We start from the raw sequence: 115,343 nt of genomic DNA, 5'->3' as shown, positions 1-115,343 counted from the left end.
GCCGGCCGGATGATCGAGCGGACCGGACGGCACACGGTGCTGCTGGCGAGCGTGGCGGTGATGGCGGCCGGGGCGCTCGCCCTGCTGCCCGGGGCCCTCGCGGCGGTAGTGCCCGGGCTCGTGGTCCTGACCTTCGGATTCTTCGCCGCGCACACCACCGCTTCGGCCTGGGTCGGCCACCGCGCCGCGCCCGAGGTCCGCGCGCAGGCGTCGGCGCTGTACACCCTCGGCTACTACGTCGGGTCCAGCCTGTTCGGCTGGCTCGGCGGCGTGTGCTACGACCGGCTCGGCTGGAACGGCGTGGTCGCCTACGTCCTGGCCCTCTGCGCGGCCTCGGCGCTGGCCGGCGTGGGCCTGCGGCTGCGCCTGGCCGGCCGCGCCGCGGCACCCGGGATCGCGGGCTGACCCGCGCCGGTGCACCGCGGCCCGCGTTACGCGGGCCGACGGTGGCACGGCTCCGGCGGGTCGACGACATCCTCGCCGCAGAGGTGCGGGAGGAACGTCCGCTGGAAGCACGCGCCGAGGACCGGCACGGCGGCGCGCGGATCGGTCCCCGCACGGGCCCGGCCGCTCCCTCTCCCGCCGCAGAGGCGCGGCCAGCGCCGTCGGTACCAGGCACGGCACTTTCCCGGTCCGCCCCTCCCCAGGGCGGTCCGAGAAAGTGCCGGCCCGGCGAAGAGTGCGGGACACATGGGCATGGCGCCGCGGAGGGTGGTGCGGCGGGCGGTCCCGGTCGGTGGCCGGGAGCGCCGATCCGCGCCGCCCGGCCCCACCGACGCGACCGCTGAGCCGGTTCCGCTGGGCCGCCGCGGTCGCACGGTGCCGGGCAGCGGCGGGAGCCCAAGCGCCGGCTCGCGGACGTGCGCGGGGGGCCGGAGGACGTGCTGGCCGGTCCAGAGTTGCTGCCGCGCCCGCTGGGGCCGTCGCGGTCGCACGGTGCCGCTCGGCCTTCGCGTGTGTGCGCCGGAACGTCGTCGCTGACGCGCGCCACCCCATCCGTCCGGGGAGCCGGCCGGGCCGGTCAGCCGCCGAGGCCGCGAGGCGCGGCGCCCGCGGCGGCGGCGCCCGTCATGTCGGACGAGTCACGAACGACTGTGTCCGCCGTCACGCAGCGTGCTCATAATGAGCGGCGGAACGTTACCTTCTTGCTAAATCTGCGTAAATTGGTCATGATGTCGCCACTTACCTGCTCGACATGAGCACGAAAGGGAGTGCGTCCGTGCGCCACCAGCGGCTGCTCGACGCCGTCACCGACGGCATCCAGCGCGTCGAGGACCTCGCCGAAGCTCTCGACGTCAGCCCGTCGACCGTCCGGCGCGGCCTCACCGACCTCGAACGCGCCGGGAAGGTCGTGCGTACCCACGGCGGCGCGGTCCCCGTCCCCGCCACCGGGGAGCTCTCCTGGACCCAGAAGAGCCGGCGCAACTCCGCGGCCAAGCGCCGGATCGCCGAGTACGCGGCCGACCTCGTCCAGGAGGGCGACGTCGTCCTGCTCGACGCCGGCAGCACCACCACCTTCGTCGCCGAGCGTCTCGCCGAGCGCACCGGGATCACGGTGGTCACCAACGGACTCGGCCCGCTGTGGGCGCTGCGCGAGGCCGAGGGCGTGGACGTCCTCCTGACCGGCGGCCGGCTCCGGCAGCGGCGCGGGTCGATCGTCGGGGAGCACACCCGCGGGGTGCTCGACCGCATCACCGCCGACGTCGCCTTCCTCGGCGCCGACGGGCTGGTGCCCGAGCGCGGTGTCAACTGCCCGAGCCCGGAGCTCGCCGCCGTCAAGGAACTCATGCTGAACCGCGCCCGGCGCGCGGTCATCGTCGCCGACTCCACCAAGATCGGCGCCGACCCCTACCCGAACTGGGCGCTCATCCCCGGCGAGCACACCGTCGTCACCGACGCCGGGATTCCCGAGGACGCCCGGCTCCGCCTGGCCGCGGACCCGCGATGCACCCCCGTCGTCGTCGCGGCCGGCCAGGCCCCCTCTTCTCCGGCGCCGCTGCCGGACTGACCTGCGAGGACAACGGTATGGATCTCCAGTTACTGGCCGCGCTCGCGCTCGGCGTCGCCGCGGTGGTCGCCCTCATCCTGTGGTCGCGGCTCGACGCGTTCGTCGGCCTGCTCGCCGGTGCCCTGGTCACCGGCCTGGTCGCCGGGGTGTCCCCGACCGACCTGATCGGCCACATCACCACCGGCTTCGGCAACACCCTCGGCGGGATCGGCGTCGTCATCGCGCTGGGCGTGATGATCGGCAAGATCCTGGAGGAGAGCGGCGGCGCGGACGCGCTCGCCAAGCTGTTCGTCCGGCTGGCCGGGCGCGGCCGCGAGGACGTCGCGATGACCGCCACCGGCGCCGTGGTGTCGGTCCCGGTGTTCTGCGACTCCGGGTTCGTCATCCTGCACCCGCTCGCCCGGTCGCTGGCCCGACGGTACGGGCGTCCCGTCGTGACGCTGTCCCTGGCGCTCGCCGGCGGCCTCGCCATCACCCACCACATGGTGCCGCCCACCCCCGGACCGCTCGCCGCCGCCGGGCTGCTCGGTGCCGACCTCGGTGCCGTCATCGCCGCCGGCCTGCTGTTCGTGCTGCCGCTGATCCCGGTCGTCGTCGCCTACGCCCGCATCGTCGGCCCGCGCCTGGAGTCCCAGCTCGACCCCACCCTGGTCCCCGAGGAGGAGCGGCAGGCCGCCGCCGGCGACGGCCCCGGCACCGCGCAGGCCGGCGTCGTCCAGCGCACCGGCACCCCCGTGGGCGAGGAGCCGCCGGACCCGCCGATCGGCGCTGGGCGGGCCAGCCTCCCGCTGCTGCTGCCGCTCGTGCTCATCATCGGCAACACCGTGACCGGCGCCGTCGCCGAAGGCACCACGCTCGCGAACGTGTTCGCCTTCGCCGGCAACCCCGCCGTGGCGCTGCTCATCGGCCTGGTCATCGCCGTCTACCTGCTCCCGCCGCGCGGCACCAGCCGCACCACCGTCGTGGGCTGGCTCACCGCCGCGGCCGCCTCCGCCGGGATGATCGTCTTCATCACCGGTGCCGGCGGCGCCTTCGGCGAGGTGCTGCGCCAGTCGGGGGTCGGGGACGCGCTCGCCGACGCGGTGGCCGGCTGGCCGGTGCCGATGTTCCTGATGCCGTTCCTGATCGCCAGCTTCGTGCGGGTCGCCCAGGGGTCGGGTACCGTCGCCATCATCACCTCGGCGACGCTGAGCGGGCCCGTCATCGAGGCGGCCGGGGTGGATCCCACGCTCGCGGTGCTCTCGGCGTGCGCGGGTTCGATGGTGTTCAGTTACTTCAACGACTCCTACTTCTGGGTTGTCACCCGGTTCACCGGACTGTCCGGTGTGGCGGCGATGAAGATGTGGAGCGGAATGACCACCACGCTGTGGCTGGCCAGCCTCCCGCTCCTGGGCGTCGCCGCGCTGATCCTGCGTTAGGGGCGGACATGGCACAAGTTCTCGTCGTCGCCGACGACCTCACCGGAGCGAACGCCACCGGCGCGCGGTTCGCGCGCGCCGGCATGCGGGTGGCCACCGTGGCGCCGGAGCACGTCACCCGGGCGGCGCAGGAGTACGACGTCGTCGTGGCCAACCTGGACAGCCGGCACCTGCCCGCCGAGCAGGCCGCCGACCTGGTCACCGACGTGGTCGAGGCGGTGTGGCCGGTGGACCTCGTCGTCAAGCGCACCGACACCACGCTGCGCGGCAACGTCGGCGCGGAGCTGGAGGCGGCCTGGCGGGCGGTCCGGGAACGGGTACCGGCCGGCACCCGTGTGCGGGCGCTCATGGCGCCGGCCTTCCCCGCCTCGGGGCGGGTGACCGTCGACGGCGTGCAGCTGCTGGACGGCGTCCCGCTGGAGCGCACCGAGCTCGCCGTCGACCCGCTCACGCCTATGACGACCAGCGTGGTCGCCGACATCGTCGCCGCGCAGACCGATCTGGCGGTCCGGCACGTGCCGATCCGGCAGGTCACCCAGACCCTGCTCGCAGCGGACCTGTCCGCGGGGGACGAGCCCGTCGTGCTGTGCGACGCCTTCACCGAGCAGCACCTGGCCGACATCGCCGAGGCAGCCGCCGAGGTGCACCGCCGGGACGGCACGGTCTGGGTCGCGGTCGACCCGGGGCCCACCGGGGCGCTGCTCGCCGACGCGCTGCGGCTGCGCGGCGGGGCCGGAGCCGCCGGACCGGTCCTGGCCGTGGTCGGCAGCGCGACCGACCTGACCCGCCGCCAGCTCGACGCGGTCACGCGCAGCGGACCCGTCCGGTTCGTGGACGTGGACGTCATCCGGTTCGCCCACGACGACGACCACCGGGACGACGTCGCGGCCGCCCTCACCCGGCACCTGGACACCGCGGTGTTCCCCGAGCTCGTCGTCCTGCGGACCGCCACGTCCGCCAACGACGTGGTCGAGCTCCCGGCGAAGACGCGCCGGGCCCTGCCGCACCTGCTGGCCGCCCTGGTGCGCGAGGTACTGGACGACGTCGCCCGGCGTTCCGGCGAGCACGCCCTTCCCAGCGGGCTGTTCACCAGCGGCGGCGACGTCACGTCGGCGGTCCTGGACGAACTCGACGTGCACGCCTTCGAGGTCGGCGGCGAGGTGCTGCCGCTCGCGGTGCACGGCACCCTCAGCGGCGGCCCGCTGGACGGCGTCCCGATCGTCACCAAGGGCGGCCTGATCGGCGACGACACCGCCCTGATCGAGTGCTTCGCCAAGCTGCGCCGCGCCGGGCAGGCCCGCCTGCGGCAGGTGCGGTCCGAGGTCTCCGAGCACGTGCTGCTCGTCGGAGGCGGAGTCGGTGACTGATCCGCCCGCTCCGGCCGGCTGACCCCCACGGCCGCCACCGCGCCCACCGGTGGATCCGCGATCCGGCGGAGCCACCCCAGCCATATCTGGAGGAAGTTCCATGACTGAACGCCCGATCCTGGCCGTCACCGTCGGTGACCCGGTCGGCATCGGCCCCGAGATCACCGTGCGCACACTTGCCGACGTCGGTACTGGCGCCCCGGCCCGCGGTGTCGTCGTCGCCGACCCGGCCGTGCTGCGCCGCGCGGTCGCGGTGTGCGGGCTCGACCTCGAGGTCCGGGCGGTGGGGTCCTGGCGGCTGCCGCCGGAGCAGGACGGAGTCATCGACTGCTACGACATCGACGCGCTCGGCGGCACCGAACTGGAGTGGGGCACGGTGGACGCGCGGGCCGGAGCGGCATCCGTGCGCGCCATCGAGGTGGCCACCGCGGCGGCGATGGCGCGCGACGTCTCCGGCATCGTCACCGGTCCCATCAACAAGGAGGCCATCTGGGCGGCGGGCAGCAAGCACCTCGGCCACACCGAGATGCTCGGCGAGCTGACCGGCGCCACCCGGCAGACCACCATGTTCGTGGTGCGCGGCAAGAAGATCTTCTTCGCCACCCGGCACCTCTCGCTGCGCAAGGCGCTCGACCAGATCAACGAGGAGCAGCAGGTCGCGGCCATCGAGGAGGCGCTGACCGCGCTGCGGGTGTTCGGCGACGACGAGCCCCGGCTCGCGGTAGCGGCCATCAACCCGCACGGCGGGGAGAACGGCGCGTTCGGTGACGAGGAGATCCTGCACCTGGCACCCGCCGTGAAGCGGGTCCGGGCGACCGGCGCGGACGTCACCGGGCCGGTGCCCGCCGACTCCGTGTTCCACCAGCTACTGACCGGGCGCTACGACGGCGTGCTGTCGCAGTACCACGACCAGGGGCACATCGCGGCGAAGACGTTCGACTTCGACGGCACCATCTCGGTGACCGTCGGACTGCCGATCCTGCGCACCTCGGTGGACCACGGCACGGCCTTCGACATCGCGGGACGGGGGATCGCCGACCCGGGGACGATGCGGTCGGCGTTCCTGCACGGGGCCGAGTTCGCGCACTTCGCGGACCGCATCCGGGCGGCGTACGGAACCGGGAGCTGACCCCGGCGGGGTAGTGGACGACCGGAGGACCGCCCTCACGACCCGGGGCGGTCCTCCGGTGTTCGCGGCGCGACACCTGCTGGATGCCTGCGTTACGCATGCGATGCTGCTCGAACGCAGCTGTGCCTGCGCTGACCATCCGTGGTGTTCCGGACGGCCAGTTCCAGATCCTCAATCAGGGTCCGCGCCGCCCGCGCTGGCCAGTCGCTCCAGGTGTACTTCCTCGGCCTCATCGCGAGGGAATCCGCCAGGCCCTCCATGGCGGAGATGATGGAACGCCTGAGTCGGGAGACGACCGCTGGGGTCAGCACCGCCCCGTTATCCTCGCCGCCCTCGACGAGGGACGCGCCGGAGGGTGATCGTCGTCGACTGCTCGGCCCTGGTTCCGGCGCTGACCGCGCACACTCCCGGGGGGGGGGACCTCGCCGGCAGCGGCTGGCTCAGGCCGCCACCGGCTATGCCCGACCCTCCTGGAGTGCGAGACGCGGTCAGCGATCCTCGGCATGCGCCGCGGCGCCACTGTCGGAGACCGAAGCGGACAGGGCGGTCGGCGCCTGCCGGCTGCTGCCGATCACCAAACAGGACACACTGCCCTTCTGGCAGCGCATCAGCCGGCTGCACGCCCACCTCAGCGCCCATGACACCCAGGACGCCGCCTTGGCCGAGGCCCTCGGTGTCCTGCTCGTCACCGGTGACGCACGCATCCGGCGCAGCGGAGCGGCCAAGCACGGCATCGAGGTCTACCCGTCCCCCTGAGCCGGATCGGCCGCGGAGCGGCACCTCCGTGCGGCGACAGCCCGCGCCGGAGGGCCCACGACCGCCCGCCGCGGTGCCAAGCCCCCCGGGAAGCCGTGCGACGCCGCCGGTATGGCGTGTTCTGATACCGCTGGGACCACCTCGGCCGCACCATCGACGTCCGCCTGCCCTTCCCCCGAGAGCGCGCCGCGCTGCTGGACTTTCTCGCCTCGGCCCGGACGACGGGGCCGCGCCCACGACCTGCCCGGTGGGACGTCCGCGGCCTCGCGGCCCGCCTGCTCAACGACGACCTACGGCGGCTCTCCGGAGACCGGGACGGCCACGCCGGCGCGCGGTTCGGCGCGGGGGAGGCACTGCCCGCCCACAACCACCGGACCAATGGGGAGTTCGTCCGGGCGGCCTGATGCGTCAGCCCACGCGTCATGACCGACCTGCTCGCCTTCCTCGGTCCGCAGCTCGACGCGGTGCGGGCCGACCGCCCGCCCGACGCTCCGCCTGCCCTCACCACGGCCCGGCGGCGACGGCCGGGCCGGTCTGCCGCCAACGGGCGCGCCCGAGCAGGGCCGCACGGCCACCTGGCCCGGTCCGCGTTCGAAATCCGCCGCGCCAGCCTGTGGACAACCCGTCACCGCCGGTCCTGGTTGCCTACCGTCGAAATCCCAACCGGGTCCACCGACGGGAGGCGGCCAGTGCGCGTCACGGTCCATATCGACATCGAGAGCCCCGGCGGTCCCGCGGCCGGCGACGAACTCCGGGCACGCGGTGCGGCGCAGCTGCTCATGGAGGCGCTGGCCACCATCGCCCGCGTCGAGGGCCCGGGCGGTGCCGTGGTCCGGCCCCTCGGTGCGCACTGCCTGGCGCGTCCGGGTGGGGTCGCCGTCCACGTGGTGGCCGACGCGCCCTCCGCCGACATCGCCGGGACCGGGCTACGGCTCGCGTTCGCCCAACTGGTAGGAGAGCACCCGGCGCTCGCCGGATGGCGGGTCGCGCGGCAGCGGGAGCCGTCATGAGCCCTGGGGCGGCGGCACCGCCGTGGAGGCGGCTCCCCGCCGCGGGCGCGGTGAGGCCGCCGCAACGCCTGCCGCGCCCCGAGATCCGTCCAGAACTGTCACCGCGCCGCACTAGCGTGCCCGTCACGGTGTCGGCGATGGCCTCCGCTGCGTCCGATGTCCGTGACCCTGCTGATCTTCCCCCAGTGAGGGAGCACCATGGCCCGTGCCATCTTCCGAGACGAGTCACCGCTCGGCGAGCGGCTCGACGCCTTCGAACTGCCCGATCTTCCGGACTCGGTCACCGTCCGCGAGCTCATCCGCCTCCGGGTGCGCGAAGAGGTCGCGCGCTACAACGCCCAGCCGAGCTCCACCTTCCAGGGGCTGGTCCGGCCGACTGACGCCGAGGCCGAGCTGAACGGCTACCGGATGCGCGGGCGGCGGCACATCGACTGGGAGCGCCAGGCCGACATCGCCGAGCACGCCTTCACCCGCAACGGGTTCGTGGTGCTGGTGGGCGACCGGCAGGTGGAGGACCTGGACGAGTCGGTGGCGCTGAGCGGTGACCCGGAGATCGTCTTCATCAAGCTCGTTCCGCTGGTGGGAGGGTGAGCGCCGGGATGAACACCGAACAGGGCGCATCCGGTCCGGCGGTCACCGAAGCCGACCTCGACTCGCCCGAACTCACCGGAGCCCGGCCCGGCGACGTCGCGGACTTCCTGCTGCGGCGGTTCAGGCTGCCGGAGGAGGACCGCCCCTATGTGACGATGCTGTCAGAGCTCGGCGGCCCGGTGGCCGTCCGCCTGGAACTCGCCGTCGCGAAGATCATCCCGCCCGTCAACTGGTGGCAGCGGGTGGCGAAGCTCAAGGGCACCGAGGTGGACGAGGTATTCCGTTCCTGCGACGACGCGGGGCTGCGCGCCGCCGGCATGTGGGCGCTGGTGCGCCTGGCGCGCAACGGCGACCCGTACAAGGCCAACGGGCACCGGGCGGTACTCGCCGCGATGGCGCGGCGCGGGCTTCCCTGGACCGGGGCCCAGCTCAGGGCGATGCTGCGCATGGCGGAGGGCCAGGGGAGGTACGACTACCACACCGCCGAACTGGCAAAGCTCCCGATCGCCGCCTGCGAGCGGGCTGACGACGTGCTGCTGGCGGAGTGCGTTGCCGAACTCCGCGCCCTGCACGCGGTGCTCGGCAGATCCGCCTACGCCGATGGGCGCAGGCTCCACGCCCGAGCCGAGGCACTGCTCGGCCGGCTCACCGCGAGCGGGGAGTCCGCCGAAAACCTGTTCGGCGAGGACGACGCGTTCGGGGCGCTGCTCCGCCGCGAGGCGCCCGACGCGTTGCGCACCCCGGGGCTCGCGGCGCTGCTGCAGCGGTGCGGCACGCTCAGCGGCACCCGGCCGACCAAGGCGTGGCGGACGCAGGTGCAGGCGGTACTGCGCGACCATCCCGACGTGCTGGCTGCCGCGCGCGCCGTCCTGGCGCAGCTTCCGCGGCTGCCGGACAGCGCCATCTACGTCGGACACGAGTACCTGTCGGACACCACCCACATCGGCTCCGAGAACACCCAGCTCATGCTGCGGGGGCTGCTGTGGAGCCTGGACGTGGCGCCGCGCGCCGAAACGACGTGGGCGCCGGCGCTGCTCGCCGACGTCGCGCGGTTCGCCGGCACCGGCCGCGGTGGCAGCAAGGTGCTGCGCGCCGAGCGGCTGGCGACCGCCGCCGTCGCGGCCCTTGGGGCGCGCGGCGACGAGGCGGCCGTGGCCGGCCTCGCCCGGGTGCGGGCCAAGGTTGTCAAGAAGACCGTGGCCGGCGCGGTCGACCGCGCACTGGACACCTGTGCCGAGCGGCTGGGCCTGACCCGGTGGGAGCTGGTGGAGCGCACCGTCCCCGATTTCGGGTTCGGTCCCGACGCCCGCCGCGAGGACGTCCTCGGCGAGCACACCGCGATCCTGCGCCTCGACAGCGACGGCGGCCCGGTACTGACGTTTCGCGGCAGCGCCGGGCGGGAGCTCAAGTCGGTCCCCAAGGCTGTCCGCGAGGCGCACGCCGACCGGCTTGTCGAACTGCGGGCCGAACTCAAGGAACTGAAGTCCACGCTGCCGGCCGAGCGGTTCCGGATCGAGACCGCGCTGGCGGAGGGCCGGATGTGGTATCTCGCCGACTGGCGGCGGTACTACCTGGAGCACCCCCTCACCGGGTGGTTCGCCAGAGCGCTCATCTGGGAGGTGTCCACCGACGCCGGTGCCACCTGGCGGGACGGCGTTCCCGAGCCGGACGGCGGCCACTGGCGGCTGGTCGGCCCCGAGGGCGCCGAGGTCTTCCGCACCGACGGCGAGTCGGCGGCTCCGCCGCAGGTGCGGCTGTGGCACCCGATCCGGGCCACCCCCGACCGGGTGCACGCCTGGCGCGAGCACTTCCTGGCGGCCCGACTCCGCCAGCCGGTGAAGCAGGCATACCGCGAGATCTACCTGCTCACTCCGGCGGAGGAGGAGACCCGGACCTACTCCAACCGGTACGCCGCGCACATCCTCCGCTACCCCCAGGCCAAGGCGCTGCTCGCCGGGCGCGGCTGGTCGGGACTCACGCTCGGCTACTGGGACGGCGGCTTCGACGGCAGCGCCGAGCGCGTGTACCACGACGCCGCCTCCGGCACCGACTGGGCGGCGGCCTGCTACCTGGAGCTGGCGGAGCACCCGGACGACGACTACACACGCGTCTCCTACTGCTCCTCCGACCAGGTCCGCATCGGGCGCGCCGGGGTGGTGGACGACGAGGGGGACCTGCGCGACGTCCCGGCCCTGGTCTTCTCCGAGGTCATGCGGGACATGGATCTCGCGGTCGGGGTCGCCTCCATCGCCGCCGACCCGGAGTGGGTCGACCGGGGAGAGGACCGGTACCTGGCCTACTGGCGGGAGGCCGGATTCGGAAAACTGACCGAGTCCGCCGAGATGCGCCGGACGGCGCTCGAACGCCTGATTCCGCGGCTGAAGATCGCCGACCGGCTGGAGCTGACCGACCGGTTCCTGCGGGTCCGGGGTGACCTGCGCGGCTACCGGATCCACCTCGGCAGCGCCAACATCCTCATGGAGCCGGACGACTCCTACCTGTGCATCGTCACGGCCAGAGGAGGCGGCTCCGAGGTCTTCCTCCCGTTCGAGTCCGACGGCGGCCGGCTCTCGGTGATCCTGTCGAAGGCGTTCCTGCTCGCCGACGACGCCGCGATCACCGACTCCAGCATCACGTCGCAGATCCGCCGCGGACTGCCCCGCTGACCGGCGCGGGGGCGGGTCCGGCGGCACGCGGCCGACCGTGTGCCGCCGGGCCCCGGCGTCACCGCGGCGGTGCGCCGGCCGCGTCGGCCTTGACCGCCACCCGGGCGATCGCGCCCGCTTCCAGCGCGGTCCACAGCGCGCCGTCCGGCCCGAGCACGATGCCGTGCGGCTCCGAGCCGGGGGACGGCAGCGGATACGCGGTGACGGCGCCCTCGGCCGTGATCCGGCCGACGCGGTTGGCCCCCCACTCGGTGAACCAGCAGGCGCCGTCCGGCCCGGCGGTGATCGCGTGCGGGCGCGCCGCCCGGTCCGGCAGCGGGAACTCGGTGATCCGGCCGTCGGTGGCGATCCGGCCGACCTGGCCGGCGCCGATCTCCACGAACCACAGCGCGCCGTCGGATCCGGCGGTGATTCCCACCGGTCCGGCTGCGGGGGTGGGGAGCGCGAAGGACGTCACCCGGCCCCCGGTGGTGATCCGGCCGATCGCGTTCGCTTGGTTCATCGTGAACCACAGCGCGCCATCCGGCCCCGCGGCGATCATCGACGGGAACGCGCCCGGGGTGGGGAGCGGGAACTCGGTGACGGAACCGTCCGCGGCGATCCGCCCGATGGCGTTCGCTCCCATCTCGGTGAACCACAGCGCCCCATCCGGCCCGGCGGTGATGCCGAGCGGTCCGGCCTCGGGGGTGGGCAGCGGGAACGCGGTGGTCTTTCCAGCCGTGGTGATGCGGCCGATCCGGTGCGCCCGCGTCTGCGCGAACCAGAGTGCGCCGTCCGGACCGGGCGTGATGACCGTCGGCCCGCAGGTCGCGGGTTCCAACGGGTAGGACGCGCACTCGCCGCGCACGGACATCCGGCCGATCCGGCCGACCCCCATGGTGAACCACAGGGCGCCGTCGGGCCCGGCGGTGATCCCGTACGGTCCGGAGTCCGTGTCCGCAAGGCGGTGTTCGGTGATCGCGGCGGAGGGGGTCGAAGACAAGGCGGCGCTCCCGGCGGTGGCGGTCGTGTGCGGTCGGGCCACGGAGGCGGGCGGACGGGGCCGCATGGCGGCCGGCGGCCGGCGCGAGGGGGCGCGAGCGGTGGGGGCCGCGCTCGGTCCTGGCGCCCGGGGCGGGTTCGCGGGCCGCCGCCATGGCATCGCGCCATGATCCGTGCTGGGCGTCGATGGTGGCAACCGCTTTTCGGGCGGGGGCGTCGCCTGGTGCGCGTTGTCTGGGGCGCTTGGCCTGTGAACGGCGTCCGGTGCCGCCGATCCGGCGGGCAGCAGAGGGACGCAGACGCGGGGACACCGGATGTGCCGTCCGGGAGCGGCACGGCCACGGCGGGGTACCGCGAAAAGACCGGGGCGCGCGGGCGCCGCGGCGGTAGCCGGGCGCGTACCCGGCTCAGTCTTGGTTCGGCCCCTTCCACCCGTCGAGCAGGTGCCGGATCGCGGCCGTGAGGTGTTCGTCCGCCTCGGTCGCCGCGTGCTCGTGCAGCAGCGTGCGGAACTCAGGCCACGGCTGGTAGGTGACGGCCCAGATGGCCGCCATGCGTACCTGCGGCGACGCGTGCCCGAGTGCCGCGCGGACGCATTCGAGAACTTCGTCGTGGACGTCCAGGGGAGCTCCGGCGCCGAGCCGGAGTACGGCGTGGGCCCGGTCCTCGTCGTTGATCTGCCAGTCCACATCCTCCAGCAGCTGGCCGACGGAGCGGACGGGGAGCCGCTGCTCCGCCAGCTCCGACACCGCCCGCACCCGCTCCGGGTCGCTGCCCACCGAGGTCACGTACGCGAAGTCGGAGAGCAGGTCCTCCTCGTAGTGGAGGGCGGGGTCCTCGCCCCAGACGACGCGGGCCGGCAGCCAGGACCCGCGGTCCGCCTTCCGTACGGAGGAGGGGGCTGACCAGCCGAGTTCGGGAGGGAAGGCGGCGAGGGAGGCGGACACGGCGCGCACGCCGGACCCTTGCCGGAGGACCAGGCGGCGGCTCCGGTGGACGAGCTCCTTCACGTGCGGACTCCTTCCACGAGCCCTCGGGCCCCGCGTGGGTCGGAACGCCTGCGGCCGGATCCGCCGGTCGCGGTGCTCACCGCGCGGCGGACTCAGCGGGCACGGTCTTCCGCGCGGCGGTGCGGTCGACGCGTCCGGTGCGGGTGGCCCAGCGTTCGAAGACCACCGTGCCCAGGGGAGGGACACTGGCGACGAGGGCGAGGATGCCGGTCAGCGGCGACCAGCGCAGCACGACCCAGGCCGCCACGGCGACGGCGACGTAGCCCATGAAGGCCGCGCCGTGCAGCGGGCCGAACACCTTCACCCCGATCTCGTTGTGGATGACGAGGTACTTGACCACCATGCCGGCCAGGAGCCCCACCCAGGTGACGGCCTCGATGGCGGCGATCACCCGGAACGCGGTCAGCAGTAGTGACTTGGACACCTGGTACTCCCTCGGGGCGGTAGCGGCCGCGGTGGACGTCGGCGCGCTGGGGTCGGACACCCGTACCAGTCTGCGGGGCGCGGGGTAGTGGATTGACCGTGACCCGGGTTACCCGCCAGGCGCGGTTCGTGCCGCCCGGGAGCAACCGAAATTCGCCGATGGGTAGAACCGATGGCCCCGGGCGGAGCCCGCACCCCCGGACCTGGGCGGGATCCGTGGTACGCAGCGGGATCGCAGCGGTCGCCGATGGCCGGTCCGCACACCTGGGGGCCGGCCGGCCGTGGATGCTGGCCTGAATTCGGTTCGCCATAAACCGAAGTTTCGGTCACTGTGGAGAGGGCGGGAAGCGGGCGGTGGGCGGAGTTGAAGGTAGCTGTTTCCTTACCTTTCGGTAAGGGCGCCGCAAGGGTGTTCGTTTTGACGGCCCTGACCTGCGGAAACGAAGGCTCGCGCCATGTTCGGCTGGGGTGGCGAAACCGGCCTTCTGGGGCGGTTTGCCCAAATTCTCGGACGAGCATCTCTACTGGTGGACGCGCTGGTTGCCCCGCAACCGACTTCCCCACGCGGCGTCCCCACGGCAGCCCACCACCGGAGGAAATGCCCGACGTGCCTCAGCTCGCCATTGCCCCCGCCTTCCTCAACGACTTCTCCCAGCTCGACACCCGCGTTCAAGCCGCCGCGCTCACCGCGGTGCAGGCGTACCTGGCAGGCGACCGGCCCCATCTGGGCAGTGTCGACGACGCCGCCGACGCCCGGGTGCGGATGCTCCCGATCGGCCCGGAGTGGGCCGGCGTGGTCGCGCCCACACCGGAGGACGGCTACTGCCTCATCACCATCCGGCCGCACGACGAGGCGCTCGCCTTCGCCCGGAGGTTCCGCCCCGGCCCCGTCCCGGTCATCGACATCGTCGACGTGCCGCACCATCCGGCCCCCCTGCCGGCGGCCCCCGCGGTGGTCGGACCCGTGGAGATCGCCCGCCACCTCCGCGGCCCCTTCGACCAGTGGCAGATCACCCTGCACCCCGACCAGCGCCGACTGGCCGAAGGGCGGTTCGCCGGATCCGTACAGGTCACCGGAGGGCCGGGCACCGGCAAGACGGTCCTGGCCCTGCACCGCGCCGCGCACCTGGCCGCCGCGCTCACGGCCCGCCCACGCCGCGGCACGCGGCCGGTGCTCCTCACCACCTACAACCGGCTGCTGGCCCAGACCCTCAGCAGCCACCTCGACCGGATCGTGCCCGACCCTGACGTGCGCTCCCGCATCGAGGTGGTCACCATCGACGGGCTCGCCCGCGCGATCGTGCAGGAGCACTCCGGGATGGCTCCCGACGCGCTCGCCAAGGAGGTGATCGCGGAACGCTGGCGAGACGCCGCGCGGGCGGACGGCATCCCCTACTCCGGGCGGTTCCTGGTGGACGAGTGGGAGCAGGTGATCCTCGCGCGCGGGTTCACCGACCCGGCCGACTACATCCGGTGCGAACGCAGCGGCCGTGTCCTGCACCTCGCCCCGGAGCACCGGCGGCTGGTGTGGGACACCGTGCGGCGCTACACCGGCGCCATGCGGGTAGCCGGCGAGTGGTCGTTCCCGCAGGTGGCCGAGGAGGCGGCCCGCATCCTGCGCCGCTCGGGGCCACGCTACGCCCACATCGTCGTCGACGAGGCCCAGGACCTGCACCCCGCCCAGTGGCGGCTGCTGCGCGCCGCCGTCGCGGAGGGGCCGGACGACCTCTTCATCGCAGGGGACCCGCACCAGCGCATCTATGACAGCCGGGTCTCGCTGGCCTCGCTCGGTATCCAGGTGCGGGGGCGCGGGCACCGGCTGCGCGTCGGCTACCGCATCACCCAGGAGACGCTGAACTGGGCGCTGCCGATCCTCGGGCGCGTCCCGGCCGTGGGCCTCGACGACAACGCCGACACCCTCGCCGGATACCGGTCGCTGCTGCGCGGGCCGCGGCCCGTGGTGCGCGGCTGCTCCAGCCGCCACGAGGAGATGGCCGCGCTCGGCGAGTGGGTCCGGACCTGGCTGGAGGCGGGGGTGGCCCCCTCGTCGATCGCGGTCGCCGGACGGAACCGGTGGGTGGTCCGCGACGTCGCCAAGGAGCTCCTGGCGCGCGGCATCCGCACCGCGCCGGTGGACGCCGAGGACGACATCGACGCGGTCCGGGTCGGCACGATGCACAAGCTCAAGGGCCAGGAGTACCGGTGCGTCGCGGTGGTGGGCGTGGGTGAGTCGCAGGTGCCGCCCCGTGCGGCGACCGACGCCGCCGAGGGCGACCCGGTGGCGCTGGAGCAGATCCGGCAGCAGGAGCGCAACCTGCTGTTCGTGGCCTGCACCCGGGCGCGTGACGCGCTCTACGTCTCGCATGTGGGGGCGCGGAGCCGGTTGCTCCCGCCGGATGCCGGCGCCGCCGACTGAGCGGGCTCCCCGTCGGCGCGGTGGATCGGCACCGCGCCGGCGGCGGAGCGCTGCGGCCGTCACGGGCGCCGCTTTCCGCAGGCGTCGTCCGGCGGTGCGCCGCCCGGGCGGTCGGCGCCCGCGGCGGCGCGGTCCCGGGCCTCGCGGATCATGGCGACGACCTCGCGGGGGTGGTGCAGGTCCCGCCAGGTGAAGCGGAGCAGTACCAGCCGCTCCGGCGAGCTGACGATGTCGTTCTGGCGGCGGCGGTCCACGAACAGCGGCCCCGGAAGCGAGTGCGGGTCAGAACCGTCGGCCTCGACCACCACGCCCCAGCTGGGCCAGGCGAGGTCGGCGTGGCCGACCAGGCGGCCGTCGCCGCCGTACACCGGGTACTGGAGGGTCTCCGGGGGGATGCCGGCGTCATGGCAGAGGAGCCGCAGCCGCGTCTCGAACGTGCTCTGCGCCCGGCCGTCGGCCAGCCGCCACCACTCCCGGGTGAGCCGCGCGCCGCGCCGCCCGGCGTTGGCGGCCTCCAGACGCGGGAGGTCGGCGGCGTCGACGAGGCCGTTCTGCAGGGCAGAGTCAAGAAGGCTGACCGCGGTGTAGCGGTCGGTGAGCAGGACGGTGTCGCGCAGCGTGCGGGCCGGGGTGGTGATCCGCAGGCCGTTGCAGAGGGTCACCTCGCCGGGGGCGACGTCCCAGCCGTGCAGCCGCAGACCGTCGTGCCGCGCCGCCGCCGACCCGCTGACGCTCAAGTGCACGTGCTCGTGCCCCGGCCCGGGGAGCAGGCCCTGCATCCGCCACAGCCGGGCCGCGGTGGGGCCGACCGCCACCGCGCGGGGCCCGTACACCAGCTGGGCCGCCATGACGCGGGCGGCGAGCCGGGGCGCTGGGTCGCCGCGGACCAGGTAGACGCCGGTCCGCAGCCGGCGCCACTCGCCTCGGCGGAGCAGCCGGCCGATCTGCTGGGGCGTGAGGCCGCATGCCAGGGCCTGGTGGCGGGCGAGGACTCCGTGCTGGGTCGAGGCGAGCGCGTGTGCGCTGGACAGTTCCGGCATACGTCCAGGTTCGGCGGAGGGGTGGCGTGCCGCGAGTCCGATCCCCGGGCTGTGGACAGTCGGCCGGCGGCAGGGAAAGGGCGCGCGTGGAACTGGGAGCCGCGCGGGTGCGCAATTACGATGAAACGCGAGCGTTGGGCGGATCGACGGGAGAACCATGACCGCAGACGGGGCAGGGGGACCGGACGCGATGCGGGCGTCGGATCTCGACCGTGAGCAGGTGGCCGAGATCCTGCGCCAGGCCGCCACCGAGGGCCGGATCACCCTGGACGAACTGGACGAGCGGCTCGACCTCGCCTACCGCGCCCGCACCTACGGCGACCTCCGTCCGCTCACCGCTGACCTGCCCGCCGGCCGCGGGGTCCCCGCCCCGGCCCGCCAGCCCGGCGCCGGCGCCGTCGACCGCACCCTGGAACTCCGCGCCAAGGCCGGCAGCATCGCCCGGCGCGGCAACTGGGAGGTGCCGGGGCGCGTCGTCGTCAGCAACCCCTACGGTGAGACGCGGCTGAACTTCCGCGAGGCCACACTGCTGACCGAGGTCGTCGACCTGGAGATCACCGCGTCGTGGGGCGACGCCAAGATCGTGCTGCCGGACGGCGCCACCGCCGCCATCAACGTGGACACCTCGTGGTTCGGTGACGTGGACAGCCGGGTCCCCGAACGCCCCGCTCCGCCCGCCCCGCACTTCCGGATCACCGGCGCCGTCAAGGGCGGGGCGCTGAGGGTCCGTTACAAGACCCGGTTCGACGACTGGATGGGCTGGGACAACTGGGACTGACCCCGGCCCGGACCGCCGGCGCGGCCCCCTCGAGGGTCCGGAGGCTGGGAGCGCGTGCCGCCCGGGACCCGGATCACCCCGCGGGCGGCTGCGGCCGGGGCTGGGTGATCCGGATGTTGTTGCCGAACGGGTCGCGGAGCGCGCAGTCGATCCCGTAGGCGTGCTCGGTCGGCTCCTGGGTGAACTCGACGCCGCGCTCCCGCAGCGTCTCGTACGTCTTCCGGCAGTCCGCGGTGCCGAAGATCAGCCAGCCGCCAGTGGCGCCCTTGGTCAGGAGTTCGCGGACCTGCGCCGCGGTCGCCTCGTCCATCGATGGCGGACCCGGCCGCTCCAGGAGGACCTCGCGCCCGGGGTCGCCCGGCACCCGCACGGTGAGCCAGCGCATGAAACCCAGGTCGGCGTCGGTGGCGACCTCCAGCCCGAGCTTGCCGACGTAGAAGCCGAGCGCCTCGTCCTGGTCGAGGACGAAGATCTGGGAGTGCGTGATCGATTTCAACATGGCCGTAACGCTAGTCGCGGCGTGCTGGCCGCGCTTCTCCAAAACCGCTCGGTCTCGTCCACGCCATGGCAAAGCACCCCGGCACGCCGGCGACGGGGACCGCGGCACCGTCGCCGCGGTACGCGGAGGGCGACCGGCCCACGATGTCGCGGAACGTCCGGCTGAACGTCCCGAGGCTACCGAAACCGACGTCGAAGCAGATCTCCGTGACGCTGCGCTCGGTCTCGCGCAGCAGGAACATGGCGCGCTCGACCCGCCGGCGCTGCAGGTAGCGGTGCGGGGTCTCCCCGAACGTGGAGCGGAAGGTCCGGATGAAGTGCGCCTCGGACACCTGGGCGACTCGGGCCAGCGCCGCGACGTCGAGCGGGGCCGCGTAGTCGCGGTCCATAGCGTCGCGAGCCCGGAGCATCCGGCGGTTGGACTCCTCCACGGCGCGGCTCATGCTCCCATCACACCACGTCGGAGCGACAGCCGCGCCTCCGCGCCCACCAGCCGGGCCGGCCGCCCGGCCCGTCCGGCACCCCGCCGCGCCGGCCCCTCCAGTGGGACCGCGACCCGCGCGGCGGGGCGGACCGGCGGCGGCCGCCGCCGGTGGGCACCGCGACCCGCACGGCCGGATGGACCGGCGGTCTGCACACCGGGCGGACCGGCGGCCGCGCCGCCGCAGGAGGACCCTGCGGCCCGCACGGCCTGACCGATCCGCCCAGCACCCTGGCGGGCCGGCCCGCCTCCGGTGGCACCGTGACCCGTACGCCCGAGCAGGTCGAGCAGGCCGAGCGGGCCAGGGGCGGCCGGGAGCCGGCGTGCAGGCGCACCGCACTCTCCTGGCCGCCGATCCCGCGGCCCACCCGGCACCACCGGCCGTCACTCCACCGGGCGGACCCCCAGAGCGGTCTCCCGGACATCCTCGACGCCGAACCGGTCAGGATCCACCCGAACCGACACCGCGACCCCGGGCTCCACCTGCCAGAACGCCAGATCCTCGGCGATCCCGCCGGGGCGCGCCCCGTGCTGGAACGGCTCCACCCGCCACCCGGCGGGATCGCGCTCGTGGTACTCGGTCAGGAACTCCCGCGTGGCGCCGAGGTCGGACAGCCGCTCCCCCCGCAGCACCGCCACGGTGAGGTCGACCCGGTACCCGCCGCCCTCCAACTGCCGCTCCCACACGCGCTCGGTGAACGCGACGTCCCCCCACTCGAACTCGAAGTCCGACTCCAGCGCCCCGGCCCCCGCCGGAACATGCTCGACCACGAAACCATCCACCGGCCTGCGCACCTCCACTTCCCCGACCGACGCCGCGAACGCGCCCGCCGCCACCACGACCGCCGCCAACGACTGCCCGACCACCAGCATGGCAAAACCTCCCCATGAACTCCGGGAAACCCCTCCGGGCATCCCGGACCCATGCTCGGAGCAGGTACGCCGCCGGCTCCATCGCGATTCCGACGCTGTGGATAAGCCTCCAAGGTCGTTCCCGCCGGGCACGGGCTGGCGTCCGCTATCAGGGAAACGGGCCGCCTGGCTCCTCCCCCTCTGACGACGGGACTCGCCGTAGACCGGTGCACCCAATTCCGATTCAGCTCCCTGGACAACGCTCCGTTCCCGGTTCAGACCTGGTAGTACTTCAACAGACACTCCCCCACGAAAGCGAAACCGCATGGCTATCGAGGTTCAGCCGGCTACCGAGGATTCAGCGACGCCCGAGGTCGGACAACTCGTTACCGTGCGTAATCGGGTGTGGGTCGTTTCCGATGTCAAGACGGGCAGCATCGCCTCCAGCGACAAGGTGCGGGCGTCCGCTGAGCCACAACGTGTGCTCTCGCTCGTCAGCATCGAGGACGACGCGCCGGACGAGAGCATCGACGTGCTCTGGGAGATCGAACCAGGAAGGGAGATTCACGAGTCAACGCAGCTTCCGGACCTGACAGGAGGCATCGACGAGCCCACTCAGCTCGACGCCTTCCTGCATGCGGTGTGGTGGGGTGCGGTCACCTCGGCCGACACCACGGCAATTCAGGCGCCGTTCCGTTCCGGAATCGAGATCGAGGACTACCAACTGGAACCGGTGGTCCGCGCTCTCCAGATGCCACGGACCAATCTCCTGATCGCTGACGATGTGGGGCTGGGCAAGACCATCGAGGCGGGCCTTGTCATGCAGGAACTGCACCTGCGACACCGGGCACGGACCATGCTCATCGTCTGCCCGGCAGGCCTCACCCGGCAGTGGCATGACGAGATGCGGGACAAGTTCGGACTTGAATTCCGCATCGTCGACACCGAGCTGCTGCGTCGCTTGCGGCGTGAACGAAGCCTGTACGCGAATCCGTGGACGCATTACCCCCGGCTCATCGTCAGCATCGACTGGCTGAAGCGGGAACGGCCACGCCGCCTGCTTCGTGAGATCCTCCCCGACGTTGTCAGCTATCCGCGTGTCTTCGACCTGCTCGTCGTCGACGAAGTCCATTCCTGTGCCCCAGCCGGGCGCGGCAAATACGCGGTGGACTCCCAGCGGACCCTGGCCATCCGGGAGCTCGCCCCGCACTGCGAGCACCGGCTTTTCCTCTCCGCCACCCCGCACAACGGTTACCCCGAGTCCTTCTCCGCCCTGTTGGAGATGCTCGACGAGCGGCGTTTCGCGCGCGGACTTCCGCCCACCCCGGAACAGCGGGACAGGGTAATGGTACGGCGACTCAAGCGGGACCTCGGGACCGACTGGCAGGGCAAGCCTCGCTTCGCCCAGCGCCGAATCAGATACCTGGAGGTTGAATACGCGGCTGCGGAACGTGAAGCCCACCGGCTGCTCAACGAGTATGCGGCGAGCCGGCGGAAACAGGGAAGCCGGCACAGCGCCGACTTCGTCACGACCTTGTTGAAGAAGCGCCTGTTCTCCTCCCCTAAAGCCATCGCGGAAACCGTTGACACGCATCTGACCACCATGCTCGCGAAGGACGAGCCCGCCTCCCCCCTCTCGGAAGAGACGGTCCAGCGTGTCCTCGTGCCACTCTCCGAGCGCCTGGACGCGACGGCCGAGCACGAGGCCGAGTACCGGGAGGCGGAATTCGAGGCGTTCGCCGTCGCCCGGCGGGGCGCTCCGCCGCTCACCCACCACGAACACGACCTGCTGATCCGGCTCCGTAACTGGGCCGACCAGGCCAAAGACCTGCCTGACGCCAAGTTCCGGGCCCTGCGTGACTGGCTCGATCCGGTCGTCTTCACCGTCGGTGGGCCAGGTCAAGACGCGGCGTGGGGAACCGACCGCGTGATCATCTTCACCGAGTATCGGGATACCCAGCGCTGGCTGCACGAACGGCTGCTGGCAGCGGGCTACGGCGGGAGCAAGGGCGAGCGCATCGCACTCCTCTACGGTGGCCAGGACGTCCAGGAACGAGAACGCGTCAAGAACGTCTTCACCGACCGCCCTGAACTCGACGATGTACGGATCCTCATTGCGACCGACTCCGCCAGCGAGGGCATCAACCTGCAACGCCACTGCCATCGGTTGCTGCACTGGGAGATCCCGTGGAACCCCAACCGGCTGGAGCAGCGCAACGGCCGGATCGATCGGCACGGCCAGCCCGCCGAATACGTAGACGTGCTGCACTTCGTGCCGCACGGCTGGCAGGAGGCGTCGGCCGGTTCGCTGGAGGACGAGCTGGGCTTCCTCCGCATCGCGGCGGAGAAAGTCGAGCGGATCCGGGAGGACCTTGGCAGCGCCGGGGAGATTATTGCCGCACAGGTCGAGCAGAAGATGCTCGGCCGGCGCAGCGAATGGCAGGAGACCGACGTCGAGATCCGCCGGCGGGCCGCTTCCGGCGCGGCGAAGCTCCGCGTCGAACACGACATGCGCCGGGAGCTCGAACGGCTGCGCGACGAACTCACGGCGAGCCGGGCCAGTCTCGACCTCACCCCCGAGAACCTGGAACACGTGGTGCGTACCGCGCTGCGGCTCGCACACCGCAGGGACCTGATCGAGGCGAAGCCGCCGGAGGGCGTGCGCGCACGGTGCTTCCGCCTGCCGCAGCTCGCTGGAGCGTGGGCCAGCGCCCGCAATTCCGGTCTGCCGCACCCCGTGACCGGCGAAGAACGTCTCATCACCTTCGATCCCGACGCCGTCGTCGGCCGCAACGACCTGGTGCTGCTCCACCTCAAGCACCGCCTCGTCGACCTCTGCCTGACGCTGCTCCGGCGGGAACTCTGGTCGGGCGGCGAGTACCTGCGCCGCGTCACCGCCCGGGTGGTTCGAACCGGGACGTTGCGCACCCCGGCGGTGGTGATCCACGGCAGGCTGGTCCTCACTGGCGCTGCGGGGACGCGCCTCCACGAGGAGGTCGTGGCGGCCGGCGGCCGCATCGATGGCGGCCGGTTCGTCCCCGCGACGGAACAGGACGTCACCTCCTGGCTGACCGCCGCCACCGACGAGCCGGCCCCCGAATCGATCCGCCAGGGGCTGGGCGCGGTGTGGCCCGCCCTGGAGGCTCCGCTGCGCGAAGCCCTGGGCGAGCGCGCGGCCAGGCGCACCGGCGAGTTGCAGGAGACACTCGCAACGCGGTGCAAGGAGGAGGTGCGCGCTGTGCAGAAGGTCCTGGACGAACTGGCCCGCGGCATCCGCGAGGCACTCAACGACACCCCGAAGTGGCACCAGGACAGCCTCTTCGACTTCACAGCCGGGGAACGTGACCAGTTGCGCCGGGACCGCACGGCGCTGGAGGAGCGGCTGGCCGGCATCCCTCGCCAGAAGAAGGAGGAGGCGAAGAACCTGCGCCACCGCTACGCCCATCCCGAGGCGAGGTGGTTCCCCGCGGCCGTCACCTTCCTGGTGCCGGCGGCGCTGGCCGCCCGGGGGTGACGCCGCGTCCCACCAGCGCCGTCTCGCGCACGACATGGCAGGGGCCGGAGCCGCTCGATAACCTCGGGCCATGCCTCCCATACGTCGTCGCCCCCGAGCACCGCAGCAGACGCCCGCCGAACAGCACGCGGAGTGGCTCCGCCTGCTCGCCCCCGACGGACCGTTCCTCTCGGTGGACGTCCTCACCGAGGCATTCCCGCAGGGGCTGGACCGCCTCACTGACGAGCTCCGTGGCCGGGTCCGCCGGGCCTGGGACGAGGTGCAGGAGGCGCCCGGCGAACTGCGGTCGCAGTGGACCGAGCTGATCCTCGGCGAGGTCCTGGGGTGGCAGCGCAGGTATCGGGCGGAGCCGGACCGGTCCGACGGCGGCCGGCACCCGGATTTCGCGCTTCTCGGTCCCGGTGCCCGTGGCGAGAACGAGCAGCGTCTGCACTGCTATCTGCTGCCCTGGGACAGCGACCTCACCGTCTCCCGTGCGGACCGGCCGTCCGCCGTGGAACAGGCCGCCGCGCGGTGCCGGCGTGACCTGGTACCGCTCGCGCTCGTGACCAACGGCCGCCTGTGGGCGCTCGTGCACGCTCGCCCCGGCGGCCCCACGTCGGTCGGGGTGTTCGACGCCGACCTGTGGCTGGAGGAGCGCGCCCTGCTGTCCGCCTTCGCCACGCTGCTCGCGGGCCGGCGGGTCCAGATCCCCGAGACCCACACCGACGGCAGCTCGCCATCCGGGTCTACCGCCTCCCTCTTCGCGCGTACCGCCAACGCGCAGGGCAAGCTCACCGAAGAACTGGGTGAACAGGTTCGCCGAGCGGTGGAACTCCTCGTCAGCGAGATCGCGCGCCTCGACCGCGAGGCACGTGGCCATCTGCTCGCTGACGTCGCCGAACGGCAGGTCTACAAGGGTGCGCTCACCGTCCTGATGCGCATGGTGTTCCTGCTGTATGCGGAGGAGCAGCGGCTGCTGCCCGGCGACGATCTCTACGTCGACCACTACTCGGTCACCCGGCTGTTCGACCAGCTGGCTGACGATTGGGAACGCTACGGTGAGGAGATCGTCGACCGCCGAGCCGCCGCCTGGCCCCGGCTCCTCGCCCTCTTCAACGGCATCCACGCCGGTGTGGAACACCCCGATCTCCGGATCCCCGCCTACGGCGGGTCACTGTTCGACACCGGTAGGTTCGAGTGGCTCACCCGCCTGAAGGTCACCGACCGCGTGGTGTTCCAGATCCTCGACGCCCTCCTCATGCTGCGCGGCAAGGGACGGCGAACCGCCACCCGCATCTCCTACAAGGCGCTCGACGTCGAGGACATCGGTCACATCTACGAGGGCCTGCTGGAGTTCTCCTGCCTCAAGGTCGCCGAGCCTTATGTGGGGCTGATCGGCAAGCATGAGCCCGAGCTTCCCCTGCGTGAGCTGGAGGAACAGCGCTCGGTCGGCGAGGAGGAGTTCCTGGCCTGGCTTCTTGACCAGACCGGCGCCACCCGCCGCCAGCTGGAGAAGGGGATGGGCGCCAGCCCCAAGCCGGAACAACTGGCGGACCTGCGTGCCGCCGCCGACTCCGACGACGAACTCGCGGCCCGCACGGCGCCGTTCTGGGGCCTGCTCCGCACCGACCTGCGGGACGATCCCACGATCTTCCCGGCGGGATCGGTGCTGTTCACCCAGGTGGGCGACCGGCGCCGGACGGGAACCCACTACACGCCCCGCGCGATGGCGGAGACGGTCGTCGAACACACGCTCGCCCCGCTGGTGTACGCGCCCGGGCCCGCGGACGGCGCAGAACGTGAGACTTGGCGGGTGAAGCCGGCCGACGAGCTGCTCAAGCTCAAGATCGTCGACCCCGCGATGGGGTCCGGCGCCTTTCTGGTCTCCGCCTGTCGTTACCTCGCCGACCGGATCGTCGAGGCATGGCTGCGGGACGGCGTCCCCGAGGAGGTCCGCGGCGCCGTCGACGGCGACGACAGCCTGGACGAGCTCCGGCTGTTCGCCAAGCGCCGGGTGGCCGCCTCCTGCGTCTACGGCGTGGACCGCGACGACATGGCGGTCGAGCTCGCCAAACTCTCGCTGTGGCTGGAAACGCTAGCGAAGAACAAGCCGTTCAGCTTCCTCGACCACGCGCTGCGCTGCGGCGATTCGCTGGTCGGGCTGGTGAGCGAGGAACAGCTCCGGGCGTTCCACACGGATCCGGTGGAGGGGCGGCAGGTCAACTCGCGCTGGGTCGGCAAACGGGAGGGCGAGGCGACCTCCATCGCGGATCGCATCGAGCAGGTACTCGCCGAGACCACCCGGCTCCGAAAGGAGATCGAGGCCGCGCCGGTACTGGACCCGGTCGACGTGCAACGCAAGACCGAGATGCTGAGGGAAGCGGAGGAGCAGACCGAGCTGCTGCGGCTGGCCGCTGACGCGGTGATCGCCGCCGCGATCGCCGCCGACCGATACCCCGATCTTGACGATAAGCGGTGGGTGGATGGCGACGCCGAGAGCAAGAAGCTCGGGTGGCGTGCCGCGTACAACCACCTGGTGAGCCGGCTCTCCGACGAGGTGGCGGAGATCCTGGACGAGGCTACCTATAATTTCAAGAAGGAGACCCAGCTACGGGAACGCGTCGAGGACTGGCTGACCGGGAAGCGGGATACGCCGATCCGGCCGCTGCACTGGGCGCTGGAGTTTCCGGAGGTGATGGGCGACGGCGGATTCGACGCCGTTGTCGGGAACCCGCCCTTCATCGGGGGGCAGCGGCTCACCGGAACGCTCGGGACCGACGTTCGTGAGTACCTGGTGGCCGATGTCGCCGGAGGGAAGCGGGGGAGCGCGGACCTGTGTTCGTACTTTCTGCTGCGGAATCTGCGCCTCGCCCCGCACGGGCGCACCGGGATCATCGCCACGAACACCATCGCCCAAGGCGACACCCGTGAGGTCGGACTGGACCAGGTCACCGAGCGGGGCTGGACGATCTACCGCGCGGTCAAGTCGCAGCCGTGGCCGGGGAGCGCCAACGTGCACGTGTCCTTGGTGTGGGCGGGGCACGCGGGAGAGAAGGAGAAGTACGTCCTCGGGGAGGACGAAGTTGAGGTGCGGGGGATTACCCCGTCCCTTGATGCGCGGTCGCGGGTGACGGGGAAGCCGTTCCGGTTGGTGGCGAACGAGGGTCAGGCGTTCCAGGGATCCATTGTGCTGGGGGAGGGGTTCATCCTCCAGCCCGAGGAGGCCCACGCGCTGATCGAGCGGGACCCTAAAAATAAGGAGGTGTTGTTCCCTTATCTTAATGGCAAAGACTTGAATTCGCGGCCTGACAGTTCGCCAAGTCGATGGGTAATTGATTTTGGCGACCTCTCGGAGGAGCAGGCGCGCGAGTATCGAGAGCCATTTGATATTGTGCAACATGCAGTGAAGCCTTTTCGGGAACAAAATAAGCGGAAAGTCTATAGGGATTACTGGTGGCAGTTCGCGGAAAAGCGTCCTGCGCTGCAGGGTGCGGTTTCCGGGTTAAAGAATTTTTTTGTGCTGGCCACCGTGAGCTCGACGGCTCTTCCTGTTTTTGTGGAGGCGCAAATTGTGGTAAGTCATACTTGTGTCGTTTTTCCGTCGGATGATTTCTCTGTCTTTAGTCTACTTTCGAGTTCCGTTCATGGTGTGTGGGCGGCAGCGACGGGGTCGACTTTGAAAGGGGATCTGCGCTATACGCCGTCGGATATCTATGAAACCTTTCCGCTCGCTTCTTTGGGGGCGGGCAAGAAGTCCGTGGGGGAGGATCTTAATTTGGTCCGAGTGAAGGTTATGTTTGAACGACAAATCGGTCTGACGAAGCTTTATGGTTTGATAAATTCCTCGACTAACCACGACTCGGACATTGTTCTCTTGCGTAAGATGCATATCGAGATGGACAAGGTTGTAGCCTCGGCGTACGGCTGGGACGACCTCGACCTCGGTCACGGCCATTACGAAACCCCACGCGGCCTCAAGTGGACAGTTCACCCTCAGGTGCAGGTCGAGATCCTGGACCGCCTGCTCGAACTCAACCACGCCCGTCACCGCCAGGAGCAAGAGGCCGGCCTGCGCCCAGGAGCACGCAAGCGACGGAAAGCAAAGCCAAAGCCGCCCCGGCCCATCGACGCCGTAACTCCCGTCGACGGTGCCCTGTTCCCTCCGGACGGCGCGCTCTTCTGACCCGCCCTCGTGACCTGACTTCCGCCGCCGCTCCGTTCGGCTTTGTCTCCCGCTCCACGTATGGTCACCCTGCGGAGAGACGCCAGCACGGAGAGGTACCAACCGAATATGCCGGATTCCCCCCGCCCTTCCTGGGTGACCGACGTCCAGCATGCCGTCCAGACGTGGCTCAAGGCTGAGGGCGGCGACCGACCCTCCGGAGAAGGAAAAGCCACCAAGGTCGGCGTGGCCCGCCGCGCCATGGACCGTGGTGACGGATGGTTCACGGTGCCCGCGAAGCAGGGCACGTTTGACGACACTGACATCGACGACGCCCACCTCGCCCCCGCGAACGGGGCCGAGGAGATCCGATTCAACATCCGCGAGGCGGTGCAGGACCAGGGCCGGCTCTACGTCCGCGTAGCCCCGCACGCGCCGGAAGCGGGGCTGTATCTGTGGAAGCTCAGCCGCCCCGCCGGGCAGCTGGTCAAGTCGCTGCTGGAGGGGCTGTCCCGGATCGATGGGTCCGGGTTGGTGAGCGCCTTCGGGCGCGGCACGCCCGACCCGCTGCCGCAGCTCCGGCCGGTGCCGGACGGGTGGAACTTCAACGAAGGTCAGCGCGCGGCCTTCACCGCCTGCGCGGCGTCCGGTCTGCACCTGGTCTGGGGGCCGCCGGGGACCGGCAAGACAACGGTCATCACGCGGTTCCTGGAGCACGCGGTGACCTCCGGGAAGTCCGTGCTGCTGGTCTCAAGCACGAATGTGGCGGTCGATAACGCTCTGGAGCGCGCGGCCAAGCGGATGCGGCCTGAGCCCGGCGTGATGATCCGGGTCGGTACACCGCACCTCACGGAGATCGCGAACAACGCCGCGGTGTCCCTCACCAAGTTGAAGGAGTCGCGGCAGGCCGACAAAGAGGCGGAGCTTCACGATGTCGAGGCGGAGATCGCGGATCTGCACGCGGTCATCGCCGAGTACGAGGACACGCGGCAGCGGCTCGCGGACTTCGACGTCGATTTCTACCGTGCGGCGCTGGACCGGATCGAGATCACCGAGAGGGTGAATCGGCTCCAGCGCGAGACGCACGATCACGAGGGGCTCATCCGCTCGCTGGCGGCCGAGCTGTCCACGGCGGAGAAGGAGGCGGACGCGGCCGACCTTGCCTGGCGGCCGGCGGCGGAGGCAGCCGCTCGCTGGCAGCAGGTGGACGAGCTGCGCACCGAGATCGACGAGCACCAGCGGCGCCGCGACGCGGCCCGTATCCGGGTCAGCGACGCAGAGGCCCGGCGGGCCCGGGTCGAGCGGGATCTCAGTGAGCTGGACGGAGGCGGGTTCTTTCACCGCCTCGGCAATCGGAAGCGGCGACACGAGCTGACCGACGCGCTGGAGCACGCCAGCCACGACGTGCGGACGGCGCGTGAGGACTTCCGGGAGCTGTACGCGGCGCTGAGCCGGCAGACGGAGCGGGCGGAGCAGGAGGTCGCCCGTCTGGAGCAGGCGAACACGGGGTTCCCCCGGCACTCCATCGCCGAGCTGCGGGCGCGGCGCGACCGTGCGGCTGACCGGCTCTCCGGCGTGCAGCGGCGATGTGCCGAGGCGGAGGCCGAGCGTATCCGCCTCGGTGATCGGCTGGCGCACGCCCGCGCTCAGCCGCAGGCCACCGACGACGACCGTGCCTTCGTTGCCAAGGCCGGCGCTGCCGACCTCCCCCGTCAGTACGCCGAGCTCCCTCAGCTGAAGAAGCGCGCGGACGCCGCCGGGAAGGAGACGAAGCCGCTGGACACGAAGCGGGAGCGCCTCGAACGTCAGCTCGCCGAGCTCGGCCGCGACGCGGAGCGCGCGCTGATCAAGGAGGCCACCGTAGTGGCCGGCACGCTGGCGATGGCGCGGATGAAACGGCCGATCTGGCAGCGGACCTACGACTATGTGGTCGTCGACGAGTGCGCGGCCGCCGCAATCCCCGAGGTGCTGTTCGCGGTGTCACGGGCCCGCGTCGGAGCGGTGCTGCTGGGCGACTTCATGCAGAACGCGCCCATCGGCTCCAAGAAATTGGAGAAAACCGAGCCCAGGGTGCGCGCCTGGTTGGCGCCTCGGGACTGCTTCTCGTTCTTCGGGATCTCCTCGGCCGAGGCCGCCCAGCGTTCGCCGGGCTGCGTCGTGCTCACCGAACAGCACCGGTTCGGCGCGGAACTCACCCGGCTGGCGAACGCCACCGCGTACGGCGGGGTGCTGCGCGCGGCATCGCGGACGGCGCGGAACGAGATCATCTTCGTCGACGTGGACGGCTTGGGCCTGCCCGCGCGGGTGCAGCCGGATCCGAAGAAGGACGGCTGGCGCCGGGGCCTGTGGAGTGTCGGCAGCCTGGTGGCGGGGGCGCTGGTGCAGCAGGCCGCCCAGCAGGAGTCCAACATCGGCGTGGTGACGCCGTACAACGCGCAGGTGGATCTGACCAAGAGCCTGCTGGCGGACTCGGGGTTGGGAGAACTGGCGGACGTCGGCACATCGCATCGGTTCCAGGGGCGCGAGTTCGACACCGTGGTCTTCGACATGGTGGAGGACGGCGACGGGTGGGTCGCTAAGGCTCGGCTTGTCGAGGACCCCAAGGACGGCGGGGAGCAGTGGGCGCTCTCCGGCCTCAAGCTCTTCAACGTGGCGGTCACGCGGGCCAAGCACCGGCTCTACCTGGTCGGCAACGGAACGGCGGTGGATCGGGCCCGCAGGGGTCCCCTCCTCGCCGTGCGGGACGGGATCAAGCGCGGCGACATTCAGGTGGCGGGCGTCCGCGACATCCTGGACAACCTCCCAGCGCCGGAGACGTTGACCGGCGTCAACCTCACGCTATGGGAGGCACTCAGCCAGTTCGTCCGCTATACGGGCCTCTTTGACGAGAGTGACGTTCCCGAGCAACTCGTCGACCACATCGGCCGCGCACAACGCAGCATCTGGCTGTGGTCGCCGTGGATTTCGACGGCCTCCGAGCGCTTCCTCCCGGAACTGGTGGCGGCGCGGGACCGGGGCGTCGATGTCCGCGTGGTGACGATGCCCAAGTGGGGCCTCAAGAGCGAGACCGAGCAGCGCGCGCACGACGAACTCGTGGCCGCCCTTCCGCACACCGTCTTCCTCACCGACCAGCACCAGAAGCTCGTGGTCATCGACGACCAGACCACCTTCATGGGCAGCATGAACGTGCTCTCGCACCCGGGCCAGGGCGGCCGGCGGGAGACGATGACCATCGTCGAGAGCGCTGCCTTCGCCGCCTCCGTGCTGCGGTTCGAACGCGTCGACGAACTCGTGCGGGTCCGAAAGTGCCCCAACTGTGGCAAGCGGCTGCGGGTGGTGACGTTCACCGAGCAGATCAAAAACCCGACGCTGCGGTGGATGTGCCGGTCGGGTAGCAGCAAAGCCGCGCTCTGCTGGCGTGGACCGGAGTTCCCGCCGCTCGCGGGCGCCCGGAACCAGCGTCCGCTGCGGCGTAACGGCGGTCAACAGCGCAGGTGACCGGGCTGGAGCCCGAGTGACGATCGTGGTGGGGGTGGCGGACGCGCCACCCCCACCACGTGTCTACCTGTAGGCGCTTTGTCGTAGATGTAGCATTTATATCTTCTGTATTCTCTCAGGAGTGCTAAAGTTGCTGGCATCGCGATGGTGAGCGTCCGAGAGAGGTCCTGCTTCATGCCCGAACTGCCAGTCAAGCTCCCAGAGGAGACGATCGCGAGGTTGCGCTTCGCGGCGAAGATGTCCGGCCGCACCGAGGGCGAGATAATCGCCGTTCTCGTCGACTCGATGAGTGCAGGTGAAGTCGACGCTGAGGATCATGGGGATGGTCGGAAGGAGGCCACTCGCACGCCCGTGCCCGTGTACGCGGTCTACGAGGGGAACCGGGTGGAGGGAGAGTTCCATCCAGAAACGGGGACGCTGGTGATCACGTCTCCGCCATGGTCCGGAGAGCGGTTCCGGTCAGCGAGTTCGGCCGCGAGCGCGGTCGTCCGAAACTTCAAGCCCAACGTCGGATCTGCCAACCGCAGCGGTAACGAGTTCTGGCGCCAGAGTGGCGAGGGCACGAAGCTGGGCGCTCTGAGGGGTCGATGATGGCCGAACAGAGCAGGCTGTCGCGGTACATCGTGGATCTGCCAGTGGGATCCGTGATGAAGCTCCGCCGCCAGGGACCGAATCCGGCGAGTACAAAAGAGTTCGAGATCCGATCCGTCGCCGCGACTGTGGACGGTCAGGTGGTGGGCGGCGAGCGGAAAAACGCTGATCAGGGCCGGGTTTCGGTGTACGCCGTCTACAAGAACAAGCGGGTGGAGGGCGAGTTCCACCCACAAAAGGGGGAGCGGACGGGGAAAGTCGTGATCACGTCAGAACCGTGGCGCGGACAGCCTTTCAGGTCGGTGAGCGAAGCGGCCGCGGCGGTCATCCACCACTACAGCCCCGACGTGGTTCCGAACTGTAATGGATGGCGTTTCTGGCGGCTCACCTCCTCGGGAGAGCTCATCAACGTCCTCCGGCGCCAATAAGACGCTTGGCCTGGCGTTCCCGAATGTCGTGATCTCCGCCTAGAGTCTGCTCCATGGGCGAAGGACGCGTGCTGCAACCCCCCTCTGAGCGGGCGGTCCGGGCGGAACTCGAAGAGCTGGTGATCGCCGACCTCTACGGGCCGATCGGTGGCGACGAACACGAGGAGTTCTCCGGCGAGCGTCCCACCGATCGGTACATCCTCGGTCGCCTCGCCCCCAACGGCGCCGTCGTACGGCCGGACGACCAGGACAGCTACGCAGAATCAGGGGTCGACCACCTGTCCAATCCCGGGGTCGACCCCGACCCGGCGGACACCGAACCCGAGGCGCCCGCCGTGCCCAGCCTCTCCTGCTCGGCGCACGGGTTCACCGCCTACGTGGCGAAGGGCACCGAACGGCTGCGGGTCCGCGCGAGCTGGGCGCGGTACGTCGAGGCCAAGCCAGACGACGGCTCTGGGCGGGCGCGGGTACGGCGCCGCGAACCCCGGTCGGGGGAGACGGTGATCGAACTCCGCGAAGGAGAGATCAGGCCGCGTTACCTGGACCCCGACCCCGATATCCGCAAGCATGTGGCCGTCCGTGGACGGGTGCGCGCGCTCGACGACCATCTGCTCGTCACGCTGTTCCTGGTCAACGCCCAGCGGGGCGAGGAACGGGAATGGCGGAAGTGGATCTTTCAGGCCGAGCTGGAGGCGACGGCCATCGACGGCCAAGCCCCGGTGTTCGTTCCGCGTCCGCACAACTTCTCCGGCGGCGATGAGCTGGACCAGATCGAGCAGAGCCGGCTGGCCATGAACTATCGCTTGACCCGCGAGTTCGCCGTCGGCCACAGCACCGCCGTGGACGTCACCACCGCCGATGGCGATCCGACGCGTGCCGTTCGCGTGCGCACGGCCGCTGTGCCCCGTTACGAGCTTCCGGCCACGGACGTGCCCAGCGCCAAGGATGACCCCGACCTGCCGGAGCTGGCGGACTTGACCCTGGACATGCGTGTTCTCGCCGATCTGCCGGCGACGCAGGTGCGCTCCCGGCTGGGCCCGCTCGTCACCGGATACCGGGCCTGGATCGACCGGGAGCGCGGACGCCGCAGCGCCCCGGACCTGGTGGAGTTCCGCGACGAGGCGGACCGCAACCTCGCGGAAGCCACGCACGCGGCCGACCGCATCGCCGCCGCTGTCGACCTGCTCGTCGAGGACGCCGCGGCGCTGCGTGCGTTCCGGTTCGCCAACGAGGCGATGTACCGGCAACGCGTGCAGTCGCTGGTGGCCACCAAGCGAGACGGGACGGGCGACCGCGCCGTCGCCGATCTGGTCGCGGATCTGGACCGCCCGAAGAACCGCAGCTGGCGCCCGTTCCAGCTCGCCTTCCTGCTGCTCAACCTGCCGGCGCTGACCGACCCTGCGCACAGCGAACGTTCGCCCACCGGAGCGGAGCTGCCGGTCGCCGACCTGCTGTGGTTTCCGACCGGTGGCGGCAAGACCGAGGCGTATCTGGGGCTCACCGCCTACACCTTCGCCATCCGGCGCCTCCAGGGCGAGGTCAGTGGCCTGTCCGGGCACTCGGGGGTCGCGGTGCTGATGCGCTACACGCTCCGGTTGCTGACCATCCAGCAGTTCCAGCGCGCCGCCGCGCTCGTCTGCGCGTGCGAGGTCATCCGCCGTGCGGATGAGCAGACCTGGGGCCGCGTTCCATTCCGGATCGGGCTGTGGGTGGGGAGCAGGGTCACCCCGAACCGCACCGACGAGGCCGAGCGGTGGGTGAAGGCCAAGCGGAACCCGGAGAGCGGGTCGGTGAACCGGGCCGACGGCTCGCCGCACCAGCTGGTGAAGTGCCCGTGGTGCGGTGCGAAGATCGCCGCGGAGCGGGACATCGAGGTCGACGCGGTAGCCCGGCGAACCCGGATCATCTGCCCGGACTTGGAGTGTGCGTTCACCACGTTCAGCAGCGGCGGAGAGGGACTCCCGGTCATCGTCGTCGACGAGGAGATCTACCGGCTCGTGCCGTCCCTCGTCATCGGGACCGTCGACAAGTTCGCCCAGCTCACCTGGATGGGCGAGACACGCGCGCTGTTCGGCAGGGTCGATCGGGTGTGCGAGCGGCACGGCTACCTCACGGGGGAGCTGCAGGCCCGGGCATGCGACGGGGCGTCCCAGCACAAGGCGGTGGGGGCGCACTCGAGTGCGCGGGTGCGGCAGGCGGCGGAGCTGCGTCCGCCGGACCTCATCATCCAGGACGAGCTGCACCTCATCTCGGGCCCTCTCGGCTCCCTCGTCGGCCTGTACGAGACCGCCGTGGACCGGTTGGCGGCGTGGGAGCTGCACGCGACACAGGACGGCGCGACACCGGTTCGGGTGCGGCCGAAGATCATCGCGTCGACGGCGACCGTCCGCCGGGCGTCTCGACAGATCATGCAGCTGTACGCACGCGACACCAAGATCTTCCCGCCATCGGGGCTGGACGCCGGCGACAGTTTCTTCGCCCGTCAGCGCCGTCCTGAGAAGCAATTCGGGCGGCGCTACGTTGGGATCTGCGCACACGGGGTCCGCGTCAAATCCGCCCAGATCCGGTTGTACGTCGCCATCCTCGCCGCGGCCCAGAAGCTACACGAGAAGTACGGGGCCAGTCCGGTCACCGACCCGTACATGACCCTGGTCGGCTACTTCACCAACCTGCGCGACCTCGGCGGGATGCGCCGCCTGGTGGAGGACGATGTCACCGCCCGGCTGAGGCTGGCGGACAGGCGCGGGCTGGCCCGACGCCCCGATCCGGTGCTGCAGGAGCTCACGTCCCGGCTCAGCTCCGACGAGATCCCGGAGGTTCTGGAGCGTCTCGCGGTCGACTTCGTGGGCGATCCCAATGACGGTAACCGTGCGGCGCGGCGGCGGGCGCGAGCCAGCGGCACCGACCGGAAGTGGCCGCTGGACGTGCTACTCGCCACCAACATGATCGCCGTCGGCGTGGACGTCTCCCGGCTCGGGGTCATGGCGGTCAGCAATCAGCCCAAGTCGGCTGCCGAGTACATCCAGGCCACCAGCCGGGTCGGCCGCGACTCTCCGGGCCTGGTCTTCACCCTGTACAACTGGGCACGCCCCCGGGACCTCTCCCACTACGAGCGGTTCACCGACTTCCACGCCACCATGTACCGGCACGTCGAGGCGCTCTCGGTCACGCCGTTCGCCGCCCGCGCTGTCGATCGGGGGATCATGGGGCTGCTGGTGGCCCTGGTGCGTAATCTGAACCCCGGTCTCAACGCCAACGAGACGGCGTACAAGTTCGACCGCACCAGCGCCACCGCCGATCACGTCGTCAACGAGATCTGGCGCCGCGCTTCTGTGGTCACCGGTGATCGAAGGTCCACAGCGCAGGTGGCCGACCAGCTGAACCATCGCCTGGACATCTGGGAGGCCCGGCGCAAGAAGCCCGGGGTCCGGCTGGTCTACCGCGAGCCACACCGCAACACCGACGCGCACCCCCTGCTCGGCCAGCCGGACGGCGGCCGGTGGCAGCCGACCACCTGCCCGACGTCACTTCGCGAGGTGGAACCCGGGATCCGGCTCATCCTCGATCCGCGGCGTGATCTCGGCGACGACGAAGCGCCGCCCTTCGTTCCGCCCACCAATCCGGAGGCCGTGTCGTGAACAGCAACCCGCAGCGTGTGGGTGAACTGCGCACCAGCCAGCTGATGCACACCTTCGGTATTGGGGCGGTCGCCGACATGCCGAACCTGTCCGTGGCCATCCTCGGCCTGGACTTCTGGGATCGCTTCCGGTGCGACCCGATCGCCGAACCGCGGCTGCTCGCCGCCGTGCGGGACAAACTCGGCCCGCAGGTCGAGACGCTCCGGTCGCCGCCCTTCGTGGCGCCCACGAGCACGAACGTCTACGACGAGTGGGCAAGAGTCGGCGTGCCGGTGGCGATCTTTCCGCGGTGGCTGCGGTGCACCCGCAGGCAGTGCCAGCAGCTCGGTCCCGTCACCGCCGCCTACTTCCAGCTGGACGCTCATCCGTATCGTCCGGAGCGCAGCCGTATGGTGCACACCTGCACCAACGGCAGCATCCGCAAGCAGCCCACGGCCGTACCGGCCCGGTTCGTACTTGCCTGCGAGGAGGGGCATCTCGACGACTTCCCCTGGATGTACTTCGCGCACAAAGGGGTGGAACCGCCACCAGGAGAGGACGTCCACACCCTGAAGTTCGTCGAAACGGGAACGTCGGGCGAAGCCGCCAACGTACTCATCCGATGCACGTGCGAGCAAGGGCGCTCGATGGCCGAAGCCATCGGTCCGGCCAACGCGGCCCAGAACCTCCCGGCGTGCCGAGGACGCCACCCGCATCTGGGAACCTTCGAGGAGTGCGGCCGGCCGGTACGCGCGCTCGCACTGGGCGCGACGAACGCCTGGTTCCCGATGCTCATCAAGGCGTTCACGCTCCCCGTGGCGGACGACCCGCTGGAGAACGCGCTCGCCGAGGAGGATTTTTCGGTCCTGAAGAGCTTGACGGCCATCCCGCAGGAGCAGGCGCGGTCGATCATGGGGGGAATGGCGTTCTGGCCGCGCGTCGAACACCATGGTTTCGATGCCGTGTGGAAGGCGATCCACCGCCGCGTTGCCGAACTTGCCGTTACGGAGCCTTCAGGCAACGGCGACGTCGATCTCGCCGGGCCGGAGTGGCGGGTCTTCACCCAGCAGGACGTCATCGAACTGGAAGAGCTCACCACTAAGCGGGTGGCGAACATGGCGCGCCTGCACGAGACCGCGCCCTACCTCCAGGACGTCGTCCTCGTGCCCCGGCTACGTGAGGTCAGCGCGCTCTACGGGTTCACCCGGATCGACGCCCCCGAGTTCGACGTGCTCACCACGGACTCGGCGCGTGTCGCCCCGCTGTCGGTCGAAGCCCCGACCTGGGTTCCCTGCGCCGAGCAGCGGGGTGAGGGCATCTTCCTGAGGTTCGATGAGAACGAGATCTCCGCATGGGAGGCCCGGCCCGAGGTGCAAGCTCGGGCGAAGGAGTTGCGCGCGGGACACGAGCGCTGGCGCGCCGATCGCCGCCTTGAGCCTGAGGAGTGGCCGGGCATTCGCTACGTGCTGCTCCATTCGTTCGCGCACGCCCTCATCAGGGAGTTCGCTCTGGAGTCGGGGTACAGCGCGGCCGGGATCGCCGAACGCGTCTACGCGCGCGGCGGTGACGAACCTATGGCCGGCGTCCTCCTGTACACGGCAGCTGCCGACAGCGAGGGCACACTTGGCGGCCTGGTCGCCTTGGGAGAGTCGCCCGCCCGCCTCGGCACGCTGATCAAACAGGCCGTGGAGGCGGCCCGGCTGTGCAGCTCCGATCCCCTGTGCGCCGAACACGCTCCGACGGACCAGGCCCGTCTCCACGGGGCTGCCTGCCACGCGTGCCTGTTCGCCGCGGAGACCTCGTGCCATCGCGGTAACCACTACCTGGATCGCGCGCTCGTGGTGGACACCGTTCTGGGCGGGCTGGCCGGCGTCGGCTTGGTGGCATGAGCGGGTCGCGGGCCAGACTCGTCGAAACGATCACCGAGGTCGCCGAACACCTGTCGTCCGAACACGCGGTCGCATGGGCGCAAGTGCTGTCCGGATGGCGCGGCGCCGCCGACAGCGGTCTGGAAGCTGCCCTGCTGGAGGCGAGCCAGGGCTACGGATTCGCGGTGCCCAGCGCGCGGCTGGCACAGGCGTGGCGAGCCGCCCCGCAGGAGTCCGGTGCCTCGGTCGCCCTCGCCCTACTCACGGCCGCCCAGGTGGTGGAACGCGCCTCCGGGCGACGTGCCGAAGTGGTCGTGACCGGTCCCGAGGTGCCCGGGGAGCCGACCCGGCTCACGCCGGCTGTGTTGAGCGGCTTGATCCGATCGGCGCGACGCGAGCTTCTCGTGGTGAGTTTCGCCGCCTACAACTCGGCCCCCGTCGTGGGGGACATCGCGGCAGCCGCGAGCCGCGGCGTGCGTGTGGACCTTCTGCTGGAGGAGACCACAAAGGCGCACGACGCGTTCGCTGAGTTGCGTGGCAAGGCACGCCTGTGGCACTGGCCGGCGAATCAGCGCGGTGGCGGCGGGAGCGCCAAGCTGCACGCGAAGGTGATGGCGGCGGATCGGAGCATCGCGCTGATCGGTAGCGCCAACCTCACCGGTCGTGCCTTGCATGACAACATCGAGGTCGGCGTGATGCTACGAGCCCCTGAGCCTGTTGGCCGCGTGGTGCGCTACTTCGACTCTCTCATGAGCACTAGCTCCGGAGCGCTGGTGCCCTGGCGGCCGTGATGGTCTCACACTCTCGTCGGGAAGCATGCCTCCCGACGAGAGTGTGCTTCATGCTCACCCCTTGGCGTTTGTCCCCCGGCTCCGCAGGCGGTACAGCGTCGTGCGTGCCTCCTTGCGGACCTTGGGGTCCGGGTGGTGCTCGCCCACGTAGCCCAGCAGGAAGGCGCTCTCGGGGTGCTCGACCTGCATCACGATCTCGAACAGCTGCGGGTCCGCGCCCAGCCACGGGCTGGCCATCAGCTGCTCGTCGTCCATGAGCCCCAGCCGCGCCAGTGCGGCCTCGGTGTCGAGGGTCACCCACGTGCGGTCGTCGGGCTGGAGGTCGTCCTCCTTCAGGAACCCGGCGTCGAACAGCCACGTGCGGGCCTGCGGGCCGAAGGCGGGGTCCTCCCGCAGGGACTCGTAGACCGGCCGGGCCGCGGCGGCGTGCTCGCGGGTGGCGCAGGCGACCACGAACCGGTGGCCGCAGTCGTCGGTGCGCCGCGCGACCTCGACCAGCTCGCGCACGGCGGTGGCGGTGTCGCGCGACTCGATCCAGTCGTCCAGGTCGACGTCCGCGGACGGCTGCCCGGACGCGGCACGCTCCACGAGGACCTCGGCGTTCTCGGCCATCAGCTCCTCGAACGTGCGGATGACGTAGTCGTCCGCCGACAGCTCCTCGTACCCGATCCACTCGCCCAGCGGCGTGAGGCGCAGCACCGGCTCACCGGCATCCTCGGCCTCCTCGCAGGCGGCGTCGCGTTCGAGGACGCCCAGCTTCTCCAGCTCGGCGATGACCGTGTCGACCAGCGGGCCGAACCGGTCCGTGAGGTCGTCGGTCAGCGGCTCGTCGTCGTCGAGCGCCCCGGCGGCCTCGGCCACCAGTTCGAGCACCACCGGGGCCGGCAGCGGCGGGCGCTCCGTGAACAGCACGGTGACGGCGGCCACCACGAACTCTTCGGGGTCGAGGCCGAAGGCGTCCTCGAACGAGCCGGCGTCCAGGCCGAGCCCCTCAGCGATCGCCGGACCCACGGCGTCGTAGGCCTGGAGCCACGCCTCCTCGGAGTCCTTCGAGAGCTCGTCCGGCGACTCCCGGCGCAGCCGCGCCAGCGTGGGAGCGGCTTCCATCGCGGCGGCCAGCTCGTCGCCCTCCAGGAGGCGCGGCGCCCGCCACACGTAGCCGACGCGCCCGATGCCGTCCACCGGCGCCTTGGGCGCCTCGATGCTGCCCTCGGCGATGCCGGCCAGCGTCTCCTCGTCCACCGGAAGGTCGCCCGCGTCGATCCCGGCCTCGAAGTCCGCGAGCTGCTCGGGGTCGTCGACGTCCACGTCGGAGTCGAGCAGCGCCCGCTGCAGGTACTTGGCGATCCGGTGCTGCTCCGGGTTGTCGACGGCCTGCCGGTAGGCGTCGGCGAGTTCGTCCATGGTCGCGAGCAGGGCGTCGCGCCCGTCGGAGCGCGGGTCCAGCCAGCCGTTCGCCTGCAGGAAGCCGTACCAGGCGTCCAGCGCGGCGCGGAGGTCGCGGAGCGGCGGCGGGGTCTGCACCGCCTCCTCAGGCAGCCAGCCGAGCAGCAGCGCGGCGACGTCGTCCTCGTTCCAGCGCGCGAGCAGCCCGTCACCGCCCTCGTCGGGCTCGCCGTACTTGAAGTCGAGCAGGATCTCCAGCGCCGCGCGGGGCACGGTGGTGCCCTGGGCGCGGCAGTGGGCGAGCGTTCGCGTGATGAACAGCGACCGGTACTCGTCGAACGTGTCCTGATCGGCGTTCGTGAACACCAAGCGCATGGCGGCGACCAACCTGTGAGGATAGGGAGTGACGGCAGCGGCGGGTGAGCACGAGCGGCGCCGCGGCCATGCCGACAGCAGACGGTACGGAAATCCCCCGTGCGCGCAGGACCGGAACGCGTCCGCCCACGGACGCCGAAGACGAACTCTACCTTCGGGCGGCCTCCCGGCCGACCGCTGCCTCCGCTGCCATGCGCGGCAGGAACGGGCTGGGCGCACCGTGCCACGACACGTACAGCGACTCGCGCGCCCGGGTGCACGCCACGTAGAGCAGGGAGCGCTGCGCGGCGAGGTCGGCCTCGTGCTGGCGCTCGTCCACCTCGGCGCCGGTGACGTGCTCCATGTTCGGCAGCGCCTCGGCGGTCGCGCCGAACACCGCGATCGCCCGGAACTCCAGACCCTTCACGCTGTGCATCGTGGTGACCCGGACGGCCGGCGACGCGTCCGTCACCGTGTCCCGGTTCGCCTGGAAGACGGCGGCCGGCACCCCGCGGTCGGCCAGCTCGCGGACGACCGCGTTGCGCAGCCGCTGGGTGCGGGTCGTCACGCAGACGTCCCCGGGCGCGATGCCGCCGGCCAGCCAGCGGCGGACCCGCTCGGCCAGGGCGTCCAGCTCCTCGGCGAGGTCGCGGGCGCCACGCAGCTCCGGCGGGCTGCCGCGCAGTACCGAGCGCGTGCTGCCGGCCGGCTCCGGGACCGACTCGCCCAGCTCGCTGACCTGCTGGCCGCGAAGGATCTCCCCGGCCCACGCCAGGATCTCGCCCGTGGTGCGGTAGTTGACCCGCAGCGGGTAGGAACGGCCGACGATCCGGATGCCCAGCCGTTTGAACGAGACGGTGTTGTCATAGATCCGCTGCCGGTTGTCGCCGGCGATGAACAGGTCGTTCACGCCGGGCGCCGCCGCGGCCCGCAGCGTGCGCCACTGGGTCGGATGCAGGTCCTGGGCCTCGTCGATCACCACGTTGGTGTAGGGCTTCTCGGGACGTTCGTCGAGGATGCGGGCGGCCTCCGCGTGCAGCTCCAGCGACGGCAGGCGGCGGTTGCGGCGCATGCGGACGCGGGCGTCGGCGATGGCGTGCCAGACGTCGCGGCGCTCCGCCCGGTCCAGCGCGGCCGAGCGTCCGCGCCGTGCGTCCGGGTCCAGGTAGCCGTCCACCGTGGTGATGCCGTGCGCCATCACCACGTGCCGGTACTCCTGGAACAGGAACTCGGCGGACCACGGCAGGCCGTGGCGCTGGGCGATGTTGGCGAGCAGGCCCCGAACGTCGTTGTCCGACCAGAAGCTGACGTCGGGCTGCTCCTCCTTCACGACGTTCATGGCGAGCTTGTCGGCGGTGATGACGTCGACGTCCTCGATCAGCTCCGGCGGCAGCAGCAGCGCCAGGTTGCGCTTCAGGGACTCCACCAGGGCGTTGGTGAAGCTGGTCAGCAGCACCCGCCCGCCTAGGGGCAGGTGCTCGGCGAGGAACTTCACGCGGTGCAGCGCGACCACCGTCTTGCCGGTACCCGGGCCGCCGGAGACCTTCGCGGGACCGTTGAAGCGCGGCCGGTAGGCGAGGTCCCGCTGCTTGGGGTGCAGGTAGATCCGCCAGGCGTTGAACTCGCCGGCGAGCACGTCCTCGATCTCCTGGTCGTCGTTGACGACGATCACCCGCTCCCGCGTGTTGCGGATGGCGGTGTCGTAGTCGTCGGCGGCCACGGCGCCGACGGCGGGCCGCCGCGGCTCGACGACCTCGCGCAGCACGCGCTCGACCGGGTGCCCCTCGGCCAATTGGCTGAGCACCTCGTACTGGTCCTGCGGCAGCGCCGGCTCCCAGTCGGACAGCTCCTCGGCGGTGCTCAGCGTGCGGCAGAACTCCAGGATCTCGCTGTCGATCCCGAGGCGCCGCAGGTCGCGGTCGCTGACGTGCTCGAACAGCGCCGCGCCGGTCCTCGGCGGCTGCGGCGCAGCGACCGTTCCGGCACGTCCTACGGCCACGCCGACGGGTGCGGGCGCGGTGGCCTCGGCGGCCCGGAGCGGCCGCGCCGGCTCGTCCCCGCCGCCCACGGCGCGCCCCAGCGCGGCGGCGTCGCGACGCTCCAGCGTCCCCATGACCGTGTTCACGTCATGGCGCTGGTCGCCGGCCCACTGCTCGGCCGAGTCGCGGGGCAGCAGGTGCACCAGCAGGAACGTCTCGCCCGACTCGGGCGCGAGCATCACCCCGGTCCAGGTGTCGCTGATACGGAACGTCCGGATACGCGGATCCTGCCCGGCGGTCAGCGGCCGGATCCGCAGATCGGGGTGGGCCAGCAGCGCGTCCAGCGGCAGTTCCCGGAACTTGCGGGTGGCGGCGAGCAGCCGTTCCCGCGTCGGCCGGTCGAGCTTGTCGTACTGCGGAAGACACGTCGCGTCGATGGCCAGCTGGGGCATGAGCCTCCTTAGCTACGGGCGCCTCTCCAACCCGGCCCCCGGCCCGTACGTTCGGGTACGCCGTCTCCGGAATGCCTTCCCCTGATCTTGTAACCGATGGTGCCGACAAAAAGGCCGGATGCGGCCAATCCCTTGCGCGACGGCCAGCACGAATCCCGGCGCGGGAAACCTGCCTATCGGAATCCACCATTCACCGGCACAGACCAGTAGCGAAAAACCGGAAAAGGGAACGCGTGACACGACAGGGATTCGGCGGCGTCCTCACCGACGACCAGTGGACCCGCCTCACCAAGGCGGGCACCCGGCGCCGCCACGAGGCGGGCTCCCAGATCATGCGCCAGGGAGAGCCGGGGGACAGCGTCCACCTGCTGGTAGCAGGGAGAGTCAAGGTGAGCATGGTCCGCCCGGACGGTCAGGAAGTGCTCCTTGTGGTCCGCTCTTACGGCGAGGCCCTAGGGGAAATGGCGGCCATCACCGGCCGACCTCGCTCGGCGACGGTCACCGCGATCGGCACCTGCTACACGCATGTGGTGCTCAGGGATCGCTTTCGGCAACTGGTCAACCAGATGGGTCTGGACGCGGCCCTGCTTGAGCACTTCGTCGTCCGCCAGGTCGAAAGCGACGCAACGCGCGCCGAACAGACAGCTCTGCCGGCTGAGCGCCGCCTAGCCAAGATTCTGGTGCAGTTGGCGGCCTTCGGCGGGGAGAACATCGCCCCCGACGTCACCGCGAACGGGCGCAGGTCGCGCCAAGGTGTGCTCTTCGGGCTGTCGCAGCAAGACATCGCCGACCACATTGGGGCGTCCCGCTCGTCCGTCGCGCAGGCGTTCATCCGGTTCCGGGAACTGGGAATCGTGCGTACCGGCAGGCAGTTCGTCGCCGTCCACGATCTCGACCGGCTCCGCGCCATCGCGCATGGGGGCAGTGACGCGTGACACACATGGGAGTTGTGTTCAGTTCTGAATACGGCTCCCACGGTACTCGGCGGATCGTCAAGGGGCGCGGCCGACCGGCTGCGCCCCACGATCCCGAACGAGGTGCCATGAACGACATCCTGCGCTTCGAGCGCCGAGCGCCCCGCGTCAGCGTGCCGCTTCCTCCGTACCAGGCAGTGCTCGCTGTCGACATCGTCAAGTACACCCGGAATCCAGACCTGGACCAGCAGATCCTCAGCCGGGCGGTGCCCCGAATCCTCGAAGTGGCGTTCCAGAGGAGCAATCTGGCTGACGTCTGGGCGAACCGCCGGTTCCCGCAGGCGGCCGGTGACAGCTACGTCATCGGCGCTGAGCCGCGGAACCTTCCCTTCCTCATCCATCCGCTGCTCGGGTGCCTCCAGGAGACCCTCGAGGACGCACGGTCCCAACTGGCCGCCCACGACCGGAACTTGCGGCTGCGGCTGCGGGCAAGCATCGACGTCGGCCCGCTGCCGGAGGCAAGCGAGGGCGGGGCACCCGACGGGATCGGCGGAGCGATGAACCACACGCACCGCTTGCTGGACTCCGACCCCGTCCGCGATGAGCTGGACAACGCCGACCCGGATGCCACGCTGCTCGCTGCCATCGTGTCGCGTCGAGTATATGAGGACGCCGTGCTGGGTGGGTTCGTGGGCGTGCCCCCGAGCAGGTTCCGCGCCGTGCATGTGGACATGCCGGCGAAGGAGTTCGACGCCGAGGGGTATCTGTACATCCCCTTCCCGACGTGGCGCGCCGACGCCAAAAGCAGCGGGCGGGTGGCTTCGGACGAGAGCGAACCGGCGCCGGCTACCGAAACAGGCGTGGCGCCGAGTTCCGGGGCGGGCGGAAACCACAACAGTGGTAACGCCCAGCAGGTCATCCAGGGGCAGACCTTCCAGGGCGGGATCACCTGGAACGGGGAGCAGAAGTGAGCGAGCGATCGGCTGAGCCCCTGGAAGGACTGCGGGGCATGGACGGCATGGTGGCACCGGCCACCAACTGGAACGGCGGAGACGCTGACCTGATCGTTCAGGCGGGACGGATCGACGGTGGCGTGCACCAGACGTACAGCTACCAATTCAAGGGGGAGTTGATCGAGGCCAGCCAGATCGACGAAGACCATCTCAGGGAGCTGAGGCGGACGTTCGTCGCTCCTGAGGGGTTCGACGCATTCATCGCCGGAGTCACGCGGAGCCGCTTCGGTGCCGTCATCGGGGACCCGGGGAGCGGGCGCTGGACGACGGCGATGCGTACCGCTGACCTTCTGGACATGCCGCCGCGCCCGATCACCCTGGAGGACGATGAGGACTGGAGTCTGCCGAAGCTACCGTGCGAGTCCGGCCAGGGCTACGTGCTGGACCTGTCCGAGAGCAGTCCGCTCAGCGAAGGCCGATTCCGGGTGCTTCTCGGTTACGCGGCGAAGGCGAAGCAGCGTGGTTCGGCCGTGGTCATCGTGCTCCGCCCCGAGCAGTGGCTCGAACCGGCAGTCGATGCGGACTGTGTGCTTCGGCTCTCCGCTCCTCTGGCCGTCGACGTCTTCGAGCACCACCTGAAGGCGCTCGCCCCGATCGACCCGCAGGTCTGGCGTTCGGATTCGCGAATCCTCGGCACCCTACGGGGGGCTCAGCCGGGCGACGCGGCACGACTGGCCCGCCTCGCGGGCAAGGCGCTGGGCGCGGTGTCGGAGGGCGACACAGACCAGGACTGGATCAACACCGCCATCCAGGCGTTCGGTAATTGGAAGGACCAGTTGCGACCGTGGTTCGCCGACCGCCTGGCGGCTGAGCGGACCTACGAGCGGGTGCTGTTGGCGTGTGTCGCGATCCTCGAGAACGAAGCCGCCGACCACGTTCTCGCTGCGGCCGACCTGCTCGCCGAGGAACTCGACGTCCCACCCTCGGATCCGACGGGCATCTCGGGCCCTGGACTGGACTCAGCGATGACCGCCGTGGCGGCAGAGGTGACGTCAGGGCGCCGAGTCCGCTTCCAGAGAGTCGCCTACGCGTCGGCTGTTCTGGACTACCTCTGGGAACAGCACCCGCGCATCCGGCCGGCCCTGCTGAACTGGAGCGGCAGGGTGGCAACGGGCAGATTCCCAGCCCTTTGGCGGTCCAAGATCGCGGATCGCTGGTTGGAGTTGGCGGAACGCCACAACGACTGGCAGTGGGTGGGGCAACTCTTCGAGAGCTGGGCCCAGGCCCCCCAGACGCGCGGCTTGGCCGTGAGTATCGGCCGCAGGGTCGCCGAGCAGCCGAGGGCCGGCCGAAACCTCCGGCGGCGTCTCTACGAACAGGCGAAGCGGCCGGTCTCCACACGCACGGCAGTGGTGGTGGCTGAGGTGTGCGCCGGTTACGGTATGAGTTTTCCCAACTCGGCGCTTACCCGGTTGAAGTGGCTCGCGGATCAGGGCGACGCGGAAGTGCAGGGAGCCGCCCACGAGGCACTGCGAACGCTCTGGGCGGAGGCTGCCGTGCGTCCGCTGGTTCTGGCCGAACTGTTCGAGTGGGTGTCGGACGCGCAGCGTCGGGAACGCGTGGGCGTCGCGCTTCAGGCGCTTGTCCGGTTGGTGAGTGAATCGACGGAGAGTGGGGCGCTCCTCGTGGTCGGGGACGGCGCGTCGCAGGCGGAGGTCGACGTGCCGGCCGTGACGAGGGCATGGGAACTCCTCCTGACGCACGCCGACCGTGAAACCGTCGATCAGACCGTGGACGTGTGGATGGCTGCCCTCGTCCGAGGAACCATCCCACCCGAGCTCATGGTCGGCATCTTCACCGGGGCCGTGCGCGGGAGCTTCCCCCGTGTGCACATGGTGGCGCGATCGATCGTCTCCTGGGAGGCGGCCACGGGTACCGCCGACCCTCGTGTCGCCATGGTTCTCCGTCATGTGCTGGAACGAGATCCGTTGCGTTCCGGCTCCTTCACGACGTCAGCGGACGTACAGGCGGGGAGCCGGAGATGACGTGGACAAATGGCGGCAGCGAGCCGTTCTTCGGCAGGCTGTTCGGGGTTGAGCGCGAGAAAGAGGTCAAGGCTCCGTTCACGGCCCGCCTGCGAAGCGGCACCGAAGGGCTGTACTTCACCGCCCGCTTCAACCTGCGGCTGCTGCCTGCGGCGGAGAACGGCCGGTCGCGTGCGAAGCTCGTCAATGATGCCCAACAGGCAGCCCGGGCAGCGGCCGAGCAGGTCAGCGTTGGATATTCGATCGTGGATTCCGGCAACGCCCAACTCGCTGTCAATGAGCGGCTGCTGTCTCTCCGAAGCCCTGCGGTTTCCGCGGCTTCATGGGCGACAGCCGACATCTCAGCGCATGAGGCGGACATAGAGCGCGCCCGCGAGATCGAGGCGGCGAACCACCGAGCGGTGATCGAGCTCCGCCAGCAGGAGGACATGGTCCGCCAGATCCGGCACTTGCGTGACGGGGTCTTTCGGGACGGGGACCTCGCGCGCCTGTGGTGGTTGATGAAGTATCCCGAACACGTGGAACGGCTTCCGCAGGTCGGGCAGGCGCTGGATGGGATCGGCAGCGGGCAGCCGACTACCACCGCGGAGTCCGAGGTGGCCCGGGTGGTGGAGTTGTGCTTCGCGTTGGTCGCCGGGTTGGCGGACGACTCCAGGAAGCTTCTGGCCCGGCAGTCCATCGACTTCCTCGCGCACGTCTTCACCGCCTGTGACCGCCCGGACCTCGTTTCGCGCCTGCCCGGGATGGCGGGGGCGGAGCCGGCCGTACCGGGCTGACAGCCTGCCTTTCCGGTGAGAGGAGGTCTCCGCAGCGCACCGCGCGGAGCCGGCTCCGTTCCATGGCGGTGGACGCGGCTGCGCCCGGGCAGTGGGAATGGCGGGCGTGCCCCGCATGTTGTCCGAGACCGTAATCGTGGAGTGATCGACAGGAGGCGACCATGCGAGCCATCGTGTACGACGAGTACGGCGGCCCCGACGTGCTGCGGCTGGCCGAGGTGCCCGATCCCAAGGTCGGGCCCGACTCGGTGCTGCTGCGGGTGGAGGCCGCCGCCGTCAACCCGGTCGACTGGAAACTCCGCGAGGGGTACCTCGACGGGATCATGGATGTGTTCTTCCCGGTGATCCCGGGCTGGGACGTGGCCGGGGTGGTCGAGGCCCCCGGTGCGGCGGTGGGGGAGTTCGAGGCGGGGGACGAGGTCATCGGCTACGTGCGCGAGGACGTGGTCCGGCGCGGGACCTACGCCGAGAAGGTGGCCGCGCCGGTGCGGACCCTCGCGCGCAAGCCGCGCAACCTCGACTGGGCGCAGGCCGCGAGTCTGCCGCTCGCCGGGCTGACCGCCTACCAGTCCGTGGTGCACGCGCTCAAGGTGACCGAGAGCGACACCCTGCTCGTGCACGCGGCGGCCGGCGGGGTGGGGGCGTTCGCGGTGCAGATCGCGCGGGCTCTCGGGGCGCGGGTCATCGGGACCGCGTCGGAGCGCAACCACGACTTCCTGCGGTCGATCGGCGCGGAGCCGGTGAGCTACGGTGACGGGCTGGCCGGGCGTGTGCGCGAGATCGCGCCCGGCGGTGTCTCCGCCGTCCTCGACCTGGTGGGCGGACCGGCGCTCGACACCGTCGCCGAGGTGGGCGCGGCGGGGGTCCGGGTGGCCTCCATCGTGGACACCTCCGTCAAGGAGCAGGGCGGAACTTATGTGTTCGTCCGCCCGAGTGCCGAGGATCTGACCGCCCTGGTGGAGCTGGTCGAGGCGGGCAAGGTCGCCGTGGAGGTCAGCGAGGTGTTCCCGCTGGAGAAGGCGGCCGACGCCCACCGCCTCAGCGCGGAGGGGCACACGCGGGGGAAGGTCGCCATCCGGATCGGCTGACGCCGCACGGGCCGGGGAGCGCGGCCGGAGCGCGGTACCGGGCTCCGCGCGGACGGGGACCGGCGCGCCCGGCGCTCGCTCCCCGTGCGGCCAGGTCGAGCTCGGCCTCGGGGGGCCGGCGCGCGCCGCCGGCCCTCTCGCACTTCCCCAGGAGCCCCAGATCCCCTGCCCTATAGGGCTTCCGGCGTCGTGGGAGCGCGCGCCGGGGCGCCGCGCCATCCTCTACGTTGGTGGCGTGGACGCGGAACGACGGCGAAGAGCGGCGGGGTGCGGCGGATGACGTGGACGGTACTTGCCGTTGTGGGGGGATGCGCCGCACTGGCGCTGCTGCCGACCGCCTGGACGTATGCGGTGAGCGCCCGGCACCGGCACCGGCCGGAGACCGCGCCGGCCCGCCCGGTCGCCATCGTGCTCGGTGCCGCCGTCTGGGAGAGCGGTCCGTGCCCGCTCCTGGCACGCCGACTGGACATCGCCGCCGAGCTGTACCGCGCTGGACGGGTGCGTGCGATCCTCGTCTCAGGCGACAACCGGGAGCGGTCGAGGTTCGAGACCGACAGCATGACGGACTACCTCGTGGCGCACGGCGTTCCGGAGGCGGCCGTCGTCGCCGACCCGGCCGGCTACCGCACGTGGGACACCTGCGCGCGGGCGCGCGACGTCTACGGCGTCACCGCGGCCACGGTGGTCACCCAGTCCTTCCACCTGCCCCGCGCGGTGACGCTGTGCCGGGCGGTCGGGATCGACGCCGTCGGGGTCGGTGACGCGAGCCTGTCCGGGCGGTCGCGCTCCACGGTCTACGGCTACGCACGGGAGATGGGCGCCAATGCCAAGGCGCTGCGCGACGCCGTCCTGCGCCCCGCGCCGGCGGTCACGGACCCCGCCGACCCCGCCGCCGTGGCCCGGCTCGCCGAGGCCGGCTGAGGCCGACCGGCGCGGCTCGCGGCGCCGCTTAACCGGCGTCCGGGGCAGGGGCCCACTCCAGCGCGACCAGCGGGATCGTGCGGCCCGCACGGGCCCGGAAACCGGCGAAGGCGGGGTTCCGTTCGACCTGACGCCGCCACAGCTCGTCGTGCTCGTGCTCGTCCACGACGACGGTCCGTGCCGCAAACCGCTCCGCCCCCACCTCCACGAACACGTCCGGCGAGCGGACGACGTTGTGGAACCAGCCGGGCGCCGCCGGAGCGCCGCCGTTGGACGCGAAGACGACCAGCCGGTCGCCGTCGGGCAGGTACACCAGGGGAGTGGTGCGCGGCAGGCCGCTGCGGGCGCCGCGCGTGGTGAGCAGCAGCAGGCTCGTTCCGGCGAAGTCCCCGCCCACCCGGCCCGCGTTGCGTCGGAACTCCTCGATGATGGCGCGGTTGACCGGGCTCGTGTTGTTCGGTCCGTCGGTGTCCGGGCTGGTCGTCATGGCGGTCACGTTAGACCGTGACATCTGTGTGAAGGTCAAGCGGACGTCACTCCCGTGCCGCCGGATGCCCCGGTGGGGCGCGGGCGGTCGGGGGTGTGGGTGAGCACCTCGACGGCGGTCGCGACCTGCCATGGGGCTCCGCGGCGGCCGCCTGGAGGTGACCGCGCCGCCCGCCCCCGGCTTGGGGCCGCCCAGGAAAGCGGGGCGGACCGCGGGGCGTCGGAGAGCGCTGGGACCGGCGCGGCCGCCTCGGACCGGAGCCGGTGGCGGCCAGCCGCGCAGGGACACCCGAGCACCGGGGCCTCCGACCGCGGCGCGCGGCGAGAGCAGGCCGCTCCGAGGGCCAGGCACGCGGGGAGGCCAGCGCCTCCCGTGCCCCGCCGGGCACGCCGAAGGACCCGGTCCGGCTGCCGGGGGCGCTGCCGAGCGCTCCGGCCGGGGCAGGGCTCCCGCCGTCCGGTCGGCGGTGGACCGTGGGCGAGGACCTTCGGGGTTCCCTCGCCGGTGTCGGCGAGGAGGGGAGGTTCCACAGGCACGGGGGCGCGGGAACCGCCGCGACCGCGGCCGGGACCCCGGACGGTCCCGATGGCGGCCAGCCGACTGGGAGCGCCGGGGCCGCCCGTACCCGGGCCGGAGGGTCGATGAGGGCGTGAGCCAGCCGCGTGGAGGGCGCCGGGGTCCGCCTGACGGGGGGCCTCTCCCGCCGCCACTTACGGCCGGCCGGGCGGGTGCCGCGGTCCGCCCCGTGGCTGTGGACTCCCGTGTGGTCCCGCGGCGGTCAGGTGCGCGGGGACGACAGGGCCTCGCGTATCCCCGGCTCGGGGTCGCCCAGGAAGGTCGGGTCCGGCCGCACGGTGGCGTCGAGGACGGCCTTGAACGCCGCCGGGACCTCCCGTGCGTAGCCGTAGCCCATCGTGGCCGCCCGGTACCCGCCGAGGCCGTTGTCGGCGACCCCCACCGTGTCGATGCCCGCGGCGCGGCACAGCGCCACCGCGCGGGGCAGGTGGAAGGACTGCGTGACCACGGTGGCCTCCCGGACTCCGAAGACGCGCCGTGCCCGTGTGCAGGACTCCCACGTGGAGAAGCCCGCGTAGTCGCCCACGACCTGGGGCGCGGGTACGCCGGTGGCGATGAGGTAGTCCCGCATCGCGTCCGTCTCGTTGTAGGACTGGCGGCTGTTGTCCCCGGTGACCAGCACGGCCTCGACCCGGCCCTGGTCGTACAGCCAGGCGGCGATGTCGAGCCGGCGCGCCAGGAAGCGGGTGGGTCGGCCGTCCTCGGTCAGGCCGGCCCCCAGCACGACCGCGACGGGCCGCGCCGGCACGCGCTCGATCACCTGGTGCCGCTCCGCCGCGTCGTCGATCGCGTAACGCCGCTCCGCCGTGCTCGCGTGCAGCCACACGACTGGCGCGAACATCGCCACCAGCCCCAGCCCGGCCGCCGCCGGCAGCCACCATTTCCTCGGTACTCCGCGCAGTCGCTTCACGCTCTGTGGACGTCGGGCGGCCCGTCCGGGGTTCCCCGCGGCGCGGGAGCGGGGCGCGCGGCCGGAAGCGGCCAGCGGACCGGCCGGCGTGCCCTCTCGCGATGCGCGCGGGCCGCGGCGCCCGCACGCCGGCCCCGCGACCGGCGGCGGGGACCGCCCCCCCCGGCCCGCGGATCGGGCACCGCCGGCCGTTCTCCACAGGCCGGCGGCCGAACCGGCGGCCGGACGTCCGCATCCCCTAGGGTCTGGGCATGGACGACCTGACTCCCCGGCTGCGGGCCATCGCCGATCTCACCGTCGCGACCACACGGGAGGAGGGCGGGCGGCACGAGTACGACGGGCGCATGGCCGACCTCTCGCCGGAGGGCGTGCGGGCCGGACTGGCCCGCCTCGGGGCGGGCGACCCGGAGGAGGACCCGCACGACGAGGCGCACCTCGCCGCCGTGGAGCGGGGGCTGCGCTACGAGCTCGGCGAGCTCGAACTGCACCGCTCCAACCCCAACTACCACCTCGGCGAGCTCGACCTGTCCGGCTACGACAAGGCCTACGCCCCCGAGGCGGAGCGCCGCGCCGCGGTCGAGCGGCACCTCGCGGCCTGGCCTGACGGTGTGGACGCCGCCATCGCCTCGCTCGACCGCGTGAGCGCGCCCGTGGCCACCGCCCTGCTGGCTGGCGCGCGCGGACTGGCCGAGGCCGTGCCGGCCGACGTCGGGGAAGGCGTGCGGGAGCCGGCACTGGCCGCGCACCGGCGGCTCGTCGCCCACCTGGAACGCGCCGCGGCCGAGGGCGACCCCAGCGCCGCGCTGGGCGGCAGCGCGCTCGCCCGGCTCATGGCCACCTCCGAGGCCGCCGAGGTCGACCTCGGCAGACTCGCCGAGCGCGCCGACGCCGAGCGGGACCGCCTCATGGCGTTGCTCGCCGAGTCGGCGGCCCGGATCGACCCCGACCGCGCCCCGCTCGACGTGGCACGTTCACTCGTGCGCGACCACCCCGACGCCGCTGGCGTCCTGGAGGCCGCACGGGCGTGGACGGAGTACGCCATCGCCTTCACCCGGGAGCGCGACCTCGTCCCCTACCACGATGGCGAGTGCGTCGTCACCACCTCGCCCGCCTCCCGGCGCTGGGCCACCGCCATGCTCAGCTGGTCGGCGCCCGCGGAGCCCGACGGCCCGACCTACTACTACGTCACTCCGCCCGATCCCGCCTGGAGCGCCCAGGAGTCGGCCGAGTGGCTGGAGATGTTCAGCTCCACCACGCTGCCGGGGATCACCGTGCACGAGGTCGCCCCCGGCCACTTCTCGCACGGAAGAGCGCTGCGCCGCGCCCCCGGGCAGGTGCGGCGGACCCTGTTCTCCATGTCGTTCGCCGAGGGGTGGGCGCACTACGCCGAGGAGATGTGCCTGGAGGAGGGATTCGCCCAAGCCGCCGCCCGCGCGTTCGCCGACAGCGGCATCACCGCCGCCCACCTGGAGATCGGGACCTGGCTGGAGGCGCTCATCCGCGTCACCCGCCTGGCGTCCGCGATCGGCGTGCACACGGGCGCCATGACGGTCGAGGAGTCCGCGCGCCGGTTCACCGCCGACACCCACCTGGCCGGTCCGGCCGCGCTCGCCGAGGCCGAGCGCGCCGCCCACGACCCCACCTACGGCTGCTACACATGGGGCAAGCTGGAGATCCTGGACCTACGCGAGCGGGCGCGCGCCCGCTGGGGGGCCGACTTCACCCTCAAGCGCTTCCACACGGCGATGCTCGACCTGGGCTCCCCGCCGCTCGGCCTCCTCGGCACCGCGCTCGAACGGGGCTGAGGCCGGGCGGAGGAGGGCGGGCGCCCCGCGGCCGCACCGGCGCACCCACCGAGGCCGAGCTCGCCGAGACCGGGTACCGCGCGGCCCGCGCCGCCGTCGCGGCGCTGTTCCGGGAGTATCCCGACCACCGCTTCTCCTCCTGCGCGCTGGTGACCGCGAGGAGCGTTCGCCCCCGCGCCGCCGGCGTGGCCGGCCGAGCCCTCACCGCCGTGGCGAGCGGCGCCCACCACGCCGACGACCTACGCGGGTCCTACGCCGACCCGCCGGTCCGCCGCTACGGCGGACGCCACCTGGTTGCGGTCCGGGGAGCTGTTCGACGCGCGTCCCCAGGTGTTCGCGGACGAGGAGGCCGCGGCCGAGTACGGGCTCCGGACGCGCGCGATGGAGTCGGCGATGGCGCGGCTGGACCGCGAGGGGGCCCTCCGGTGCCGGCGACCGGAGGCCGGGCATCGCCGCCAACGTCGCGGTGGTGTCCGCGGAGGCCGGGCACCACCGCGCGGGCGGTGCGGTTGAACCCGCCCGCGGCCCTCAGACGGCTGGCCGCGGCCGCCGTGCCGGCGGAGGAGGGCGGACAGCCCCGGGCCGGCAGAGGAGCGGCGGCGCCGCTGGCTCGCCGCCGGCCCTGCGCGGCGGGCCGCGCGGCGGCCGGGGGGACGGTCGGCCTCACCGGCCTCACCTGTTGACGCCGGCGGTGAGCCCGTCGACGACCTGGCGGGTCGCCAGGAGGAACAGCAGCACCAGCGGCAGCGTGGTGATCACCAGGCCGGCGTAGAGCAGCGACTGGTTGAGGCCGTACTCGGTGAAGAACGCGGTCAGCCCCACGGGGAGCGTGTAGCGGTCCTGGTCGCGGATGAGCACCAGCGGGAAGAAGAAGTCGTTCCACAGCTGGATGAACTGGAACAGCATCACGGTGGCGAGCGCGGGGCGGACCAGCGGCAGCATGATCTGGCCGAACAGCCGGAACTCCCCCGCACCGTCGATGCGCGCCGCCTCGGCGAGCCCGGCCGGCAGCTGGCGGAAGAACGCGGTGAGGACGAACACCCCGAACGGCACCCCGCTCGCCGCGTACACGAGCACCAGCCCCCACAGCGAGTCGAGGAGGCCGAGCATGTCGAACAGGTAGAACACCGGCACGATTCCCAGCCGGATCGGGATCATCAGCCCGGCCAGCAGGTAGATGAGCAGCAGGCCGCTCCCGGGGAACGTGTAGCGCCCGAGCGCGTAGGCGGCCAGCACCGACACCGCCGTGCCCAGGAGCACCGCCGTGACCGTCACGAAGACCGAGTTGGCGAAGTAGCCGCCGAAGTCCGCCTCGGTCCAGGCCCGCGCGTAGTTGCCGAACTCCGGGATGGTCGGCAGCCCGAGCGGGTCGGCGCGCAGCTCGGCCTCGGGCCGCAGCGAGCTGACCGCCATCAGCACCAGCGGAGCCAGCGCCACCGCCGCGTAGCCCCACAGGAGCACCCGGGCCGCGACGCCGCCCAGCGCCGCGCCCGCACCGCGGCGGGCCCGGCGCGGGCCCGCCACCGACGCCTCGGCGCTCATCGCAGCCTCGCCTCCCAGCGGCGCAGGACGCTGGTCGCCGCGATCGAGATCCCGAACACGAAGACGAACATCACCACGGCCAGCGCCGAGGCCTGCCCGATCGCCCCGGGATCGGGGTTGTTGAACGCGGTCCGGTAGAACAGCAGGCCGAGCACGTCCGTCGACCCGCCGGGAGCGCCCTGCGACCCCTGCATCGCGTAGACGAGGTCGAGCACGTTCATGTTCCCCACGAACGTCAGCACGCTCACGACGCCGATCGCCGGCACCAGCAGCGGCAGTGTCACATGCCAGAACGCGCGCCACGCCGAGGCGCCGTCCACCCGCGCCGCCTCCTCGTACTCCGGTGGCAGCCCCGCGAGCGCGGCCGTGAACAGCAGCATCGGGAACCCGATCCACTGCCAGGCGTTCACCAGGATCAGCGTGGGCAGCGCCAGGGCGGGGTCGCCGGTCCACGGCTGGGCCAGCGCGTCCAGGCCCACCGCGCGCAGCACCGCGTTCACCGCGCCGAACTGCGGGCTGAGCATCAGGCTCCACAGGTAGCCCACCACGATCGGGCTCACCAGGTGCGGCAGGACGTAGGCCGTCTGCAGGAACCGCCGCCCGGCCCGCGCGCGCCGGAGCAGCACGGCGAACGCCAGACCGAGCGTGGTCTGCACCAGCATCGTCCCGGCGAAGAACGCCAGGTTGTGGCCGAACGCGCGCCACAGCCGCTCGCCGTAGATCCCGCCGAAGAGGTGGCGGAAGTTCTCCAGGCCCACCAGGCCGGTCTGGCGGGTGCCCTGCCACCCGAAGAGGCTGTACTGCAGCGCGCTGAACAGCGGATAGACGATGAACACCGTGTACAGCGCGAGCGCCGGCAGCACGAACACGGCCAGCACCCACCACGGCGGCCGGTGCCCCGCGCCCCCGCGGCGGGCCGGGCGCCGGCGCGGGGGTGGCGCCGCCCGTCCGGCGCGGAGTCCGGCCGGACTCAGCCGGTCGGTTCGAACCACGCCGAGATCTCCCTCTGGATCCGCGCGCCGGCCTCCTCCTCGGTGCTGCGGCCCAGCAGCATGTCGGCCAGCGCCTGGCCCTCGGCGTCGCGGCCCAGCGGCTCGCCGTAGCCGAAGTACACGCTCATCATGTACGGGGTGCCGTGCTCCTCGTAGTTGCCGCGCATCTCGGCGAGCAGCGGGTCCGCGGGCGCCACTCCGGGCACGGCCGGGATCTGGCGCAGCTCCTCGGCGAACGCCCGCCCGAACTCCTCGGTCGCCATCCACTCCACCAGCGCGACCGCCTCCGCGCGGTGCGGGCTGGCCGCGTTCACTCCGTAGGAGCCGTCGGCGAAGCCGGGCGTCAGCGGGGTGTCCACCACGGCGTCGGGGGCGGGCGGCGCGTCGAAGTAGCCGATCTCCAGGTCCGGCGCTGCCGTCGCGAACGGCGCCAGCTCGTAGCTGCCGCCCGGGTACATCGCCGCGCGTCCGCTCGTGAAGAGCGTCTGGGCGTCGGTGTAGCCGACGGCGGTCACGTCCTCGGGCAGGTAGGGCTCCAGGTCGGCGACCGTCCGCAGCGAGGCCGTGTAGTCGGGGTCGGTGAAGTCGGTGCGGCCGGCCAGCACCTCCTCCGCGAACTCCCCGCCGCCGGCCCGGGTCGCGCCCATGGTCTCGCGCAGGATCGCGAGCACCCACGGGTCGCGTCCGGCGGTGGCGAAGGGGATGACGTCGGCGTCGCGCAGCGTCTCGGCGGCCTCCGTCATCTCCTGCCAGGTCGTCGGCGGCTCCAGGCCGTGCTCGGCGAACAGCTCCTCGTTGTACATGACACCGAGCGTCTGGAACGCGAACGGCACCCCGTACAGCCGGCCGTCGTCGCGCCCCCGCGCCGCCGCCACGATCTCCTCGGGCCACGCCGCCAGGTCGACCTCGTCGTCGAGCGGCACCAGCTGCTCCGCTCCGATGAACGACTGGATCGGCCCGAACGGCTTCAACTGGACGACGTCCGGACCGCCGGAGGACTGGGTCAGCCCGGTCTGCAGGATCGCGGGGTACTCGCTGTTCTGGTAGCCGCGGAACTCCACCGTCACGCCGGGGTTGCGCTCCTCGAACGCGGCGAAGATCCGCTCGTAGCCCTCGGCGTCCTCGGGGCGCCAGGACCACACGGTGAGGGTGACGTCGCCGTCGCCGTCCTCGCCGCCGCCGTCGGTGCTCGGCGCGCACGCCGATCCGGCCAGTGCCAGCGCGACGCCCACCGCGGCGGCGCGCAGCACGCGTGTTCTCAGGTGTCGGGAGACGGACATGGGGGCCTCCTTGGACTTGTCGGACTCCGCCCGCGGGCGGAGCTCCTCACACCCCGGTCAGCCGGCGCAGCGCGGCGCGCACCGACCCGCCGGCCGCCCGCACCTCGGCGGCGGCCCGGTCCGGCTCGGCTCCGGTGAGCAGGCAGACGAGGGCGACCCGGGTGTCGCCGCCGGCGGCGGCGAGCGCGGCCGCGCACACGTCGGCGGGCTGGCCGCTGGCCTCGGTGAGGATGGTGACGACCCGGCCGCGCAGTTTGGTGTTGCCCGCGTTCACCCCCACCATGAGGTTGGAGTAGGTGTAGCCGAGCCGCACCATGACCGCGGTCGAGAAGGCGTTGAGCACCAGCTTCTGCGCGGTGCCCGCCTTCATCCGGGTGGACCCGGCGATCACCTCGGGTCCGGTGGCGACTCCGATGTGCACGTCGACGTCCGGGGCCAGTGCCGCCGCCGGGTTGGCGCTGACCAGCACGGTGTGCGCGCCCCGCTCACGGGCGCGGCGCAGCGCACCGCCGACGTAGGGGGTGCGGCCGCTGGCGGCCAGCCCCACGGCGAGGTCGCCGCCGTTCAGCGCCTCGGCGTCGGACGCGCCCAGCGAGGAGTCGTCCTCGACGCCCTCGGCCGCCTCGCGCAGCGTTCCCTCGCCGCCCGCGTGGTGCGCCACCACACGGGCGGGGTCGATGCCGTAGGTGGGCGGCAGCTCGGCCGCGTCCATGGTCGCCAGCCGGCCGGACGTGCCGGCCCCGAAGTAGTGGATCCGGCCGCCGCCGCCGAGCGCCGCGACCCCGAGGTCCACGGCCCGGGCCACCTGCGGCAGGGCCGCGGCGACCGCCTCGGCCACGGTCGCGTCCTCGGCGTTGATCAGGCGCAGCGCGTCCAGCGTGGGGACCAGGTCGATGTCGAGGGTGCGCGGATTGCGCTCCTCGGTCGGGGAGCGCACCACCTCCACGCGCTCCGCGGCGCCGCCCGCACCGGCGGGATGGGTCTCCAGATCGGGCTCCATGGCATTCCTTCCGCTGGTGGCTCGCGGATCGCTAACCATCGCGATCCCGTATCCTGCGTCGGTCGTCCCGCCCCACCCGCAGCCCGCGGACCGCCTGGTAGGTGGTCTCCAGAGCGCGCCGGCTGTCGGCGTAGCGGAGCTGCGCGAGCCCGACGAAGACGCAGTCGATCACGGTCAGCTGGGCGAGCCTGCTCGCCGTCGCACCGGACCGGAACGTGGTCTCGCGGGCCGCCGTGGTCAGGACGAGGTCGGCGGTCTCGGTGATGGGGGAGCGCAGGAAGTTCGTGATGGCGACCGTGCGCGCCCCGTGCCGCCGCGCCTCGGCGAGCGCGTCCATCGTGTCGATCGTGGCGCCGCTGTGCGAGACCCCGATCGCCACGTCGCGCTCGTCGAGCAGCGCGGCGCTGGTCAGCATCACATGGGTGTCGGACCAGGCGTAGGAGGCGAGCCCGATCCGGTGCAGCTTCTGCTGGAAGTCGGCGGCCACGAACGCGCTCGCGCCGACCCCGTAGATCTCGATCCGGCGGGCGGTGGACAGGACCTCGATGACGTCGTGCAGCACGTCCACGTCGAGCTGGGCGCCGGTGTCCTCGACGGCGCGGGCGTCGGCGTAGGCGATCTTCTCGACCACCGTCACGAGGGTGTCGTCCGGGCTGATGTCGCCCGGAGCCTCGCGGGCGCTCTCCCGGGCGCCCCGGGCCTGCCCCGCCTCGGTGGCGAGGGTGAGCCGCAGTTCGCGGTAGCCGCTGAAGTCGATGGTGCGGCAGAACCGGATCACGGTCGCCTCGGAGGTGGCGCAGTCCTCGGCGAGCTGGGTGATGGAGGAGGCGGCGACCCCCTCGGGATCGTCGACGATGCGCTGCGCCACGCGCTGCTCCGCCGGCGCCAGGGACGGCATCAGCGCGCGGATGCGCAGCACCGTCGTGGGGGCGGCCGGGGCCGGGTCCTCCGGGTGGTCGGACGACGAGGAGGCCCCCGAGGCTTTCGCCGTTTTCGCCATGTCGGAAAGTTTCCTTCTACTCGTCGTGCCGAGTCAATGCGCACAGTGGAAGATTCGGCAATTCGGGCCGATACACAAGTCTGCGATCCCAGTGAACTCGATTGCGCGCCCTCCGGTCACGGGGCACCCTGAAGGCGCGCGGATCGCGTGCCGCATCACCGGACAAGAAGAAGGGCCGGCTCACGGGAGTCACAGTGGCAGACGTCTCGTTCGGAGTGCTCGGCCATCTCAGCGTGCGCGTCGGTGACCGCCCCGTCAAGATCCAGGGCAACAAGCGCCGGGTCCTGCTGGCCACGCTGCTGCTCCGCGCCAACCGCACCGTGCCCGTCGACGAGCTGATCGACCGCATGTGGGGGGTGGGCCCGTCCGAGGCGCACCGCGGCGCGCTGCAGGTGCACGTGACCCGGCTGCGCGCCGCACTCGCCCTGGTCCGGGCCGGACAGCTCATCATGAGCGGCACGCACGGGTACCGGATCGAGCTGGCCGACCACCAGCTGGACCTGCTCCGGACGCGGGCCCTCGCGGTCGCGGCCCTGGACGCCGAACACCACGGCGACCTGCCCCGCCGGTGCGACGCGCTCGGCCAGGCGCTGGCACTGTGGCGCGGCCCGGTGCTGGCCGACGTGGTGTCACCGAGCCTCCACGAGCACGAGGTCCGCCACGTCACCGAGGAACTGCTGCGGACGGCCGAGCTGCGCTACGAGACGATGCTCGCGCTGGGCCGGCACGGGCCGGCGCTGCCCGGACTCGCCGAACTGGTCGGCCGCCACCCGCACCGCGAGACGCTGGTACGGCTGCTGATGGTCGCGCTGTACCGGTCCGGGCGGCAGAGCGAGGCGCTGGAGGTGTACGAGCGCACCCGGCAGGCCCTCGCCGAACGGCTCGGCATCGATCCCGGCCGCGACCTGCAGGCCGCCTTCCACTCCGTGCTGCGCGGCGACCTGGAGGACCAGCCCCTCGTGCCGCGGCAGCGCTCGGTGCTGGCCGGGCCGCAAGCCGCCGCCCTGTCCGACTCCGCGGGCCGGGTCCGGCTGCTGCCGCCGGCCCAGCTCCCCGCCGACATCCCGTTCTTCGTGGGACGCCGCGGGCAGCTCGCCGCGCTGGACCGGCTGCGCGCCGACGTCCGGGAGCCGCGCCGCGCCCTCATCAGCGGGCCGACCGGGGCGGGAGGCACCGCGCTCGCCGTGCGCTGGGCGCATCGCGCGGCGGCCGAGTTCCCCGACGGGCAGCTCTACGTCGACCTGCGGGGCGACACGGGAGCGCCGCGCGACCCCGCCGACGTCATGCGCCGGTTCCTGCGCCCGTTCGGCGTGCTGGAAGGGCTGCCTGTGGAGACCGACGAACGGGCGGCGCTGCTGCGCTCCGTCCTGGCGCGCCGCCGGCTGCTCATGGTGCTGGACAACGCCTACTCCGCCGAGCAGGTCCGGCCGCTGCTCCCCGGAACGCCCAGCTGCGCGGTGGTGGTGACCAGCCGCTACTGGCTAGCTGACCTGATCGTGCGGGAGGGGGTGCTCGCGGTCGCGGTGGGCGAACTGGCGCCCGGCGAGGCGCGCGTGCTGCTCCGGCGGCTGGTCGGTCCGGAGCGCGTCGCCGCCGAACCCGCCGCGGTCGACCGGCTGCTTGACCTGACCGGCCGGCTACCGCTGCCGCTCCGGCTGGCCGCGGCCTGGCTGGTGACCCATCCGGGGGTCGGGATCAGCGCCCTCGTCACCGACATCGCGGCCCGGCGCGCTCGCGATCCCGCCGCGCGGGTGGCGGCGGCGCTGGGCGGCGATCCGCGGTTCCTCATCGGCGAGGGCGGGGCGGGCGAGGGCGCGTCGCTCGGCAGCTGAGCCACCCGGCCGACGTACCGCCGGGCCGCGGCCCCGTGCCGCGGGTGCGGCTCCGGGCCCGGGCGGCCGGCTCCCCAACCGGTGCCGCCCGGAGAACCCGGCGCCTGTGGTGTCTGGCGGAGGCGGACATGCGCGCACGAGGCCCGCTGCCCTCCGAGCGGCTTCGCCCGGAATCCCCCGAGCGGGCGCTGCGCGCCCCCCGATCCGCTCCGCCAGACACGTCTCCCCGGGTGCAGGCCGTCCTCCTGCCTCCGAGAGCTCCCCCGCATCGCTCTTCCTCGCTCACAGGGGGTGCGACCAGTGCTGCGGTCGCGTGCACCAGTCTGCAGCATCGGCCTTACGGCGCGCTGGCATTTCGCTTTCGCTGGACCCAGGAATTCAGCGCCGCGCGGGCCGTGTTTTCGATTCCCTCCCCACGCGGCGCCCGGACGGTGCGACAAGGCGGCCCGGCGGCGGCCACTGGCCGGAATCGCGGGTTCCGGCGGCAGAATATCGACGGAAATCGTGGAATGCCAGAATGTCCGAGTAATGTTACCGATGTTCGCTGGAGGGACGGGTGTCGTCTTTCGGGGCGCTGCCCGTGCGCGCCTGGGCGGTGACGTGCCGATCACCCGGACGGCCGCCGGGGTGCCGCCGGTTTTCGGCGGACCGGAAAAACGCCCCCATCGCGGGATCGGCCGCCGGCTTCGGCTTGGCTCCGCGGTAATCGGAGGCGCGGGGCGGGTGTGCCGAAATCCGCGATCGCAGCGATCATTGAGGTGAATTCAGTTCAGTAGGGCGAATCCGCTCCGCTCGGCCGCGACCGGGGCGCCGGCCGGCACGCGATCCTTTCCGGCGGCGGCTGTCGCCGGCCGGCCGCTTCTCCTAGAGTTCCCCCATGAGCGTGGACGTCGTCATCGGTGTGGACGCCGGCGGGACCAGCACCCGGTGCGCTGTGGTCGCCCTCGACGGGCGGGTCCTCGGCCGGGGCCGGGCCGGGGGCGCGAACCAGTACTCCAGCAGCGATCCGGGGGAGGCCTTCCGCGCCGCGCTGGGCGAAGCCCTCGCCGAGGCCGGCGATGTGGCCGTCGTGCGGGCGGTCTTCGGGGTGGCGGGCGCGGCGGCGTCCGGACACGCCCGCGCGGTGGCGACGGTGCGCGGCGCGTGGTCCGGACTCGGACTGCCCGGCGACCCCGTGGTCAACGACGACATCGCGGTGGCGTTCGCGGCAGGCAGCCCCGAGCCCGCCGGCCTGGTGCTGATCGCGGGGACCGGCGCGGTCGCCGCGCGGGTATGCGACGGCGAGGTGCTCCGCCGCTGCGACGGCTACGGCTGGCTGCTCGGCGACGAGGGATCGGCCGTGTGGATCGGCCTCGCCGGGCTGCGCGCCGCGCTGGCCGCCATCGACGGCCGCGGCCCCGCGACGGTGCTGCGCGACCGGCTCGCGCACGCGCTCGGGGTGCCCCCGGGTGACCCCCAGGCCGTCATCCGCGCCGTGCACGACCGGCCGCCCGCCGAGCTGGGGCGGCTCGCTCCGGAGGTCATGCACGCGGCGCGGGCGGGCGACGCCGCCGCGGCCGGAATCGCCGAGGACGCGGCCCGGCGGCTGCTCACCAACCTCGCGTCCGTGGCCCCCGCGACCCGGCCCGCGGGCCAGGCGGCGGAGCCGGCCGCCGAGCCGGTGGTCCTGGCGGGGGCGGTCCTCGCCGGCGGTCCGGTCGCGGACGCCGTCCGGGCGGGTGTGCGGCGCCGGTTCGGTGCCACCCCGGTCTCCGCCACCGACGGCGCGCTCGGAGCCGCCGGCCTCGCCCTGCGGCAGGCCGGAGTGCCGGCCGCCGTGCACGCGGCGCTGCTCACGCGTGCCGCGTCGGCGGTGACCGCCGCGGACGGTCCCGACCCCACCCGGCCGGCCGATCCCGCCGGCGCGCCGTGACACTTTGCGACCGCACTGTCGCTGACCGGAGGAACCGGGAAATTCGTCACGACCCGCCCCGTCGACCGGCGGCGGTGCGCGGCGCATCCCCGCAGCTCCGCGCGGCCATCGCGGCGTCCGGGCGCCCGCGCCCGCGCGCGGCTGGTCCGGTGCGTGCCGAGAAACGCTTCAAGCAGTGGCCGCGAGTCGCTAGGGTCGGGCTCATGTCACAGAACGAAGAAAAGCAGGCCGATCCCGCCGGCTCCACGATGATGTTCCGCCGCTTCGTGGCGGAGAACAAGGAGACGGAGACCGCCCCCCGCCGCCCCCTGACCCCCTACATCCTGGCCGGCGTGGGCGTCGTCGTCGCGGTCGGCATCATCGTCACGGTGGTCATGACGTGGTCGTAGCCGCACCGGCCCGGGGACGTCGCTGAGCACCCACCCCGCCCGGGAGTGGGTGCTCATCCGGCCCCGGCAACGCGTTCGCGACCACTTTCCCGGACTGCTACAGTTGTGGACGTCGGTCCGATCCGGTGCTCGGCACCCGGTCCGGCCAGCCGCACGGCGGGCGCCATTAGCTCAATTGGCAGAGCAGCTGACTCTTAATCAGCGGGTTTGGGGTTCGAGTCCCTGATGGCGCACCCTGATCGACGCGTGTAACCCCAGGTTCGCCCCATATGTGGGCGGGGACCTGGGGTTTCGTGCTGTCTGAGGTCGACGAGGGGTGCGGTGCTGCCCCCGCGGTTGCCGGAGTGCGCACCGCCCACCATGCTCCCGCCGGCGTCGGCAGGCCGCCCCGCTCGGCGGTGCCGGCCACCACGCACGTCCCCGCCAGGCCGCCCTCGCCCCAGCCGCGGAGACCGGTCGGCGGCGGCCGGGCGCTCGTCCGGCTACCTGCGAGGTAATCGCCGTGCGCCGCGGCGGCCGGTAGGACTGTGGACGCGCCCGCTTCCAGACGCGGGCCGGACCGGAGGGACCAGGCCATGTCCGCGGACACACCTACGACCACGCTCGCCGTCGTGCGGGAACTCCTGCACCGGATCGGCGAGGGCGACCCCGACCGCATCGCCGCGATGTACGCGGAGCGGATCGACTGGAAGGTGGACTGGCCGGAGTCCGAGCACGGCCGGGCGGCCACGCCGTGGATCCGCCACCGGAGCACCCGCGGCGACGCCGCCGCGCACTTCCGCGCCCTGGGCGAGCACCACGTGCCCGGGGAGGCGGCCACCGCGGTCGACCGCGTCCTCGTCGACGGTGACGAGGCGGTCGTGCTCGGCGAGATCCGGCAGACCGCGCGGTCCACCGGCAGGGCGTACCGCGCCCGGTTCGCCCTGCACCTCACGGTGGAGGACGGCCGCGTCACCCGGCACCACGTCTACGAGGACAGCCTCGCCGTCGCCCAGGCGTTCGACGCCGACCGGGGCCACGCGCCGGCGACCGCGCCCGGCTCCGCCGCCTCGTAGCCGGGCGGCGGGGCGGTCCCGGTGCGGGCGCCGCCGCCCGCACCGGGTCGCGCCTGCGGCGGCGGTGGCCGGTCGCCGGTCCGCCACCGCCGCCGAGCGTGCTACCGGGGGCCGTTGCCGCGGTAGTACTGGTTGTCCTCCCGCCGGTCCAGCTTGCGGTCGCCGCTGAGCGGGCGGAACCGCAGCACCTGCGGGTCGTGGTCGCTGGACTGGTCGTGGAACTCCGCGTTCAGGTGGACGATGTCGTAGCGGACGCGGTGCGCCACCCGCGGCGTGACGAGCATGTGGTCCAGCGCCTGGGCGTTGCCGTCGTAGACGTAGTTGTACCGCTCCTCCGCCGGCAGCTCCGTCATCGGGTTGTGCAGGCCGCCGTCGGCCGTCAGCGTCTCCAGGGTCCGTGAGAACTGGAAGTCGTTGAGGTCGCCGACGACCAGGACGTTGGCGTCGGGGTCCGCGGCTGTCAGCTCGTCGACGAACCCGCGCACCAGGTCGGCCTGCGCGTTGCGCTGCTGCTCGGAGGACCGGTTCGGCGGCTGCGTGGTGCCGTGCAGTGGCTGGTCGCCGCCCTTGGAGTTGAAGTGGTTGGTGACCACGAAGACGTCGCGGCCCTGGAACCGGAACTGGCCGACCAGCGGCTTGCGGGAGGACCGCCACGCCGGATCCTGCGGCTCGATGCGTCCCGGCGACACGCTCAGCCCCACCTGTCCGCGCCGGGTGGTGACCTCCACCGGGGTGGTGGCGTCCCCGCCGGCCACATCCACGAAGGAGGTGCGGGCCGGGTTGAACAGGAAGGCGTTGCGGATGTTGCCGCCCGGCTGCCCGCCGTCCTGGTTGTTCTCGGGGCTGATCTGCCGCCAGTGGTAGGTGGGCCCGCCGGCGTCCTTGATGGCGGCCACCAGCCGCTCCAGCGTCTCGTCGGCGTCGACCACCCCGTCGTTGGCCGGGCCGCTGTTGTCCTGGATCTCCTCCAGGTTGACGATGTCGGGGCTGCGCAGGTTGGCGACGATGCCCTCGGCGAGCCGGTCGAACTTGTCCTGCTCGTCCGCGGGGGACAGGTTCTCCACGTTGTACGTCGCGGCGGACAGCTCCCAGTCGCGCCCGCGCGACGTGGTCTCGCGCTCCAGCCCGTTGCCGACGTGCTCGCCCAGCGTCGTGGCCCGCAGCAGGTACCCGCCGTACTGGCTGTAGTAGAGCGGCCCCTCCGTCACGCCGCGCAGTTCGTCGCCCACGTCGGCCCGGGGGAACGGGCGCTCGGCGAACGGGATCAGCGACTCGATCTTGAGGCGGCCGGAGTTGGCGTCGTCGTAGGAACCGTAGACGGCTCCGCCCCTCGCGGCGGCGTTCTGGTCCGGCTTCGTGGTGATCCAGAGGGCGTTGAAGCCGTCCGTCGCGCCCACGACGCGGGCGTCCTGGACGCGCAGCAGCATGTGCTCGTGGGCGGCCCAGAAGTCGAGTGCGTAGTCGTCCGGGCGCAGGTCGAGGCCGGACACGTCGCCGCCGGCGTCGGGCGCGTAGGCGTCGGGCACGGTGTCGGGCCGCAGCGCGACCGCGGCCGGCAGCGTGTTCCCGGAGGACAGCACCGTCCAGACGGCGCCGGTGAGCTGGGTGATCGCCTGGAGGCGCATGTCGGCCGCACCCGGCCGGTACTCCTCGACCCTGCCGCTGACCAGTACCTCGTCGCCGACCGCGACGTCGGGCGTGGTGGACCCGGTGAACACGAACAGCGCCTCGCTGGTGCGCGGGTCGTCGTCGCCCTCGGCGTCCTGGAACCAGAAGCCCCGCGCCGAGCCGGTGGTGTTCACCGCCGTGACCACCCCCGGGACCCCGGTCACCGGCCGGCCGGCCTGCGGCGACACCCGGGTCGTCCCCTGGATGTCGTGGATACGCAGCTCGCCGGGCTCCTCCGGCTCGGGCGTGCCGCCGTCACCGCCGTCGCCGGTCTCCCCGGCGGAGTTGGTCGGCGTCGGGTCGCCGGCCGTGAAGTCCGCGGAGTTGTCGTCGGTGTCGGCGAGGCCGCCGTCCCGGGCGAGCGAGGCGGTGTTGGAGCCGGCCGGCGCGGGCGCGGTCTCGTGGATCGCCGCGGCCCCGTAGCCGACCAGGTCGACGACCGCGTCATCGGCCGCGCACTCCGCAGCCGTCCGGCAGGTCACCGGGTCGGTCCCGTCGACCAGGAGCACCGTCCCCTGCCCGGCCGCCATGGCGATGCCACCCGCGGCGTCGGCGGCCGGCAGGTCCCGGGTGCCGCCACTGCCGGCGCCCTCCTGCACGAGGTAGCGCCCGTCGGCCGCGATCACGCCCGAGAGCGCCGTCACCTGCGCGCGGGTGTTCGCGCCCGGCTGGGCGGGCAGGTACTGCACACTCCACCCGTCCAACCCGACGTCCGCGCCACCCGGGTTCCCCAGCTCGATGAAGTCGTTCCGCCAGGTGGCGCCGCTGTTGCCGCCCCCGCCGTACACCTCACTGATCACCACACCGGGCGCATCGGCCACGGCAGCCGTCCCCGGCACGAACACGGCACCGCTGGCCAGCACTACTGCGGCGGCCGCGCCTAACGCGGACCGCGGATATGAGAGTCGCACTCTTGTCTCCAAGCTCTTCGGGGGCCTCATCGTGCTGCGACCTGATGACGCGAACGAGACTGGAGTGCGAAGACACGACGTCGGGCGTCGGGCGGATAACGGTTCGACCCGCCGCCCCCGGCACACCGCCGCGCCCCGCCCGCGGCGTGCCGGGCGGGGCGCGGAATCAGGTAAAGTACTGGTGTCGGCCACCCCAGGGGTAGCGCGGCCGACGGGGCGCCATTAGCTCAATTGGCAGAGCAGCTGACTCTTAATCAGCGGGTTTGGGGTTCGAGTCCCTGATGGCGCACCAGTGGTAGACGAGTAAAACCCCAGGTCAGGGCCTGTTTTCCAGGATTCTGGCCTGGGGTTTCGTCATGTCACGGGGCCGGTGTGTGCTCCGTATGTGCTCTTAAGTCGCGGGTGAGTCGAGCACCGGGCGCCGTGGGCGCCGGGCGGGCGGTAGCGGGACCAGGGCGGCGGTGGCTTCGGCGGCTGCCTTGGCGACCTGCGGGTGCACGCTCTGATAGGTGTCCCGGGTGAAGCTCGTGGACGAATGCCCGAGTTCGACCGATACGACCTTGACGTCCACCCCGGCAGCCAGACTCAGCGACGCCGCACCGTGACGCAGCCCGTGGAGTCCGATCCCACCGCAGCGGCTCGACGCCTACACCCGGGTTGCCCAACGTGGTGTCCAGGCTAGGACTTGATGAGAGGCGGCGCGGGACGCCGTCCGTTCCGGGCGGCGTTGCCCCACATGCCAATGGGACGGTTTGTTTACGCCGCGACGAGGTCATCCGCTCTGCGGAACAGCGCCGCCGCGGCAGCGTTCCCTGAGTGCCGCTGCACGCTGCTGCGCAGGCGCGCCAGCGCGGCGTCGGCGCGTCCTGCTGTCAGGTACGGGTAGTCGTCGAGGAAGGCGTGCCAGGTCTGGCAGGCCGCCTCCAGGTGCCCGGCGCGGAACTGGTAGTCGCCCAGGAGGGCCGTCGACAGCGCGCGGGATCGCCGCTCGTCCTCTGGACGGCGCCTGTTCGATGCGGTCATGGCCGTCACCGCGCCGTGGACGTCGCCCAGGTGGGCACGCAGGTGAGCCTCCTGGAAGGCGAGGGCCGCGTGGTGATAGGAGCCGAAGGGTTCGACCTGGCTGGTGGCTGACTCCAGGTGGCGCTCTGCCTCGCTGAGGGAGGCGACGGCCGAACGGCGGTCACCGAGCGCGGCTTGGGCTACCGCTCTCTGCCCGGCCAGGAAGGCCCACATCCTTGGGGGCGCGTCCTTCGCCGCGGACTCGGCCGCCTCCACGAGATGCAGGGCCTCGTTGTGGTGGCCGAGGTCGCTGGCCTGGATGCTCATGCCCCGAAGCACGGTGGCGTAGGTCAGAGGGGCATCGGCCTCGGCGGCGAGCCGCAACGCCTGGAGGTAGTACCGCTCTGCGAGGCCGTGGGCGTCGTCGTCCCAGGCCATGAACCCGGCGAGGTAGACGAGATCGGCGGCGGCGGCGTGGAGGGCGCGTCGCGTATCGGGGGCCGCATCCGCACGCAGCCAGATGGCCACGTCGTTGGCGATGTAGGCCGCGACAGAGGAGCGTGCGTGCCCTCCGCCGAAGCGGTCGTCCACAGTGGAGAAGGCTTCGGCCATCGCAGAGACGGCATCGACCTCTCCCGGGCCGACACGCCCCATGTGCGATTTCCTGCGGGCGTGCTCGGCGCGGTCCGCGATCTCCTGCCAGTTCGGGATGGCGACCAGAGCTGCCAGGGAGTACACGCTGTGCCGGAGTACGGCCCGGCGGCTCACGTCCATGTCGGCCCTCCCCAGCTCTGTCAGCGACGTCGCGACGTCTCCGTGCCACTCCAGCCCGATGTCGCTCGGAGGCGGGGCGGCGACGAACCCAGTGTCCGTTGGCGTCAGCGGACGGCGCAAGCGCCTGCCGATCGCCTCGGTGATGACGTCGGGCACCTGACCGCGCGGCCGGGCGCCGGAGAGCCAGTGCGCGACCGACGTCCGGTCGTAGCGGAGATCGAGGCCGGCCTCGGCACCGACGCGGTTCACAGCGCGCGCGAGCGCGTCGTAGGTCAGCCCCGCCTCGGAGAGGAGCGCGGCGAGCTTCGCGTTCGGGCTGCGCGGCATGGGGAGCTCCGTTCAACACGTTCAACATGCTCAGTACCACAGCACCCTCCTCTCCAGCCTCCCGTTGGCATGTACTGGTCACAGGCCCCGAGGTAAGACCCTCGGGAGCCGCTGCGGCCGGCACCCTTCCCCGATGGGCTGCAGCACAACCGTCCCCGGCATCCCGTGAGGGGGCGGGCCTTCCTGCTATCGAAGACCGAGGTGGAGCATGCCTGAGCGCCCAGAGCTGCCCCGGCGAGATCCGGCCCGAACCTACTTCCCGCGACCCCCGAAGCCACGGCCACTGCCGGCCCCCGCTCGCCCTCACGAGGCACCGCCGCGGAGCATGCCGGCTGCGGGGCCGAGGCCCCGCTGATGATCGCCGCGCGCCTTCGGCTGTGCGGGGTCGCTGGTGCGCGGCGCCCGGTCCGGAGAGGCCCCAAGGCTCGGCATCCCTCAGTACGCGGTGCGTCCTTCCATCCCGTGCGTGCCCGAAGCACCGTCGCCCTCCCCAAGAAGCGACAACGCGGCCAGGACAGACGCTTCATCTCCAAGGAGCAGCAATGCCCTCAACTTCGCATTTCAGCGCACTCGCCTACTACTGCGACATCACCGGAGTCCCGCTGCCCTTTCCCCTTCCGGAAGCCGTATTCGACGTCAAGGCCACCGTCCTCGACTGGCTCGGCTCCGCCCGCCGGCTCCTGGCCGGCGCTGTTCACCCCCGTGCCGAGATCGAAGGCGAGGTCATCGTCGAGCCCGGCGCCGTGGTCGACGCGGGCGCCGTCATCATCGGTCCGGCACTGATCTGCCGTGGCGCCTACGTCGGCCGCGGCCTGGTGCGCGATCACACCGTGATCGGGCCAGGTAGCAAGATCGGCTACTGCTGCGAGATCACCCGGAGCCTGGTCCTCGCCGACAGCAGGGCCATGCACTTCGTGTTCGTGGGCGACTCGATCGTCGGCAGCCGCGTCAACATCGGATCGTCCAGCGTGCTGGCGAACCTGCGCGTCGACCGGCCCGTCGTCGAACCAGCCGTTGACGAACTGTTCGTCACCATCGGCGGGGCCAGGGTCGGCACCGGCCAGACCAAGTTCGGCGCGGTCCTGGGGGACCGCGTGCAGCTGCCCGCGCTCACCTCGGTCGCCCCGGGCACGTTGATCGGCCCGGACGTGACCATCTACCCGACCGGGCAGCTCGGTGGCCTCTACCCGACCGAAGCGCGGGTGAGGATGTGAACCGGCTGCTGATCACGGGCGGAGCCCCGCTCAACGGGCGCGTTGACGTGCAGGGCTCCAAGAACGTCTTCCTGCACCTGGCAGCGGCGTCACTACTAGCCACCGAGCCCGTTCACCTGCGCAACGTCCCCGCCATCACCGACACCGGCGTGTGCATCAACATCGCCCGCGCACTCGGCGCGCACACCGCCTTCGCCTCCGAAGGAGGCCTCACCGTCCACGCCGCCACACTGACGAGCAGCACGATCCCCCACCATCTCGGAACGCGAATCCGCCCCACGGTGTGCTTCGGCGCCGCGGTGCTCGCCCGTGTGGGCGCGGCCGTCATCCCGATGCCGGGCGGGGACGCGTTCGCTGATCGGCTGATCGACCGCCACCTCACCGCGATGCGTGCGGCCGGCGCCCACGTCGAGTACGCGGACGGCGCCGTGCACGCCCGCGCTCACCGCTTGACCGGGTTCACGTTCGACGCCGCCACCGACTACGGTCCGAGCCTCGGCGCCACCGTCACGGCGCTGCTGCTCGCGGCGACCGCCTGCGGCACGTCCCGGATCGCAGGCGCCAGCATCGAACCCGAGGTCGAGCACACGGTCGCGTTCCTGCGCTGCCTCGGCGCCGTCGTCGAATGGACCGCGCCCGGCCTCCTAGAAGTCGAAGGCCGATCGGCGTTGCGCGGGACCGCCTACACCGTGCCGCCCGATCGCATGGCCGCCGGGACCTACGCGATCGCCGCCGCGATCACCAGCGGCAAAGTCGACCTGCCCGGAGTCAGCATCGCCGACCTCCCCCCCGGGGTTCTGCGGTGCCGCCGCGGCTGCGGGGATCGCCCTCACCCCTGTGGCCGGTGGGCTGCGCGCCACCCGCGGCACGCTCGCGCCGGTCGCGGTGAAGACCGCCCCGCATCCCGGGTTCCCGACCGACCTGCAACCACAACTGTGCGCGCTGCTCACCCAAGCGCCGGGCGTCTCTCATGTAGTGGAACGCGTCTACGCCCACCGGGCCAGCCACGTGCCCGCGCTCGCGGCCCTGGGGGCGGACGTGCACGCCGCCGGGCCACGCGTGACGATTCGCGGACCCCGGCGCCTGATCGGCGCTACGGTGCGGGGGACGGACATCCGCGCCGCGGCCGCGCTGGTGCTCGCCGCGCTCGCGGCGCGCGGACGCACCGAACTACGGGGCGTGGCGCACCTGCGGCGCGGCTATGCGGACCTGCCGGGCGTCCTGCGCGCGCTCGGCGCCCACATCAACGAGGAGGATGAGTGAGCGACGACGCCTGGGTGACGACCACGGCCGACACGCTGCGCCGGGCCCTGCAGTCCATGGTCGACCGCCGCCAGAGTCCCGGCGCCGTCGCGGCGATCGGCTCCGCCACCGAGCGCGCGTTCGTCGCCGTCGGCACGACCGCCGTTGACGGCCGGCACCCCGCCACTCCCGCCACCTTCTACGACATCGCAAGCCTGACCAAGGTCGTCGCCACCTGGCCGCTCGTCGGCCGCGCCGTCGCCGACCAACTGGTCGACCTCGACACCCCGGTAGCGGCCTACTTCGACGTCGACCCCGGCACGCATCCGGGAGCCGCCGTCACGCTGCGCCAGGTGCTCACCCACACCTCCGGCCTGAAGCCCTCGACCCGCCTGGATCGCTACATCGGCGGCGACCGCGACATCGCCGAGGCCATCCTCGCCGAGCCGCTCGACGGGGCCGGTGGGCACCGGTACATCAACCGCGGGTTCATCCTGACCGGGCTGCTCCTCGAACGCCTGCGCGGCGCCACCCTCGGCGAACTATTGGACGCCCACACCAGCGAACTGGGGACGCGCGGGATCACCTACGGGCCGCTGGCCCGCGGCCCGAAGGTCGCCCCGACCGAACGCCGCCTCGTCGGCGGCCACCCCGTCCACGGCACCGCGCACGACGAGAACGCCGCCACCTTGGGCGGTATGGCCGGCCACGCGGGCGTGTTCGCCACCGCCGACGCGCTCGCCGACTACGCCGAGGCGATCCTGCGAACCCGAGACACCGCCACCCCGTTCGGCGCCTACGTCCGCGCGTCCTGGCAGCCGGCCGTCCGCGTGGACGAGCGCACCCACCGGGGACTCGCGTGGCTGCTCACCGACACCGGCCTCGTCTACCACCACGGATTCACCGGCACCAGCCTGTACTTCCACCCAGTGACGGGGCGCTACCTGGTACTGCTGACCAACGCCATCGCCTACGGCCGGGCCCGCCCCGGGCTCACCGAAACGCGGAAGGTCGCCGCCGGCGTGTTCGGCTAGGAAAGCGGGCCGTTCCTTAGACAACGAAGTCGGCGAAGCTCACGCTGGCGGACAGCGACGAGCGCGAAATGTCGGATAACACCCGGAAGGCGCGAACGTCGATGAACCTCTGTGCCCCAGGCTGCTGAGGCCTCCTTCTGGTCTACAGGAGGAGCGCGTCGATCTCGGATTTGCGGTAACGGCGGTGTCCGCCGGGCGTGCGGATGGTGGTGAGCTTGCCGGTGTTGGCCCAGCGGGTGACGGTTTTGGCGTCGACGCGGAACCTGGCGGCGACTTCGCCTGGGGTGAGCAGTTCCTCGAACGTGTGGACGAGGGGGGCCGTGCGATGTCGCAGAAGCGGGCGATGTCGGCGCGTCGGCGGAGTTCGCGGACGGTCTTGGGGGTGAACCAGCGGCCGAGTTCATTACGGTAGGCGACGTCGACCTGCCCTTCGTCGGCCAGCTGGGTGAGCTGGCCGACCGTGATCCGTGCCCGCCGGGCGGCTTCGGATTCGTGGATCACCTGGATCCGCGCCATAGGGGGTGGCTCCTCTCGAAGGTGCGAAGGTGTGGGAGCAAGGGGTCTTCGGTCGGCTTCACGGCGTCCCTCCGCGCTTGAGAGAGGCCGCAGGCTCTGCCGCCAGAAGCGCCGTCCGTGCATCGCTCACCGCCGTGGCGACGGCTTGCAGCCAGGCGAGCTGGCGGTCGTGGTCGCCGGCTCCGCGGATGAGGCGGACTTCAACGGCGTCGTCCAGATCCAAGGTGACGCGGCGTTCGTCCACCATGACGCCGACGGCGTCAGGGGTGACGCTGGTGATGACCAGGACGGTGCTCATCGGGCCACCACCACGTCGAGGTAGGGCCGCACATAGGAAGGGATCCCGGCTCCCTCGGCTCCCAGCGCGGCATCGAAGAGATCCAGGTCGTCGCTGGCGACCGTGATCCCGTGCCTCTCGTCCTCGGCCAGGAAGGGCAGCGCGCCGTCAAGCAGGCGCACCACCGGCCAGCGTTGGTGGCGTTCAGCGACTTCCGCGAACGCCGGATAGTACACAGGTCGACGGCTGAGGTAAGGGCGGGTACGGCAAGCACGCCGGGCATATGCGGCGTCCGGGTCTGTGGGAGGCCCGAGGCGATTGCTATATGCCTGGGGGACCGGCGCCGTGGACGGAGCCCGGTCCGTCCCTGGGTTGCTGATCTGGGAGCTCATGGTGCCCAGTTTTGAATTCGGGCCCGGAGGATTCGAGATAAAGGTTTAATGGATAATCGTTAAAGCGCTTGAAACCGCAGCTAGCCGTGCGGGGGTGTTGGGTGATCTGCCGGAATTGCGGCCGTGAGTGGGATTGCCGGTGTGTTCCGTCGGGCTTTTGGGAGCGGACGGATGTGGTCGCGGCCCTAACGCAGTGGGACCTGTCGGAGATCATCGTCCTGTTGCGCAGGTACAGCGACCTGTCGCAGTCCGCGCTCGCCCGGCTGACGGGGCTGTCGGTGGGGATGGTGTCCCTGGTGGAGAACGGGCGCTCTCAGGTACGCGACATCGTCAAGATTCGCACGGCGTTGCAAGGCTTGCGTGCTCCTCGAATGGTTCCCGAGACGCCTGAAATGAAAGCCCGCATGCCAACGGCGGCACCAGCGGGGAGTACACGTCAGAAGACGGGCGGCGCGACACCTTTCTCGGTCGACCTCTCGCCTCGCGCCGTGCGCAGCCGGTTGTCATCGGTCATGGAGATACCGGCGGAGGAAGCGGTTCGAGAGTTCCGCATCGTCGACCGGCAGACCAGCGGCCAACACGTGTACGCGGCCGCCATGGAGTACCTGCGCAGGAGGGTGGGGCCGCGGTTGGTGTCGGAACGCGGCTCGGCGGCGACGTTCACCACAGCGGCCGGGATGCTGGAGATGGCCGGCTGGATGGCACACGACGCCGGGCGCGATGACGTTGCCGACCAGCACTTCCGGCGGGCCCAGCACTTCGCCGAGGTTGGCGACGATTCGTCGTTGACGGCCCAAGTATGGGCAAGCCGCAGCCACCTGGCGCTCCACCACGGCCAGCTCCGCCAAGCCGCGGTCCTCGCCGAACGCGGCTATGAGGCGCTCGGAGGGGCCGACAGCGCTGCCCTGCGCGGTCGGCTGTTGGCGATGCGCGCCCGAAGCTACGCGGCGTTCGGCGACAAGACCGCCTGTCTACGGCTGCTGGGCCAGGCCGAACGACTTCTTACTGGAGGCATTGTCTCCTCGGTGTCCCGGTGGACGAGCCCATTCGACGAAGGATCGTTGGCCGGCGAGGCCGCACGCTGTCTGTACGATCTCAAAGACTTCGCTGCGGCACGGGCGTGTGCGCAGCGCGTCTTGGAGCTACGGGCGCCAGAGCGAGTGCGATCGAGGTCGCTGGCATCCCTCACGATCGCGCACAGCCTGATCGCCGCGGGAAACCTGGACGACGCGTGGGCGATCATGGAAGAGCTGAGTGACACTGTGACGACGTTGGGCTCAGACGTCGTCGTCAGAGAGTTCGCCGGCGTCGTCCATAGGTTGCCGAAGTCTCAGGCCACCGGGAGACTCGCTGCGACAGTGTCGCGCTTGCCCACCGGATACTTTGGGCCAGGCTTGATGCGTTGAGCGGGTAGGAGGCGGCGTATGCCGAGCGCTGGACAGGACTCCGACGAGCCGCTGTACGAGCGCGACCCACAAGCGTGGCACCGGTACCTAGCGGAGGGGAACCGGCGTCAGGCACGTAAGAGGGTTTCCGTCGAAGTCCTGATCCATGATGCCTCGGGCCGGATCCTTCTGGTGGACCCGTCCTACAAACCCGACTGGGACATACCCGGGGGGATGGTCGAAGCCAACGAGCCTCCGATCCGCGCGGCACAGCGTGAGCTCGCTGAAGAACTCGGCCTGACCGTTCCGATCGGTCGCCTGCTGTGCATCGACTGGTCCGCGCCGCACGGACCATGGGACGACCTTCTCACCTTCGTCTTCGAGGGCGGCCCCTTGACTTCGGAAGAGGCGAGTTCTCTGCGCTTTGTGGACGGTGAACTCATCAGTGCCGAGTTCTGCGACTACGCGGAAGCTCGGCGGCGGCTCCGGGACTATGTGTGGCGTCGTACATCGTCGGCACTTGAGGCGAAGAAGGTGGGAACCACGGTCCACACCCACAATGGAGCCAGAATATGACCGTGGGTGGTCAGTGAAACGCTAGCGCTGTACGGCAGCCGTCCCAGCGCAGACCTCGGATATGTCCGGACGAAGACTCAGATCTGCTTGTTCTAGCGGAGATCTGCCGCCCGATGATAAATCAGTCGAAACCGGGACTGATTACGGCACCCGTCTGGGGCTCCATCAGGTTGTCTTTGTGGTCATCCGTCTGACTGCCCATCTGGGGTCCGCTTTAGAGTGGATACTGCCTTGGACCGTAATCAGTGGCGAACCTCCGCCCCTACTGGTCCTCCTCATCCGCGGTAGAACCGGTCCAGGTCTGGACTTCGAGCGACGTACGAAACAGTAGCTACGCGGCCGGCGACGCGGCCTCAATGACGCCCGCGCCTGCCTTCTGCTGCACCGCGACCCGCGCGCACCTCGGGCGCTGGAGACCGGCCAACGCCCTGGTCTGCCGGGCCAGGACGTGATGCGTCTGGCGACTACCAGGGGGATCTTCAGACCTGGCGCCTGGACGATTGCACGGTTGTGTCAGTCCAGGCACTTGGCGATAGCCAGCGCGATGCGCTCGATCCAGTCGATGGCGTCAGCGACATCTGCCTCGGTAATCGCGCGACGCTGCTTGAGATCCTCCAGAAGATCGGCCTCGTGGGCAATCTGGTTGCGGCGCTCAGTTATGGACGTGTACACATCCTTCAGCGACTTTTCTGTCATCGAGGTGCGTCCGCGATGCCAGTCGTTGATATTCTGAGCGGCGGTTGCCCAGACGTTCACCTCTGTCACCAGCTTCAGCGCCTCGCTGATCTTGCGAGGGTTTTGAAGCGATGCGTTCATCCACTTTTTCCTCACATGCTCGGCCACAGCCTCGGCGAGGGGAGTGATTCCGCGGCGGACCTCCTCGACCTTGGCCAGTGGAAGCTCGAACCTGGTGAGCTGGTACGGCATATCGAGGTCGTCCTGGGCAGCGAGCTCAGCGACTCGACGATAGAGTTCCTCGTGAAACCAGTGGTCGATGGCACTGACGGCCTGCACCCACGCGGCGCGGTAGAAGTCCCCAATGTCGACCCCGCTAGGCTGAAGCCCCTCGAGGCTCTTGCCTGCCCTCACCATCTTCCGCGCATAGTCGATGTTGGTTCTGAACGACTGGAACTCCCGCGTACGCGGATACGGAATCGCCATGAACACCTCCGCCCTCCCCGAACGATCTCAAGACAGACTCTCGGGAAGGGCGGGCGAGGTCAAATTAATTGTGATTCAGATCGTTTCAGTCGGTGGGAGGTCATCCGCGTCCGCAGCGGTCTCGCCTCCGAGGGCCTCGGCGATCGCAGTGAACTCACCGAGTGCGGCCTGCAGGTCCGCCACGATCTCCTGTGCGATCACTTCAGGCGGGAGCAAGCTGTCAGCGTCATCGAGCGCCGGGTCCTTCATCCATGTGATGTCGAGGTTGACTTTGTCACGGGCGATGAGCTCGTCATAGTCGAAACACTTGAACCGCTCGGTCACCTCACGGGCGGTACGAGGCTCATCGGGTTTGTAGACCTTGACGAAGTCGTCCAGGTCGGAGCGGCGCAGCGGACGCTGCTTGAGAGTGAAGTGTTTACCAGTGCGGAGGTCGTAGACCCACAGCTTGGAGGTGTTGTGACTGCCCTTCGCCCTGGGCGGCTTCTTCTCGAAGAAGAGCACGTTCGCCTTGACACCGCCCGCGTAGAAGATGCCGGTCGGTAGGCGCAGGATCGTGTGCAGGTCGAACTCATCGAGCAGGCGTCTGGATTGTGCAGATGACCACCGACGAGGTGTCCTGGAGACCCGCCGCGCCGAGCCGGTCCACGTTGTAGATGTCGGAGAACGTGCGGCCGTCGTCAGGGGTGGTGAACGTGCGGAACTCGTCCCGCGCCTGGCGGCCCAGGTTGTTGCGGTCGACGAGGAAGAGAACCCGGCGTGCCTTGGCGTGCTTGAGCAGCCGGTAGGTCTGCGCCACAGCCATGTAGGTCTTTCCCGCGCCAGTCGCCATTTGGATCAGCGCCCTCGGCCTGTCCTCGCTGAGCGAGTGCTCCAGCTGGGCGATCGCGTCGAACTGTGCGAGACGCAGGCCGTTCTGTTCAAGCTTGGGCAGGCGGCGGAAGCCGGCCCGCAGCGTCGGGGAGCTCGGTTTCTCGTCCGCGCGCCGCATCCACGTCGCGACCGTCTCCGGGCGGTGGAAGAAGAACACCTCTCGGGAGCGGGGGGTGGGGTCCAATCGGTTGACGAAGTACGTCTCGGTCCCGGTTGTGGCGTAGCGGAAGGCGAACGGCTCGTCAGCGCGCCAGACTGCGAGGAGGTGTTCGCGGAGCACGCCGGCCGCATACCGGTCGTTCTGCTCCACCGCGGCGGACAGCGGGTCACCCTCCCGCTTGGCCTCCACCACCCCGACGATCGCGCCGTTGACGTAGAGCACATAGTCGGCGCGGCCGTTGGCGAGGGAGAACTCACGGACGGCCACCCCCTGCCCCGCTTGCGGGTTCAGCTCATCGCGGTCCTGGATGATCCAGCCGGCCTTGCGTAGCATCGCGTCGATGACCCCGCGCGTCTGTACCTCGTTGAGCGGTGCCGGACGCTGTGCGCGGTGGATGAACCCGTCACGGTGCTGGGCGTCGACCTTCTTCGGGTTCTTGCGGGCCGATTCATAGGCGGCGTGCTGGTGAGCGCGGAGCTCCTCGATCTGTGCGCTGAGCTGCTCGATCTGTTCGAGAAGATTGGCCTTGTGGGCGTCCGCGCTGGCGATGAGGTTCTCGGCCTCAGCGCGTGCGCGGCGCTCGGCATCGAGCGCGTCGTGGGACGCGGCGAGCCGGGTCCGGGCCTGGGTGAGCGCGTTGCGGTGGTGGTCGAGGGCCTCGCGTAGCTCCGCCAGCTCGGCGGGGTCCGTCACTAGTGCGGACTCGCCAGGGTCGGTCGGGGGGACGAACTCGGCCACGGTCCGCCGCCCATGCAGAGTGTCGCTGAACCACAGTCCAAGCCGATAGCAGACGCGAACCGCGGCCAGGGCCCGGCTGGTGTCGAACAGGTGCCGGTGTGCTGCCTGGTTTCGGTCACGGCGCAGCTGGTCGAAGCCGTCGCGGATGTCCTTGGCGAGGACCCCGGCCTTGGTGAGTGCGCGAAGCCGGTCGACCTGCCTGTCGCCGTCGATCCGCATGCCCAGATGCGAGATCAGCTCTTCGGCGAGTACCTCGCCGAACTGTCCGGACTGCACCAACGACGAGTTGGGGTTCGTGAAGACGGTGGCTTCGGCGGAGGCGCCGTACAGGGACAGCAGGGGATGGACCTGGAAGAGGGCCCCGAAGTTCGGTGAACCTTTCGCGAAGTCGCGCAGCCGGTCGTCCACGTCGTCTGGGCTCCCATCCCTGTCCGCATGTATGAGTGATCCAGCCTATGCAATTGCGGTGCCTGAAACGCCGGCCGCGTAAGGGATCGGGTCTGTGCTGGTGCTGACTCGTGTCGGATGTGAAGCAGGATCACCAACCTGGGAAGACGTCCGAGACAAGCCGAGAACCCGATACGACCTTGACGTCCACCCCGGCGGCCAGACTCAGCGACGCCGCACCGTGGCGCAGCCCGTGGAGTCCGGTCGGAGGCAGTTCTGAGCTGCCCTGCGTGTAGTGGGCCTTTCGCTCGGCACGCTGTCGCTCAGGTGCACTCCGCGTACTCGATGGTGAAGATGCCGATGGCGGCGTCGTAGCAGATTCCAACCGGGGGGAGCTCCTCGCCGTCAGTGGTTCGGCCCTGGAAGGCCAACAGGCCGCTTTCCGGGGCTCCAGGGATCGAGAGCGTGAACTCGTTGGTCTCCTGCCCCTGTGGCTCCTCCGGTGCGGGGGTGTAGCCGAACTGCGAGTCCGGGGTCAGCTCCTCGCCGTCGGCGACCACGTAGAGCGCGTCCTGGGTGAACCCGGGCGCCTCCGCCCGGACTCCCTGGGACTGCCCGTTGACGGTGAACTGGATCCCGTCGTCGGTGGGTTCCGGGCTATGGACAAAGACCTGCGTTGCGGCGAGGCCGCCGCCCAAGAGCGAGGTGAACAGTCCGACGTTCCCCTGCGCCGCGCCGACCTGGGCTGTCGCGCCGTCGTTGTTGCTTCCGCCGGAGACCTGGTCGACGGCGGCCTCGGGCGGGCCGTCCTCCCCGCCTGCGCTCTGGCCGCCCCCACCGTCGCTGTCCTCACCCGCCTGGTCACCGTCGTTCCCGTTGTCCGCCCCGCCGCCGTTGGCTCCGCCGTCGTTTCCCCCCTCCTGTTCGGACCCCTGTTCGGACAGCGTGTCCACCAGTACGGGGGCAGCGACGGCCCCGCCGCCGAGGAGCGCCAGGGCACCTACGACCGCGCCGGCGACCAGCAGGGGGCGGCGGCGCTGCTTCCGGGGCGGCTTCGGCGGCGCCGCCTCCATCCCGGTCCATTCCGCCTTGAGTAGCGTGGTGACCGCGCTCGCCGGATCCTGGCTGGGAGCGGCGCCCAGGGCGCGGGTGCTTCTCCACAACTGTTCGACGGCCTGGAGCGTCTGCCCCGCCGTTGGCCGGGCGGCCGGGTCCTTCGCCAGCGCCGCCTCCAGCAGCGGTCGGAGTTCGCCTGGCGTTCCCTCCAGGTCGGGGTCGGACCGCATCACCCGGTAGGCCAGCGCGTTCGGCGCGCCGGAACCGAACGGCTCTCGGCCGGTGGCGGCGAAGGCCACCAGCGCTCCCCAGGAGAAGATGTCGGACTGCTCGGTGACCTGGCCGCTGCCATACTGCTCCGGGCTCATCCAGCCGGCCGTGCCAACGACTCCGCCGGTGCGCGTGAGCGCGGTCTCCCCGACCGCGCGGGCGATCCCGAAGTCCAACACCTTGGGGCCCGACGGTCCCAGGATGACGTTGCCCGGCTTGAGGTCCCGGTGCACGATGCCCCGGCCGTGGATGGCATGCAGCGCCTCCACGAGGCCGGCGGCCAGCGCCAGGAGCTTCCCGCCGCTCAGCGCGCCGTTCGCGCGGACGTACTCGCGCAGCGTGGGCCCGGGGACGTACTCGGTGGCCAGCCAGGCAGTGGCGCTCTCAGTGTCGGCGCCGCGGAACGCTGGTACGCAGGGGCTGTGCACCCGCTGCACCAGGTCGACCTCGCGGGCGAACCGGGCCCGGAACTCGGGATCCGCGGCGAGCTCGTCGCGTACCACCTTCACCGCGACGTACTGGTCGCGCTGGTGGTCCTGGGCGGCGAACACGCTGCCCATCCCGCCGGCACCAATCCGGCCCACCACCGTGTAGGGGCCGATGTGTCCGGGGTCGTCGTCCAGTAGGGGGGCGAAGTGCGTGGGGGTTCCGTCAGTCATCGACCTGGTTCCGTGTCAGGGGGGCGGTGCGAGGTTGTTCGTGTGGTTCGACGCACGGCGTCGCGGTCCGATTCAGCCGCGTCTACCCGGTAACCCCGGACTGCCCCAGGGCCGGGTCACCCGCACGGCATCCCGCCGCCCTCGACGCCCCCGAGCGGCTGCTGGTCATGCCACTCGGAGCCCTCCTGGTAGCACACCCCGAACGCCCCGCGTTCCTGCTCCGTGAGGGTGTGCCCCCATAGCTCCTCGGGAGGCTCGTAGCGGAGATAGCGCATCTCGTACGCCGTGACCGGGTTGGCGGCCGGGTTATCGTTCTCCGGTGGGACATCGTGGATGGTGAGGGTGAACTCGGCGGTGGGCTGGCCGGCGTCGAGCGTGGTCAGGACTTCAGAGTCGGTGGACCGGTAGAACTTGTCCCAGTCCCGGTTGTAGAGGTTCTCCATGTCCTCCTGCTGCAGCCGGAATTCCATCACCTGGAAGTCCTGTGTGTGCAGCGTGTAGCTGCCCGTGTCGCGGAAGTACTCGGCGCTGCCGGTGAAGACGACGTTGCCGCCCTCGCGTACGGCGGAGGAGAAGCTGATGTGGAGCTGCGGTTCCGCCGCCCCGACAGTCGAATTGCCGTCGCTGTGTGCCTGCCGGGTGGCGACCTCGATGGTGTCCGGGGAGATGTTGCGCACCTGCACCGCGCCGACGGTGAAGTCGTCCTGGGAGTCGCTGGCGCGCAGGTTGGCGCCGCCCTGCTCCACCTCGGTGAGCTCGTCGCCGCCGGAGCCGCCGTCGCCAGCCTGCTCCCCACCGTTGTCGCCACCCTGCTGCTGCTCCCCGTTCCCGTTATCTGGAGCGCTCGCGGTGCGCTGCCAGGAGAGGGCGCCCATGCTCCCGATCAGCACCAGTGCGAGCGCCGACGCCACCGGTACCAGCACCTTGCGGTTGCGCCACCGGGAGCGTTTGGGCGGGGCGAGGCTGCTCCACAGGGTGGTGCTGTCCCCGGCGGCGCCAACCTCGGTCCAGCGTTCGTTGAGCAGGCTGGGGAGTACGCCGGTCGCCTCCTCGTTGGTGACCTGTGGGCGTCCCGCCCACATCGCGGTGACCGCGTCCAGTGCCTGGGCGGCGGTTGGGCGCCGGTCCGGGTCCTTCGCCAGTGCCGCGGCGACCAGTGGAAGCAGGTGCTCCGGGACTCCCGCAAGGTCGGGTCCGTGCTCCATGGTGCGGAACGCGAGCTCGTCCGGGGTGCCCGAGCCGAAGGGGCGCCGGCCCGTGGCCGCGTAGGCCACCAGTCCGCCCCACGCGAACATGTCCGACTGCGGGGCGGGGGCGGCACCCCGGTATTGCTCCGGGGCGAGCCACCCGGGGGTACCGAGGAGGCCGCCGGTGCGGGTGATCGCGGACTCCTCGACCGCGCGGGCGATCCCGAAGTCCAGCACCTTGGGCCCCGTCGGAGCGAGGATGACGTTGCCCGGCTTGAGGTCGCGGTGCACGATCCCGGCGGAGTGCACCACCTGCAGCGCCTCGGCGATCCCCGCGGCCAGCCCCAGCAGCATGTCGCCGGTCAGCGGACCGTTCTGTTGGATGTGCTTGTTCAGCGTCAGACCCGGCACGTACTCGATCCCCAGCCACGGGCGAGCGTCCTCGGTGTCGGCGTCGAGGAACGCCGGCACACAGGTGCCGGTCACCCGGCGCAGCAGGTCCACCTCGCGGGCGAAGCGCGCGCGGAACTCGGGGTCGGTGGCGTACTCGCGGTGCACCACCTTCAGCGCCAGCGGCGCGCCGCTGTTGTCGACGGCCGCATAGACGGCCCCCATCCCGCCCGAACCCAATCGCCCCACGACACGGTAGCTACCGATGTGGGTGGGGTCCCGGTCAGTGCGGGGAGCGAGGCCGGCGGCGGCGAACTCGTCTGGAGTGCTGTGCACGGGACTCTTCCTGGGGGAGCGGGATCAGGGGGCGAAGACGAACGAGCGCGCGGCTCCCGGACGGGTTCGGTGCGGGGCGAATCCGGCATCGGTCCTCACAGGCACGTCATGGTATTAAACCCGACGAAGCCGGACCGGAAGCGCTTCAGCCGGTCCCGGCCTCGTCGCGACGCCCCCTGTCGCGTTCGGCCCGATGCGCCCGCGCGTACGCCCTGGCCGTGAGCCGGGGGCATGCCCGGGCCGCTCTGTGCTCCGCATGCGCTCCTGAGTCGCCGGTGAGTCGAGCGCCCGCCGCCGGGGCCACCGGGCGGGCAACGGGTCCAAGGCGGCGGTGGCTTCGGCAGTTCCCCCGGGGCGGGGCGGCGGTACCGGGGTGCCGTCCGCGCCGCCCCGGTGCCTCACTTGGCGGCGGGTTCGGTATCCCGTTCCGACCTGCCGGGTACCAGCTTCAGGCCGACGACCGCGGCGATGATCCCGGTGAGGAAGACGATCTTGGCCGCCGAGACGCTCTCGCCGCCCGTGGCCATCGCGTAGAGCACGGTCAGCGCGGCGCCGATGCCGACCCAGACCGCGTAGGCGGTGCCGATGGGGATGTGCTTGGCGGCCCAGCCCAGGCCGGCCATGCTCGCCGTCAGGGCGACGAAGAACACCAGGGTCGGGACAAGGCGGGTGAACCCCTCGGACATGCCCAGGGCGGTGGCCCACACGGCCTCGAACACCGCGCTGACGACCAGGACGATCCAGGGCATGTCAGCTCACCGCCTTGAGGCCGATGATGGAGCCGACGAGCAGGAGCAGCAGCAGCGACTTGCTCCAGGTCGCGCGGTCCTGTCCGGTGCGGAATCCCCCCAGCACGGTCAGGGTGGCGCCGATGCCGACCCACACCGCGTAGGCGGTGCCGGTCGGCAGGGAGGTCATGGCCCAGGCCAGCCCCGTCATGCTCAGGACCAGCGATACGAGGAACAGGACAGCCGGGCGCCAGCGGGAAAAGCCGTGGGAGGCGGCGAGCGCCGAGGCCCACACCGCCTCCAGGACGCCGGAAACGATGAGGACGAACCACGCCATGGACAAGACCCCTCTCCAATGGCCGTCTTGTCGTGGTGCGGGTACGGCTCCCTCGTCCGCGGGCCCGTCCACCGGGCCCCGGTCGCAGCCTATGCCATCGCCTCCGCCCGGCGCTTCGGGGTGCGCCACCACCCTCCCCGCAGGCCCGCGCTGGCGTGGGTGAGCGGTTCGGTCCGGCCGAGTAGGCGGGCCGGGGTCAGTCCACGTGCGCCACCCGCGGCTCCGCACAGGGCGCCCCGGCGGGCGCACGGTCCTTCCCGCAGGTCCTCCTCGGTGTCGTGCGCATGCGAGGCGGGGCGGCGGGCGGCACACCGCTGGGGAACCAGCGCTTCCGGAACCGCCCGTGGTCCGCGATCCGGCGCCCGGACTGATGCGGCACCTCGACGTGCCGCGCTGAGCGCGGGCCCGGCGGGAGCTGCGGACTTCGGCCCGCACGGTGCGGTCGGGTAGCCGCTCAGACGTGCGGTGCCGTGGCCCGGATGCCGGCGGTCACCACGCTGATGATGAGCTCCGCGTCCGCGCGGGTGAACGGGCGCATGCCGCGGTTGATGATGAGGTGCATCGGGCCGGAGATCATCTCGCCGAGGAAGGAGCCGTCGACCGGCGGGAGCTCGCCCCGGGCGGCGGCGAGGCCATCGCCGTGCTGCTCGCCGCGCCCAATCTCGGCATCGTCATCGGCGGCACGTGCGCCGGATGGATCGCGGAGCGGTCCGGTCCGCGCTGCCCCTTCTTGGCGGCATCGCCGTCGGGACAGCGGCGACCTTCGCGGTGCTGGCGGGCGTGCCCGCGGCCAGCCGCTAGCCCGGCCTGGCGGCGGGCCCCGGCTCGGAGCCTGTGCCAGGAAGCCTGACCGCGGCTCCGCCGTGCCACGGGGCCGGGCGGGCTCCCGATGCGCTCCCCTCCGAGGTGGCGTGGCGCTACCGGCTGCCGCGACCGGTGATGCTGACGCGGAGCCGCTCGATGAGCTGGGTGCGCTGCGCGGCCTCCGCCGGGTGGAGCCGGGCCACCTCCAGCGTGAGCGCGTGGGCGAGGACCAGGGCGGCGAGTGTCTCGCTGGTGGTCGTCTCGACACTGGGCGGGGTGGTGAGCACGACGTCGGCGTGCCGGCGCAGTTCCCGGGTGAGCGTTTCGGTGATGGCGATCGAGTGGGCGCCGGTGCCGCGGGCGTGGTTGAGCAGGATGGGGACTTCTCGGAACAACCGCAGGGGCGCGAACACGACGATCGCCCAGTCCGCCCGCACCTCGGTGAGCGCGTCGGCCAGCTGCACGCCGGTGTCGTGCACGGCAGTGGCGTGCCGGCCCACGCGCGACAGGGACACCGCCAGGTGCTGGGCGACGGCGGCCGAGGGACCCGTGCCGAAGCAGAGCACATGGGCGGCTGCGTCGACCAGCTCGACGCACTGGCGCCACTGGTCCGGCGGAACGTGGGCGTTCAGCTGGTGGACCAGTCGCTCGCTGTCCGTGCGCACCTGGTCCAGCACGCTCAGCGCGGCCGGCGGTATCGCCTCGGTCCGGGCGGCGAGCTGGGTGGTCAGGTCACTGCGTCGCCGCAGGTGAGCGACCAGCGCGCGTTGGAGCTCCGGCAGCGAGCGGTAGCCCAGGGCGCGTACCGCCCGCAGGACGGTGGCGTCGCTGGTTTCGGTGAGGCGGCCGAGCGCGGCCGCCGAGGACACCACCGCCGTTTCCGGATTGTGGTGGACGAACTGCGCGACGAGGCGTTCGCTGCGGGTGAGCTCGCCGACGCGGGCGGCGAGCCGTTCGGTGAAGCTGGGACCATCCAACAGTTCTGTCGAGTTCACGACATTGATTATGAACCGAACTGTTGATCCCGCTACATTCCGATTGGCCAGCTCAGGTGACGGGCGTCACTTCACCGAGGGGACCGCGGACCGCCGCGGGCCCCGAACCGGGGCCGGGACGCGCGGCACGTGACGTGCCGGTCGCCGGCGGCGGGGTGGTCGGTGTTCCGACCGCCCACCGCGCCGCTCGCGCCGGGGCGGGCCGCACCGGCTGGCTGGGCACCGCCCGCGCACAGGCCGGTGCCCGTCATCCGAACGGTTCGGATGTCCGTACGTACTGCGAGGGGGGACCACCTGTGACCGGACGCTTGGAGAAGTCACCAGACGAGGTCGTCCGTCGGCTGATCATCGAACCCGGCCTTGAGCGAGATCTCGCCCACCACTTCGAGTACTTCCTCGATGTCAACACCGCACACCTGGTGATGCTGGTCGAGGCGGGCATCGTCGACGCCGGCACCGCGGCCAAGATCCAGGCCGCCACGGACGAGATGCGCCAGGCCGGCCCCCGCGCGCTGCGCATCGACCCGGCCCTGGAAGACCTGTACTTCAACATCGAGGCCAACCTCATGGCCAGGGTGGGCGCCGAGACCGGCGGGAAGCTGCACACGGCCCGGAGCCGCAACGACATGCTGGCCACCGTCGCCCGGCTCCGCCTGCGGAGCGAACTGGTCGAGGTGTGCCACCAACTCCTGACCCTGCGGCGCCGGCTGCTGGCACTCGCGGCCGAGCATGTCGAGACGGTCATCACCGGCTACACCCACCTGCAGGCCGCCGAACCCATCACCGTCGGCCACTACCTGTCGGCGGCGCTGCACACGCTGCAGCGCGACCACGCCCGGCTGAGGGCGTGCCTGGCCGACGTCAACTCCAGCCCTCTGGGGTCCGGTGCGTTGGCGTCCACGACCTTCGACATCGACCGCTCGGTCACCGCCGAGCTGCTCGGCTTCGAGACGGTCATGGGCAACTCACTGGACGGAGTCGCCTCCCGCGACTACATGGCCGACGTCCTCGGTGCGCTGGCGATCCTCACGAACAACCTCGGCCGGTTCGCACAGGACCTCTACGTGTGGGCCAGCGGCGAGTTCAACCTCGTGGAGGTGGACTCCTCCATCGCCGTCACCAGCAGCATCATGCCGCAGAAGAAGAACCCGGTGACCCTGGAGCACATCAAGGCGAAGGCGGCCCACCTGCAGGCCTGCTGGATCTCCTGCCTCGGTGCCCTGAAGAGCTCCGGGTACTCCCACTCCCGCGAATCCAGCGTGGAGTCGCTCCGCTTCGTCTGGGACGGGGTGGCCGAGGGCCGGGTCGCCGTGGAACTGTTCGAGCACACCGTCACGAGTCTGACGTTCAACACCGAGCTCGCGGGGGAGCGCGCCGCCGCCGACTTCAGCAGCGTCACCGAACTCGCCAACGAACTCGTCCGCCACCACGGACTGCCCTTCCGGACCGCTCACCACATCGTCGGCGCCGTGGTCGCCGACTGCCTCGCCAGCGGCAGGACCGCGCGTGACATCGATCCGGACGTGATCGCCGCCGCCTCCCTGCGGGTGCTCGGGCACCCCATCGACGTCTCGCCCGAGCTGGTCGCCCGCAGCCTCGCCCCGCTGAACAACGTCGCGGGCCGGACCGCCGAGGGCGGGCCCGCCCCACGCGAGGTGCACCGCCAACTCAGCCGGCTCAGCCACGTGCTCGACGAGGACGAGGCGCACCTCAGCAGCGTCGTCGCGGCGCGGCGGCAGGCCGCCGAGTCGCTGCGCGCGCGGGCGGCGGCGTTGGCGGCCGGGCGGGTCCACGACGACCGGACCAGGGCGTGACGTAGGCGCCCGGCACCGCACCTCCGACTTCGGCGCGTCTTCGTCCACAAGACGAAGCGCGGACGACGACCTCCCGGGTGACAACGGGCGGTGACACGTTCCGCGATGGGCGCGCGCCCAGACGATCCACGCCCCGGTAGGCGATCCCTGCCGGAGCCGCGGTTCCCCCAGGGCGACGGCAGTCCGGTGGCTGATCTGCCGATCGCCGGAACCGGATCCACCACCAGGCGGCAGCCAGTCCCTCCCCCGCGAGAGCGCGTTTCCGCGGCGGCCGCCGCCACGCAAGGTTCAGCCGCCAGCAGCTCGCGTAATCCCTACCGCCCATTCCATCGGCCCTGCTCGTCGGCCGGTAGCGTGCCGTACCCGGGAGACCGTCATGAACCAGCCCGTCCTGATCATCGCCGTCAACTCATTAGCGCTTCTGCTCACCGTGTGCTTCTCGCTGTGGATCAGCCGGCGGACGCGCACCGCGGAAGGCTGGTCGGTCGGCGGCCGCTCCCTTCCGCTGATCGTCGTCGTGCTCACCCAGTTCGCCACCGCCTCCGGCGGCGGCATGCTGGTGGCCCAGGTCGGCCTCGGCTACCAGTTCGGCTGGGGGGTCGTCACCTACGGCGTCTTCACCGCCGGAGGCGTCCTCGCCCTGCTGTTCATGGCCAGGTGGCTCCGCCAGCACGACTTCGTGAGCCTGCCGGACATCATCAAGAAGATCTACGGCGGCCACCGCGTCCTCATGACCGTGGTCACCCTGATGACCATGGTCGTCCCGTTCGGCTGGCTGTGCACCCAGCTCGTCGCGTTCGCCAACCTGTTCCACCAGCTGACGGGCGTCAACAGCACCGTCCTCGCCGTCGCGTTCGCCATCGTCGGCCTGCTCTTCGTCCTGCCCGGAGGCATGACCTCGGTCGCCTGGAGCGACGCCATCTTCGGCGCGTTCATGCTGCTCATGGCCTTCGTGGTCGGCTTCTACGCCCTGCACGCGGCCGGCGGCTGGTCCGAGGTCGCCGCCGCGGCCACCCCCGCACGTGTCGGCTGGGAGGGGTTCCTCGCCCCCGGCCTGCTGACCATCGGACTCTGGGCCATGTCGCTGACGCCCGGCACCATGACCAACCAGATGTACTTCCAGCGGATCTACGCCGCCAACACCCTGCGCACGGTGGTCTGGTCGTTGATCGGGACCGCGGCACTGCTCCTGGGAACCAAGGTCTACGCCTCCGTCCTGGGCATGTCGGCGTTCGCGCTGAACCCGCGGCTCGGCAACCCCGAGGACGCGGCGGGAACCATCATCGCCGGGATGCCGCTGATCCTCAGCGTCGCCTACTCGGCCTTCATCTGCCAGACCCTGCTGTCCACGGTCACCAGCGCCGTGCAGTCGGTGGTCGTCAACATCACGCAGGACATCTACAAGAACTACACCACCCGCGACGTCACCTCGCGGGACATCCTCAAGCTGTCCCGGATCCTTTCCGCCGTCGTCCTGGCGGTGGCGCTCGTCCTGTCCCTGGCCTTCCCGTCCGCCCTGGACTGGATCGTGTCCTCCTACGCCTACTCCGCCGTGGGGCTGTTCTTCCCCGTGTTCCTCGGCTTCGTCCTGCGCCGGACCAACCTCGTCGGGCCCTACACCGGGATCGCCGGAGTCGTCGCCGGCGTCCTCGTCGCAGGCGTCACGCAGGCACTCGGCACCAACATCCCCTACGTGGCCTACGGACTCGCCGCCTCCGCGGCGGCCATGCTCGTCACCGGCTGGCTGACGCGCTCCCGTGAACGCGTGGGGCAGGATGGCGCCGTTCCCGTCGGTTGACGCGGAGATCGGCGGGCCACCACCAACACGATCGGGGCGCCTGATGAGGCCCGGACCGGGCGGGCGGCCCAGGCCCGCCCGGACTTCCCGATGAGGCAAGACCGGCGAGACCCGGCGATAACGCCCCCGGGCCACCGGTGCCGCCGCACCGGTGGCCCAGCCGCAGCACCTCCTATTCCGGGCGGAGCGGCGGCCGCCGCTCCGCCCGCGGAGCCGCTCCCCAGGGGCGGACCCCTGCGGCGGACGGCGGCACCCGCATTCGGGCGGCCCGGCCCACCGCGGGCCGCCGGCGCGACCACACGCGGCCAGACCGCTCCGGTCCGTGACCTGCCGACTGGTGGCGCCCCGGAATCTGGGCCAAGATGGAGCGCCGTGAGCGCAAACTCCTTCGGCGGGCAGGTCTCGGGAACACTCATCCAGATCGGCACGCTCAGCGGTTCCGTCGAACTGGGACAGCGGGAGCGCAGGACGGTCCGGCTGCTCCCCGCGGTCACCTCCGTGTTCCAGAACCGGGCCGCCGAGTTCGCCGAGCTCGACGCCTGGGCCGAGCAGGCCGCGGCAGGCGGCAGCAGGCTGTGGAACATCACCGGGGCGTCCGGTATCGGGAAGACCACGCTCGCCCTCACCTGGATCAACGAGAACCGGCACCGGTTCGACCACGCCCAGATCGCGATCGAGTGCGGAGGCGGCCCCGGTGACGGCCGCGGCCGCGCGGTCGACGAGGTGTGCGACCGGTACTTCGCGCTGACCGGCCTCGCGACCGACGGGCACGCCCTGGGCACACCGGCCGCGAAGATCGAGCTGTTCCGCGCCCGGATCGAGGAGCGCCCGGTGGTGCTCCTCCTGGACGACGTCCAGTCCGCGGCGCAGGTCCGTCCCTTCCTGTCCAACCTCCCCGGCCTGCACGTCATCGCCACCAGCCGCGCGCCGCTGGCCGGCCTCGCGCAGTGCCGGCCGCGCCGCCTGGCGCTGCCGCCGCTGGCGGACGACGCCCTCGTGGAGCTCTTCGTCGGCATCCTGGGCGCGGAGCGCACGGCGGCGGAACCCGCGGCGTTCGCCGAACTCGTCCGCACGTGCCAGGGAGTCCCCCTGGTCGCCAGCCACGCCGCCGGCCTGCTGCACGACCGGCCGGAGCTGCCGATCGGCGAGCTCGTGGACCGGATGGCCGAACACGGCCGCTTGGCCGCGCTGGAGGACGGGAACGACGACACCATGGTCCGCCCCTCCTCGGTGTTCGACATCTCCTACGCCGAGCTCAGCCCGTGGGCGGCCGAGATCTACCGGGCGATCGGGCTGCACCCGACCCGGGACTTCGACGCCGGGCTGGTCCCGGCCCTGTTCCAGGAGGCCCCCACGGAGGCCGCGGCGGGGCTGCGGGAACTGCACCGGCGCGGCCTGGTCAGGTCCGACCGCCGCGGCCGCCTCCTCATGGACGACCTCACCTACGAACACGCCACGACGCGGGCCCTGCGCGCCACCGGCCCCGGCGAACGCGAGCGGCTGCGCGGCCGGATCGCCGACTACTACCTGCGCGGCGCCGTCGCGGCGGACTCCCACCTGTCCCAGCGGTGGCGGCTTAGCCCGCTCTACGAGGAGCAGCCGCCGTCCGCGCTGCCGGACTTCGCCGCGGCCCTGCGGCACACCCCTGACGCGGAGCGGCGCCCGGACGGTCCGCCGACACCCGCGGAGTGGATCGGCGACAACCTCGCCGCCATCATGGCCTGCATGGAGCGCTCCGGCCGCGTGTGGGACGGCAGCCGCCCCGCCCCCGGCTACCGGTGGCAGATGGCCGAGGCCACCAACGCCTACTTCACCGCCCACGGGCGCGGCGACGAGCGCGCGACCGTGCTGGCCTGGGCCGAGGCGGACGCGCGGGCGTGCGCGGACCCCGACGCCGAGGCGCGCGTCCAGGCGCAGTGGGGCGAGATGCTGCTCGGCCGAGGCCGCGTCGAGGAGGCGGCCGCGCGGTTCCGGCTCTCGCTGGCCGCGGCCGAGGCGGGCACCGAGCGGCGCGGGGTGGGGGCCGCGCTGGAGTGGCTGGGCATCACCGAGCGCCGCCGCGGAGCGGCCGGGCGGGCACTGGAGTACTTCGACCGGTCGCTGCCGTTCCTCGACCCCGCGCGGACCCGCAGCCGCGCCCTGCACCACATGCACCGGGCCGACGCGCTCGCCGTGCTCGGCGACCGGCCCGCGGCCCTGGAGAGTTACGCCCGCGCCATGGCGGCGTTCGACGAGCTGGCCGCCGAGGGGCGGCGGGACCACGCCAACGAGGGCAAGGTCCTCATGGGGCAGGGCGAACTGCTGGCGGCGGACGAACTGCGGCAGGCGCGGGCCTTGTTCGAGGAGGCGCTGCCGCGCTTCCGCGCGGCCGGCCGCCCGTACCAGGAGGCCAAGGCGCTGGAGGCGCTCGGCGACCTCGCGGACGGCGCGGACGCGGACCGGTACTGGCGGGAGGCGCTCGACCGGTATCAGGGAAACGGCCACGAGGCGGCGGCGGAGCGCGTCCGCGGCAAACTGCGGCCGGCAGCGTGACCCGGTGATCGGTGTCAGCGGACGGTGGCGCGGAACCGGGCCGCGACCGTGCGCTCCGGCGACAGGCGGAGCAGCAGGGGAGTCAACGCCGCGATGTCGTCCAGCGCGTCCTTGGCGGTGAGGATCCGCTCAGCGAGGACGGAGAACACCAGCTCCGCGTCGGCGGGGTGTGCGACCGGGTCGAGGAGGAGCGACGCCGTCCGGCCGTCGCGGGAGCGGATCCGGGCGCTCGCGGTGTCGTGCACGACGGTGAGCTGGACCCCGAGGCGGTGCTCGAAGACCGCCGCCGACCAGCTCTCCTCGTCGGCGGGCAGCGCTGTGACGGGGACGCGCATGATGTCGGCCAGCCCGGCCAGCCGGTGGTCGAGCTCCTCGTCGGAGACCACGAGCACTCCCGCGTGGGGGGACGGCGGGGCCGGGAGCGCGCCTGCGACGGCGGCCGGGGTCCGGCGTACGGCGAACTCGCCGGGTCCGCCCCCGGCGACCGGTTCGACGTAGGTCCACAGCGAGGTCGGCGGCGCGTCGTCGATCCGCGGGGCGGGGACCGCGAGCAGCACCGGCTCGGTCTCAGGCGGCGGGGCGCCCATGATGCGGTAGGACTCCGCCCGGATCAGGCGCAGCGAGCGGCCCGGCGCGGAGCTGACCCAGGAGGCGGCGACCGCCTGCGTGCGCTCACGCAGCTCCTCGGCCCGCCGCAGCTGCGGGAGGATGGCGGCGAACGGCTCCAGCGTGGCGGCGGCGTCGAACAACCTGCTGAGGCCGGACCGGGGATCGAGCGAGGAGCGGGCGCCCTTCTCCAGGAGCACCGGCCGGCCCGCGGCGGCGGCGTACATGCTGACGGACCCGTGGTCGGAGACGACCCAGTCGGCGGCGACGACGGCGGCCCGCCAGCCCTCGTCCGGCGGCAGCAGGATCAGGCCGGCCCGCAGCGCGTCGGAGAGCCACGACTCGATCTGGAGCCGGCTGTGGGAGGCCCAGACGTTGGGGTGCAGCACCAGGGCGACCCGGAACTCGTCATGCGGGAGCTGTGCGAGCAGCCGGGGTACCAGCGTCGGGTCGAGCCCGAAGAGGGAGTCCGCCTTCCACGTCGAACTGACGGTGATGAGCCGCTGCCCGGGACGCAGACGGAAGGCGCTCCGGTAGTGCAGCCGGCGGGGGAGGCTCGCGAGAACGCGGTCGTAGCAGGGATCACCCGCGACGAACGCGCGGGGGAGGGCGTCGGGACAGCCCTCGGCGAGCCGGTCGAGCTGCTCGGGGTGCGAGAGCGCGATCGCCGCCGGAACCACGCGGCCGTCGTGTTTGAGCGTGCTGTCGGAGAGCCCGAAGGCCCCTGTTCCCTGTTCCCTGTTCCCTGTTCCCTGTTCCCTGTTCCCTGTTCCCTGTTCCCTGTTCCCTGTTCCCTGTTCCCAGCGTTTATTGTATCCGTTTCCGTGCGGGAGGCGCAGGACCGGGGAATTCAATTCGTGGAGATTGTCGCCGAGACTCGCCGCGACAGCGATGTCGAAATCCATTTCTGTCGCCTGTTTCCACGTCAGGCTGCGGAATCCCCGCGCGCCCAGATATTCCTCGACACCGGCGGAGAACACGGCATTGGTGGTCTGGACGCAGAAGAGCTGGACCCTCTGGTCATGGAAGGCCGGGAGCACGTCGGCGATGCGGGTGGCCGCGGTGACGCTGTGGATGACGACCAGCACCCGAAGCGAGGTCCGAGCCGTTCGCCATCCCGGCTGGACGGCGAGCACGCCGTCGCCCGCCGGCCCGGGGCCTGTCACCTTGTCCGTCACAAGCCGGACAGCATACTGCGCACCGCCATAACGCAACAAAGGGTGCCACGATCGGCGGAACGGCAGGCGGCTCAGGAACAGGAAGCCGCCGTCCATTGCTCCAGGGGACGGGAGCAGCGGTACGCCGCCTGAGCATGGGCATCGGCTGCCGGAGCGCCGGCGGGGCCTGCGCGAACGCGCCGCGGAGACCGGTCACGCGGTGGTGGTGACCGCCGCGCTGGGAGATCCCGGCGTGGAGGGCCGACCGAAGGGCGTCCGCTGGCCGCTCCGGCTTCGGCGGCGGATCCTCGCGGGCTCCGCGAGCGCCCGCAGGGCTGGGCCGAGGAGCACCCGGATGGGCCGGCCTACGTCTCGTGGCTGCGCATCGCGGTCGGCGGAGCGAGCATGGACACCGCCCGGGCGCTGGTGGTCGGCCCGTTCCCCGCTGAGTCGGACGTCGCCATCCTCCTCGACGGCAGCAACCGCAGGACCATCGCGCGGCTGCGCTTCAACGGCAAGTCGAGGACGTACCCCGGCCTTTTCGACGCGGACAAGAATTCGACGCGGACAAGAACGAGACCCGCTACCTCATCGAATCTGGACGGCATCCACCAGCACGCCGAAGCGATCCGCGCCTCGGTGCGTTATCACCTGGCGTAGCAGCGGGACTCGGCCGCGGGGGGCGCCGCGCTGGCCAAGACGGTCAGCCCGCCAGGTGGCCGACCTCGTCGTCGTCCACCAGCCGGGAGGTGAACCGGTCCTGGAACACCCAGCGGGTGACGGCGGCGTTGCGGGCCGGGGGAGTCGCGTGCATGGCCGCCTCGTCCAGGCCGTCGATGACGGTCCGCAGGAGCAGGAGGGTCGCGTCGTGGGCGACCACGAGGACCCGTTCGCCGGCGTGGCGGCCGTGGAGGTCGGTGAGGAGGCTGCGGGTGCGCAGTGCGACGTCGGCCCAGGACTCGCCGCCGGGCGCGCGGTAGTACAGTTCGCCGGTTCTCGCCCGGCGCTCGGCCTCCTCCGGGAAGCGGCGGCGGATCTGGGCCGGGGTGAGGAGTTCCAGGACGCCCATCTCCCGGTCGCGCAGGCGCTCGTCCACGTACAGCGGGAGGTCGAGGCGGGCCGCGGCCAACGCGGTCCGGGCGGTCTGGCCGGCGCGGACGTAGGGGGAGACGACGACGGCTCCGGGGCGGCCGGCGGCGGGGAGGCGGGCCAGCCAGTTCTCGCCGAGGCGGCGGGCCTGTTTCTCGCCACGGCCGGAGAGCGGGACGTCGGCGTCCCGCGCGGGCAGGCCCTGCGGGTCATGGCCGTGCGCCTCCGCCTCGGCGAAGGCGGCGTTGGCCAGGCTCTCGCCGTGCCGTACTACGGTGAGTTCGGCCAGGAACGGCAGGTCGCGCGTGCTGGGCAACGGGTGGTTTCCTTCCGGTTCGGCGCTGCTGCGGGCCGAGGCGGTGCTGCGGGGGATCGGACGCCGGGCCCGGGGGCCGTTCCGCGCCCTTTCCGGCGGGGGGGGACGGGCCTTGGTCGGCCGCCGGGCGGCCTGCGCCAGACCGAAGGCGGGGGTGGGCGGCCGGGCCGGTACGGCGGTGCCCGCCCGGCCGGTGCAGGTACGGCCGCGCCAGGCCGTCGATCTCGTCCAGCTCCGCAGCCGTTCCGGGAGGCCGCGCGCCTTCGTCCGCAGGGCCGCCTGACGGGTCTGGAACCGGAGCGTCTCGTCCTTCCGTCCAGGGGCGGGAGCGTTCGGCGGCCAGCGCGGCGCTCGGACCGGTCCCATCGTCGTGCAGCCGGCTGGGGTGGACGCCCTCGGCGCTGCGCCGCAGGATGAAGAGGTGGTCGACCGTTACCCGGCGGTCCTCGACGGCCAGGGCGGCGCGGGCGACCCCCGCGTAGCACTCGTCGTGGACCTCCGGTGGCACATGACGGCCGTGCCCCAGGCGTTCGTACTGGTCGAGGAACCTGCCCAGGGCGCCCTGCCTGCTGACCGCCTCCGGAACGCCCATGAGGACGAGGTGGGTCTCGTTGCCGCGCGGGCTGAAGTGGCCGACGATGTCCTCGAACTCGGCCGGGGTCCGCATGGCCGATTCGATGATGACGTCGCGCCCCCGGGCCGCCGCGTACTCCTGTGCCTGCCGCCACCAGCGCAGGCCGTCCGGCCACGGGTGCGCGCTCGCGTTGCCGGGATCGTCGCGCCGCAGCGAGTAGTAGTCCGGATGGTGCGGGTTGAGGTCGTCCATGGTGATGTGGAGGACCCCGCCGCGCCGGTTCAGTGTGCTGGTGATGGCGTCGGCGACCTGGGTCTTCCCCGCTCCGGTGGCGCCGCCCACGATGACGAGGATGATGACGAGGATGATGACGAGGATGGGGACGCGCTGGCGCGGCCGGCCGGCCAGGTGGTCCGGGACGATCTCGTCCCGGAAGATCCGCGCGTTCTCCTCCTCGGGGAGCGTGTACGGGCCGGGCGTCGCGTCCACTACGCCCGGGCTTCCGCGTCGCGGATGAAGCGCAGGACCTCCTCGGTCGACCGGCGGACGCGGGCGGTGTCGTCAAGCCGTACGTCACGAAGCACGTCGGCGAACGACCGGCGCCGCCGCCCCAGCTCTTCCGCGCGGCGGGTGTCCCCGGCCGCCTCGGCCGCGCGGGCGAGGCGGGCGCACAGGCCGATCGCCTCGCGCAGCAGGTCGCGCAGCGTCTCGTAGTCCGACTCGGCGCGCTCGTCGGACGAGACCGCCGCCGCGCCGCCGAGCAGTCGCTCCAGGTCGGCATCGCGCCCCGGCTGTGCTTCCATACCGCCACCCTAGTCCGGCGCCGGTTCCGGGGCGCGGACGTCCGTTCCCCGCGGACGGCGCGACGTCAGCCGTGCCGGCGGAACGCGCCGAACGTTCCCCGGTGGTACAGCAGCGGAGCGTCCGTGCGGTGCACCTCGGCACCGGCGACCCGGCCGACGACCAGCCAGTGGTCGCCGAGCGCCCGGATCTCGTGCGTCCGGCAGATCAGGTGTGCGGTCGCGCCGTCCAGCAGGGGTGTGCCGTGCGGCCCCGTCCGCCATGCGGTGGGGGCGCCGAACCGGTCCGCCTCCCGGGAGGCGAAGCGGGCGGCCAGCGCGCTCTGGTCCTCGGCGAGCAGGTTGACGGCGAAGCGGCCGGCGCCCCGCAGCCGCGGCCAGGTGGACGAGCCGTCCGCGACGTAGAACGACACGAGCGGCGGACGCAGGCTGACGCTGGTGAAGGAGGAGGCCGTCAGGCCCACCGGCTCCCCGCCGGCCTGCGCGGTGACCACCACGACACCGGCGGGGTGCCCGGCCAGCGCGTGCCGGAAGCCGTCGGGGGAGATGTCCGCGGTGTCCGCCGCGTCCCCACCCGCCGGAACGGGGACGCGGCTCGCCCCCGGCCGGGCGTGGTCGATGCTCACGATGCGCTCCTTTCCACGGACGGGGTGGCCGATGGTGCGGCGTCCGCCGCGCGCGGCAGCCACACGTCGCCGGTCCCGGTGCGGACCCGGACGGCGTCGGTGGGCGGGCGCCCGCCCGCGAGCAGGGCGACCTCGGGGCCGGTGAGGGATCCGGTCTCCCGGAGCAGCCGATCAGCGGGCGGCAACGGGCGGGCGCGGCCGGTGCTGCCGGGGAGCAGTTCGGTCAGCGCGGCCTCGTACTCCTCGGTGCCGCGGAATCCGGGCAGCACGATCGTTCGGGCGCCGGCCGTGAGGACCAGGGTCGGGAAGGCGTAACGGTGGCCGGAGCCCTCGGCGACCGGGTGGCCGGGAGCGGGTGTGCCGGGACCCGTTGCGGCGGCCGCCGCGGTGGCGGGGTGGACGCGGCGGGTCTCGGCGGCGTCGGCCCGCAGGCGCGTGCGGACCTCCGCGGATTCCATGGCGGCCAGCAGCCGTTCCGGGTCCAGCCCTGGAACGCCGGCCAGCGCGGCGCGCACTCGCGGTGGCGTGTCGGCCGGCTCGCCGTGCAGGAACACCGCCTCGCGCAGCCGGCGCAGGACGCGGGCGGCGACCGCGTCACCCTGGTCGCGGGCGGCGATGGCGGCCCGGCCGGCCGGTGCGGTGGAGCCGTGCATCCAGTGCAGCCGGGTGGTGAGGGGGGTGCCGGTGCGCTCGGCGACGGAGGCCCACCGGCGCAGGTACTCGGGCGCGTCGGCCCGTGGGTCGAAGTCCGGTCGCTCGGCCCGCAGGTCGGCGATCTGCACACCGAAGACCTGGCGCCAGGCGAGGAGGTGGCCGTACCGCAGGCGCAGCCAGCGCAGCCGGGGCTCGGCCGCCCAGGACCACACGCAGCCGGGATCGGTGTACTCGGTGACGGTGACCGGCGGTGCGGCGTTCACCGGGCGGCTCCGTCGGCCGGCGCGGCGCCGTCCGGGTCCGGCCCTCCGGCGGCGTCGGCGGGCAGCCCGTCCTCCGGGGCCGCCCACAGGCTGGGCAGGTTCACCACGATGCCCTCCTGGGTGCTGCGGCCGATGACCACCACGGCCTCCTCGTCGGGGGAGGGGTTCTCCTCCCGGTGCGGCACGTAGGGCGGCACGAAGATGTAGTCGCCGGGGCCGGTGTCGATGCGCACCTCCTCGTCGCCGTCGGCGAACACGAACGAGGGGTGGCCGGAGACGACGTAGATGGCGGTCTCGGCCTCGCCGTGGTGGTGGTCGCCCGAGTTCGTCGCCGGGCCGACGTGGGTCTCGCCCATCCAGATCTTGCGTGAGCCGACGGTCTTGCCGGAGATGGCCTCGAAGCGCCGCATCCCGGACGTCTGCCGGGTGTCGCTGGTCAGGTCGGCGGCCCGGACGTGCTCCAGGCGGCCGTGCCAGACGCGGTCGCCGTGCGACGGCGGGTGCTCGGCTCGGTCGGTGTTCTGCCGGGACTCCTCGGACACGGATTGATCCTCTCGATAGCTCACTTACTTGACCAACTTACTAGGAATTATTACATTACGAAGTGCCATTCACGCAATGTGGGATTGAGGGAACCATGGTCGAGTTCATCGGCATGATCCGGACCAGCGACGCCTCGGAGATCCGCCCCGTACGCGGCCCGTTCCTGGACCGCGACTACACCCGCCGGTTCGCGCAGGCGCACGAGGAGGCCAGCTTCGACCGGGTGCTGATCGGCTACCACTCGTGGGACGCCGACGGGTTCGCGGTCGCCGGGTACGCGGCCGCGCACACCGAACGACTCGGCTTCCTCATCGCGCACCGGCCCGGCTTCGTCGCACCCACCGTCTGGGCGCGCAAGATCGCCACGCTCGACCAGTTCACCGGTGGCCGGATCGCGGTGCACATCATCAGCGGCGCCAGCGACACCGAGCAGCGTCGCGACGGCGACCACACCGACAAGACGACGCGGTACCGGCGGACCGACGAGTACCTCGACGTGGTCCGCCGCACCTGGGCGGCCACCGAGCCGTTCTCGTTCGAGGGCGAGTTCTACCGGGTCGAAGGCGCGCTGTCCCGGGTCCCCACGTTCACCCGGCCACGCGTGCCGATCTACTTCGGCGGATCCTCCGCGGACGCCTACCGGGTGGGCGGCCGGCACGCCGACGTCTACGCGCTGTGGGGCGAGCCGCTGCGGGAGACCGCGGAGCAGATCGCCTCTGTGCGGGCCGCGGCGACCGCGGCCGGCCGGGATCCGGCCGAGGTCGGGATTTCGGTGTCCTTCCGCCCGATCCTCGGGCGCACCGACGAGGAGGCGTGGGAGCGGGCGCGGTCGATCCTGCGCGTCATCGAGGGCGGGACGGTGTCTCCGGCCGGCAACGGCAGCGCTCCCTACGTGCTGAACCGGGAGTCCAGCGTCGGGTCGCGGCGGCTGCTGGCGGCCGCGGACCGCGGCGAGGTGCACGACCGGGCGCTGTGGACGGCCACGGCCAAGGCCACGGGGGCGGCGGGCAACTCGACCGCGCTGGTGGGCAGCCCCGAGACGGTCGCCCGCGCCCTGCTCGACTACGTCGACATCGGGGTGACCACGATCCTCATCCGCGGCTACGAGCCGCTGGAGGACGCGGTCGCCTACGGGCGGGACCTGCTTCCGCTGGTCCGCTCGGAGCTGGCGCACCGCGCCGCCGCGGCGGTCTGAGGACGCGGGCGCCGGGCGCGGTCAGCCGCGGCCCGGGGCCTGGGCGGAGAGTTCGGCCGCGGCCGCCGTCACGGCCGCGGCCAGCTCGGCCAGCCGGTCGTCGCCGAACCGGACGCTGGGGACCTGCAGCGCGACCGCCGCGAACACCCGGCCCGCGTGGTCGCGGACCGGTGCCGCGATGGCGCGCACGCCGATCACCCGTTCCCCGTCGCTGACCGCGTATCCGCGCTCACGGACGCGGGCGAGCTCTGTGTCCAGGGACGCGCGGTCGGTGATGGTCGCGTCCGTGTAGCGGGGGAAGGGCTCGGGGAGTGCCACGGCCGGGTCGCCGAAGGCGAGCAGCGTCTTGCCCATGGAGCAGACGTGGATCGGGTTGCGGGCGCCGGGCTGCTGGTCGTAGCGCAGCGGGTGCGCGGACGGCAGTTGCACGAGCACGGCCACCTCGTCGCCGGAACGCACTCCCAGGGTGACCGACTCGCCCGTGGCGTCGCGCAGGCGCTCCAGTGTCGGCTGCATGACCGTGGTGCCGAGCCGTTCGAGGGCCAGCCGACCCAGCACGGCCGAGGTCACGCCGAGGTGGTAGCTCTCCGTGACGGGGTCGCGGCCGAGCAGGCCCGTCTCGTGCAGCGCCCGCATCAGGCGGTGCGCGGTGCTCACCGTCAGATCGAGCTGGTGGGCGACCTGGGTGGGCGTGAGCGTCACCGCACGCTCGAAGCAGCGCAGGATCGCGATGGCGCGGTCCACCGACTGGGTCCCGGCGCGGGGACGCGGTGCCGGCCGGCTGGAGGTGTCGATCGTCATTCTCACAGTGTCGCTCCCGCCCGGCCCGGTCGCACCGGTGTGGGGGCGCGGGGCCGGAGTACCGCTCCGGTAAATCCACTAACTTGACTGACTTAGTAGAGATTACTATATTGCGGGATCATACGAGCACAATGTGGAAGCCGTCGGTGTCGGCGGCGTACCGGAATCGGAGCCCCTCATGACCGTCCACCGCGGTGCCCCGGCCGCCACGCTCGCGCTGGCCCTCGTCCTGGCCGCCGGGTGCGCCGCCGGCGACGACGTGCGCGCCGAGGACATCTCCGACGTCACCCTGCGCGTCGGCGACCAGACCGGAGCCACCCGCGCGCTGCTGGAGGAGGCCGGGCTGCTGGACGACGTGCCCTATGAGATCGAGTGGTCCGAGTACGCCGCGGCGGTCAACCTGCACGAGGCCCTCAAGGCCGACGCCATCGACATCGGGGCCGCGGCGGACGCCCCCACCGTGAGCGCCATCGCCGGCGGGTCCGCCATCAGCGCGGTCGCCGCGTGGTCCAACGACGGCAAGGGCACCGCCCTCCTCGTGCCCGAGGACAGCGCCGTGCAGTCCGTCGCCGACCTCAGAGGCGCCGACGTGTCCCCCACGACCCGCGGCAGCATCGGCCACTACCTGCTGCTGGAGGCGCTGCGCGAAGAGGGCCTGTCGGCGGGCGACGTCAACGCGTCCTTCCTCGCGCCGGTGGACGCCAGTACCGCTTTCTCCTCCGGCAGCATCGACGCCTGGGCGATCTGGGGCGTGTACCAGGCGCGCGCCGTCGGCGAGCTCGACGCCAGGGTGCTCGTCGACGGCGAGGACCTGCTGCCCGGCTACTCCGTGCTGAGCGCGACCGAGGAGACGCTGGCCGACCCGCTCCGGGTGCAGGCCATCGCCGACTACGCCGACCGGGTCGACCGCGCCTACGCGTGGGGGCGGGAGGACCCCGAGGCCTATGCCGAGTTCTACGCCGAGTTCTCCCGGCAGCCCGTCGAGATCGCCCGGGAGGTGGGCGACTCCAACACCGCCTACCGGAGGGTGCCCGTGGACGACGCCTTCGCCGAGGAACTCGCGGCCGTGCACCGCACCTGGGTGGACGGGCAGGTGCTGCCGGACCGCGAGCTGGACCTCACCGCGCACGTCACGGACGTGGTCGACCGGGCCGGGGACGTCGGCTGATCCGAGCCGGCGCCGACCCCGGCTCCCGACCGCCCCAGACCGACCGCCGACGAGGAGTACCGCCCGTGAGCCTCCACCAGCCCCCCGCCGGACTCCGGTCCGATCCCGCCGAACCCCACCCGGCCGAACCCGACACGGCCGGGCCGCGCACCGGGACGCCGGACCCCGCCGTCCCGGCCGAGACGGTGCGCTCCACCGGGCGCCGCCGCGGCCGCCCGCCCCGCTGGCTGATCAAGACCGCCAGCCCGGTCGCCCTCGTTCTGCTCTGGCAGCTCGCCAGCGCCACCGGGGCGCTGCCGGAGGAGACCCTCGCCGCGCCCGGCACCATCGTCACCACGGCCGCCGGACTCGCCGAGACCGGCGAACTGCAGGACGCCGTGCTGACCTCGCTCAGCCGGGTGCTCGCCGGCCTCGGCATCGGGATCGGCGCCGCCGTCGTCCTCGCCACCGTGTCCGGGCTCTTCCGCCTGGGCGAGGACCTCATCGACGCTCCCGTGCAGATGCTGCGCACCGTACCCACCATCGGGCTCATCCCGCTGCTCATCATCTGGTTCGGCATCGGCGAGGAACCCAAGATCGCCCTCATCGCGCTCACCGTCACGTTCCCGCTGTACATGAACATCTACGGGGGGATCCGCAACGTCGACTCCGCGCTGATCGAGGCCGGCCGCACGCTCGGTCTCGGCCGGTTCGGCACCGTCCGGCACATCGTGCTGCCCGGGGCCATGCCCAGCGCGCTCGTCGGCCTGCGTTACGCCCTCGGCTCCGCCTGGCTCGCGCTGGTCTTCGGGGAGACGATCAACGCCTCGTCAGGTATCGGGTACCTCATGAACAACGCCCGCGAGTTCTTCCAGACCGACGTCATCGTCGTCTGCCTCGTCCTCTACGCGTTCCTCGGCCTCCTCGCCGATCTCATCGTCCGCGTCCTCGAAAGGGTGCTTCTCGCATGGCGTCCGGCCTTCAGCGGAACCTGACCCCCGCACCAGCCGCTCCCGCCGACGGCACCGTCGTGCGGGTGCGCGGTCTCACCCGCGCCTTCGACGGGCGTGCCGTCATCGACGGCCTCTCCCTCGACGTGGCGTCCGGCGAGTTCGTCGCACTGCTCGGCGCCAGCGGCTGCGGCAAATCCACCCTGCTGCGCGTCCTCGCCGACCTCGACCACGACATCACCGGCGAGGTCACCGTGGCCCGCAGGCGCGCGGTCGGCTTCCAGGCACCACGGCTGATCCCCTGGAAGCGGGTATGGCGCAACGTCGTCCTGGGCCTGCCCGGCCGCCCCGACCGGAACCGTGCCGTCCGCGCGCTGGAGGAAGTCGGCCTCGGCCACCGGGTGGACGTGTGGCCCAAGGTCCTCTCAGGCGGCGAGGCCCAGCGCGCGGCACTGGCCCGCGCGCTCGTCCGCGACCCCGACCTGCTGCTGCTCGACGAACCCTTCTCCGCGCTCGACGCGCTCACGAGGATCAAAGCCCAGGACCTCGTCGCCGAACTCTGGCAGCGCCACGGCTGCGCCGTCGTCCTGGTCACCCACGACGTAGAGGAGGCGGTCCTGCTCGCCGACCGGGTGCTGGTCATGCGCGACGGCGTGATCGCCCAGGACCAGCCGATCGGCCTCCCCCGCCCACGCCGACGCTCGGCCCCGGAGTTCGTGGCCTTGCGAGCGGACCTGCTGGCCATGCTGGGGGTAGACCGGCACTGACGGGAGTGGGCGCTCGACCGGCTGCGGAGCTGAAGGCGGGGGCTCCGGGGTGGTTTCGGGTGGCGTGGGGCTCACAAGACGACGTCATCCGTCTGGACAGCTCACGCAGGTCCATCCCCACGTGCGTGGGGGTCAGACACGCTTCGACCTCGGCCAGCGCCCGGTCCGCGGTCCACCCCCACGTGCGTGGGGCTCAGGGGGCGATGATGGACGCCGCGTTCTGGATCTCCGGTCCACCCCCACGTGCGTGGGGCTCAGGATGGCGATGACGTCCGGCCAGCGGCGCACGAGAACAGCTCCGGTCCACCCCCACGTGCGTGGGGCTCAGCGCAGCCGGGCCGACGGGGACACGAACAGCTCCGGTCCACCCCCACGTGCGTGGGGCTCAGGGCCATGGCGAACCTGCCCGAGCTGGTGCGCGCGGTCCACCCCCACGTGCGTGGGGCTCAGGATGGCGATGACGTCCGGCCAGCGGCGCACGACGGTCCACCCCCACGTGCGTGGGGCTCAGTGCCTGGTGCGCGACCGCCGGAGCGATGCCGCCGGTCCACCCCCACGTGCGTGGGGCTCAGAGGAAGGAACCAATGCACGCTCAGATCATCACCGGTCCACCCCCACGTGCGTGGGGCTCAGTGGCGGGCGGTGAGCCGTCGCAGTCGCGCGAGCGGTCCACCCCCACGTGCGTGGGGCTCAGGCGGCCATCGCGGCGTCGATCTTCCGGCGCGACGGTCCACCCCCACGTGCGTGGGGCTCAGATGTTCTGCGTCTTGTACGTGTCGAATCCGAACGGTCCACCCCCACGTGCGTGGGGCTCAGGAGGGCAGCGACGGGCTGATGTTCCACCGCTACGGTCCACCCCCACGTGCGTGGGGCTCAGGTGGTCCCCGCGGCTTCGCGGAAGTCGGGGGACGGTCCACCCCCACGTGCGTGGGGCTCAGGCGACCGTGTCGACGCGGCCGGCGTCGGTGACCGGTCCACCCCCACGTGCGTGGGGCTCAGCTCGTTGGGGAACCGCTCGACGCCGGTGGGCCCGGTCCACCCCCACGTGCGTGGGGCTCAGGCCGCTGCCGCGCGTCCGCCCTCGGCCGATGACGGTCCACCCCCACGTGCGTGGGGCTCAGTCCGTGACGCCGGCGTGACGCCGGCTGTGACACGGTCCACCCCCACGTGCGTGGGGCTCAGATCGAGTCGAGCCGCATCTCGATCACCGACCGCGGTCCACCCCCACGTGCGTGGGGCTCAGTATCGGGGCCTCGCGGTGGCAGCCGCGGGGCCCGGTCCACCCCCACGTGCGTGGGGCTCAGCTCCTCGTCGTCTGCCACGGTCACCCCCTCGCCGGTCCACCCCACGTGCGTGGGGCTCAGGACCTCAAGGAGTACCTCGGCGACCGCAGAGCCGGTCCACCCCCACGTGCGTGGGGCTCAGGCGGCGAACAACGGGTCGTCGTCGGAGCCCGGCGGTCCACCCCCACGTGCGTGGGGCTCAGGGCGGCCGATCTGTCGGGCCGGGTGCGCGCCTCCGGTCCACCCCCACGTGCGTGGGGCTCAGAGACTCGCGGGCATGCGACTCACCGTAGGAAACGGTCCACCCCCACGTGCGTGGGGCTCAGACTTCCTCACCTGGGACGACGCGGGCCGTTATTGATTTGTGACATGAAATGGCCGCCAGTTGGGAGTCGCTGTAGCCATTCGCTGACAGAAAGTAGTTGCATGATTTTTCTCGTGAAAGTCTGATAAGTGTCCGCCCTCGTCGCTAATCTACGCGGTATCGGGGAGGGCTGGACTGAGGGGATTGGTCCTTGTCGGAGGATTCTGTTCCCTCGCGTGAAGATCGCGAGGGTTATGTTGATCTTCGCCTGTGGGGGAAATCGGATGGATTGGGTGAAGGCGTCACCTATCCGGTTATCTGTCATCTTCTCGATGCCGGAGCTGCCGCCGAAGCGCTGTGGCGTGACCACATAGCCGCCGGTGCCCGGTTGACCATTGTCGACGCGCTCGGAGTGGATGTCGATGACGCCGGTCTCCTGGTGGCCCATTGGGCCGCGCTCCATGATATCGGCAAGATCACTTACGAGTTCCAGGCAATGGACCCGTCCGCCCTCCCGGGTGAATACCCGGTTTCCGCGGTTCACGGCGGTCATGATCACGTGGCGGCCCAGTGGCTGCAATACGCACTTCCGGGAATCGGATATCCGGCGGAAGGCATGCCCGCCGCTGCCACCATGGTGGCGCAACTGCTCGGCGGGCACCACGGGCGGTTCCACCATCAGGAGGAGAGTCACTCGGCCTCCCCGCTGCGGGCGCTGGGATACGCCGACGACGCGTGGGAGGCGCAGCGTCGTGCCCACTTGGACGCGGTGAGCGAACTGATGGGACGGCCGGCTGCGCCGACGCGGATCGACGGGGCGGCGGCCGCGCTGGTCTGCGGGATCGTCATCCAGGCCGACTGGCTGGTGAGCCAGTTGCACTTCGTGCGGAAGCAGCTGGCCGTTCTCTCCGACGGGCCGGTGGATCTGCGGCGGCATCTCGCGGCGGCGCGCCGCAACGTCCCCGACCTGCTGGTCGAGGCGGGGCTCTCCCGTCCGCCGGCCCGGAGCGGGAACTTCACGGCGGCGTTCCCCGAGATCTCGGAGCCCAACGGGCTGCAGCGCTCCCTCGAACGGTGGCTCCCCGAGCTCTGCGACGGGCCCGGCCTGCTGGTGGTGGCGGCGCCGATGGGGGAGGGCAAGACCGAGGCCGGGCTGTACGGCGCCGAGGTCATGGGCCGGGCGTCCGGCCGCAACGGGCTGTACCTGGCGCTGCCCACCATGGCCACCGCGGACCAGATGTACGGCCGGGTGCGCGCCTACCTGGACGGGCGCGTCGACGCTGCGGCGAGCATGACGCTGCTGCACGGCATGGCGTGGTTGAACACCGACTACCTCCCGGAAACCTCCGAGCCGGCGAGCGGCGACCACTCCGGAGAGGGGGCCGCCGTCGCCGCCGACGCGGAGTCGCCGGAACGGCGGCGTCTCATCGAGGTGACGGAGTGGCTCCAGGGGCGCAAGCGGGGGCTGTTCGCCGACTACGCCATCGGGACCATCGACCAGGCGCTGATGGCGGCGCTGCGGGGACGCCACAACGTGGTCCGCATGCTCGGGCTCAGCGGCAAGACGGTCGTCATCGACGAGGTGCACGCCGCGGACTCCTACATGCAGGCCCTGCTCACCCGGCTGCTCACCTGGCTCGGCAGGTTGCAGGTGCCGGTCGTGCTGCTGTCGGCGACCCTGCACCACAGGATCGCCGCCACGCTCGTCGACGCCTATCTGAAGGGCGCCGGACGGCGCAGGGGAGAGCGCACGCCCCCGCCGGCGATCGCCTACCCCGGTTGGCTCTACGCCGACGGGCGGACCCACCAGGTGACCGCCAACCCGGAACCGCTGCCCACCACGCCGCGCGAGCCCCTGGCCGTGTCGCTGCGCGAGGTCGACCTGACCGGCCCCGAGAGCACGGGACGGGCCGACGCGATCGGCGACGAGCTCACCGGCCTCCTCGACGAGGGCGGCTGCGCGGCCGTGATCTGCACGACCGTCGCCGAGGCCCAGCGCACCTACGACGAGATCGCCGGACGGCTGGCCGACCGCTTCGGAGGCGAGGGCGCCGGCGTGCGCCCGGAACTTCACCTGCTGCACTCGCGGTTCCCCGCCGAACAGCGGGAGCGGATCACATCCGACATCGTGCGCAGATTCGGCAAGCAGGGGGCACGCGAGGGCGCGCGGCCGCAGTCGGCGATCCTCGTCGCGACGCAGATCATCGAGCAGAGCCTCGACCTCGACCTCGACCTGCTCATCACGGACCTCGCGCCGATGCACCTCCTGCTCCAGCGGGCCGGGCGGTGCTGGCGGCACGAGCACCTGAACGTCATCAAACGGCCGGGATGGGCGCGGGAACCGCGCATGGTCGTCATCGCCCCCACCGAGCCGGACGACACGCGATCGCTCCCGCGACCGTGGCGGTTCGTCTACCACCCGTCGCTCCTGCTGCGCACGCACAACCTGCTGCGCAAGTGGGCGGGACGGCCGGTCCGCGTCCCCGAGGACGTGCAGGAGCTCGTGGACGGCATGTACGAGCACGCCGACCTGAACCTCGGCAACCCCGACAGCGACGTGGACCGACTCGCGGAGGAGATCGCGCACCGCCAGCTCGGAGCGAACGCCGCGGTCCCGCCGCCGGCGGAGGTGCGGCGGGACCTGTACCGGCTCACCGACCGCGACGACCTCGGCGAGGCAAAGGTGGCGACCCGGTTCGGCGCGGAGTCGCTGCGCGTCATCTGCTGCTACGAGGACGACCAGGGACGGCGCTGGCTGGACCGGCGGCGCGACCGCGGACTGCCCGCGCGGGGCAGCGGCGCTCGCGGGGCGTTCACCCCCGCGGACCTGCGGCCCCTCCTGGCCCGCACGATCCCCGTTCCGGCGAGCTGGCTGGACGAGGGCGACGAGCGTGCCGCGGTCCCCGAGGCGTGGAGCGCGAACGTCCACCTGCGCGACGTCCGCCTGCTCGTGCACGGACTGTCGCGGGACGGCACGGTGCGGCCCGCCGAGAACGCGGGCCGCAGTGCGCTCCTCGACGACGAACGGGGGCTGGTGGTGGAGCGGGACGGCTCGCGGGCAGCCCGCTGACGAGCTGCCCGCACCCATCGCACTGCCTCCCCGCGCCGCGTCCCCTACCCCTCTTCCCCCGACATCTGGCCAACCGGAGTCCTCATGCCACCTCCAGCCCCTTTCGACCTCTCCGTCGCCCCCTGGTTGCTCGCCCAGCCCAGTGCTGCGGGCGCCGACGTCTGCCGGCTCGGCCTCCGGGACGTCCTCGCCCGGGCGCACGAGCTCTCCGACGTGGAGTTGCCGCTCCCGCCGGCCACCGCCGGCCTCTGGCGGGTGCTCGCGCTGCTCACCGCCCGGGTGACCGGGCTGGACACGGCGGAGGACCCGGAGGAGTGGCTGCTCCGGCGGGCCGGCTTCCTCGACGCCGGCCGGCTGCCGGAGGACAAGCACCGGGACGGCCCCGGAATCGACGCCTACTTCGCCGGACTGCCGGGACGGTTCGACCTGTTCGGGGCCGAGCGCCCCTGGATGCAGGACCCGCGGCTTCGCGCCGAGTGCCCGAAGAGCGCGGGCGTCAACAAGCTCGTGTGGGGGCGGCCCTCCGGCAACAACCAGGTGTGGCTCGGGCACCACGTCGACGCGGATCCCGCGCCGGTCCCCGCGGCGGAGGCCGCGTGGGCGCTCCTGATGTGGCTCTACTACGGGCCCTCCGGCCGGTGCGCGACCAGGAGCGTCACGGGCGAGGCCGGCACGGTCACGGAGGCGAACACCACCGCCGGTCCACTCCGCCGCAGCGTCTCCTTCCATCCCCTGGGCCCGACGCTGTTCCACTCGCTGCTGCTCAACATCCCCTATCCGGGCGACGCCGAGCAGGCCGACCTCGCGCCCTGGGAGGAGGACCGGCTCCCCGATCCGCTCGGGCTGCCGCCGAGCGGTGACGGGCTGGCGGCCCGGCTGGTCAACCGGTACCGCCACGCGGTGCTGCTGAGCCCCTCCCCGGACGGTCGGGAGGTCGAGGACGCGTGGATCACCTGGGCGTGGCGCAGGCCGGGCCCGGAGATCGAGGACCCGTACCTCATCCACGACACGAGCAAGGCGGGATCGCGGTACGCGCGACCGGCCGACGCCGACCGCGCGATCTGGCGGGACATCGACGCCCTGCTGCTGAAGAGCAGCTCCAAGGGCACCACCCGCCGTCCGCTGATCTTCGACACCTGCACGGCCGCCTCGGGCGTGCCGCACGAGCTCCGGAAGGCGCTGCGGGTGCGGGCCTACGGCTTCGACCAGGACGGGCAGACCCGGGACCGGCAGTGGTTCACGGCCGGCACGCCGCCCATCCTCGACCGGCTCGCCGACGAGGCGCGGGACGGAACACCCGAGGCGACGCTGCGGGTCACCACCGCGCACGACGCCGCCGAACGCTCGGCCCGGGCACTGGCCGCCGCCCTGGTGGCCGCATGGCGGGACAGCGCGGGCGTGCGGGATGAGGAGGGGCCGTGGCGGCGTGCGGGGATGGCGAGGTTCTGGCCGCTCGCCGAACGGAAGTTCTGGTCGATCGCGCTGGACGACGACCGCACCGGCCCGGGCAACGCCTTCATCCGTATCGCGCTGCGGGTCTTCGACGAGGTCGCCGGCCCCTACACGCGGCGGCCGCGGGTGGCCGAGGCGGTCGAACGGGCCCGCCGCGGGCTTTACGCGGGCTGGGTGACCGAGAACCCTCCAGAGGAGAATGCGTGAACCAAAAGGAACTGATCGCCGTCGGCGACCGCATGACGGCCCGCATCCGGCACGTCATCGAGAACGATCCGGGCCTCCGGGCGGCGTTGCGCCGCGGTATCGGCCGCCCCCCGAAGGACATCGCCAACTTCCACGCGCACGCGGTGGTCGCGCCGTTCCTCCCGGAGCGTCCGGACCACGCGACGGAGCGCGCCTTCTACACCGTGGCGGCGCTGATCGCCGCCCAGCAGCGCGGGGCGCGCGACCAGGACGTCGCGGGGTCGGCCTCGGACGGCCACGAGGGCGCGGAGGGCGGTCCTACCGGCGGCGCGGGTACGGCCGCCGGCCGGAGCCGGCGGCGCAACCTCGGGGAGACCCTGGCCTGGGCGGTGGAGAAGGGCCGCGTGAACGGCGACGCGGCGCGGGACCGGCTCCACCTGCTCGCCCGCTACCGCGTCGACCGGCTGCACCGCGAGCTGCCCAAGCTCATCTCCTACCTGCGCGCCGACCTCATCCCCGTCGACTGGGGGTACCTGCTGCGCGACCTCGCCCGCTGGGGCTCCGAGCGGGACCAGGTCGCCAAGGAATGGGTGCAGCGGTACCACCGCACGCGCGACGACATCCAACGGGAGCGCAAGCGCCGGGCCGACGACGAGTCCCCGGCCGCCGCGGACACCACCATCGAGACAGAGGACCAACTCTCATGACCACTGCCGCCTACCTCGACATCCACGCCCTGCAGACGCTTCCGTACAGCAACATCAACCGGGACGACATCGGCCTGCCCAAGACCGTCGAGTACGGAGGGTACGAGCGGACCCGGGTGTCCAGCCAGAGCTGGAAGCGCGCGGTCCGCCACGAGGTCGAAACCCGTCTCGGCGACCGCGCGGTGCGGACCCGGCGCCTCGCCGCCGGCATCGCGGCACGGCTCGAAGAGCAGGGCTGGGACCCCTACCTCGCCCGTGAGGCGGGCCGGCAGGTCGTCGCCGCGGCGGGCAAGGGCATCAAGCTGGAGAAGGAGCAGGACGGGCAGGCCGTCGCCACCTCGGTCCTGCTGTACCTCCCCGCGCCGGGGATCGACCAGTTGGTCGAGGTCGCCGCCCGGCACCGCGAGGAGATCGCGAAGGAGGCCGCCAAGAAGAAGCCCGGCACGGCGGTCCCCTCCGACGAGGTCAGCGAGATCCTGCGCTCGCGCAGCGGCACCATCAACCTGTTCGGTCGGATGCTCGCCGAACTGCCCGGGGCCGACGTCGACGGCGCCGTCCAGTTCGCGCACGCCTTCACCGTGCACGGGACCGAGGTGGAGACCGACTTCTTCACGGCCGTCGACGACATCCCCAGTGCGGCCGGGGACCGGGGGAGCGGCCACATGAACGTCGGGCAGTTCAGCGCCGGCACCTTCTACCGGTACGCCAACGTCAACGTCGCCGGGCTGCTCCGCAACCTCGACGGCGACGCCGGCAGCGCCCGGGAGCTCGTCGGGGAGTTCCTGACGGCGTTCCTGCGCACCGTGCCCACCGGCAAGCAGAACGCGACCGCCGCGATGACGCTGCCGGACCTCGTCTACGTGGCGGTGCGCGGCGACCGCCCCGTCTCCTTCGCCCCCGCCTTCGAGCAGCCGGTCGCCGGCAACCGCGGATACGCGGCGGCGGCGCGCTCGGCGCTGTCCGGTTACGCGACCAACCTGCACGCCCTGTGGGGCCGGGAGGAGATCCGGTTCGACGGGCACGCCGGCATCGACGGCGAGTCGGCTAAGCTCACCGGCCTCGGCGACCGGCACGACTCCGTCGGCAGCGTGCTGTCCGGAGCGCTCGGCGCCGCCTTCGGGCCGGCCGAATGAGCGGATTCCTGCTCCGCCTCGCCGGCCCGCTGCAGAGCTGGGGCGAGCACAGCGCCTACGGGCTGCGGGACACCGTCATCTTCCCCACGAGATCCGGACTGGTCGGGATGTTCGCGGCGGCGCAGGGCGTCGAGCGCGGCGCCGACCTCAGCCACTACGACACCCTGGGGATCACCGTGCGGATCGACCGGCCCGGAACCCGGACGGTCGACTTCCACACGGTCGGCGGGGGAATGCCGGCCAGCCGCACCGTCCCCACCGCGGAGGGCAAGCGGAGGGGTGCCGAGGCGGGCACGATCGTCACCCACCGCGCCTACCTCGCGGGCGCGGTGTTCACGGTCGCCGTCACCGCGCCCGAGGAGGTCGCGGAGCCGATCGCGGCCGCGCTCCTCGCCCCGCACTGGCAGCCCTACCTCGGGCGCCGCGCCTGCGTACCGGACCAGCCGCTCGTCCTGGGCCGAAGGGTGGCGGATCCCGTCGCGGAGCTGCGGAAGGTCCCGCTACCGCCACCGCTGCCCGGTCAGCGGGACGGGAGTGCGGGCGAGACGGTGAGCGTGGAATTCGTGTACGAGGGCGACCACGTGCCGTCCGGGCGGAGGGGGGAACGCACCGTCCTCAGCGACGTCCCGCGGTCCTTCAGCGGCGCGCGGCGGGCGTACGCGACGCGGCCGGTCACCGTGCTCCCCGAGGATCTGCCGGCGGCGCTGGAGCGCTGGCGGGACCACAGCGGCTACCTCGCGGCGCTGTACGACTACGTGCGGGGAAGGTCATGATGCTCGGACTGACCAGGATCGTCCCGAACCCCCGTTGCGCCGAGGCGCGGGCCGACCTCGGGGACATGGGCGCGCTGCACCGGCGGCTCATGCGGCTGCTGCCGCCCACCGGGCTCGGGCCGCATCCGCGCCAGGCCGCGGACCTGCTCTTCCGGGTCGAGCAGACCCGCGCCGGCACGTCGGTACTCGTGCAGGCGAACCGCCCGCTCGACACCTCCGGCCTTCCGGAGGGATACGGCACGGTCGACACGCGCGACCTCGCGCCGCTGCTGGGCTACCTCGCGGCCGGGCAGCTGGTCCGGTACCGCATCGTCGCCAGTCCGACCCGCCGCACCGGGCGCTCCAAGGAGCAGGGCAAGAGCGAGGTCACGACTGCCCTGCGCGGCGCGGAGGCGGATGCGTGGTGGCGGCAGCGCGCGGAGGGCAGCGGGCTGCGGCTGCACTCCCTCGTCTCCCTCGACCGCGCGGACGCGGTCGACCGGTCCCGTGGCCGGCGCATCCGCCACAGCGCGGTGCTCTTCCAGGGGACCGCCGAGGTGACGGACGCGGACGTCCTGCGCTCGGCGGTGCGGGCCGGCATCGGACGCGGCAAGTCGCACGGATGCGGACTGCTCAGCCTCGCCGTGGTCGGAGGGGAGCCGTGAGCCTCCCGCAGACCGAGGCGCGGCGCCGGCTCGCGTCGCCCACGCTCGCGATGCTGCCCCGGGTCTCCGACGGCCTGTCCTTCCTCTACATCGACATCGCCCGCGTCGAGCAGACCGACACGGGAGTGTGCGCGGTCATCGAGACGTCGGCCGGCGGAGTGCAGCGCACGTACCTGCCGACGGCCGCGCTGGCGTGTGTCCTGCTCGGGCCGGGGACGTCCATCACGCATCGGGCGCTGTCGACCCTCATGCGGCACGGCACGACGGTGGTGTGCGTCGGCTCGGGCGGAGTCCGCTGCTACGGAGCCGTCCAGCCCGCCGACCGCACCACGGCGTGGCTGGAACGCCAGGCCCGCGCGTGGGCCGATCCGGAGGCCCGGCTCGACGTCGCCGTGCGCATGTACGAGCTCCGCTTCCAGCAGGAGATCGAGCGGGGGACGCCGCTGGAGGTGCTGCGCGGCATCGAGGGATCACGCATGAAGGCCCTCTACCGGACCCTGGCCCAGCGCCACCGACTGAAGCCCTTCAAGCGCAACTACGATCCGAGCAGCTGGGGGGAGCAGGACCCGGTCAACCTCGCGCTTTCCGCCGGGAGCCAGGCGCTGTACGGAATCGCGCACGCGGTGATCGCCCACCTCGGCTGCTCACCCGCCCTGGGGTTCGTGCACTCGGGCAAGCAGCACTCGTTCGTGTACGACATCGCCGACCTGTACAAGGCGCAGACGACCATCCCCCTGGCCTTCTCCCTCGCCAAGTCGCACGATCCGGAGTCGGAGGTCCGCCGCCGGCTGCGGGAGGACTTCCGCCTGTACCGCCGGCTGCCGCAGATCGTCCGGGACGTCCAGTGGCTCCTCGATCCGGACCAGCCCGATCCCCAGGAGGCGGAGGAGGAGCCCGTCCGCCTCGTCGAACTGTGGGACCCGGAACGGGGCAGCGTCGCCGGGGGCGTCAACCACGGCGACGACGTGATGTGAAAGGCGACCATGGCGAACATGGTGGTCATCTCGACCTCAGCCGTCCCTGCCCACGTGCGCGGCGCCCTCACCCGCTGGATGGTCGAGCCGAGAGCGGGCCTCTACGTGGGCACGCTCTCGGCCCGCGTCCGGGAGGAGCTGTGGGACATCGTCCAGGCAACCCTCGGCGAGGGATCCGCCGTCTGCATCCACCCGGCGGACAACGAACAGCGCTTCCTGGTCCGAACGGCGGGCCCGCAACGCCGGGAGGTCGTCGACTGGGGCGGGCTCCAGTTCGTGACGATGAACCCGGTGGAGGAGGAGCAGGTGCCTATTCCGGAGGGGTGGTGAATGCGGGGAGTAATGATGTGATTACAAGCATGCTCTGAGTGGGGTGTTTTCTGGTAAAGAAATGATAACGGGCTACGTCGTTGCAGGTCGCGAAGTGTGCGCCCCACGCACGTGGGGGTGGACCGGTTTACGCGTCGCCCAGTTCATCTTTGAGATGGTGCGCCCCACGCACGTGGGGGTGGACCGATCGCGCGCATGACCGGGCTCACCGACAGGTCGTGCGCCCCACGCACGTGGGGGTGGACCGTGGCGCACCGAGCGCGAGAAGCGCCGCGCGGCGTGCGCCCCACGCACGTGGGGGTGGACCGCGCTGCGGACCATGGCGACGCCCCTGTTTCAGGTGCGCCCCACGCACGTGGGGGTGGACCGCTGGAGACCACCCGCTATTGGGACCGGCTGCAGTGCGCCCCACGCACGTGGGGGTGGACCGTCAACGCCGGTGCCGGCCAGGAGGTGCCGCCGGTGCGCCCCACGCACGTGGGGGTGGACCGGCGGTCCGCGCGCTCAGCGCGACCGTTGTTCGGTGCGCCCCACGCACGTGGGGGTGGACCGGTTCCCGGCCGCGGACTCCAGGCTGAGCAGCGGTGCGCCCCACGCACGTGGGGGTGGACCGGCCCACCCGGAGCTGACTCTGGAGCGGCACGTGTGCGCCCCACGCACGTGGGGGTGGACCGTTCGCGCGATGTTCGGCCGAACACCAACGGAAGTGCGCCCCACGCACGTGGGGGTGGACCGCGACTGATCAGAAGAGAAAGGAAGAGCGAATGGTGCGCCCCACGCACGTGGGGGTGGACCGGCGGCCTACGTAGACCTTCGAGGGTGTGAGCGGTGCGCCCCACGCACGTGGGGGTGGACCGATGCGGGTTCCTCGACCAGGCGGGAAAATCCAGTGCGCCCCACGCACGTGGGGGTGGACCGTGCTCTCGCGCGAGCCGATGCTGCGCTCGCGCGTGCGCCCCACGCACGTGGGGGTGGACCGGCGGTCGTGGGGCACGACGAGTTCATCACCTAGTGCGCCCCACGCACGTGGGGGTGGACCGGACCTGGGTGTGGTGCTGGCAGGCGGGGCAGGGTGCGCCCCACGCACGTGGGGGTGGACCGTGCCGGAGTCGTGTCGTGTCGCAGCGACACCTGTGCGCCCCACGCACGTGGGGGTGGACCGCCCCTTGGGGCGGCAACTGTGCGCAGTGTCCAGTGCGCCCCACGCACGTGGGGGTGGACCGGAGCCCGTCGGCCTTTTCCGGCGGCCGACCCAGTGCGCCCCACGCACGTGGGGGTGGACCGGGCCGCGCCTGGTGCGGCGTGCACCGGGCGGTGTGCGCCCCACGCACGTGGGGGTGGACCGGATAGGTGATGCGGGGGACAACGTCATAAGCTGTGCGCCCCACGCACGTGGGGGTGGACCGCCGGCCGCGCGCCCGGCCAGCATCCCCGGCAGGTGCGCCCCCCGCACGTGGGGGTGGACCCCCCCGACGGGTGTGCGACCACCCTCGGGGCGTGTGTGCCCCACGCACGTGGGGGTGACCCGGGGGAACGTGGACCCGCAGATTCAGACCCTAGCCCGCTCCACGCCCATGGGGGTGAACCGAACGCGACGGGCTCGTAGAGCTCGAACGCGGCGCCCGCCCCACGCACGTGGGGGACCGCGCAAGGGCTAGGATTCCTGGCCGTAAACGACCGTGCCCCCCATGTGCGGAGGGAACAGCTCAGGCCGCCGCCGGCAACCCGGTGTAGCGTTCGACGCAGGTGACACAGCCCCGCCCACGCCCCCGCTGTGGGCTACCTCGTTCTCCCCGGGTGGATTCGGCCGCCCGTGGCGCGGTAGATCGTGCGGGGGACCGGTGACGTCGGGAGGCCGGTCACGGAGCGGAGGCGGTGTTCGTAGGAGCCGTCCTCGGCGGGTGGGGGCGCCGGGGACGGCTCCTACGAACAC

89 protein-coding genes, 2 tRNA genes, 2 pseudogenes, 2 CRISPR repeat arrays and 1 riboswitch (1 of these 96 running past the window's edge) are annotated in these 115,343 nt (G+C 71.9%); of the genes and pseudogenes, 54 read left to right on the top strand and 39 right to left on the bottom strand.

The genetic code is table 11. The features are described from left to right. The 8 genes from DEF28_RS00470 to DEF28_RS00430 form a co-directional block, all read left to right on the top strand. On the top strand, nucleotides 1-405 hold the end of the coding sequence (locus DEF28_RS00470) for an MFS transporter (protein ID WP_114396401.1). It extends 765 nt beyond the left edge of the window; the window shows 405 of its 1,170 coding nt (coding positions 766-1,170); the start codon falls outside the window, past its left edge; its stop codon occupies nucleotides 403-405. A gap of 790 nt (nucleotides 406-1,195) precedes the next feature. Then, nucleotides 1,196-2,008 (top strand): DeoR/GlpR family DNA-binding transcription regulator, encoded by an 813-nt coding sequence (locus DEF28_RS00465; protein WP_233515000.1) that lies wholly within the window; start codon nucleotides 1,196-1,198, stop codon nucleotides 2,006-2,008. 17 nt (nucleotides 2,009-2,025) lie between these two features. Continuing rightward, entirely contained in the window at nucleotides 2,026-3,426 is a 1,401-nt protein-coding gene (locus DEF28_RS00460; RefSeq protein ID WP_114396396.1) for a GntP family permease, read from the top strand. Between the two features lie 8 nt (nucleotides 3,427-3,434). Then, nucleotides 3,435-4,793, top strand: coding sequence for a four-carbon acid sugar kinase family protein (locus DEF28_RS00455; protein WP_114396395.1), 1,359 nt, complete (start codon nucleotides 3,435-3,437; stop codon nucleotides 4,791-4,793). Nucleotides 4,794-4,893: 100 nt separating this feature from the next. Then, complete coding sequence (gene pdxA, locus DEF28_RS00450) at nucleotides 4,894-5,922, top strand: 4-hydroxythreonine-4-phosphate dehydrogenase PdxA (RefSeq protein WP_114396394.1); 1,029 nt, start codon at nucleotides 4,894-4,896, stop codon at nucleotides 5,920-5,922. Nucleotides 5,923-7,367: 1,445 nt separating this feature from the next. After that, a complete protein-coding gene (locus tag DEF28_RS00440) occupies nucleotides 7,368-7,688 on the top strand; it encodes a hypothetical protein (RefSeq protein ID WP_114396392.1) in 321 nt (106 codons plus the stop codon). A 198-nt stretch (nucleotides 7,689-7,886) separates the two neighbouring features. Continuing rightward, a complete protein-coding gene (locus DEF28_RS00435) occupies nucleotides 7,887-8,279 on the top strand; it encodes a hypothetical protein (RefSeq protein ID WP_114396391.1) in 393 nt (130 codons plus the stop codon). An 8-nt stretch (nucleotides 8,280-8,287) separates the two neighbouring features. Then, entirely contained in the window at nucleotides 8,288-10,945 is a 2,658-nt protein-coding gene (locus tag DEF28_RS00430; protein ID WP_114396390.1) for a DUF4132 domain-containing protein, read from the top strand. A 58-nt stretch (nucleotides 10,946-11,003) separates the two neighbouring features. Here the strand turns inward: DEF28_RS00430 and DEF28_RS00425 are convergent, their stop codons facing one another. The 3 genes from DEF28_RS00425 to DEF28_RS00415 all read right to left on the bottom strand — a co-directional run bounded on the left by DEF28_RS00425 (nucleotide 11,004) and on the right by DEF28_RS00415 (nucleotide 13,360). Continuing rightward, a complete protein-coding gene (locus DEF28_RS00425; protein ID WP_114396389.1) occupies nucleotides 11,004-11,927 on the bottom strand; it encodes a Vgb family protein in 924 nt (307 codons plus the stop codon). A 406-nt stretch (nucleotides 11,928-12,333) separates the two neighbouring features. Beyond that, complete coding sequence (locus DEF28_RS00420; RefSeq protein WP_114396388.1) at nucleotides 12,334-12,936, bottom strand: hypothetical protein; 603 nt, start codon at nucleotides 12,934-12,936, stop codon at nucleotides 12,334-12,336. 76 nt (nucleotides 12,937-13,012) lie between these two features. Further along, the gene (locus DEF28_RS00415; protein WP_114396387.1) at nucleotides 13,013-13,360 is read right to left on the bottom strand and encodes a DUF3817 domain-containing protein; all 348 of its coding nucleotides are present in this window, start codon (nucleotides 13,358-13,360) and stop codon (nucleotides 13,013-13,015) included. Between the two features lie 606 nt (nucleotides 13,361-13,966). Between DEF28_RS00415 and DEF28_RS00410 the strand changes: the two genes are divergently transcribed. Continuing rightward, nucleotides 13,967-15,775: a UvrD-helicase domain-containing protein gene (locus DEF28_RS00410; protein WP_114396400.1), complete on the top strand. Its 1,809-nt coding sequence runs from the start codon at nucleotides 13,967-13,969 to the stop codon at nucleotides 15,773-15,775. A gap of 59 nt (nucleotides 15,776-15,834) precedes the next feature. On the opposite strand, the gene DEF28_RS00405 is transcribed toward DEF28_RS00410, so the two are convergent. Further along, complete coding sequence (locus DEF28_RS00405) at nucleotides 15,835-16,815, bottom strand: type IV toxin-antitoxin system AbiEi family antitoxin domain-containing protein (RefSeq protein ID WP_114396386.1); 981 nt, start codon at nucleotides 16,813-16,815, stop codon at nucleotides 15,835-15,837. Nucleotides 16,816-16,972: 157 nt separating this feature from the next. Between DEF28_RS00405 and DEF28_RS00400 the strand changes: the two genes are divergently transcribed. Beyond that, nucleotides 16,973-17,593, top strand: coding sequence for a DUF1707 SHOCT-like domain-containing protein (locus DEF28_RS00400; RefSeq protein ID WP_233514999.1), 621 nt, complete (start codon nucleotides 16,973-16,975; stop codon nucleotides 17,591-17,593). 73 nt (nucleotides 17,594-17,666) lie between these two features. On the opposite strand, the gene DEF28_RS00395 is transcribed toward DEF28_RS00400, so the two are convergent. The 3 genes from DEF28_RS00395 to DEF28_RS00385 form a co-directional block, all read right to left on the bottom strand. Next, nucleotides 17,667-18,092, bottom strand: a complete 426-nt coding sequence (locus DEF28_RS00395; RefSeq protein WP_114396384.1) for a VOC family protein — start codon at nucleotides 18,090-18,092, stop codon at nucleotides 17,667-17,669. 10 nt (nucleotides 18,093-18,102) lie between these two features. Then, entirely contained in the window at nucleotides 18,103-18,534 is a 432-nt protein-coding gene (locus DEF28_RS00390) for a helix-turn-helix domain-containing protein (protein WP_114396383.1), read from the bottom strand. Between the two features lie 422 nt (nucleotides 18,535-18,956). Then, a complete protein-coding gene (locus DEF28_RS00385; protein ID WP_114396382.1) occupies nucleotides 18,957-19,445 on the bottom strand; it encodes a hypothetical protein in 489 nt (162 codons plus the stop codon). 304 nt (nucleotides 19,446-19,749) lie between these two features. Here DEF28_RS00385 and drmD point away from each other — a divergent pair, with 304 nt between their 5' ends. From drmD to drmC, 8 genes are all read left to right on the top strand, one after another. Continuing rightward, entirely contained in the window at nucleotides 19,750-22,938 is a 3,189-nt protein-coding gene (gene drmD, locus DEF28_RS00380; RefSeq protein WP_114396381.1) for a DISARM system SNF2-like helicase DrmD, read from the top strand. Between the two features lie 172 nt (nucleotides 22,939-23,110). Next, nucleotides 23,111-27,103: an Eco57I restriction-modification methylase domain-containing protein gene (locus DEF28_RS00375; RefSeq protein WP_233514998.1), complete on the top strand. Its 3,993-nt coding sequence runs from the start codon at nucleotides 23,111-23,113 to the stop codon at nucleotides 27,101-27,103. A gap of 135 nt (nucleotides 27,104-27,238) precedes the next feature. Next, complete coding sequence (locus tag DEF28_RS00370) at nucleotides 27,239-30,580, top strand: AAA domain-containing protein (RefSeq protein ID WP_158562737.1); 3,342 nt, start codon at nucleotides 27,239-27,241, stop codon at nucleotides 30,578-30,580. Nucleotides 30,581-30,754: 174 nt separating this feature from the next. Further along, nucleotides 30,755-31,171 (top strand): hypothetical protein, encoded by a 417-nt coding sequence (locus tag DEF28_RS00365; RefSeq protein WP_147280062.1) that lies wholly within the window; start codon nucleotides 30,755-30,757, stop codon nucleotides 31,169-31,171. Then, nucleotides 31,168-31,599, top strand: a complete 432-nt coding sequence (locus tag DEF28_RS00360; protein ID WP_114396377.1) for a hypothetical protein — start codon at nucleotides 31,168-31,170, stop codon at nucleotides 31,597-31,599. The genes DEF28_RS00365 and DEF28_RS00360 overlap by 4 nt, the downstream gene beginning before the upstream one ends. Before the next feature lie 53 nt (nucleotides 31,600-31,652). Next, a complete protein-coding gene (drmA, locus tag DEF28_RS00355) occupies nucleotides 31,653-35,237 on the top strand; it encodes a DISARM system helicase DrmA (RefSeq protein ID WP_114396376.1) in 3,585 nt (1,194 codons plus the stop codon). Beyond that, entirely contained in the window at nucleotides 35,234-37,105 is a 1,872-nt protein-coding gene (gene drmB / locus DEF28_RS00350) for a DUF1998 domain-containing protein (protein WP_199493054.1), read from the top strand. The genes drmA and drmB overlap by 4 nt, the downstream gene beginning before the upstream one ends. Beyond that, on the top strand, nucleotides 37,102-37,875 hold the full coding sequence (drmC, locus tag DEF28_RS00345; protein WP_114396375.1) for a DISARM system phospholipase D-like protein DrmC: 774 nt from the start codon (nucleotides 37,102-37,104) through the stop codon (nucleotides 37,873-37,875). The genes drmB and drmC overlap by 4 nt, the downstream gene beginning before the upstream one ends. Nucleotides 37,876-37,929: 54 nt before the next feature. Here drmC and DEF28_RS00340 read toward each other — a convergent pair whose 3' ends face one another. Together DEF28_RS00340 and DEF28_RS00335 are read right to left on the bottom strand one after the other, a co-directional pair. Next, a complete protein-coding gene (locus DEF28_RS00340) occupies nucleotides 37,930-39,648 on the bottom strand; it encodes a hypothetical protein (RefSeq protein ID WP_147280061.1) in 1,719 nt (572 codons plus the stop codon). Between the two features lie 136 nt (nucleotides 39,649-39,784). Next, a complete protein-coding gene (locus DEF28_RS00335; protein WP_114396373.1) occupies nucleotides 39,785-42,046 on the bottom strand; it encodes a 3'-5' exonuclease in 2,262 nt (753 codons plus the stop codon). A gap of 233 nt (nucleotides 42,047-42,279) precedes the next feature. On the opposite strand from DEF28_RS00335, the gene DEF28_RS00330 reads away from it, so the two are divergent. The 6 genes from DEF28_RS00330 to DEF28_RS00305 all read left to right on the top strand — a co-directional run bounded on the left by DEF28_RS00330 (nucleotide 42,280) and on the right by DEF28_RS00305 (nucleotide 48,743). After that, complete coding sequence (locus tag DEF28_RS00330; RefSeq protein ID WP_114396372.1) at nucleotides 42,280-42,981, top strand: Crp/Fnr family transcriptional regulator; 702 nt, start codon at nucleotides 42,280-42,282, stop codon at nucleotides 42,979-42,981. Nucleotides 42,982-43,088: 107 nt separating this feature from the next. After that, nucleotides 43,089-43,931, top strand: a complete 843-nt coding sequence (locus tag DEF28_RS00325; protein ID WP_114396371.1) for a hypothetical protein — start codon at nucleotides 43,089-43,091, stop codon at nucleotides 43,929-43,931. A 38-nt stretch (nucleotides 43,932-43,969) separates the two neighbouring features. Continuing rightward, nucleotides 43,970-45,958, top strand: coding sequence for a hypothetical protein (locus DEF28_RS00320; protein WP_114396370.1), 1,989 nt, complete (start codon nucleotides 43,970-43,972; stop codon nucleotides 45,956-45,958). Next, entirely contained in the window at nucleotides 45,955-46,734 is a 780-nt protein-coding gene (locus tag DEF28_RS00315) for a hypothetical protein (protein ID WP_114396369.1), read from the top strand. The genes DEF28_RS00320 and DEF28_RS00315 overlap by 4 nt, the downstream gene beginning before the upstream one ends. Before the next feature lie 161 nt (nucleotides 46,735-46,895). After that, nucleotides 46,896-47,822: an NADP-dependent oxidoreductase gene (locus tag DEF28_RS00310; protein ID WP_114396368.1), complete on the top strand. Its 927-nt coding sequence runs from the start codon at nucleotides 46,896-46,898 to the stop codon at nucleotides 47,820-47,822. A gap of 276 nt (nucleotides 47,823-48,098) precedes the next feature. Continuing rightward, a complete protein-coding gene (locus DEF28_RS00305) occupies nucleotides 48,099-48,743 on the top strand; it encodes a SanA/YdcF family protein (protein ID WP_114396367.1) in 645 nt (214 codons plus the stop codon). Nucleotides 48,744-48,771: 28 nt separating this feature from the next. Here the strand turns inward: DEF28_RS00305 and DEF28_RS00300 are convergent, their stop codons facing one another. Beyond that, complete coding sequence (locus DEF28_RS00300; protein ID WP_114433163.1) at nucleotides 48,772-49,230, bottom strand: nitroreductase/quinone reductase family protein; 459 nt, start codon at nucleotides 49,228-49,230, stop codon at nucleotides 48,772-48,774. 778 nt (nucleotides 49,231-50,008) lie between these two features. After that, a complete protein-coding gene (locus tag DEF28_RS00295; protein ID WP_374058227.1) occupies nucleotides 50,009-50,716 on the bottom strand; it encodes a SanA/YdcF family protein in 708 nt (235 codons plus the stop codon). A 251-nt stretch (nucleotides 50,717-50,967) separates the two neighbouring features. Between DEF28_RS00295 and DEF28_RS00290 the strand changes: the two genes are divergently transcribed. Further along, the gene (locus tag DEF28_RS00290; RefSeq protein ID WP_114399722.1) at nucleotides 50,968-52,521 is read left to right on the top strand and encodes a DUF885 family protein; all 1,554 of its coding nucleotides are present in this window, start codon (nucleotides 50,968-50,970) and stop codon (nucleotides 52,519-52,521) included. A gap of 672 nt (nucleotides 52,522-53,193) precedes the next feature. On the opposite strand, the gene DEF28_RS00285 is transcribed toward DEF28_RS00290, so the two are convergent. From DEF28_RS00285 to DEF28_RS00265, 5 genes are all read right to left on the bottom strand, one after another. Beyond that, nucleotides 53,194-54,063 (bottom strand): carbohydrate ABC transporter permease, encoded by an 870-nt coding sequence (locus DEF28_RS00285; RefSeq protein ID WP_114399723.1) that lies wholly within the window; start codon nucleotides 54,061-54,063, stop codon nucleotides 53,194-53,196. Further along, nucleotides 54,060-54,932 (bottom strand): carbohydrate ABC transporter permease, encoded by an 873-nt coding sequence (locus DEF28_RS00280; protein ID WP_233514997.1) that lies wholly within the window; start codon nucleotides 54,930-54,932, stop codon nucleotides 54,060-54,062. Before DEF28_RS00280 ends, DEF28_RS00285 begins: the two co-directional genes overlap by 4 nt. A 101-nt stretch (nucleotides 54,933-55,033) precedes the next feature. After that, the gene (locus DEF28_RS00275) at nucleotides 55,034-56,335 is read right to left on the bottom strand and encodes an ABC transporter substrate-binding protein (protein WP_114399724.1); all 1,302 of its coding nucleotides are present in this window, start codon (nucleotides 56,333-56,335) and stop codon (nucleotides 55,034-55,036) included. Between the two features lie 46 nt (nucleotides 56,336-56,381). After that, complete coding sequence (locus tag DEF28_RS00270; protein WP_114399725.1) at nucleotides 56,382-57,335, bottom strand: N-acetylmuramic acid 6-phosphate etherase; 954 nt, start codon at nucleotides 57,333-57,335, stop codon at nucleotides 56,382-56,384. A gap of 31 nt (nucleotides 57,336-57,366) precedes the next feature. Continuing rightward, nucleotides 57,367-58,335: a MurR/RpiR family transcriptional regulator gene (locus tag DEF28_RS00265; protein WP_114399726.1), complete on the bottom strand. Its 969-nt coding sequence runs from the start codon at nucleotides 58,333-58,335 to the stop codon at nucleotides 57,367-57,369. Between the two features lie 194 nt (nucleotides 58,336-58,529). Here DEF28_RS00265 and DEF28_RS00260 point away from each other — a divergent pair, with 194 nt between their 5' ends. From DEF28_RS00260 to DEF28_RS00240, 5 genes are all read left to right on the top strand, one after another. Then, a complete protein-coding gene (locus DEF28_RS00260; protein ID WP_114399727.1) occupies nucleotides 58,530-60,167 on the top strand; it encodes an AfsR/SARP family transcriptional regulator in 1,638 nt (545 codons plus the stop codon). Between the two features lie 877 nt (nucleotides 60,168-61,044). Continuing rightward, nucleotides 61,045-62,079 carry a BadF/BadG/BcrA/BcrD ATPase family protein gene (locus tag DEF28_RS00255; protein WP_114399728.1) on the top strand — a complete coding sequence of 345 codons (1,035 nt, stop codon included), beginning with the start codon at nucleotides 61,045-61,047 and terminating at the stop codon, nucleotides 62,077-62,079. 203 nt (nucleotides 62,080-62,282) lie between these two features. Next, nucleotides 62,283-62,468, top strand: coding sequence for a hypothetical protein (locus DEF28_RS00250; RefSeq protein ID WP_114446087.1), 186 nt, complete (start codon nucleotides 62,283-62,285; stop codon nucleotides 62,466-62,468). Between the two features lie 160 nt (nucleotides 62,469-62,628). Then, nucleotides 62,629-62,701 (top strand) — tRNA-Lys (locus tag DEF28_RS00245). Nucleotides 62,702-63,043: 342 nt separating this feature from the next. After that, on the top strand, nucleotides 63,044-63,523 hold the full coding sequence (locus tag DEF28_RS00240; RefSeq protein ID WP_114397546.1) for a nuclear transport factor 2 family protein: 480 nt from the start codon (nucleotides 63,044-63,046) through the stop codon (nucleotides 63,521-63,523). A gap of 101 nt (nucleotides 63,524-63,624) precedes the next feature. Here DEF28_RS00240 and DEF28_RS00235 read toward each other — a convergent pair whose 3' ends face one another. Next, entirely contained in the window at nucleotides 63,625-66,012 is a 2,388-nt protein-coding gene (locus DEF28_RS00235; protein ID WP_374058093.1) for an endonuclease/exonuclease/phosphatase family protein, read from the bottom strand. Between the two features lie 306 nt (nucleotides 66,013-66,318). Here DEF28_RS00235 and DEF28_RS00230 point away from each other — a divergent pair. Further along, nucleotides 66,319-66,394: transfer RNA gene (locus tag DEF28_RS00230), tRNA-Lys, on the top strand. Between the two features lie 99 nt (nucleotides 66,395-66,493). On the opposite strand, the pseudogene DEF28_RS28220 reads toward DEF28_RS00230, so the two are convergent. Beyond that, nucleotides 66,494-66,727: pseudogene (locus DEF28_RS28220) on the bottom strand (site-specific integrase); the annotation flags it as partial. Between the two features lie 131 nt (nucleotides 66,728-66,858). Next, nucleotides 66,859-68,205, bottom strand: coding sequence for a tetratricopeptide repeat protein (locus DEF28_RS00220; RefSeq protein WP_114397544.1), 1,347 nt, complete (start codon nucleotides 68,203-68,205; stop codon nucleotides 66,859-66,861). 542 nt (nucleotides 68,206-68,747) lie between these two features. On the opposite strand from DEF28_RS00220, the gene DEF28_RS00215 reads away from it, so the two are divergent. The 4 genes and pseudogenes from DEF28_RS00215 to DEF28_RS00200 all read left to right on the top strand — a co-directional run bounded on the left by DEF28_RS00215 (nucleotide 68,748) and on the right by DEF28_RS00200 (nucleotide 71,695). Continuing rightward, nucleotides 68,748-69,419: a hypothetical protein gene (locus DEF28_RS00215; RefSeq protein WP_114397543.1), complete on the top strand. Its 672-nt coding sequence runs from the start codon at nucleotides 68,748-68,750 to the stop codon at nucleotides 69,417-69,419. After that, nucleotides 69,416-70,156: pseudogene (locus DEF28_RS29030) on the top strand (hypothetical protein); the annotation flags it as partial. The gene DEF28_RS00215 and the pseudogene DEF28_RS29030, both read left to right, overlap by 4 nt. 100 nt (nucleotides 70,157-70,256) lie before the next feature. Next, nucleotides 70,257-70,682 carry a hypothetical protein gene (locus DEF28_RS28740; RefSeq protein ID WP_158562736.1) on the top strand — a complete coding sequence of 142 codons (426 nt, stop codon included), beginning with the start codon at nucleotides 70,257-70,259 and terminating at the stop codon, nucleotides 70,680-70,682. Continuing rightward, nucleotides 70,679-71,695, top strand: coding sequence for a serine hydrolase domain-containing protein (locus tag DEF28_RS00200; RefSeq protein WP_114397541.1), 1,017 nt, complete (start codon nucleotides 70,679-70,681; stop codon nucleotides 71,693-71,695). Before DEF28_RS28740 ends, DEF28_RS00200 begins: the two co-directional genes overlap by 4 nt. Nucleotides 71,696-71,837: 142 nt before the next feature. Here DEF28_RS00200 and DEF28_RS00195 read toward each other — a convergent pair whose 3' ends face one another. From DEF28_RS00195 to DEF28_RS27365, 3 genes are all read right to left on the bottom strand, one after another. Continuing rightward, nucleotides 71,838-72,029, bottom strand: a complete 192-nt coding sequence (locus DEF28_RS00195; protein ID WP_114397549.1) for a BldC family transcriptional regulator — start codon at nucleotides 72,027-72,029, stop codon at nucleotides 71,838-71,840. A gap of 240 nt (nucleotides 72,030-72,269) precedes the next feature. After that, nucleotides 72,270-72,509 (bottom strand): hypothetical protein, encoded by a 240-nt coding sequence (locus tag DEF28_RS00190; protein WP_114397540.1) that lies wholly within the window; start codon nucleotides 72,507-72,509, stop codon nucleotides 72,270-72,272. After that, on the bottom strand, nucleotides 72,506-72,673 hold the full coding sequence (locus tag DEF28_RS27365; protein WP_181874276.1) for a hypothetical protein: 168 nt from the start codon (nucleotides 72,671-72,673) through the stop codon (nucleotides 72,506-72,508). Before DEF28_RS27365 ends, DEF28_RS00190 begins: the two co-directional genes overlap by 4 nt. A 380-nt stretch (nucleotides 72,674-73,053) precedes the next feature. Between DEF28_RS27365 and DEF28_RS00185 the strand changes: the two genes are divergently transcribed. Together DEF28_RS00185 and DEF28_RS00180 are read left to right on the top strand one after the other, a co-directional pair. Beyond that, nucleotides 73,054-74,286, top strand: a complete 1,233-nt coding sequence (locus DEF28_RS00185) for a helix-turn-helix domain-containing protein (RefSeq protein ID WP_114397539.1) — start codon at nucleotides 73,054-73,056, stop codon at nucleotides 74,284-74,286. An 18-nt stretch (nucleotides 74,287-74,304) separates the two neighbouring features. Further along, a complete protein-coding gene (locus tag DEF28_RS00180) occupies nucleotides 74,305-74,841 on the top strand; it encodes an NUDIX domain-containing protein (RefSeq protein ID WP_114397538.1) in 537 nt (178 codons plus the stop codon). Between the two features lie 513 nt (nucleotides 74,842-75,354). Here DEF28_RS00180 and DEF28_RS00175 read toward each other — a convergent pair. The 9 genes from DEF28_RS00175 to DEF28_RS00125 all read right to left on the bottom strand — a co-directional run bounded on the left by DEF28_RS00175 (nucleotide 75,355) and on the right by DEF28_RS00125 (nucleotide 84,922). Further along, the gene (locus tag DEF28_RS00175) at nucleotides 75,355-76,002 is read right to left on the bottom strand and encodes a hypothetical protein (protein ID WP_114397548.1); all 648 of its coding nucleotides are present in this window, start codon (nucleotides 76,000-76,002) and stop codon (nucleotides 75,355-75,357) included. 75 nt (nucleotides 76,003-76,077) lie between these two features. Then, entirely contained in the window at nucleotides 76,078-76,536 is a 459-nt protein-coding gene (locus DEF28_RS00170) for an N-6 DNA methylase (protein ID WP_233515001.1), read from the bottom strand. 37 nt (nucleotides 76,537-76,573) lie between these two features. Then, the gene (locus tag DEF28_RS00165; RefSeq protein WP_114397537.1) at nucleotides 76,574-78,181 is read right to left on the bottom strand and encodes a DEAD/DEAH box helicase family protein; all 1,608 of its coding nucleotides are present in this window, start codon (nucleotides 78,179-78,181) and stop codon (nucleotides 76,574-76,576) included. Between the two features lie 302 nt (nucleotides 78,182-78,483). Continuing rightward, the gene (locus DEF28_RS00155; protein WP_114446086.1) at nucleotides 78,484-80,145 is read right to left on the bottom strand and encodes a serine/threonine-protein kinase; all 1,662 of its coding nucleotides are present in this window, start codon (nucleotides 80,143-80,145) and stop codon (nucleotides 78,484-78,486) included. Between the two features lie 116 nt (nucleotides 80,146-80,261). Continuing rightward, on the bottom strand, nucleotides 80,262-82,058 hold the full coding sequence (locus DEF28_RS00150; protein WP_233514996.1) for a serine/threonine-protein kinase: 1,797 nt from the start codon (nucleotides 82,056-82,058) through the stop codon (nucleotides 80,262-80,264). A gap of 398 nt (nucleotides 82,059-82,456) precedes the next feature. After that, a complete protein-coding gene (locus DEF28_RS00145; protein WP_114397534.1) occupies nucleotides 82,457-82,807 on the bottom strand; it encodes a DMT family transporter in 351 nt (116 codons plus the stop codon). A gap of 1 nt (nucleotide 82,808) precedes the next feature. Continuing rightward, nucleotides 82,809-83,123, bottom strand: a complete 315-nt coding sequence (locus tag DEF28_RS00140) for a DMT family transporter (protein ID WP_114397533.1) — start codon at nucleotides 83,121-83,123, stop codon at nucleotides 82,809-82,811. Between the two features lie 17 nt (nucleotides 83,124-83,140). Then, nucleotides 83,141-83,205, bottom strand: a riboswitch (guanidine-III (ykkC-III) riboswitch). A 372-nt stretch (nucleotides 83,206-83,577) separates the two neighbouring features. Beyond that, entirely contained in the window at nucleotides 83,578-83,700 is a 123-nt protein-coding gene (locus DEF28_RS28735; protein WP_258861879.1) for a hypothetical protein, read from the bottom strand. A 340-nt stretch (nucleotides 83,701-84,040) separates the two neighbouring features. Further along, nucleotides 84,041-84,922, bottom strand: coding sequence for a MurR/RpiR family transcriptional regulator (locus DEF28_RS00125; protein WP_114397532.1), 882 nt, complete (start codon nucleotides 84,920-84,922; stop codon nucleotides 84,041-84,043). Between the two features lie 296 nt (nucleotides 84,923-85,218). On the opposite strand from DEF28_RS00125, the gene argH reads away from it, so the two are divergent. The 3 genes from argH to DEF28_RS00110 all read left to right on the top strand — a co-directional run bounded on the left by argH (nucleotide 85,219) and on the right by DEF28_RS00110 (nucleotide 91,066). Continuing rightward, nucleotides 85,219-86,736 (top strand): argininosuccinate lyase, encoded by a 1,518-nt coding sequence (argH, locus tag DEF28_RS00120; protein ID WP_181874275.1) that lies wholly within the window; start codon nucleotides 85,219-85,221, stop codon nucleotides 86,734-86,736. Between the two features lie 376 nt (nucleotides 86,737-87,112). Further along, nucleotides 87,113-88,534, top strand: coding sequence for a sodium:solute symporter family protein (locus tag DEF28_RS00115; protein ID WP_114397530.1), 1,422 nt, complete (start codon nucleotides 87,113-87,115; stop codon nucleotides 88,532-88,534). 372 nt (nucleotides 88,535-88,906) lie between these two features. Continuing rightward, nucleotides 88,907-91,066 carry an NB-ARC domain-containing protein gene (locus tag DEF28_RS00110; RefSeq protein WP_158562733.1) on the top strand — a complete coding sequence of 720 codons (2,160 nt, stop codon included), beginning with the start codon at nucleotides 88,907-88,909 and terminating at the stop codon, nucleotides 91,064-91,066. A gap of 14 nt (nucleotides 91,067-91,080) precedes the next feature. Here the strand turns inward: DEF28_RS00110 and DEF28_RS00105 are convergent, their stop codons facing one another. Then, on the bottom strand, nucleotides 91,081-92,352 hold the full coding sequence (locus DEF28_RS00105; RefSeq protein WP_114397528.1) for a hypothetical protein: 1,272 nt from the start codon (nucleotides 92,350-92,352) through the stop codon (nucleotides 91,081-91,083). A 144-nt stretch (nucleotides 92,353-92,496) separates the two neighbouring features. Here DEF28_RS00105 and DEF28_RS27165 point away from each other — a divergent pair, with 144 nt between their 5' ends. Together DEF28_RS27165 and DEF28_RS00100 are read left to right on the top strand one after the other, a co-directional pair. Further along, nucleotides 92,497-92,982 carry a hypothetical protein gene (locus DEF28_RS27165; protein ID WP_147280101.1) on the top strand — a complete coding sequence of 162 codons (486 nt, stop codon included), beginning with the start codon at nucleotides 92,497-92,499 and terminating at the stop codon, nucleotides 92,980-92,982. Nucleotides 92,983-93,234: 252 nt separating this feature from the next. Beyond that, nucleotides 93,235-93,489: a hypothetical protein gene (locus tag DEF28_RS00100; protein ID WP_114397527.1), complete on the top strand. Its 255-nt coding sequence runs from the start codon at nucleotides 93,235-93,237 to the stop codon at nucleotides 93,487-93,489. Between the two features lie 43 nt (nucleotides 93,490-93,532). On the opposite strand, the gene DEF28_RS00095 is transcribed toward DEF28_RS00100, so the two are convergent. From DEF28_RS00095 to DEF28_RS00070, 6 genes are all read right to left on the bottom strand, one after another. Continuing rightward, nucleotides 93,533-94,234, bottom strand: coding sequence for a histidine phosphatase family protein (locus DEF28_RS00095; RefSeq protein ID WP_199493052.1), 702 nt, complete (start codon nucleotides 94,232-94,234; stop codon nucleotides 93,533-93,535). Further along, entirely contained in the window at nucleotides 94,128-95,297 is a 1,170-nt protein-coding gene (locus DEF28_RS27160) for a zeta toxin family protein (RefSeq protein WP_147281048.1), read from the bottom strand. The genes DEF28_RS00095 and DEF28_RS27160 overlap by 107 nt, the downstream gene beginning before the upstream one ends. After that, the gene (locus tag DEF28_RS00085) at nucleotides 95,297-95,611 is read right to left on the bottom strand and encodes a hypothetical protein (RefSeq protein ID WP_114399829.1); all 315 of its coding nucleotides are present in this window, start codon (nucleotides 95,609-95,611) and stop codon (nucleotides 95,297-95,299) included. The genes DEF28_RS27160 and DEF28_RS00085 overlap by 1 nt, the downstream gene beginning before the upstream one ends. A 65-nt stretch (nucleotides 95,612-95,676) precedes the next feature. After that, nucleotides 95,677-96,234 carry a flavin reductase family protein gene (locus tag DEF28_RS00080; RefSeq protein WP_374058229.1) on the bottom strand — a complete coding sequence of 186 codons (558 nt, stop codon included), beginning with the start codon at nucleotides 96,232-96,234 and terminating at the stop codon, nucleotides 95,677-95,679. Beyond that, nucleotides 96,231-97,151 (bottom strand): DsbA family oxidoreductase, encoded by a 921-nt coding sequence (locus DEF28_RS00075; RefSeq protein ID WP_158562732.1) that lies wholly within the window; start codon nucleotides 97,149-97,151, stop codon nucleotides 96,231-96,233. The genes DEF28_RS00080 and DEF28_RS00075 overlap by 4 nt, the downstream gene beginning before the upstream one ends. Continuing rightward, on the bottom strand, nucleotides 97,148-97,693 hold the full coding sequence (locus tag DEF28_RS00070; protein ID WP_114399827.1) for a cupin domain-containing protein: 546 nt from the start codon (nucleotides 97,691-97,693) through the stop codon (nucleotides 97,148-97,150). Before DEF28_RS00070 ends, DEF28_RS00075 begins: the two co-directional genes overlap by 4 nt. Before the next feature lie 95 nt (nucleotides 97,694-97,788). Between DEF28_RS00070 and DEF28_RS00065 the strand changes: the two genes are divergently transcribed. Beyond that, nucleotides 97,789-98,889 (top strand): LLM class flavin-dependent oxidoreductase, encoded by a 1,101-nt coding sequence (locus tag DEF28_RS00065; protein ID WP_114399826.1) that lies wholly within the window; start codon nucleotides 97,789-97,791, stop codon nucleotides 98,887-98,889. A gap of 21 nt (nucleotides 98,890-98,910) precedes the next feature. Here the strand turns inward: DEF28_RS00065 and DEF28_RS00060 are convergent, their stop codons facing one another. Then, complete coding sequence (locus DEF28_RS00060; RefSeq protein WP_114399825.1) at nucleotides 98,911-99,690, bottom strand: IclR family transcriptional regulator; 780 nt, start codon at nucleotides 99,688-99,690, stop codon at nucleotides 98,911-98,913. Nucleotides 99,691-99,868: 178 nt separating this feature from the next. Here DEF28_RS00060 and DEF28_RS00055 point away from each other — a divergent pair, with 178 nt between their 5' ends. The 11 genes from DEF28_RS00055 (at nucleotide 99,869) to cas2e (ending at nucleotide 113,410) form a co-directional block, all read left to right on the top strand. Further along, complete coding sequence (locus DEF28_RS00055; protein ID WP_114399832.1) at nucleotides 99,869-100,858, top strand: ABC transporter substrate-binding protein; 990 nt, start codon at nucleotides 99,869-99,871, stop codon at nucleotides 100,856-100,858. 65 nt (nucleotides 100,859-100,923) lie between these two features. Then, nucleotides 100,924-101,832 (top strand): ABC transporter permease, encoded by a 909-nt coding sequence (locus tag DEF28_RS00050; protein WP_181874404.1) that lies wholly within the window; start codon nucleotides 100,924-100,926, stop codon nucleotides 101,830-101,832. Next, on the top strand, nucleotides 101,805-102,554 hold the full coding sequence (locus tag DEF28_RS00045; RefSeq protein ID WP_114399824.1) for an ABC transporter ATP-binding protein: 750 nt from the start codon (nucleotides 101,805-101,807) through the stop codon (nucleotides 102,552-102,554). The genes DEF28_RS00050 and DEF28_RS00045 overlap by 28 nt, the downstream gene beginning before the upstream one ends. Before the next feature lie 107 nt (nucleotides 102,555-102,661). Beyond that, nucleotides 102,662-104,163: a CRISPR direct-repeat array (repeat unit 29 nt; unit sequence CGGTCCACCCCCACGTGCGTGGGGCTCAG). A gap of 189 nt (nucleotides 104,164-104,352) precedes the next feature. Further along, entirely contained in the window at nucleotides 104,353-107,211 is a 2,859-nt protein-coding gene (gene cas3, locus DEF28_RS00040) for a CRISPR-associated helicase Cas3' (protein WP_114399823.1), read from the top strand. A gap of 84 nt (nucleotides 107,212-107,295) precedes the next feature. Then, the gene (gene casA / locus DEF28_RS00035; RefSeq protein WP_114399822.1) at nucleotides 107,296-108,870 is read left to right on the top strand and encodes a type I-E CRISPR-associated protein Cse1/CasA; all 1,575 of its coding nucleotides are present in this window, start codon (nucleotides 107,296-107,298) and stop codon (nucleotides 108,868-108,870) included. Further along, entirely contained in the window at nucleotides 108,867-109,556 is a 690-nt protein-coding gene (casB, locus tag DEF28_RS00030) for a type I-E CRISPR-associated protein Cse2/CasB (RefSeq protein ID WP_114399821.1), read from the top strand. The genes casA and casB overlap by 4 nt, the downstream gene beginning before the upstream one ends. Continuing rightward, the gene (gene cas7e, locus DEF28_RS00025; protein WP_114399820.1) at nucleotides 109,553-110,689 is read left to right on the top strand and encodes a type I-E CRISPR-associated protein Cas7/Cse4/CasC; all 1,137 of its coding nucleotides are present in this window, start codon (nucleotides 109,553-109,555) and stop codon (nucleotides 110,687-110,689) included. Before casB ends, cas7e begins: the two co-directional genes overlap by 4 nt. Next, a complete protein-coding gene (gene cas5e / locus DEF28_RS00020; protein WP_114399819.1) occupies nucleotides 110,686-111,462 on the top strand; it encodes a type I-E CRISPR-associated protein Cas5/CasD in 777 nt (258 codons plus the stop codon). The genes cas7e and cas5e overlap by 4 nt, the downstream gene beginning before the upstream one ends. Next, the gene (gene cas6e / locus DEF28_RS00015; protein WP_181874403.1) at nucleotides 111,459-112,106 is read left to right on the top strand and encodes a type I-E CRISPR-associated protein Cas6/Cse3/CasE; all 648 of its coding nucleotides are present in this window, start codon (nucleotides 111,459-111,461) and stop codon (nucleotides 112,104-112,106) included. The genes cas5e and cas6e overlap by 4 nt, the downstream gene beginning before the upstream one ends. After that, the gene (gene cas1e / locus DEF28_RS00010; RefSeq protein ID WP_233514995.1) at nucleotides 112,103-113,080 is read left to right on the top strand and encodes a type I-E CRISPR-associated endonuclease Cas1e; all 978 of its coding nucleotides are present in this window, start codon (nucleotides 112,103-112,105) and stop codon (nucleotides 113,078-113,080) included. The genes cas6e and cas1e overlap by 4 nt, the downstream gene beginning before the upstream one ends. Before the next feature lie 9 nt (nucleotides 113,081-113,089). Next, a complete protein-coding gene (cas2e, locus tag DEF28_RS00005; protein ID WP_114399816.1) occupies nucleotides 113,090-113,410 on the top strand; it encodes a type I-E CRISPR-associated endoribonuclease Cas2e in 321 nt (106 codons plus the stop codon). 96 nt (nucleotides 113,411-113,506) lie between these two features. Beyond that, nucleotides 113,507-114,938: a CRISPR direct-repeat array (repeat unit 29 nt; unit sequence GTGCGCCCCACGCACGTGGGGGTGGACCG). Nucleotides 114,939-115,343 lie beyond the last annotated feature (405 nt).

The sequence above is a fragment of the Marinitenerispora sediminis genome, from assembly GCF_003336425.1.
GTDB classification, from domain to species: domain Bacteria; phylum Actinomycetota; class Actinomycetes; order Streptosporangiales; family Streptosporangiaceae; genus Marinitenerispora; species Marinitenerispora sediminis.
This window is presented reverse-complemented; position numbering and strand designations above follow the sequence as displayed.

Coding starts and splice junctions, on each gene's coding strand:
- DEF28_RS00465 (WP_233515000.1), top strand. CDS start 1,196: ATGAGCACGAAAGGGAGTGCGTCCGTGCGCCACCAGCGGCTGCTCGAC.
- DEF28_RS00460 (WP_114396396.1), top strand. CDS start 2,026: ATGGATCTCCAGTTACTGGCCGCGCTCGCGCTCGGCGTCGCCGCGGTG.
- DEF28_RS00455 (WP_114396395.1), top strand. CDS start 3,435: ATGGCACAAGTTCTCGTCGTCGCCGACGACCTCACCGGAGCGAACGCC.
- pdxA (WP_114396394.1), top strand. CDS start 4,894: ATGACTGAACGCCCGATCCTGGCCGTCACCGTCGGTGACCCGGTCGGC.
- DEF28_RS00435 (WP_114396391.1), top strand. CDS start 7,887: ATGGCCCGTGCCATCTTCCGAGACGAGTCACCGCTCGGCGAGCGGCTC.
- DEF28_RS00430 (WP_114396390.1), top strand. CDS start 8,288: ATGAACACCGAACAGGGCGCATCCGGTCCGGCGGTCACCGAAGCCGAC.
- DEF28_RS00405 (WP_114396386.1), bottom strand. CDS start 16,815: ATGCCGGAACTGTCCAGCGCACACGCGCTCGCCTCGACCCAGCACGGA.
- DEF28_RS00400 (WP_233514999.1), top strand. CDS start 16,973: ATGACCGCAGACGGGGCAGGGGGACCGGACGCGATGCGGGCGTCGGAT.
- DEF28_RS00395 (WP_114396384.1), bottom strand. CDS start 18,092: ATGTTGAAATCGATCACGCACTCCCAGATCTTCGTCCTCGACCAGGAC.
- DEF28_RS00390 (WP_114396383.1), bottom strand. CDS start 18,534: ATGAGCCGCGCCGTGGAGGAGTCCAACCGCCGGATGCTCCGGGCTCGC.
- DEF28_RS00385 (WP_114396382.1), bottom strand. CDS start 19,445: ATGCTGGTGGTCGGGCAGTCGTTGGCGGCGGTCGTGGTGGCGGCGGGC.
- drmD (WP_114396381.1), top strand. CDS start 19,750: ATGGCTATCGAGGTTCAGCCGGCTACCGAGGATTCAGCGACGCCCGAG.
- DEF28_RS00365 (WP_147280062.1), top strand. CDS start 30,755: ATGCCCGAACTGCCAGTCAAGCTCCCAGAGGAGACGATCGCGAGGTTG.
- DEF28_RS00360 (WP_114396377.1), top strand. CDS start 31,168: ATGATGGCCGAACAGAGCAGGCTGTCGCGGTACATCGTGGATCTGCCA.
- drmA (WP_114396376.1), top strand. CDS start 31,653: ATGGGCGAAGGACGCGTGCTGCAACCCCCCTCTGAGCGGGCGGTCCGG.
- drmC (WP_114396375.1), top strand. CDS start 37,102: ATGAGCGGGTCGCGGGCCAGACTCGTCGAAACGATCACCGAGGTCGCC.
- DEF28_RS00335 (WP_114396373.1), bottom strand. CDS start 42,046: ATGCCCCAGCTGGCCATCGACGCGACGTGTCTTCCGCAGTACGACAAG.
- DEF28_RS00325 (WP_114396371.1), top strand. CDS start 43,089: ATGAACGACATCCTGCGCTTCGAGCGCCGAGCGCCCCGCGTCAGCGTG.
- DEF28_RS00320 (WP_114396370.1), top strand. CDS start 43,970: ATGGACGGCATGGTGGCACCGGCCACCAACTGGAACGGCGGAGACGCT.
- DEF28_RS00315 (WP_114396369.1), top strand. CDS start 45,955: ATGACGTGGACAAATGGCGGCAGCGAGCCGTTCTTCGGCAGGCTGTTC.
- DEF28_RS00310 (WP_114396368.1), top strand. CDS start 46,896: ATGCGAGCCATCGTGTACGACGAGTACGGCGGCCCCGACGTGCTGCGG.
- DEF28_RS00305 (WP_114396367.1), top strand. CDS start 48,099: ATGACGTGGACGGTACTTGCCGTTGTGGGGGGATGCGCCGCACTGGCG.
- DEF28_RS00300 (WP_114433163.1), bottom strand. CDS start 49,230: ATGACGACCAGCCCGGACACCGACGGACCGAACAACACGAGCCCGGTC.
- DEF28_RS00290 (WP_114399722.1), top strand. CDS start 50,968: ATGGACGACCTGACTCCCCGGCTGCGGGCCATCGCCGATCTCACCGTC.
- DEF28_RS00285 (WP_114399723.1), bottom strand. CDS start 54,063: ATGAGCGCCGAGGCGTCGGTGGCGGGCCCGCGCCGGGCCCGCCGCGGT.
- DEF28_RS00275 (WP_114399724.1), bottom strand. CDS start 56,335: ATGTCCGTCTCCCGACACCTGAGAACACGCGTGCTGCGCGCCGCCGCG.
- DEF28_RS00270 (WP_114399725.1), bottom strand. CDS start 57,335: ATGGAGCCCGATCTGGAGACCCATCCCGCCGGTGCGGGCGGCGCCGCG.
- DEF28_RS00265 (WP_114399726.1), bottom strand. CDS start 58,335: ATGGCGAAAACGGCGAAAGCCTCGGGGGCCTCCTCGTCGTCCGACCAC.
- DEF28_RS00255 (WP_114399728.1), top strand. CDS start 61,045: ATGAGCGTGGACGTCGTCATCGGTGTGGACGCCGGCGGGACCAGCACC.
- DEF28_RS00250 (WP_114446087.1), top strand. CDS start 62,283: ATGTCACAGAACGAAGAAAAGCAGGCCGATCCCGCCGGCTCCACGATG.
- DEF28_RS00240 (WP_114397546.1), top strand. CDS start 63,044: ATGTCCGCGGACACACCTACGACCACGCTCGCCGTCGTGCGGGAACTC.
- DEF28_RS00220 (WP_114397544.1), bottom strand. CDS start 68,205: ATGCCGCGCAGCCCGAACGCGAAGCTCGCCGCGCTCCTCTCCGAGGCG.
- DEF28_RS00215 (WP_114397543.1), top strand. CDS start 68,748: ATGCCCTCAACTTCGCATTTCAGCGCACTCGCCTACTACTGCGACATC.
- DEF28_RS00190 (WP_114397540.1), bottom strand. CDS start 72,509: ATGAGCACCGTCCTGGTCATCACCAGCGTCACCCCTGACGCCGTCGGC.
- DEF28_RS00180 (WP_114397538.1), top strand. CDS start 74,305: ATGCCGAGCGCTGGACAGGACTCCGACGAGCCGCTGTACGAGCGCGAC.
- DEF28_RS00175 (WP_114397548.1), bottom strand. CDS start 76,002: ATGGCGATTCCGTATCCGCGTACGCGGGAGTTCCAGTCGTTCAGAACC.
- DEF28_RS00155 (WP_114446086.1), bottom strand. CDS start 80,145: ATGACTGACGGAACCCCCACGCACTTCGCCCCCCTACTGGACGACGAC.
- DEF28_RS00145 (WP_114397534.1), bottom strand. CDS start 82,807: ATGCCCTGGATCGTCCTGGTCGTCAGCGCGGTGTTCGAGGCCGTGTGG.
- DEF28_RS00140 (WP_114397533.1), bottom strand. CDS start 83,123: ATGGCGTGGTTCGTCCTCATCGTTTCCGGCGTCCTGGAGGCGGTGTGG.
- DEF28_RS28735 (WP_258861879.1), bottom strand. CDS start 83,700: ATGATCTCCGGCCCGATGCACCTCATCATCAACCGCGGCATGCGCCCG.
- DEF28_RS00115 (WP_114397530.1), top strand. CDS start 87,113: ATGAACCAGCCCGTCCTGATCATCGCCGTCAACTCATTAGCGCTTCTG.
- DEF28_RS00100 (WP_114397527.1), top strand. CDS start 93,235: ATGGACACCGCCCGGGCGCTGGTGGTCGGCCCGTTCCCCGCTGAGTCG.
- DEF28_RS00085 (WP_114399829.1), bottom strand. CDS start 95,611: ATGGAAGCACAGCCGGGGCGCGATGCCGACCTGGAGCGACTGCTCGGC.
- DEF28_RS00065 (WP_114399826.1), top strand. CDS start 97,789: ATGGTCGAGTTCATCGGCATGATCCGGACCAGCGACGCCTCGGAGATC.
- DEF28_RS00060 (WP_114399825.1), bottom strand. CDS start 99,690: ATGACGATCGACACCTCCAGCCGGCCGGCACCGCGTCCCCGCGCCGGG.
- DEF28_RS00055 (WP_114399832.1), top strand. CDS start 99,869: ATGACCGTCCACCGCGGTGCCCCGGCCGCCACGCTCGCGCTGGCCCTC.
- DEF28_RS00045 (WP_114399824.1), top strand. CDS start 101,805: ATGGCGTCCGGCCTTCAGCGGAACCTGACCCCCGCACCAGCCGCTCCC.
- casA (WP_114399822.1), top strand. CDS start 107,296: ATGCCACCTCCAGCCCCTTTCGACCTCTCCGTCGCCCCCTGGTTGCTC.
- cas7e (WP_114399820.1), top strand. CDS start 109,553: ATGACCACTGCCGCCTACCTCGACATCCACGCCCTGCAGACGCTTCCG.
- cas5e (WP_114399819.1), top strand. CDS start 110,686: ATGAGCGGATTCCTGCTCCGCCTCGCCGGCCCGCTGCAGAGCTGGGGC.
- cas6e (WP_181874403.1), top strand. CDS start 111,459: ATGATGCTCGGACTGACCAGGATCGTCCCGAACCCCCGTTGCGCCGAG.
- cas2e (WP_114399816.1), top strand. CDS start 113,090: ATGGCGAACATGGTGGTCATCTCGACCTCAGCCGTCCCTGCCCACGTG.